General features: G+C 64.4%; 101 protein-coding genes, 1 tRNA gene and 1 pseudogene (1 of these 103 only partly in view). 43 read left to right on the top strand and 60 right to left on the bottom strand.

All coding sequences use genetic code 11. The features are described from left to right. Nucleotides 1–2,193, top strand: partial view of a penicillin-binding protein 1A gene (locus QDT69_RS31565; RefSeq protein WP_279710368.1) — the 3' portion only. 69 nt of this gene lie to the left of the window's left edge; 2,193 of the gene's 2,262 nt are visible here — the last part of the coding sequence; its start codon lies beyond the left edge, outside the window; it ends in the stop codon at nt 2,191–2,193. 185 nt (nt 2,194–2,378) lie between these two features. On the opposite strand, the gene QDT69_RS31560 is transcribed toward QDT69_RS31565, so the two are convergent. From QDT69_RS31560 to QDT69_RS31545, 4 genes are all read right to left on the bottom strand, one after another. Continuing rightward, a complete protein-coding gene (locus tag QDT69_RS31560; protein WP_279710367.1) occupies nt 2,379–3,218 on the bottom strand; it encodes a SprT family zinc-dependent metalloprotease in 840 nt (279 codons plus the stop codon). Nucleotides 3,219–3,416: 198 nt separating this feature from the next. Further along, nucleotides 3,417–4,745, bottom strand: a complete 1,329-nt coding sequence (gene phaZ / locus QDT69_RS31555) for a polyhydroxyalkanoate depolymerase (RefSeq protein WP_279710366.1) — start codon at nt 4,743–4,745, stop codon at nt 3,417–3,419. Between the two features lie 129 nt (nt 4,746–4,874). Beyond that, nucleotides 4,875–5,699 (bottom strand): ABC transporter permease, encoded by an 825-nt coding sequence (locus QDT69_RS31550; RefSeq protein ID WP_279710365.1) that lies wholly within the window; start codon nt 5,697–5,699, stop codon nt 4,875–4,877. Then, complete coding sequence (locus QDT69_RS31545) at nt 5,696–6,514, bottom strand: ABC transporter ATP-binding protein (protein WP_279710364.1); 819 nt, start codon at nt 6,512–6,514, stop codon at nt 5,696–5,698. Before QDT69_RS31545 ends, QDT69_RS31550 begins: the two co-directional genes overlap by 4 nt. A gap of 106 nt (nt 6,515–6,620) precedes the next feature. Here QDT69_RS31545 and QDT69_RS31540 point away from each other — a divergent pair, with 106 nt between their 5' ends. Together QDT69_RS31540 and QDT69_RS31535 are read left to right on the top strand one after the other, a co-directional pair. Beyond that, on the top strand, nt 6,621–7,940 hold the full coding sequence (locus QDT69_RS31540) for an ActS/PrrB/RegB family redox-sensitive histidine kinase (protein WP_279710363.1): 1,320 nt from the start codon (nt 6,621–6,623) through the stop codon (nt 7,938–7,940). 135 nt (nt 7,941–8,075) lie between these two features. After that, complete coding sequence (locus tag QDT69_RS31535) at nt 8,076–8,630, top strand: ActR/PrrA/RegA family redox response regulator transcription factor (protein WP_016845514.1); 555 nt, start codon at nt 8,076–8,078, stop codon at nt 8,628–8,630. Between the two features lie 303 nt (nt 8,631–8,933). On the opposite strand, the gene QDT69_RS31530 is transcribed toward QDT69_RS31535, so the two are convergent. Then, nucleotides 8,934–9,419, bottom strand: a complete 486-nt coding sequence (locus QDT69_RS31530) for an MmcB family DNA repair protein (protein WP_279710362.1) — start codon at nt 9,417–9,419, stop codon at nt 8,934–8,936. Between the two features lie 208 nt (nt 9,420–9,627). Between QDT69_RS31530 and QDT69_RS31525 the strand changes: the two genes are divergently transcribed. Continuing rightward, nucleotides 9,628–10,746 carry a VWA domain-containing protein gene (locus QDT69_RS31525; RefSeq protein ID WP_279710361.1) on the top strand — a complete coding sequence of 373 codons (1,119 nt, stop codon included), beginning with the start codon at nt 9,628–9,630 and terminating at the stop codon, nt 10,744–10,746. A gap of 220 nt (nt 10,747–10,966) precedes the next feature. On the opposite strand, the gene QDT69_RS31520 is transcribed toward QDT69_RS31525, so the two are convergent. Next, entirely contained in the window at nt 10,967–12,580 is a 1,614-nt protein-coding gene (locus tag QDT69_RS31520; protein WP_279710360.1) for an alpha-amylase family glycosyl hydrolase, read from the bottom strand. 94 nt (nt 12,581–12,674) lie between these two features. Beyond that, nucleotides 12,675–13,487, bottom strand: coding sequence for an RMD1 family protein (locus QDT69_RS31515; RefSeq protein WP_279710359.1), 813 nt, complete (start codon nt 13,485–13,487; stop codon nt 12,675–12,677). Nucleotides 13,488–13,662: 175 nt separating this feature from the next. Between QDT69_RS31515 and QDT69_RS31510 the strand changes: the two genes are divergently transcribed. After that, nucleotides 13,663–14,331 (top strand): MBL fold metallo-hydrolase, encoded by a 669-nt coding sequence (locus QDT69_RS31510; RefSeq protein ID WP_279710358.1) that lies wholly within the window; start codon nt 13,663–13,665, stop codon nt 14,329–14,331. Nucleotides 14,332–14,351: 20 nt separating this feature from the next. On the opposite strand, the gene QDT69_RS31505 is transcribed toward QDT69_RS31510, so the two are convergent. Continuing rightward, nucleotides 14,352–15,560: a PHB depolymerase family esterase gene (locus QDT69_RS31505; protein WP_279710357.1), complete on the bottom strand. Its 1,209-nt coding sequence runs from the start codon at nt 15,558–15,560 to the stop codon at nt 14,352–14,354. Between the two features lie 219 nt (nt 15,561–15,779). Next, nucleotides 15,780–17,186 carry an MFS transporter gene (locus QDT69_RS31500; RefSeq protein WP_279710356.1) on the bottom strand — a complete coding sequence of 469 codons (1,407 nt, stop codon included), beginning with the start codon at nt 17,184–17,186 and terminating at the stop codon, nt 15,780–15,782. Between the two features lie 296 nt (nt 17,187–17,482). On the opposite strand from QDT69_RS31500, the gene QDT69_RS31495 reads away from it, so the two are divergent. Next, nucleotides 17,483–18,724, top strand: coding sequence for an LLM class flavin-dependent oxidoreductase (locus QDT69_RS31495; RefSeq protein ID WP_279710355.1), 1,242 nt, complete (start codon nt 17,483–17,485; stop codon nt 18,722–18,724). Nucleotides 18,725–18,978: 254 nt separating this feature from the next. On the opposite strand, the gene QDT69_RS31490 is transcribed toward QDT69_RS31495, so the two are convergent. Beyond that, entirely contained in the window at nt 18,979–19,887 is a 909-nt protein-coding gene (locus QDT69_RS31490) for a LysR family transcriptional regulator (protein ID WP_279710354.1), read from the bottom strand. A gap of 177 nt (nt 19,888–20,064) precedes the next feature. Between QDT69_RS31490 and QDT69_RS31485 the strand changes: the two genes are divergently transcribed. From QDT69_RS31485 to QDT69_RS31475, 3 genes are read left to right on the top strand one after another with little or no spacing between them, the layout of a single operon-like run. Continuing rightward, nucleotides 20,065–20,811: a glucose 1-dehydrogenase gene (locus tag QDT69_RS31485; RefSeq protein ID WP_279710353.1), complete on the top strand. Its 747-nt coding sequence runs from the start codon at nt 20,065–20,067 to the stop codon at nt 20,809–20,811. Between the two features lie 37 nt (nt 20,812–20,848). Then, complete coding sequence (locus QDT69_RS31480; RefSeq protein ID WP_279710352.1) at nt 20,849–21,595, top strand: SDR family oxidoreductase; 747 nt, start codon at nt 20,849–20,851, stop codon at nt 21,593–21,595. A gap of 16 nt (nt 21,596–21,611) precedes the next feature. Further along, entirely contained in the window at nt 21,612–22,244 is a 633-nt protein-coding gene (locus QDT69_RS31475; RefSeq protein ID WP_279710351.1) for a glutathione S-transferase, read from the top strand. A gap of 314 nt (nt 22,245–22,558) precedes the next feature. Here QDT69_RS31475 and QDT69_RS31470 read toward each other — a convergent pair whose 3' ends face one another. The 5 genes from QDT69_RS31470 to QDT69_RS31450 form a co-directional block, all read right to left on the bottom strand. After that, a complete protein-coding gene (locus QDT69_RS31470; RefSeq protein WP_279710408.1) occupies nt 22,559–23,722 on the bottom strand; it encodes an ABC transporter permease in 1,164 nt (387 codons plus the stop codon). Between the two features lie 68 nt (nt 23,723–23,790). Next, nucleotides 23,791–24,522 carry an ABC transporter ATP-binding protein gene (locus QDT69_RS31465; protein WP_279710350.1) on the bottom strand — a complete coding sequence of 244 codons (732 nt, stop codon included), beginning with the start codon at nt 24,520–24,522 and terminating at the stop codon, nt 23,791–23,793. A 14-nt stretch (nt 24,523–24,536) separates the two neighbouring features. Further along, on the bottom strand, nt 24,537–25,877 hold the full coding sequence (locus QDT69_RS31460; RefSeq protein WP_279710349.1) for an efflux RND transporter periplasmic adaptor subunit: 1,341 nt from the start codon (nt 25,875–25,877) through the stop codon (nt 24,537–24,539). A gap of 833 nt (nt 25,878–26,710) precedes the next feature. Next, the gene (locus tag QDT69_RS31455; protein ID WP_279710348.1) at nt 26,711–27,724 is read right to left on the bottom strand and encodes an adenylate/guanylate cyclase domain-containing protein; all 1,014 of its coding nucleotides are present in this window, start codon (nt 27,722–27,724) and stop codon (nt 26,711–26,713) included. A 26-nt stretch (nt 27,725–27,750) separates the two neighbouring features. Then, nucleotides 27,751–28,590, bottom strand: coding sequence for a glucose 1-dehydrogenase (locus tag QDT69_RS31450; RefSeq protein WP_279710347.1), 840 nt, complete (start codon nt 28,588–28,590; stop codon nt 27,751–27,753). A 179-nt stretch (nt 28,591–28,769) separates the two neighbouring features. Here QDT69_RS31450 and QDT69_RS31445 point away from each other — a divergent pair, with 179 nt between their 5' ends. From QDT69_RS31445 to QDT69_RS31435, 3 genes are all read left to right on the top strand, one after another. Continuing rightward, nucleotides 28,770–29,732: an HWE histidine kinase domain-containing protein gene (locus tag QDT69_RS31445; RefSeq protein WP_279710346.1), complete on the top strand. Its 963-nt coding sequence runs from the start codon at nt 28,770–28,772 to the stop codon at nt 29,730–29,732. A gap of 204 nt (nt 29,733–29,936) precedes the next feature. Continuing rightward, nucleotides 29,937–31,709, top strand: a complete 1,773-nt coding sequence (locus tag QDT69_RS31440; RefSeq protein WP_279710345.1) for an EAL domain-containing protein — start codon at nt 29,937–29,939, stop codon at nt 31,707–31,709. 421 nt (nt 31,710–32,130) lie between these two features. After that, a complete protein-coding gene (locus QDT69_RS31435; protein WP_279710344.1) occupies nt 32,131–32,535 on the top strand; it encodes a YccF domain-containing protein in 405 nt (134 codons plus the stop codon). 618 nt (nt 32,536–33,153) lie between these two features. On the opposite strand, the gene QDT69_RS31430 is transcribed toward QDT69_RS31435, so the two are convergent. Beyond that, complete coding sequence (locus QDT69_RS31430; protein ID WP_279710343.1) at nt 33,154–34,191, bottom strand: alpha/beta hydrolase; 1,038 nt, start codon at nt 34,189–34,191, stop codon at nt 33,154–33,156. 99 nt (nt 34,192–34,290) lie between these two features. Beyond that, entirely contained in the window at nt 34,291–35,370 is a 1,080-nt protein-coding gene (locus QDT69_RS31425; RefSeq protein ID WP_279710342.1) for an LLM class flavin-dependent oxidoreductase, read from the bottom strand. Between the two features lie 130 nt (nt 35,371–35,500). Here QDT69_RS31425 and QDT69_RS31420 point away from each other — a divergent pair. After that, nucleotides 35,501–35,577 (top strand) — tRNA-Arg (locus QDT69_RS31420). 193 nt (nt 35,578–35,770) lie between these two features. Here the strand turns inward: QDT69_RS31420 and QDT69_RS31415 are convergent. Further along, a complete protein-coding gene (locus tag QDT69_RS31415) occupies nt 35,771–36,739 on the bottom strand; it encodes an IS481 family transposase (RefSeq protein ID WP_279710341.1) in 969 nt (322 codons plus the stop codon). A gap of 85 nt (nt 36,740–36,824) precedes the next feature. Continuing rightward, entirely contained in the window at nt 36,825–37,295 is a 471-nt protein-coding gene (locus QDT69_RS31410; protein WP_279710340.1) for an OsmC family protein, read from the bottom strand. Nucleotides 37,296–37,347: 52 nt separating this feature from the next. Between QDT69_RS31410 and QDT69_RS31405 the strand changes: the two genes are divergently transcribed. Together QDT69_RS31405 and QDT69_RS31400 are read left to right on the top strand one after the other, a co-directional pair. Next, nucleotides 37,348–38,013 (top strand): GntR family transcriptional regulator, encoded by a 666-nt coding sequence (locus tag QDT69_RS31405; protein ID WP_279710339.1) that lies wholly within the window; start codon nt 37,348–37,350, stop codon nt 38,011–38,013. Nucleotides 38,014–38,246: 233 nt separating this feature from the next. Then, nucleotides 38,247–38,393: a hypothetical protein gene (locus QDT69_RS31400; protein WP_279710338.1), complete on the top strand. Its 147-nt coding sequence runs from the start codon at nt 38,247–38,249 to the stop codon at nt 38,391–38,393. A 284-nt stretch (nt 38,394–38,677) separates the two neighbouring features. Here QDT69_RS31400 and QDT69_RS31395 read toward each other — a convergent pair whose 3' ends face one another. The 5 genes from QDT69_RS31395 to QDT69_RS31375 form a co-directional block, all read right to left on the bottom strand. Further along, nucleotides 38,678–39,097, bottom strand: coding sequence for a CBS domain-containing protein (locus QDT69_RS31395; RefSeq protein WP_279710337.1), 420 nt, complete (start codon nt 39,095–39,097; stop codon nt 38,678–38,680). A gap of 138 nt (nt 39,098–39,235) precedes the next feature. Beyond that, complete coding sequence (locus QDT69_RS31390; RefSeq protein ID WP_347952174.1) at nt 39,236–40,015, bottom strand: pentapeptide repeat-containing protein; 780 nt, start codon at nt 40,013–40,015, stop codon at nt 39,236–39,238. Nucleotides 40,016–40,227: 212 nt separating this feature from the next. After that, nucleotides 40,228–40,650, bottom strand: a complete 423-nt coding sequence (locus QDT69_RS31385; protein WP_279710335.1) for a PaaI family thioesterase — start codon at nt 40,648–40,650, stop codon at nt 40,228–40,230. A gap of 22 nt (nt 40,651–40,672) precedes the next feature. Further along, nucleotides 40,673–41,911, bottom strand: a complete 1,239-nt coding sequence (locus QDT69_RS31380; protein ID WP_279710334.1) for a CoA transferase — start codon at nt 41,909–41,911, stop codon at nt 40,673–40,675. After that, on the bottom strand, nt 41,898–42,599 hold the full coding sequence (locus QDT69_RS31375) for a haloacid dehalogenase type II (RefSeq protein ID WP_279710333.1): 702 nt from the start codon (nt 42,597–42,599) through the stop codon (nt 41,898–41,900). The genes QDT69_RS31380 and QDT69_RS31375 overlap by 14 nt, the downstream gene beginning before the upstream one ends. Nucleotides 42,600–42,693: 94 nt before the next feature. On the opposite strand from QDT69_RS31375, the gene QDT69_RS31370 reads away from it, so the two are divergent. After that, nucleotides 42,694–43,596: a LysR family transcriptional regulator gene (locus QDT69_RS31370; RefSeq protein ID WP_279710332.1), complete on the top strand. Its 903-nt coding sequence runs from the start codon at nt 42,694–42,696 to the stop codon at nt 43,594–43,596. Here QDT69_RS31370 and QDT69_RS31365 read toward each other — a convergent pair. After that, entirely contained in the window at nt 43,593–45,002 is a 1,410-nt protein-coding gene (locus tag QDT69_RS31365; protein ID WP_279710331.1) for an MFS transporter, read from the bottom strand. The genes QDT69_RS31370 and QDT69_RS31365 overlap by 4 nt on opposite strands. A 287-nt stretch (nt 45,003–45,289) precedes the next feature. Next, nucleotides 45,290–47,104 (bottom strand): GGDEF domain-containing protein, encoded by a 1,815-nt coding sequence (locus QDT69_RS31360; RefSeq protein WP_279710330.1) that lies wholly within the window; start codon nt 47,102–47,104, stop codon nt 45,290–45,292. 524 nt (nt 47,105–47,628) lie between these two features. Between QDT69_RS31360 and QDT69_RS31355 the strand changes: the two genes are divergently transcribed. Further along, complete coding sequence (locus QDT69_RS31355; RefSeq protein ID WP_279710329.1) at nt 47,629–48,957, top strand: hypothetical protein; 1,329 nt, start codon at nt 47,629–47,631, stop codon at nt 48,955–48,957. 87 nt (nt 48,958–49,044) lie between these two features. Here QDT69_RS31355 and QDT69_RS31350 read toward each other — a convergent pair whose 3' ends face one another. The 4 genes from QDT69_RS31350 to bioB all read right to left on the bottom strand — a co-directional run bounded on the left by QDT69_RS31350 (nt 49,045) and on the right by bioB (nt 53,149). Beyond that, nucleotides 49,045–50,307: an adenosylmethionine--8-amino-7-oxononanoate transaminase gene (locus QDT69_RS31350; RefSeq protein ID WP_279710328.1), complete on the bottom strand. Its 1,263-nt coding sequence runs from the start codon at nt 50,305–50,307 to the stop codon at nt 49,045–49,047. After that, nucleotides 50,304–50,936 carry a dethiobiotin synthase gene (bioD, locus tag QDT69_RS31345; RefSeq protein WP_279710407.1) on the bottom strand — a complete coding sequence of 211 codons (633 nt, stop codon included), beginning with the start codon at nt 50,934–50,936 and terminating at the stop codon, nt 50,304–50,306. The genes QDT69_RS31350 and bioD overlap by 4 nt, the downstream gene beginning before the upstream one ends. Next, on the bottom strand, nt 50,933–52,087 hold the full coding sequence (locus QDT69_RS31340) for an 8-amino-7-oxononanoate synthase (RefSeq protein ID WP_279710327.1): 1,155 nt from the start codon (nt 52,085–52,087) through the stop codon (nt 50,933–50,935). Before QDT69_RS31340 ends, bioD begins: the two co-directional genes overlap by 4 nt. A 66-nt stretch (nt 52,088–52,153) precedes the next feature. Beyond that, nucleotides 52,154–53,149, bottom strand: a complete 996-nt coding sequence (bioB, locus tag QDT69_RS31335; RefSeq protein WP_279710326.1) for a biotin synthase BioB — start codon at nt 53,147–53,149, stop codon at nt 52,154–52,156. Between the two features lie 118 nt (nt 53,150–53,267). On the opposite strand from bioB, the gene QDT69_RS31330 reads away from it, so the two are divergent. After that, entirely contained in the window at nt 53,268–53,906 is a 639-nt protein-coding gene (locus QDT69_RS31330; protein WP_279710325.1) for a GntR family transcriptional regulator, read from the top strand. Nucleotides 53,907–53,993: 87 nt separating this feature from the next. Here QDT69_RS31330 and greA read toward each other — a convergent pair whose 3' ends face one another. The 4 genes from greA to QDT69_RS31310 all read right to left on the bottom strand — a co-directional run bounded on the left by greA (nt 53,994) and on the right by QDT69_RS31310 (nt 60,417). After that, nucleotides 53,994–54,476, bottom strand: a complete 483-nt coding sequence (gene greA, locus QDT69_RS31325; protein WP_279710324.1) for a transcription elongation factor GreA — start codon at nt 54,474–54,476, stop codon at nt 53,994–53,996. A 137-nt stretch (nt 54,477–54,613) separates the two neighbouring features. Continuing rightward, nucleotides 54,614–57,760: a multidrug efflux RND transporter permease subunit gene (locus tag QDT69_RS31320; RefSeq protein ID WP_279710323.1), complete on the bottom strand. Its 3,147-nt coding sequence runs from the start codon at nt 57,758–57,760 to the stop codon at nt 54,614–54,616. Further along, complete coding sequence (locus tag QDT69_RS31315) at nt 57,757–58,992, bottom strand: efflux RND transporter periplasmic adaptor subunit (protein WP_279710322.1); 1,236 nt, start codon at nt 58,990–58,992, stop codon at nt 57,757–57,759. Before QDT69_RS31315 ends, QDT69_RS31320 begins: the two co-directional genes overlap by 4 nt. Before the next feature lie 291 nt (nt 58,993–59,283). Continuing rightward, nucleotides 59,284–60,417 carry a hypothetical protein gene (locus tag QDT69_RS31310; RefSeq protein ID WP_279710321.1) on the bottom strand — a complete coding sequence of 378 codons (1,134 nt, stop codon included), beginning with the start codon at nt 60,415–60,417 and terminating at the stop codon, nt 59,284–59,286. A gap of 578 nt (nt 60,418–60,995) precedes the next feature. On the opposite strand from QDT69_RS31310, the gene QDT69_RS31305 reads away from it, so the two are divergent. Beyond that, nucleotides 60,996–62,108 (top strand): helix-turn-helix transcriptional regulator, encoded by a 1,113-nt coding sequence (locus QDT69_RS31305; protein ID WP_279710320.1) that lies wholly within the window; start codon nt 60,996–60,998, stop codon nt 62,106–62,108. A gap of 2 nt (nt 62,109–62,110) precedes the next feature. On the opposite strand, the gene QDT69_RS31300 is transcribed toward QDT69_RS31305, so the two are convergent. Beyond that, nucleotides 62,111–62,878: a dienelactone hydrolase family protein gene (locus QDT69_RS31300; RefSeq protein ID WP_279710319.1), complete on the bottom strand. Its 768-nt coding sequence runs from the start codon at nt 62,876–62,878 to the stop codon at nt 62,111–62,113. 242 nt (nt 62,879–63,120) lie between these two features. Between QDT69_RS31300 and QDT69_RS31295 the strand changes: the two genes are divergently transcribed. From QDT69_RS31295 to QDT69_RS31285, 3 genes are all read left to right on the top strand, one after another. Beyond that, nucleotides 63,121–63,474 carry a hypothetical protein gene (locus tag QDT69_RS31295; protein WP_279710318.1) on the top strand — a complete coding sequence of 118 codons (354 nt, stop codon included), beginning with the start codon at nt 63,121–63,123 and terminating at the stop codon, nt 63,472–63,474. 95 nt (nt 63,475–63,569) lie between these two features. Then, entirely contained in the window at nt 63,570–64,211 is a 642-nt protein-coding gene (locus QDT69_RS31290) for a glutathione S-transferase (protein WP_279710317.1), read from the top strand. Nucleotides 64,212–64,218: 7 nt separating this feature from the next. Next, nucleotides 64,219–64,734, top strand: a complete 516-nt coding sequence (locus QDT69_RS31285) for a DUF1697 domain-containing protein (protein WP_279710316.1) — start codon at nt 64,219–64,221, stop codon at nt 64,732–64,734. A gap of 152 nt (nt 64,735–64,886) precedes the next feature. Here QDT69_RS31285 and QDT69_RS31280 read toward each other — a convergent pair whose 3' ends face one another. The 13 genes and pseudogenes from QDT69_RS31280 to QDT69_RS31220 all read right to left on the bottom strand — a co-directional run bounded on the left by QDT69_RS31280 (nt 64,887) and on the right by QDT69_RS31220 (nt 74,420). After that, nucleotides 64,887–66,125 carry a threonine ammonia-lyase gene (locus QDT69_RS31280; protein WP_279710315.1) on the bottom strand — a complete coding sequence of 413 codons (1,239 nt, stop codon included), beginning with the start codon at nt 66,123–66,125 and terminating at the stop codon, nt 64,887–64,889. A 403-nt stretch (nt 66,126–66,528) separates the two neighbouring features. Then, nucleotides 66,529–66,684, bottom strand: coding sequence for a response regulator (locus QDT69_RS31275; protein WP_224943765.1), 156 nt, complete (start codon nt 66,682–66,684; stop codon nt 66,529–66,531). A gap of 54 nt (nt 66,685–66,738) precedes the next feature. Continuing rightward, on the bottom strand, nt 66,739–67,149 hold the full coding sequence (locus QDT69_RS31270; protein WP_279710314.1) for an aminoacyl-tRNA deacylase: 411 nt from the start codon (nt 67,147–67,149) through the stop codon (nt 66,739–66,741). A 124-nt stretch (nt 67,150–67,273) separates the two neighbouring features. After that, nucleotides 67,274–68,800: a magnesium-protoporphyrin IX monomethyl ester anaerobic oxidative cyclase gene (gene bchE, locus QDT69_RS31265; protein WP_279710313.1), complete on the bottom strand. Its 1,527-nt coding sequence runs from the start codon at nt 68,798–68,800 to the stop codon at nt 67,274–67,276. A gap of 108 nt (nt 68,801–68,908) precedes the next feature. Then, complete coding sequence (locus QDT69_RS31260; RefSeq protein WP_279710312.1) at nt 68,909–69,649, bottom strand: di-trans,poly-cis-decaprenylcistransferase; 741 nt, start codon at nt 69,647–69,649, stop codon at nt 68,909–68,911. A gap of 30 nt (nt 69,650–69,679) precedes the next feature. Further along, on the bottom strand, nt 69,680–70,090 hold the full coding sequence (locus tag QDT69_RS31255; RefSeq protein ID WP_279710311.1) for a transcriptional regulator: 411 nt from the start codon (nt 70,088–70,090) through the stop codon (nt 69,680–69,682). Further along, the gene (locus QDT69_RS31250) at nt 70,077–70,694 is read right to left on the bottom strand and encodes a hypothetical protein (RefSeq protein WP_279710310.1); all 618 of its coding nucleotides are present in this window, start codon (nt 70,692–70,694) and stop codon (nt 70,077–70,079) included. The genes QDT69_RS31255 and QDT69_RS31250 overlap by 14 nt, the downstream gene beginning before the upstream one ends. 129 nt (nt 70,695–70,823) lie before the next feature. Next, nucleotides 70,824–71,180, bottom strand: coding sequence for a DUF1428 domain-containing protein (locus QDT69_RS31245; protein ID WP_279710309.1), 357 nt, complete (start codon nt 71,178–71,180; stop codon nt 70,824–70,826). Nucleotides 71,181–71,305: 125 nt separating this feature from the next. Further along, a complete protein-coding gene (locus QDT69_RS31240) occupies nt 71,306–72,043 on the bottom strand; it encodes a thioredoxin family protein (RefSeq protein ID WP_279710308.1) in 738 nt (245 codons plus the stop codon). An 18-nt stretch (nt 72,044–72,061) separates the two neighbouring features. Continuing rightward, nucleotides 72,062–72,424: pseudogene (locus QDT69_RS31235) on the bottom strand (SRPBCC domain-containing protein); the annotation flags it as partial. After that, complete coding sequence (locus QDT69_RS31230; RefSeq protein WP_279710307.1) at nt 72,409–72,864, bottom strand: metalloregulator ArsR/SmtB family transcription factor; 456 nt, start codon at nt 72,862–72,864, stop codon at nt 72,409–72,411. The gene QDT69_RS31230 and the pseudogene QDT69_RS31235, both read right to left, overlap by 16 nt. A gap of 133 nt (nt 72,865–72,997) precedes the next feature. Then, nucleotides 72,998–73,285 carry a DUF3551 domain-containing protein gene (locus QDT69_RS31225; RefSeq protein ID WP_279710306.1) on the bottom strand — a complete coding sequence of 96 codons (288 nt, stop codon included), beginning with the start codon at nt 73,283–73,285 and terminating at the stop codon, nt 72,998–73,000. A 163-nt stretch (nt 73,286–73,448) separates the two neighbouring features. Beyond that, nucleotides 73,449–74,420, bottom strand: a complete 972-nt coding sequence (locus tag QDT69_RS31220; RefSeq protein WP_279710305.1) for a tripartite tricarboxylate transporter substrate binding protein — start codon at nt 74,418–74,420, stop codon at nt 73,449–73,451. 189 nt (nt 74,421–74,609) lie between these two features. Here QDT69_RS31220 and QDT69_RS31215 point away from each other — a divergent pair, with 189 nt between their 5' ends. Both QDT69_RS31215 and QDT69_RS31210 read left to right on the top strand, forming a co-directional pair. Continuing rightward, entirely contained in the window at nt 74,610–75,029 is a 420-nt protein-coding gene (locus QDT69_RS31215) for a VOC family protein (RefSeq protein ID WP_279710304.1), read from the top strand. A gap of 190 nt (nt 75,030–75,219) precedes the next feature. Then, a complete protein-coding gene (locus QDT69_RS31210; protein ID WP_279710303.1) occupies nt 75,220–76,800 on the top strand; it encodes an AMP-binding protein in 1,581 nt (526 codons plus the stop codon). A gap of 54 nt (nt 76,801–76,854) precedes the next feature. Here the strand turns inward: QDT69_RS31210 and QDT69_RS31205 are convergent, their stop codons facing one another. The 4 genes from QDT69_RS31205 to QDT69_RS31190 all read right to left on the bottom strand — a co-directional run bounded on the left by QDT69_RS31205 (nt 76,855) and on the right by QDT69_RS31190 (nt 82,449). After that, nucleotides 76,855–78,144 carry a cytochrome P450 gene (locus QDT69_RS31205; protein ID WP_279710302.1) on the bottom strand — a complete coding sequence of 430 codons (1,290 nt, stop codon included), beginning with the start codon at nt 78,142–78,144 and terminating at the stop codon, nt 76,855–76,857. A gap of 134 nt (nt 78,145–78,278) precedes the next feature. Then, entirely contained in the window at nt 78,279–79,376 is a 1,098-nt protein-coding gene (locus tag QDT69_RS31200) for an HD domain-containing phosphohydrolase (RefSeq protein WP_279710301.1), read from the bottom strand. A gap of 299 nt (nt 79,377–79,675) precedes the next feature. Beyond that, the gene (locus QDT69_RS31195; protein ID WP_279710300.1) at nt 79,676–81,961 is read right to left on the bottom strand and encodes a molybdopterin cofactor-binding domain-containing protein; all 2,286 of its coding nucleotides are present in this window, start codon (nt 81,959–81,961) and stop codon (nt 79,676–79,678) included. Then, entirely contained in the window at nt 81,958–82,449 is a 492-nt protein-coding gene (locus QDT69_RS31190; protein ID WP_050425001.1) for a (2Fe-2S)-binding protein, read from the bottom strand. Before QDT69_RS31190 ends, QDT69_RS31195 begins: the two co-directional genes overlap by 4 nt. Before the next feature lie 288 nt (nt 82,450–82,737). On the opposite strand from QDT69_RS31190, the gene QDT69_RS31185 reads away from it, so the two are divergent. From QDT69_RS31185 to QDT69_RS31175, 3 genes are read left to right on the top strand one after another with little or no spacing between them, the layout of a single operon-like run. Continuing rightward, entirely contained in the window at nt 82,738–83,526 is a 789-nt protein-coding gene (locus QDT69_RS31185) for an alpha/beta fold hydrolase (RefSeq protein ID WP_279710299.1), read from the top strand. Next, nucleotides 83,523–83,864 carry a hypothetical protein gene (locus tag QDT69_RS31180; RefSeq protein WP_279710298.1) on the top strand — a complete coding sequence of 114 codons (342 nt, stop codon included), beginning with the start codon at nt 83,523–83,525 and terminating at the stop codon, nt 83,862–83,864. Before QDT69_RS31185 ends, QDT69_RS31180 begins: the two co-directional genes overlap by 4 nt. A gap of 55 nt (nt 83,865–83,919) precedes the next feature. Further along, nucleotides 83,920–84,594: a dienelactone hydrolase family protein gene (locus tag QDT69_RS31175; RefSeq protein WP_279710297.1), complete on the top strand. Its 675-nt coding sequence runs from the start codon at nt 83,920–83,922 to the stop codon at nt 84,592–84,594. 109 nt (nt 84,595–84,703) lie between these two features. Here the strand turns inward: QDT69_RS31175 and QDT69_RS31170 are convergent, their stop codons facing one another. The 3 genes from QDT69_RS31170 to QDT69_RS31160 form a co-directional block, all read right to left on the bottom strand. Further along, on the bottom strand, nt 84,704–85,450 hold the full coding sequence (locus tag QDT69_RS31170; RefSeq protein ID WP_279710296.1) for a polysaccharide export protein: 747 nt from the start codon (nt 85,448–85,450) through the stop codon (nt 84,704–84,706). Between the two features lie 128 nt (nt 85,451–85,578). Continuing rightward, complete coding sequence (msrA, locus tag QDT69_RS31165) at nt 85,579–86,238, bottom strand: peptide-methionine (S)-S-oxide reductase MsrA (protein WP_279710295.1); 660 nt, start codon at nt 86,236–86,238, stop codon at nt 85,579–85,581. 130 nt (nt 86,239–86,368) lie between these two features. After that, the gene (locus QDT69_RS31160) at nt 86,369–86,686 is read right to left on the bottom strand and encodes a hypothetical protein (protein ID WP_223971711.1); all 318 of its coding nucleotides are present in this window, start codon (nt 86,684–86,686) and stop codon (nt 86,369–86,371) included. 372 nt (nt 86,687–87,058) lie between these two features. Between QDT69_RS31160 and rpsT the strand changes: the two genes are divergently transcribed. The 9 genes from rpsT to QDT69_RS31115 all read left to right on the top strand — a co-directional run bounded on the left by rpsT (nt 87,059) and on the right by QDT69_RS31115 (nt 99,236). Beyond that, a complete protein-coding gene (gene rpsT / locus QDT69_RS31155) occupies nt 87,059–87,325 on the top strand; it encodes a 30S ribosomal protein S20 (RefSeq protein ID WP_021077661.1) in 267 nt (88 codons plus the stop codon). A gap of 1,240 nt (nt 87,326–88,565) precedes the next feature. Further along, nucleotides 88,566–89,996, top strand: a complete 1,431-nt coding sequence (gene dnaA, locus QDT69_RS31150; RefSeq protein WP_074126562.1) for a chromosomal replication initiator protein DnaA — start codon at nt 88,566–88,568, stop codon at nt 89,994–89,996. Between the two features lie 254 nt (nt 89,997–90,250). Then, entirely contained in the window at nt 90,251–91,369 is a 1,119-nt protein-coding gene (gene dnaN, locus QDT69_RS31145) for a DNA polymerase III subunit beta (protein ID WP_229183205.1), read from the top strand. Between the two features lie 78 nt (nt 91,370–91,447). Next, the gene (locus tag QDT69_RS31140) at nt 91,448–91,813 is read left to right on the top strand and encodes a DUF559 domain-containing protein (RefSeq protein WP_279710406.1); all 366 of its coding nucleotides are present in this window, start codon (nt 91,448–91,450) and stop codon (nt 91,811–91,813) included. Between the two features lie 73 nt (nt 91,814–91,886). Continuing rightward, nucleotides 91,887–93,023, top strand: coding sequence for a DNA replication/repair protein RecF (recF, locus tag QDT69_RS31135; RefSeq protein ID WP_279710294.1), 1,137 nt, complete (start codon nt 91,887–91,889; stop codon nt 93,021–93,023). A gap of 229 nt (nt 93,024–93,252) precedes the next feature. Then, nucleotides 93,253–95,688, top strand: coding sequence for a DNA topoisomerase (ATP-hydrolyzing) subunit B (gyrB, locus tag QDT69_RS31130; RefSeq protein WP_279710293.1), 2,436 nt, complete (start codon nt 93,253–93,255; stop codon nt 95,686–95,688). Between the two features lie 238 nt (nt 95,689–95,926). Continuing rightward, nucleotides 95,927–97,219: a UDP-N-acetylglucosamine 1-carboxyvinyltransferase gene (gene murA / locus QDT69_RS31125; protein WP_279710292.1), complete on the top strand. Its 1,293-nt coding sequence runs from the start codon at nt 95,927–95,929 to the stop codon at nt 97,217–97,219. 149 nt (nt 97,220–97,368) lie between these two features. After that, on the top strand, nt 97,369–98,766 hold the full coding sequence (locus QDT69_RS31120) for an MATE family efflux transporter (protein WP_279710291.1): 1,398 nt from the start codon (nt 97,369–97,371) through the stop codon (nt 98,764–98,766). After that, on the top strand, nt 98,763–99,236 hold the full coding sequence (locus QDT69_RS31115) for a DUF2867 domain-containing protein (RefSeq protein WP_279710290.1): 474 nt from the start codon (nt 98,763–98,765) through the stop codon (nt 99,234–99,236). The genes QDT69_RS31120 and QDT69_RS31115 overlap by 4 nt, the downstream gene beginning before the upstream one ends. A gap of 13 nt (nt 99,237–99,249) precedes the next feature. On the opposite strand, the gene QDT69_RS31110 is transcribed toward QDT69_RS31115, so the two are convergent. Beyond that, on the bottom strand, nt 99,250–100,389 hold the full coding sequence (locus tag QDT69_RS31110) for an FUSC family protein (protein ID WP_279710289.1): 1,140 nt from the start codon (nt 100,387–100,389) through the stop codon (nt 99,250–99,252). Between the two features lie 133 nt (nt 100,390–100,522). Here QDT69_RS31110 and QDT69_RS31105 point away from each other — a divergent pair, with 133 nt between their 5' ends. Then, nucleotides 100,523–101,893, top strand: coding sequence for an MmgE/PrpD family protein (locus QDT69_RS31105; protein ID WP_279710288.1), 1,371 nt, complete (start codon nt 100,523–100,525; stop codon nt 101,891–101,893). A 395-nt stretch (nt 101,894–102,288) separates the two neighbouring features. On the opposite strand, the gene QDT69_RS31100 is transcribed toward QDT69_RS31105, so the two are convergent. The 4 genes from QDT69_RS31100 to QDT69_RS31085 all read right to left on the bottom strand — a co-directional run bounded on the left by QDT69_RS31100 (nt 102,289) and on the right by QDT69_RS31085 (nt 106,218). Then, a complete protein-coding gene (locus QDT69_RS31100) occupies nt 102,289–102,579 on the bottom strand; it encodes a DUF1330 domain-containing protein (RefSeq protein ID WP_279710287.1) in 291 nt (96 codons plus the stop codon). 128 nt (nt 102,580–102,707) lie between these two features. Next, nucleotides 102,708–104,135: a serine hydrolase gene (locus QDT69_RS31095; protein ID WP_279710286.1), complete on the bottom strand. Its 1,428-nt coding sequence runs from the start codon at nt 104,133–104,135 to the stop codon at nt 102,708–102,710. Between the two features lie 389 nt (nt 104,136–104,524). Then, nucleotides 104,525–105,589, bottom strand: coding sequence for a helix-turn-helix domain-containing protein (locus QDT69_RS31090; RefSeq protein WP_279710285.1), 1,065 nt, complete (start codon nt 105,587–105,589; stop codon nt 104,525–104,527). A 53-nt stretch (nt 105,590–105,642) separates the two neighbouring features. Next, entirely contained in the window at nt 105,643–106,218 is a 576-nt protein-coding gene (locus QDT69_RS31085; protein ID WP_279710284.1) for a GNAT family N-acetyltransferase, read from the bottom strand. Nucleotides 106,219–106,487: 269 nt separating this feature from the next. On the opposite strand from QDT69_RS31085, the gene QDT69_RS31080 reads away from it, so the two are divergent. The 6 genes from QDT69_RS31080 (at nt 106,488) to QDT69_RS31055 (ending at nt 114,134) form a co-directional block, all read left to right on the top strand. Then, complete coding sequence (locus QDT69_RS31080) at nt 106,488–107,405, top strand: pirin family protein (RefSeq protein ID WP_050425019.1); 918 nt, start codon at nt 106,488–106,490, stop codon at nt 107,403–107,405. Nucleotides 107,406–107,490: 85 nt separating this feature from the next. After that, entirely contained in the window at nt 107,491–108,405 is a 915-nt protein-coding gene (locus tag QDT69_RS31075; RefSeq protein ID WP_279710283.1) for a phosphoribosylaminoimidazolesuccinocarboxamide synthase, read from the top strand. A gap of 257 nt (nt 108,406–108,662) precedes the next feature. Continuing rightward, the gene (locus QDT69_RS31070; protein WP_279710282.1) at nt 108,663–109,703 is read left to right on the top strand and encodes an alcohol dehydrogenase catalytic domain-containing protein; all 1,041 of its coding nucleotides are present in this window, start codon (nt 108,663–108,665) and stop codon (nt 109,701–109,703) included. Between the two features lie 137 nt (nt 109,704–109,840). Further along, complete coding sequence (locus QDT69_RS31065; protein WP_279710281.1) at nt 109,841–110,647, top strand: crotonase/enoyl-CoA hydratase family protein; 807 nt, start codon at nt 109,841–109,843, stop codon at nt 110,645–110,647. A 72-nt stretch (nt 110,648–110,719) separates the two neighbouring features. Next, on the top strand, nt 110,720–111,766 hold the full coding sequence (locus tag QDT69_RS31060; RefSeq protein ID WP_279710280.1) for an alpha/beta fold hydrolase: 1,047 nt from the start codon (nt 110,720–110,722) through the stop codon (nt 111,764–111,766). 214 nt (nt 111,767–111,980) lie between these two features. Further along, the gene (locus tag QDT69_RS31055; protein WP_279710279.1) at nt 111,981–114,134 is read left to right on the top strand and encodes a SulP family inorganic anion transporter; all 2,154 of its coding nucleotides are present in this window, start codon (nt 111,981–111,983) and stop codon (nt 114,132–114,134) included. Nucleotides 114,135–114,195 lie beyond the last annotated feature (61 nt).

Here is a 114,195-nt window from a genome sequence, read left to right as displayed (position 1 = left end):
GACCTCAGACTGTCGCCCTCCGATCGCATTCCCGGCGGCGGCGACGAAAAGCCCGCCAAATCGAAACCCAAGAACAGCGAAAAGAGCGCCGACAAGAGCAGCGATTCCGGTAGCGAGAGACCGCGACCGTCGCGCAGCGGCAGCAAGCGGCGCAGCAAGTCGCGCGGCTTCGGCATCGGCCGGCTGTTCTATTGGACCGCCGTGCTCGGCCTATGGGCCGGCATCGCGGTGATCGGTGTCGTGGTGTGGGTCGGCGCGCATCTGCCGCCGATCCAGTCGCTGGAGATTCCCAAGCGCCCGCCGACGATCCAGATCGTCGGCATCGACGGCTCAGTGCTGGCGCAGCGCGGCGAGATGGCCGGCGCCAACATCGCGCTGAAGGATCTGCCACCCTATCTGCCGAAAGCGTTCATCGCGATCGAGGACCGGCGCTTCTATTCGCATTTCGGCGTCGACCCGGTCGGCATCCTGCGCGCGGCGGTGACCAACCTCCTGCATCGCGGCGTCTCGCAGGGCGGCTCGACCTTGACGCAGCAGCTCGCCAAGAACCTGTTCCTGACCCAGGAGCGCACCATGCAGCGCAAGCTGCAGGAGGCCGAGCTCGCGCTGTGGCTGGAGCGCAAGCACACCAAGAACGAGATCCTCGAACTCTACCTCAACCGCGTCTATTTCGGGTCCGGCGCCTATGGCGTCGAGGCGGCGGCGCAACGCTATTTCGGCAAGTCGGCGAAGAACGTGACGCTGCCGGAAGCCGCGATGCTCGCCGGACTCGTCAAGTCGCCGTCGCGGCTGGCGCCGAACCGCAATCCCGAAGGCGCCGAACAGCGCGCGCAGGTCGTGCTCGCGGCGATGGCCGACGCCAAGTTCATCGCCGAGGCGCAAGCGAAAGCTTCGATCGGCCAGCCCTCGATCGCGGTGAAGCCGGCCGGCGCCGGCACCGTGAACTATGTCGCCGACTGGATCGGCGAAGTGCTCGACGATCTGGTCGGCCAGATCGACCAGGACATCATCGTGCAGACCACGATCGATCCGAAGCTGCAGGCCGTCGCAGAAGCTGCCGTGATCGACGAGCTCGCCGCCAAGAGCGTGAAGTTCAATGTCAGCCAGGGCGCGCTGGTCGCGATGACGCCCGACGGCGCGGTGCGCGCCATGGTCGGCGGCCGGAACTATTCCGAGAGCCAGTACAACCGCGCGGTCACCGCGAAGCGGCAGCCGGGCTCGTCGTTCAAGCCGTTCGTTTATCTGACCGCAGTCGAGTCCGGACTGACACCGGACACGATCCGTACCGACGCGCCGCTCGATATCAAGGGCTGGAAGCCGGAGAACTACACCCACGAATATTTCGGCTCAGTGACCCTGACCCAGGCGCTGGCGATGTCGCTGAACACGGTCGCAGTGCGGCTCGGCGTCGAGGTCGGCGCCAAGAACGTGGTGCGCACCGCGCACCGGCTCGGTATCTCCTCCAAGCTCGAGCCGAACGTCTCGATCGCGCTCGGCACCTCGGAAGTGTCCGTGCTCGAATTGGTCGGCGCCTATGCGCCGTTCGCCAATGGCGGCTACGCCGTGTCGCCGCATGTGGTGACCCGGATCAAGACCAGCTCGGGTAAGCTGCTCTACGATCGCCCCACCGATCCGCCCAACCAGGTGATCGAACCGCGCTATGACGCGATGATGAACACCATGATGCGCGAGACGCTGATCTCGGGCACCGCGCGCAAGGCCGAGATCCCCGGCTGGACCGCCGCCGGCAAGACCGGTACCAGCCAAGATTACCGCGACGCCTGGTTCATCGGCTACACGGCCAAGCTCGTCACCGGCGTCTGGCTCGGCAATGACGACAATTCGCCGACCAAGAAGGCGACCGGCGGCGGATTGCCGGTCGAAGTGTGGAGCCGCTTCATGAAGGCCGCGCATCAGGGCGTGCCGGTCGCGGCGATCCCGAACTCGCAGGGAAGTTGGGCACCGGCGAACCTGATGCAGATCTCGTCACAGATCACTGCACCGTCAGGGCCGGCGGCCCCGATGCAGATCCAACCACCGATGCCGGCGCCACCACCGGCGCCGGCCGGTGGCGGCTATTATCGCCAGCCGCCACCGACGCCGGCCCGCGCCTCGCCGCCACCCAACCCCAACGCGCGGCCGGAGGCGGCAGCTGGGCTCGATGGCTGGCTGGCTGATCGGTTGTTTCGGTAAGGCGTTAGACGCACGGTCTCACCACAACGCCACTGTCATCCCCCGCGAAAGCGGGGGATCCAGTACGCCGCGGCCTATCGGTTGAACACGAACGCCTCTGGAATACTGGATCGCCCGCTTTCGCGGGCGATGACAGCAGAGGTGACGGAGATAGTGTGGGACGGGTCGAGCGACGAGAGCGCCGCCTACTCCTGGATCCCGTAGCGATGCAGATCGTTGCCGTGGGTGTCGAGCCAGGTCTTGGCGCGCGTGACCGAGGCGCAGACCTTGTCGACCACCCGCCAGAACCGTGCCGAATGGTTCATCTCGACGAGATGCGCGACTTCATGCGCGGCGAGGTAATCGAGCACGAAGGGCGGCGCCAGGATCAGCCGCCATGAGAACGACAGCGACCCCGCCGAGGTGCACGAGCCCCACCGGCTGGACTGATCGCGGATCGAAATCCGCCGCACCCGCACGCCGAGTTCCGCGGCGTGCAGTGCCGCCGCCTTTTGCAAATCCTTGCGCGCCTCGCGCTTGAGGAAGTCATGCACCCGGCGATCCATGTGCTCGACGCCGCCGGCGACGCAAAGGATCTTCTCGCCGCTGTCGCGCGTTTCGGTCCAGACCGTGCCGCGCTCGCCCGAGCGATGCACGAGGCGATGCGGCACACCGCGCAGCGGCACCACGGTGCCGGGCTGGAACGGCGCGGCCTTCGGCAAACGGCCAAGGCGGGCAGCGATCCAGCCGCCATGGATATTGGCGAACTCCTTGGCTTCGATGATCGTGCCGCGCGGCGGCATCGTCAGGATCGCTTCACGGTCGGTTGGATGAATCCTGAGCGTATAGCGGCGTGCGCGCCGGTGCCGGCGCAACCTGACAGTGAAAAACTGGGAGCCGTGTCTGACCAATACGGTCGCGGGTTCGGCAGGCCGCCGATAGAGGAGCGCGCGAGTAGCCATTTCTGAGAGTCCGGGGAGCAGGAGTTCGCCCGAACTTTGCCATATCCGCCGCCAGGGAAAGCGCTCGGCGCAAAAACAAATCATTTGCCCAATATACAGGGGTCAGCCGTTAATTGACCTCTACCGGCTGGGGTCGGAACCGGAATTTTTGCGATGAATCGGAGTCGCGAAAAAGGCCCAAGAGATGAAATTAAATTCATCACTTGGACCTCGGCTGATTTGAGATTCTTTTAGTTAATTCAGTGGCTTACCCGGACGCGATAATCGCGGCCGGGGTGATACCTATTCGGCCGCGGCGACCAGGGAAAGCCGCGTATTGGCCGCCGAAACCATGAAATCGGAGATCCGCGGCACGATTTCGGAGCGGAAACGCGAGCCGTTGAACACGCCGTAGTGCCCGACGCCCTTTTGCACGTAGTGCACGCGGCGATGGTTCGGAATGGCAGTGCAGAGCGCGTGCGTAGCCTCGGTCTGGCCGAGGCCGGAGATGTCGTCCTTCTCGCCTTCGACCGTCATCAGCGCGACGCGGCGGATCTTCGACGGATCGACCGGCTTGCCGCGATGGGTCATCTCGCCCTTCGGCAGCGCGTGCTTGACGAACACGAGGTCGACGGTCTGCAGGTAATACTCGGCGGTGAGGTCCATCACCGCGAGATATTCGTCATAGAACTCACGGTGCTTGTCGACGAGATCGCCGTCACCCTTCACCAGATTGGCGAACAGCGCCTTGTGCGCGTCCATGTGCCGATCGAGGTTCATGCTGATGAAGCCGTTGAGCTGCAGGAAGCCCGGATAGACGTCGCGCATCACGCCCGGATGCGGGAACGGCACCTTGGTGATGACATTGTTGCGGAACCATTCGATGCCGCGCTCTTCGGCGAGGTTGTTGACCGCGGTCGGATTGCGGCGGGTGTCGATCGGGCCGCCCATCAGCGTCATCGACAGCGGCACGAACGGGTCGCTGTTGGCTTCCATCACCGAAACGGCTGCCACTACAGGCACCGAGGGCTGGCACACCGCTACAACATGCATGTTGCCGCCGAGGGCGTGCAGCATCTCGATCACGTAGTCGACGTAATCGTCGAGATCGAAGCGCCCTTCCGCGAGCGGCACCATGCGCGCATCGGCCCAATCGGTGATGTAGACCTCATGCGTCGGCAGGAACGCCTCGACCGTGCCGCGCAGCAGCGTTGCATAGTGGCCGGACATCGGCGCCACGATCAGCACGCGCGGGTGCGGCGAGCGCAGCGGACGCGTCAGCTTGCGATCGAAATGCAGCAGGCGGCAGAACGGCTTTTCCCAGACCGTGCGAACCTCGACCGCCGTGCGGATGCCGTTGACCTCGGTCGTCGGCAGGTTCCAGTCCGGCTTGCCGTAGCGGCGCGTGGTGCGCTCGAACAGCTCGCAGGCCGCCGCGACCGACTTGCCGAACTGGGTGTGGGTCCACGGATTGAGTGGGTTCTCAAACAGGATCTTGGTCGCGTCGGTCACCGCGCGCGCCGGATTGAGCGACGCCTGCGCCATTTCGTACATCCAGTACAGCGGCGTTGTGAGTGCCGGGCTGCCTCCCGCCGCTAGGGGCGGTGCACCGCCAAATTCACCAATGGGCATAGTATTTCTTCAGACCCCCTTTTGCGCTGCAACACTCTGACCAATGCGTAACAATGCGTCAATGCGCCGCGAGCCCAATATGGGGTCGATATCGGGTTAAAACCCCGAGAATCCACGTGAAAGTGACATTTATTCACCACCTGCGAGCAGTGACCCGTTGCGCTTGGCGCTCTGCAAAAGGGCAAGGAAGACCGCAAAAGAGGCAGCGAACAGGATGGCGTTGATGGCCAACGCCCACGCCATCAGGTCGGCGCGGAAGACGTGATCAATCAGCAGCGACCGCATGCCTTCGAACACATAGGTCGGCGGCAGCGCCCAGGCGACGTACTGCAGCCAGACCGGCAGCACCTCGACCGGATAGTAGATGCAGGCGAGCGGCATCACCGCGAACATCAGCGTCCAGACGATGCTCTCGGCCCCTAATCCATTGCGCAGCACGAGGCCCGAGGCGAACACGCCGACCGACCAGCTCGTGAAGATCAGATTGCAGAAGAACGCGATCAGCGGCAGCCCGATGGCGTAGAAGTTGAAGCCGAAAAAGAACAGCGCCAGCAGCGTCATCGGGATCACACCGATGGCGAGCCGGATAAGGCTCATGATCATCAGCGAGAGCAGGAATTCGATCGGCTTCAGCGGGCTCATCATCAGGTTGCCGAGATTGCGCGCCCACATCTCTTCGAGGAACGAGATCGAGAAGCCGAGCTGGCCGCGGAACAGGATGTCCCACAGGATCACGGCGCCGATCAGCGTGCCGCCCGCCTTGGCGAAGAAGCCGGATGCCTGCGAGATGTAGTTCTGCAGGAAGCCCCAGGTGATGATCTGCAAGGCCGGCCAGTAGATCAGCTCCAGCAGCCGCGGCCATGACGACATCAGGAGATACCAATAGCGCAGCACCATCGCATTGATGCGTTGCAGTGAAATGCCGTGCGCGTGATGGCTGACGATCTCGCTCATGGCGCGTCCTCTGGCGCACCTTCCCTTGCCCGGCCCCGCGCCACGTCGAGAAACACCTCTTCCAGCGTGTCGCGGTTGTAGCGCGCCATGATCCGTTCCGGGCTGTCATCGTCCTGGATCTTGCCGCGCTTCATGATGATGACGCGGTCGCAGAGCCGCTCGACCTCCAGCATGTTGTGCGACGCCAGCAGGATGGTCGCGTTGTGGGTCTTGCGATAGGTCTCGAGATGCTGCCGCACCCAATCGGCGGTATCCGGGTCGAGCGATGCGGTCGGCTCGTCGAGCAGCAGCAGGTCCGGCTCGTTGATCAGCGCCTTCGCCAGTGCGACGCGGGTCTTCTGCCCGGCCGAGAGCTTGCCGTTGGAGCGGTCCAAAAATTCCTTGAGATCGAGATCGGTGGCGAGTTGGTCGATCCGCTCGCGCAGCTGCTGCACGGCATAGAGGCGGCCGAAAATCGTCAGGTTCTGCCGCACCGTGAGCCGCATCGGCATGTCGACATAGGGGCTCTCGAAATTCATCCGGCCGAGCACGTCATAGCGCTGCTCGGGCATCTTGGCGCCCAGCACGCTGACGCGGCCTGAGGTCGGCAGCACCAGCCCCATGATCATCGCGATCGTCGTGGTCTTGCCGGCGCCGTTGCCGCCGAGCAGGCCGGTGATGCTGCCGCGCGCGATGCGGAAGGAGATATCGTCAACCGCGCGGGTGGTCTTGTAGACCTTGACCAGGTCCACGACCTCGATCGCGGCCGATCCGTCCTGATCGGCCGCGGGCGGCTGATTGGGCGCTTGCGCCTGACCTGTCCCGCGCTGTTGCATATGGCCGTCATTGAGCCATTGCGACAATAAGCGCAAGGCTAGGTCTGCATCCTTGCGCTAAGTCGCGAATTTGTGCGCCGCCCACGGCAAAGCTAAAGTCCCTGATATGACCGACGTCGCTTCCGATTTCCGCCAACCTCGCCGCTATGTCCGCCTCGATACGATCCTGCGGCTGCGCTGGCTCGCCGCACTCGGCCAGCTCGTCGCGATCTTCGTCGTAGCCCAGGGACTGGAATTCGACGTTCCGATCGTGCCGTGCGTCATCATCGTGACGTTCTCGGCGCTGCTCAATCTGGCGCTGCAGATCGCGTTCAACCCGATGCAGCGGCTGGAGCCGGCCTATGCCGCGGCCCTGCTCGCCTTCAACATCGTCGAGCTCGGCGGTCTGCTGTACTTCACCGGCGGCTTGCAGAACCCGTTCTCGTTCCTGTTCCTGGCACCGGTGCTGATCTCGGCCACGGTGCTGCCGATCCGGCTGACGATCGCGCTCGGCTGCCTTGCGGTCGCCTGCGCCTCGGCGCTGTTCTTCTATCATCTGCCGCTGCCCTGGGATGCCGACGATCCCCTGGTGCTGCCGCCGATCTATCTGATCGGCGTCTGGCTTTCGATCCTGCTCGCGATCGGCGTCACCAGCCTCTATGCGTTCCAGGTGACCGAGGAGGCCCGCCAGCTCTCCGACGCGCTTGCCGCGACCGAGCTGGTGCTGACGCGCGAACAGCATCTGACCCAGCTCGACGGTCTTGCCGCCGCCGCCGCGCACGAACTCGGCACGCCGCTGTCGACGATCTTCCTGATCTCGCGCGAGCTCGAGAAGACGGTGCACGACCCGGCGATCGCCGGCGACCTCAAGACCGTCCGCGAGCAGGCGCAGCGCTGCCGCGACATCCTGAGCAAGATCGCACAATTGTCATCGAGCGGCGCGCCGTTCGACACCATGAAGCTGTCGACCCTGATCGAGGAGGCGGTGGCGCCGCATCGCGATTTCGGCATCAACATCAAGGTGCGGCTTGCTGTCGCAGCAACGCGCGAACCGGTCGCCGCGCGGAATCCCGCGATACTTTATGGTGTCGGAAACATTCTCGAAAATGCGGTCGATTTCGCGCACCAGAGCGTCGAGGTGAATGCATGGTGGAACGCCGAAACGATCGAAATCGTCGTCTCCGATGACGGCCCGGGCATCGCGCCCGACATGCTGAAGCGGATCGGCGAACCGTATCTGTCGCGCCGCCGGGGCGCAGACGAGGCCCAAAATGCGCGTGGCGGCTTGGGCTTGGGTGTTTTCATCGCACGGACGCTGCTGGAACGCACCGGCGCCAAGGTGTCGTTTACCAATCGACCCTTCCCCGATCACGGCGCCGTGGTGCAGATCGTCTGGCCGCGCGAGCGCTTCGAGGAATCCGCGCCTCGTGACGAGACCGAAGCTTAAGAACGGTTCTTAATCGCAAGTCCTGGCATTACGGATGCAGCCCTGTTTCCAGGATGGCACGCGACTTTCGGCTGCCTTGGCAGCGCCGCAGTAGGACCCCATATATTAGAGGTCTGCCACAGGGAAAAATGGATCGTGAACGCCATCACTGAACTGAATGACCATGCCGACCGCTCGCTCCTCATTGTCGAGGACGACAAGCCGTTCCTGGAACGCCTGTCGCGCGCGATGGAGACGCGCGGGTTTGCAGTGAAGTCATGCGACACGGTGTCTGATGGTCTCGCCGAGATCGGCCGCGCCGCGCCCGCTTTCGCGGTCGTCGACCTTCGACTCGGCGACGGCAACGGCCTCGACGTCGTCTCGGCGTTGAAGCGCAAGCGTCCCGAGGCGCGCGCGATCGTGCTCACCGGCTACGGCAACATCGCAACTGCCGTCACCGCGGTGAAGATGGGCGCCGTCGACTATCTGTCGAAGCCCGCCGATGCCGATGACGTTGTCGCCGCGCTGCTGGCGACCGGCACCGAGAAGTCCGAGCTGCCGGCCAATCCGATGTCGGCCGACCGCGTGCGCTGGGAGCACATCCAGCGCATCTACGAGATGTGCAACCGCAACGTCTCGGAGACCGCGCGCCGCCTCAACATGCACCGCCGCACCCTGCAGCGCATCCTCGCCAAGCGCGCACCGAGGTAAGCGATCGCTTCATCTGTTTTCGCGATGGCCGAGCTCGTCTCGGCCATTTGCTTTTCGAAGCACGCGTAGCCCGGATGGAGCGAAGTGAAATCCAGGACGCATCATCCGCGGATGGGATTACCCGGATTGCGCTGCGCTTCATCCGGGCTACCGAGCTCTACTCCTCGTACAGCTCTATCTCCGTCACCCTGAGGAGGCCGCGAAGCGGCCGTCTCGAAGGGTCGACGGCCCGGCTGGTGGCCGTGCATCCTTCGATACGCGCTATGCGCTCCTCAGGATGACGGACATAGATTGCGCTGATCGCTAGAACTCTGAATGCCCCTGCGGATCGACCAGGCGGTTGATCCGCTGCGCTGCGGCCATCGCAAAGCGCACCGTCATCGACTTTCGCGTCGCCGCCGGCAGGCGATGCTCCGGTGCCTCGCAGTGCAGATGCGCGCCGTAGGCGTCGGCGATGATCAGGCCGGTATCGACCGGGAAGACCTCGCACGGCAGGTCCTGCGTGAAGGCGAAGAACAGCCGGTCGCAATGCATCCGGTAGTCCTGCCATTTCTGATCGGCGCGCAGATCCTCGAGCGACGACTTGATCTCGACGATCCAGATCTCGCCGCGCTCGTTCAGCGCGACCAGATCGGCCCTGCGGCCGGACGGCAGCGGCAACTCGCTGATGCAGGAAAATCCGAGCGATCGCAGGAGCCTCGCGGTGCCGCGCGCGATCGCAAGCGCCGTCTCCGACTGGCGTCGGTCGGGCGCAGGCACAAGCGCGATCTGGCGGGCGGGTAACTCCATCCAAGGAGATTAGCCGATTCCATCGAGCATGATCCGGAAAAGTGGAATCCGGTTTTCCGTCAAGATCATGCTCGCAGGAATAGAGCCCTGCGGCAGCGCCGGAATCGGCCGCAAATTCGCGAGGAAGGCGCCTTGATTCCGGCCTCAAGCCACCGCGAAGCCGATGGAACCTGGGTTCCGAGGGACGAAACCACTGCAGGAGAGACCCATGCGGTCACGCATCACACTTCGCTCGTTCGTCTTCGCTCTCGCAACCCTGCCGCTAACAGCCGGACTGTCCTCCGCCATCGCCAAGCCCGTGGTCGAGGTCGCCTTCGTGCTCGACACCACAGGTTCGATGGGCGGATTGATCGAGGGCGCCAAACGCAAGATCTGGTCGATCGCGACCGCAATCGTCGATTCCAATCCCGACGCCGACATCAGGATGGGCCTGATCGCCTATCGCGACATCGGCGATGAGTATGTCACCAGGAAGGTCGAGCTGACCCGCGACATTCAGGACCTCTATGCCAATCTGCTGGAATTGAAGGCGCGCGGCGGCGGCGACTGGCCGGAGAGCGTCAACGAGGCGCTCGACGTCGCCGTCAACAAGATGCAGTGGACGAAGGGCCACGACGGCACGCGCATCGTGTTCCTGGTCGGCGACGCCCCGCCTCACATGGACTATGCACAGGACACCAAATATCCGGTGACGCTTGCCGTCGCCAAGCAGAAGGACATCATCGTCAATGCCGTGCTCGCCGGCAACGCAGAGGATACCGAGCGGGTGTGGCGTGAGATCGCGCAGAACGGCAATGGCGAATTCATCCCGATCCCGCAGGATGGCGGCCAGATCGTCACCATCGAGACGCCGTTCGACGAGGACATCATCATCCTGCAGCGCGAGATCAACGGCACCGTGATCCCCTACGGGCCGCGCGCACTGCAGAAGCGCACGGAGTCCAAGACCCAGCAGCTGGCGAGCGTGGCCGCGGCTTCGCCAGCGCGCGCCTCGGAGATGGCGAGCTTCATCAACAAGCGCGCCAAGGTGACGTCGGAGGCAGTGACCGGCGATGGCGACTTGGTCGCCGACGTCGCAGCCGGCCGCAACGAGATCGCCAAGGTCAAGGAGGAGGACCTACCCGACAACCTCCGCGCCATGAAGCCGGAGGCACGCAGCGCCGAGATCGACAAGCAGATCAGCCAGCGCAAGGCGTTGAACGAGAAGCTCGCCGCGCTGGTCGCCAAGCGCGACAAATACGTCGCCGAGCACCGCAAGAGCGCACCGAAGGCATCGTCGTTCGACCGCGTGGTCGAGGATACGTTGAAGGCGCAGATCAAGCGGTAGGGACTGTTGGCACGCTTTCTCCATCCCCTCCCCCGCCTGCGGGGGAGGGTCAGGGCGGGGGCCCAGGCCGCAATGGGATCGGGCATTGTCGGAGGATTCCTTCGTGCTTGGAAAGCCAAGCAGAGTGTTCGCGACCAACCTTCAGTATCCCCGTCGTGGAGACACCCCCACCCCACCCTCCCCCGCAAGCGGGAGAGGGAGCCCGGGCGATGTGCTCACCTCACTCGTTCACTTCCATCGGCGGCCCCAGGATCACGCCTTCATTGGCGCGCAGGTCGAGGACGCCTTCGATCTTCTCGCCCTGGCGGTCCATCAAGGTCGACAGCAAAACCTCATTGCTGAAGCCGATCGCGCTGGAGGAGACCGAGGCCGGAGCTGCACCGAAATTCAGCGCGATCACGGCGACGCCCTCGGCGGCGCGTCGACGGAACAGCAGCACATCGCCATGCGCCGCCACAGGCTCATAGCTGCCACGGACGAGCTGCGGCAGCTTCCGCCGCAGCGCGATCAGCGCCTTGTAAAGGTTGAGGATCGAGGTCCGCTCCGCCTCCAGGCTTGCGACATTATCGCGTGCAAAATCCGGCGCGAGCGGCAGCCATGGCGTGGCGGTCGAAAAGCCGGCGTGAGGCTCGGCGCTCCATTGCATCGGCGTGCGACAGCCGTCGCGACCGACGCCGATACCGGGCACGTTCTTCTCGAAGGGATCGCGCACCTGGTCGGGCGCAATCGCAACCTGGTGCATGCCGATCTCGTCGCCGTAATAGAGCGTCGGCGTGCCGCGCAGCGTCAGCAGCAGCATGGCTGCTACCGGCGCCTGCGCCGGCCCCACCCGGCTCGCCACCCGTGGCCGGTCGTGATTGCCGAGCACCCAGTTCGGCCATGCCCCAGGCGGTAACGCCTTTTCGTAATCGGCGATGATCTGCTCGACCGAGCGCGCGCTCCACAAGGTCGATAGCAGCGCGAAATTGAACGGCATCTGCGCGCCGCGCAGATCGTTGCCGTAATAGGCCACCAGCCGGTGCAGCGGCAGATAGATCTCGCCAATCAGCACGCGGCTGTCGAATTCCTCGGTGACGCGGCGCATCTCGGTGATGACAGCATGGACTTCGAGCTGGTCGGTCGAATATTGCGTCAGCACCTTCTCGTGCGGCGGCCGGCCCTCGCGGTAATGCGGGTTCGGCGGATTGTCGCGGAATTCGGCGTCCTTGATCAGGTGCCAGATCACGTCGACACGGAAGCCGTCGACGCCCTTGCGCAGCCAGACGCGCATCACCTCATAGATCGCGTCCCTGACCTCGCGATTGCGCCAGTTCAGATCGGGCTGCTGCGCAAGGAAGGCGTGATAATAGTACTGGCCGGAAGCTTCGTCATAGGCCCAGGCGCTGCCGCCGAATTCCGACAGCCAGTTGTTGGGCGGACCGCCATCCGGCGCCGGATCACGCCAAATGTACCAGTCGCGCTTCGGATTATCGCGCGAGCTCTTCGCCTCAATGAACCAGGGGTGCTGGTCGGAGGTATGGTTCGGCACCAGATCGAGGATCAGCTTGAGGCCGGAATCGTGCGCGGCCGCGACCAGCGCGTCGAAATCCTCCATCGTCCCGAACAGCGGGTCGATGCCGGTGTAGTCGGAGATGTCGTAACCGAAATCGGCCATCGGCGAGGTGAAGATCGGCGACAGCCAGACCGCGTCGACGCCAAGCCGCGTCAAATAAGGCAGCCGCGCGATGATCCCCCTGAGATCACCGACGCCATCGCCGTCGCTATCCTGAAACGAGCGCGGATAGACCTGATAGAAGATGCCGCGCCGCCACCAGTCCCGCTCGTCCTGATCCATCCCATTCCCCCTCGCTCGTCGCCCCGTGTCCCCGGGGTTGACCGAGTTCAGGGATGACGCACAATTCGGGACAGAAAAATGGCGCTGCAGCGCGTCAGTGGCGGACCGTCGCCAGCTGATAGATGGTGATCAGCACCTCGAAGAGGATCAGGAAGACGATGATCAGCTCGAGCCGCAGCGAGCGGCTGGTGTCGATGATATCGGTCAGCACCTGCGACGTCTCGGCGACGACCGCGAGCTTGCGGTTCAGCGATTCCGCGCGCTCCTTCAATTCGTACTCGTCCTCGAGCCGGGCATAGAGCCGCTCGAGCTGCGGCTTGTCCCAGAGAATGTCGGGCTTCTCCGACACCTCGACCGGTCCGGCCACGCGATGCCGCACCAACAGCGCGTTGCCGATGTGCTTGAGGATCGCAACGCGGCCGCCATTGACCCGGCCGCCCTTGGCGAGTTCGCGAGCAAGCGGCTCGGTGGTGTCGAACACCGCCCGAACCTCGCGCTCATGCCGCGCCAGCACCACGCTTTTCGCCAGCGCTTCGCCGACCAGGATCAGCCGTTCCGGCGACAGGCTCTGCAGATAGATCGGACCGCCGGGCGGAATCTGGTCTTCCCTCTCCGCGGCGAGCTCGATGATCGCGATCTCCTCTTCTCGTCGGGAGAACAAACCAGTCATGCGCGACTGCAGGCTGCGCAGGAATTCATCCTCCTCCAGCGCATTGAGTCCGATCAGGACGACGACGCCGTAGCGGAACAGGATCGCCACACCATTGTCATTGACGCGAAACGCCAGCGGTGTGGTGGCCAGCACGTCGCCGCGCTCGAGGCCGGACGTGTTGATGCGGTCCGCGACGAAGAAGGCGCGGGCGGTGGTCCGGGGTCCGCCGAGCGGTGAATTGGGAGCCTGGGTCATGAAGTTCCGGACTGCGAGGACTTGACGCGTAATCGAGAGCAACCGCCTACCAGTCGGCTCACGAACCTGTTGTGCTGCAGGTGACCTTATCACGGTCCGTTTTGGGATCACACGCCGGGGCAGGCGCATTTCCCGTGCGTGTTGACGGCATTGCCCGGTAGCCTATGGTGCCCCCATGAACGAGACAACCGACACCAAACCGAAGGCCGGCGCGATCATCGTGCCGGTGACGCTGTTCGAACAGAACTGCACCATCATCTGGCACGAGCCCACCAAGAAAGCCGTGGTGATCGACCCCGGCGGCGACGTGGCGAAGATCCAGGCCGCGATCAAGCAGACCGGCGTGACGGTCGAGAAGATCTGGCTGACCCACGGTCATATCGACCATGTCGGCGGCGCCGCCGAACTGCGCGACGCGCTGCAGGTCAAAATCGAGGGCCCGCATATCGCCGACAAGTATCTGCTCGACAACGTCGTCTCGAGCGGCGAGCGCTTCGGCATGACCGGGGTGCGCAATTTCGGCCCGGACCGCTGGCTCGACGAAGGCGATCAGGTTTCGATCGGCGATCTCACCTTCGACATCCTGCACTGCCCCGGCCATTCACCGGGCAGCGTGGTGTTCTTCAACAAGGAGCTGCGCTTCGCCCATGTCGGCGACGTCTTGTTCGCCGGCTCGGTCGGCCGCACCGACCTGCCCGGCGGCAGCCATCCGACGCTGATCCAGTCGATCAAGCAGAAGCTGCTGCCGCTCGGCGACGATGTCGGCTTCATCTGCGGCCACGGCGCGGGATCGAGCATCGGCCAGGAGCGGATGACGAACCCGTTCCTGACCGGCGAGATGTAGCGCCTCGTTCGCGCATCAACTCACGGCTGCTTCATCAGCCCCGCGGCGGTCAGCGCCCGCGTGATGACGCGGCTGACATTGACGCCGTTGCTGCTCCGCGGCTTGCCCTGCTGCTTGGCTTGCTTCTTTCCCGGCCGGCCGCTGCTGCGACCGGTTGCAGGCTCGGGCTTGTCCGCAGGCACAGCTATCGTCATCAAGATCGTGTCGGCGTTCTCGCGCGGCACGCCGGTCGGCGCGATCTGCGGCTGCCGGACCTTGTCGGTCAGGCCGAAGAAGCTCGCGATGTGATAGGACGAGGAGATTCCGGCCTCGATCAGGAACGCGCCCTCGACGCCGTAACGCTCGTCATTGCCGGCAAGCCCGAGCGGCGTGCCATGCGCCATGTCGGTGATCGAGTAGGATTCGACCAGCGTCTCGCCGTCGGCATTCCACCACACCTCGCGCGGATGGCCATCGACGTCGGCTTTCGACATCGCCGCAAGCGGCAGGCCGTGGAGATCGAGCCACTGCCGGACGATCGCATCGGCATTGCCCGGATGTACGGTGCGGTCGGCGCTGCCGTGCCACACCGAGATCCTCGGCCAGTCGCCCTTGTGCGTCGAGGCCTTGCGTACGAGGTCGCCGAGCTCCGGCGCCGACAATGCGCTGCCCTGCATCATAGCGCCGAGCGCTTCACGCAGATTGCCGGCGACACCGAACGGCAGCCCGGCGATGATGGCGCCGGCCGCAAACACATCCGGATAGGTCGCGAGCATGACGGTCGCCATCGCACCGCCGGCAGAGAGACCCGTCACAAAGATGCGGCGCGGATCGATCTTGTGCGCGCCGGCGATGTAACCGACCATCTCCCTGATCGATGCAGCTTCGCCCTGGCCGCGCGCGGTGTCCTCCGGATCGAACCAGTTGAAGCAGGTGTTGGCGTTGTTGGCGGACTGCTGCTCGGGCATCAACAGCGCGAAGCCGTAGTGCTTCGCCAGTGTCGACCAGCCGGCGCCGAGATCGTATGACGCTGCGGTCTGGCCGCAGCCATGCAGCACGACGACGAGCGCCGGCGATCGCGCCAGCTGCTCGGGCACGTAAGAGAACATCTTCAGCGCGCCGGGATTGGCGCCGAATTCGGTCGTCTCGACAAGCGGCGTCGACACGGCCGGCGCAAGCGCACCGAGGCCGTTGAACGCGTTCATCTTGGGCAGATGACGCAGAAATTCGATGTTGTTGACCAGCGACAACAGCAACTCCTGAGGTGATTTATTCTTGTGTGTCACACGATCAGATAATTGCTGCACTGCGAAATAAAAAGCCCGTGTGCTGTCTTTCCCCGCGGAATAGTGAGATTCGGCGTTAACGCGTGATCGGAACCGGGCAAAGTGCGGAATGCTCGAAATGGTTGCCTTAGCACCTTGTTCGAGCATGAACTTTTCGAAAATGACGCGCCATCGCTTGCGGATTCATGCAGTTGCGCGGCGCATCCATGACAGAAATGCGGCTGAAATAGCGATCGACAGCACAAACAATGCGCATGCCGCAAACAACGCCAGATGTGCCGATCTCGCGCTCTCGACGGCGAAGAAAACCGCGCCGATCGCGGCAACACCGGCCGCATTGCCGATCTGCGTCGTGGTGCCATACATGCCGGAGCCGGCTCCGGCGCTTGCCGGCTTCACGCTCGACAGCACCGCGCTCGACAGCGGCGCCATCACCAGGCCCTGACCGTAGCCGAAGATCATCAGCACCAGCGCGAGCAGCAGCGCCGATGGCGCCGCGATCGCCTGAACGGTCGCGACCAGCACACCGAGACCGACGATCTGCAGCGCGCAGCCCTCGATCAACACCAACGTGCCACGATGCCTGGCGCGCATGCCGCTGTGGCGCGAGGCAATCACGAAGGTCAGCGCCAGCGGCACGAACACCAGCCCGGCCTGCAACGGCGGAATCTGCAGACCCTTCTGCATGAACATGGTCATGATCAGATAGAATGACAGATTGGCGAAGAAGAAGAAAAACACCGCGACCAGCCCGCGCATGAAGGCGAGATCCGACAGCAGCGACAGATCGATCAGCGGCATGCCGCCGCGGCGCGCGACGCTGCGCTCGAGCCGCACGAAGGTCGCGATCACGGCGACACCGGCTGCCATCACTACCCACACCCACGCCGTCCAGCCGAGATCGTGTCCGAACAGCAGCGGGCCGATCAGGCACAATAGACCAACGAACAGCACGATCGCGCCGGGAATATCGAGCCGCGTGCCGGCGCGGCGCGGCACCGTCGGCATGATCTTCAGCGCGGCTGCGATGATGACGACGCCGAACGGCACGTTGACGAAGAACACCGCGCGCCAGCCGAGGCCGGCGAGATCGAGCGCCACCAGCACGCCGCCGAGCATGAAGCCGGCCGCGCCGGCGAGCCCCAGCACGATGCCGTAGATGCCGAACGCCCGCGCACGCGCGGCGTCGGAGAACAACAGATGCAGCGTCGCCAGCACCTGCGGCACCATCAGCGCCGCCGTCGCGCCTTGTGCCAGCCGTGCGATGATCAACTCCGGCCCGGATTGCGCCAGGCCGCACCACAGCGACGTCACCGAGAAGCTCGCGACGCCGGCGATGAACACGTTCCTGGTGCCGTGGATATCGCCGAGCCGGCCGCCGGTGACCACCAGCGTGGCGTAGGCGATCAGATAGATCGCGATCACGGCCTCGATCTGCGCCGGCGTTGCGTGCAGCTCCGCGGCGATCGTCGGGATCGCGACGTTGACGATGAAGGCATCGACACCGAACATGAACTGGGCTGCGACGACGATCGCCAGCACCCACCAGCGGCGGGAGGTGTCCGCGCGCGTCGCAACGATCTGGTGCATGCCCTGTCCTGCCCGAAATGACGATACGGCCGACATCAGCAGATTCCGGCAATCCCTTCGATTACCTCGGACGTAAGCGTTGGTTCACGGGCACGTCATCCATGGCTATGACGCCTGCCCATGCTCCGGCGCGCAATTTGCGTTGATGCGCTGGGAAACATTCCGGAGGGCGGCAATCGCCGCCGATTTGCGCAACAACCATGCGGGCGCCGCAACCCCCAAGCATTGCCTTGCTTTCGCCCACCCCGTAGGTTGGCGGAAAGCCCCCGATAACAATAAGTTGGAGAGAACGACCAATGGCGCGCCTCAAGTTCGGAGCCTTCCTCGCCCCGCATCACCCGATCGGCGAGCATCCGATGCTGCAATTCCGCCGCGACCTCGATTTCGTCGAACAGCTCGACGCGCTCGGTTACGACGAATTCTGGTGCGGCGAGCACCATTCCTCGGGCTGGGAGACCATCGCCTCGCCGGAAATGTTCCTGGCCGCCGCCGGCGAGCGCACCAAGCGCATCAAGCTCGGCACCGGCGTGATCTCGCTGCCCTATCACCATCCCTTCAACGTCGCGCAGCGCATGGTGCAGCTCGACCACATGACCGGCGGCCGCGCCATCTTCGGCTCCGGCCCCGGCGCGCTCGCCTCCGACGCGCATACGCTCGGCATCGACCCGATGACCCAGCGCGACCGCCAGGACGAGGCGATCGCTGTGATCCGCCGCCTGTTCAACGGCGAGCGCGTCACCGCCAAGACCGACTGGTTCGAGATGCACGACGCCGCGCTGCAGATCCTGCCGCTGCAGGAGGACATGCCGTTCGTGGTGGCCTCGCAGATTTCGCCGTCGGGCATGACGCTCGCCGGCAAATACGGCATCGGCATCATCTCGCTGGGCTCGATGTCGACCCAGGGCTTGATGGCGCTGCCGCAGCAATGGCAGTTCGCCGAGGATGCCGCCGCGAAGGCCGGCACCACGGTGAGCCGCGCCAACTGGCGCGTGCTGCTGTCCTGGCACATCGCCGAGACCCGCGAGCAGGCGCGGCGCGAGGCCGGCGCCGGGCTGCTGCGCTGGCACAACGAGTATAATGTCGGCACCTTGATGCGGCCGGGCCTGACCGCGTTCGCCTCTGCGGATGAAGCCGTCGACAAGACCGCCTTCGTCGAAGGCGCCGCGTCCACCATCGGCACGCCCGACGACCTGATCAAGATGATCAAGAATCTGGTCGACGTCTCCGGCGGCGTCGGTTCGATCATCGGCTTCGCCCATGACTGGGCCAACATCGAAAACACCCGCCGCAGCTGGGACCTGGTCGCGCGCTATGTCGTGCCCGAGATCAACGGCTATATCGACGGCCTGCGCAAGTCGCGCCAGTTCCTGGTCGACAACCGCGCCGTGTTCGAGCGCGCCGGCCAAGCCGTGATGGCCAAGATCATGCAGAACGACAAGGCCGCCGCCGCGCTCCAGCATACCGGCACAGGCCGCGTCGCCATCCCGGCCGTGAATGCGCCCGATCTCGCGAAGGAAGCCGCGAAGCAGAAGGCGTGATTTGTGGCGTTCGCCTCGAGGGGGAACGCACATCGCGCCACATTCACAATCGTCGTCCTGGCGAAAGCCAGGACGACGGTGAGGATGAGGACGCAGATTCGCAGTCTCGCGGCATGATTTGCCCGACGACGGCAGCGCCAATTTGCCCGTCGGATTGATTTGTCGCAGCCTGATTTCCCAGCTCCAGAATCAGAACGGAACCGCGGATTCCTGCGTTGACGCCTTCTCTTCGAGCGGAGCGCTCTCCTCGAGCATCATCCGCCCTCGTGCCGCAACGCCTGAAACTTGATCTCGTCAACCCTCGAAAGAACAAACTCCAGCAACGGCGAACGGTTACCTTCATTGTAGCCGATCACCAGATCGACCAGCGGCGGCGCACCCTGAATCGGACGGCAGACGATGGTTTTCGGGAGCAAGTTCTGCGCATAGAGCGGAAGAAGGCAGATGCCCCCAGTGGAGGCGATCAGCGAAATAGCCATGGCTAGATTCTCCGCCTGGTGCGCCGCTTCCATCGCCAACCCGTGTCGCGTGAAAAAGTCATTGATCGCCGAGCGCAGCGTCGGCGCTCTCGCCGCAGATACTCCGATGTAGCTCTGTCCTACCAAATCCTTCGGACGAACGGAGGAGCGCGCCGCGAGCGGATGGTCTCGTGGCATCATGACCAGGATCGGATCATGACGAAGCAACTTGAACTGAAGGCCCGCCGCGCTCCTCTCCGGACGCATGAACGCAAGGTCGATCTTGCCCCGCATAAGTCCCGCAGCGAGGTCGGGAGAGTCCTCGCTACGGATGGTGATTTCCGTGCTCGGCAGCTTGCCACGCAAGATACCCATTACCGCCGGAAGCCAGTCCATCTCGTACCCGGTAAGAAACCCGATCGAGAAGGCCGATTTCGCCGGCTGGGCGGCGCGCCTGGCGGCTTCGCCGGCGGCCTCGACCTGCAACAGAGCCACTCGCGCATGGTCAAGAAACACGCGCCCCGATGGCGTCAGTTCGATGCCGCGCGGTCCGCGCACGAACAGTTGCACGCCGAGCTCCATCTCTAGATCGTGGATCTGGCGGCTCAGTGACGGCTGCGCGGTGTGCAGACGCTTTTGGGCCGCGACCGAAAGGCTGCCCTCTTCGGCCACGGCGACGAAATAACGGAGGTGTCGTAGCTCCATAGCTATTCCTCAAAAGTATACCTCAAACCCTACGAAGTCTTTCTCAAAGAAGCCAGCCTCTCCTAAATCTCCAGCCATTGAAGCCAAAACCTCGCAGCGTCTTTGAGACCCTGCTGCGGTGGAAATTGGCGAACCAGGCCGATCGAGCATACCGGCCGCATCTGCTGGAGAGTAAAAATGGGCAACTCCGTCGTCCTGATCACAGGTGCCCTCACTGGTATCGGCCGCGCCACTGCGCTGGCCTTCGCCCGTGAAGGAGCGAGCGTCGTCGTTTCCGGCCGCCACGACGACGTCGGCCGCGCGCTGTCTGAAGAGCTCCGGTCGCTCGGCGTCGCAGCAGAATTCGTCCGCGCCGACGTCCGGCAAGAGAGCGACGTTTCGGCGCTGGTCGAGCGGACGATCGAGCGGTTCAGCCGTCTCGACGTCGCGGTCAACAATGCCGGCACGGAAGGCACACCCGGACCAGTGACCGGGCAAACCGCGGAAAGCTACGCGGCGACTTTCGACACCAACGTTCTCGGTGTTCTCCTGTCGATGAAGCACGAACTCAGGATCATGCAGTCCCAGGGCTTCGGTAGCATCGTGAATATATCGTCGACCATGGGCAGCCGCGGAGCGCCGAACGCTTCGCTCTACGTCGCCAGCAAACATGCCGTTGAAGGCTTGACCAAATCCGCCGCTCTGGAGGCGGCCGCCTTTGGCGTCCGCGTCAACGCGATCGCGCCCGGTCCGATAGAGACCGCAATGCTCGACAGGTTCACGGGCTCCGCCGATCGCAAGGCCGGGATGGTTGCGGGAATTCCCATGAAGCGAGCAGGCCGCCCGGAGGAGCTCGCGGACGCCATCCTGTTCGCGGCGTCGAGCAAGGCATCGTTCATCACCGGCCAGATTATCAGCGTCAACGGCGGCAAGACCGCTGCGTGAAGACACCCCGATCACAAATCCAACCAGGAGAACAACCATGACCGACCTTATCAGCCGAACCGCCCTTGTCACCGGTGCCTCCCGAGGCATCGGCCGCGCCACCGCCCGCGCGCTCGCTCTCGCTGGCGCCCGCGTGATCGTTCACTACGGAAATTCCGCCGACGATGCGCATTCCCTGGTCGCGGAAATTCGCGAAGCCGGCGGACAGGCCGACGCCGTCGGTGCCGATCTGTCCGCATCCGACGGCGCGCAGAGGCTCGCCACCGAGGTGCGCAAGCTCGTCGTCGGCCGACTCGATATTCTCGTCGCCAATGCGGGCATTGCGGTGCCTGCGACCATCGAAGAGCAGACCGTCGAGGATTTCGACCGCATGTTCGCGGTCAACGTCCGCGCGCCGTTCTTCCTGGTGCAGCAGTTGCTCCCCTTGTTGGGCGATGGCTCCAGTATCGTGATGACATCGTCATTGGCGGCGCGGGCTGCTGTGGGCCAGTTGTCGGCCTATTCTGCCACCAAGGGCGCGATCGACACGATGGTGAAGCACTTCGCGTCGCTGCTCGGGCCCCGCGGCATCCGCGTCAATGCCGTGGCGCCGGGCATCATCGACACCGACATGTCCGAATTCGCCAAGACGGATGAGGGCCGCGATTACGCGCTCAAGATGCAAGCCTTGCAACGGATCGGTCATGCCGACGACGTCGCGGACGCGGTGACCTTTCTCGCCTCGTATTCCGCGCGCTGGGTGACCGGCGATACCATCCAGGTCGGCGGCGGCTCAAAGCTTTGAGTTCGGGGGGCTTGCCATGAAACTCTACCAGTCTTCCGGTTCGCCCAATTCGCGTCGCGTCAGGATCTATCTTGCAGAGAAGGGCATCACGATGCCCTTCGTGCCGGTCGATCTCGGTGCGCGGGAACAGTTCTCGCACGCCTACGCGGCGATCAACCCGCGACGCGTCGTGCCCGCCCTCGTTCTTGACGATGGGACGGTCATCGCGGAGGTGCCGGCGATCATCCGCTATCTCGAAGAAGTGCAGCCGAATCCGCCGTTGCTCGGAACTTTGCCCAAGGAAAAGGCAACGGTCACCATGTGGGAGCGCCGGATGGAGTTGGAGGGCTTCGCTTCGGTCATGGAGACCGTACGCAACGGGGCCGCCGGCCTGAAAGGGCGCGCGATCGCGGGTCCCCACGGCTACGATCAGATCCCCGAATTGGTCACTCGTGGTCAGCGCCGGATCGCCGACTTCTACGGCGATCTCGAGCTACGCCTGTCCGAGATGCCATTCGTAGCGGGTGACAAGTTCAGCATCGCCGACATCACGGCAATCGTCGCAATCGACTTCGCGAGCAAGGCATTGGGACTATCCACTCCGCAGGAAAACGGGGCGTCGCGCCGCTGGTACGATTCCATCGCTTCACGCCCGAGCATGACAGCTTAGGCGTCGAGCGCGATCAGATATCCTGCGATTGGTCACCGCTTCCGAAGTGAAGGCTACGCCACAAGATGCCAAACAACGTGATGTCATCACCCGCGCATGCGGGTGATCCAGTATTCCAGAGGCGTTTATGCTTGAGCCGAGAGGCCGCGGCGTACTGGATCGCCACGAGCCGGGCGATGATGATCGTGGGTGGGACATAGCTTCGCATTCTCGCGACATGATTTGCCCGGCGACGGAAGCGCCAATTTGCCCGTCAGGTTAATTTGTGCAGCCTGACGTCCCGGCGGCGCTGGCTTGTGCGTACTGGCTTTCGCCTATTCGAAACGCAATGCTACAATCGGATCAAGCCGCGCGGCCCGATGCGCGGGGTAGAGGCCGAACGAAATTCCGATGAACCCCGCGAATCCGCAAGCCAAGACGATGGCCCAGGGGCTGATCAGGACAGGCCAACCAGCTTTCCAAGCGATTGCGACTGCCGCGGCAGCCCCCAAAAATGCGCCCACAAGCCCTCCGACCAACGCCAGGATCGCGGCTTCGATGAGAAATTGCCATCGTATTTCGCGGCGGCGAGCTCCGACGGCCATCCGCAAACCGATTTCGCGGGTGCGTTCGGTTACCGAAACCAGCATGATGTTCATGATGCTGATGCCGCCAACGACCAGCGAGACCGCAGCCACCGCAATCAACAAACCGGCGAGCAGCCGCATTGCGGCTCCGCGTGCAAACAGAACATCCGCCGGATTCTCGACCCTGAAATCGCTGGGGGCATCTCCGCGAATGCGATGCCGCTGTCGAAGCAGGGCCTCAACGTCGCGCTGGATCTCCGACATTGCAGTCGTGTCCGAAACCTTGATCGAGATGAAATCCAATGCCTCGCGGGTCGTGCCGCGCACGGCTCCGAGCACGCGGCTTTTCGCAGCCGACAGCGGGATGAACACGACGTCGTCCTGGCTGCGGCCAGCCGCGCCCAACCCCTTTTTGTCCAGCACGCCAATCACGGTGAAGGGGACGTTGCCAATCCGAAGCGTCTCGCCGATTCCCGGGCCCCCATTGAAGAGCTCCTCGACGATAACCGCGCCTACGATGGCAACTTTCGCTCCGGATGCGATCTCATCGCTCGTAAACAACCGGCCGCTGGCAACCTGCCATTCGCGAGCCACCAGGTAGTCGGGATTTATTCCCGCCACCACGGTCACCCAGTTCCTGTTTGCCGCCACGAGCGGGAGGGAACGCGACAGCAACGGAGCCGCGACCTGAACGTCCGCCAGCTCGCGGCGAATAGAAGCGGCGTCCTCCACCGTCAGCGTCGGCTGCGTTCCAGATTCAAGCCTCGCCCCTCCAGAATTCCTGGCTCCGGGCATGACGAGCAGAAGGTTGGCTCCGAGCGTGCGGATCTTCTCGGAGACTTCCGCTTGTGCGCCAGCTCCGACAGAGACCATGCAGACGACCGCTCCGACGCCAACGACGATCCCAAGCACGGTCAAGGCGCTCCGCAGCTTGTTGACCCGGAGCGCCCGAGCGGCGATTCGCAAGCTCTCCAGAGGACTCATGGCAAGGAACCCATAGAGAGGGCGGCCGGACGCAAATTGTCCGATGACGCCGAGGAGTCTTCGACGATTCGTCCGTCGTGCAAGGTGATCAGTCGCCGCGCACGATTGGCGACCTCGGTGGCATGCGTAACCACGATGATCGTGCGCCCTTCGCGATGCAGAGCCTCGAACAGCGACAGGATCTCGTTGCCGGTGGCACTATCCAGCGATCCGGTCGGTTCATCGGCGAGAATGAGTACTGGATCGTTCACTGTCGCACGGGCAATGACAACCCGCTGCTGCTCTCCTCCCGAGAGTTGGTTTGGCCAATGATGGCCGCGGTCGCCCAGGCCCACGCGGTCAAGCGCGTCCCTGGCCTTGCGACGTCGCCTGGAGGGAGGAATGCCGGCGTAGATAAGCGGAAGTTCGACATTTTCCAGCGCGGTTGCCCGCGGCAGAAGGGCCGGCTGCTGGAATATGAATCCGATGTCGTGGCTCCTGACGGTCGCGCGTCCGTCTTCGCTCAGCTTTGCAACTTCTCGACCATTGAACGCGTATGTGCCGGAATCGGGCCGATCCAACAGACCCAAAAGGTTCATCAGGGTCGACTTTCCCGACCCCGACCGCCCCCGTATTGCAACAAACTCACCGTGCTCGATTACGAGCGACACATTCGATACCGCGCAGACGATCGTGCCTCCGGAAGGATAGCTTTTTGAGATTCCAACGGTTCGAACCAGGGGCTGCATCCTAGAATCCGATCTCAAAATCCGAGACGCACGCCGAAATAGCCGCTTTGCTTTTGCGAGTTCGCAATCCCGATGATCACGTGCTGGTCCTCAGCGAGCGCGCCCTCCAGCAGTTCGGCGCTGTTGTCGTCGCTCGCCCCCAGTCTCACTGCAACGGGTTGCGGTCGCCCACCGTCACCGACCAGCCATACCGTCGCAGAAGGTTGGGAGGAGGCTGCCTTATCCGCACTCGAAGCACCGGCATCGTTCGGTCGGAAGCGCAGCGCCTGGTTGGGAATCTTGAGGATCCCGCGCGTATCGCTCACCACAATCCGAAGCTGGGCAGTCATTCCCGGCAGCAGCAAAAGATCCGGATTTGGCGCAGAAACGATCGTCGTATAGGTGACGACGTTTTGTACGACTTCGGGGGACTTGCGGATCTGGAGAATTTGGCCGCTGAAGGTCCGGTCAGGATAAGCGTCCACCGTGAACTGGACCGTCTGACCCACTTTCAGTTGCCCGACATCGGCTTCGTCGATCTTGCCATGGACCTCCATCTCACGCAGATCGTCCGCAATCTTGAACAACGTCTTGGCTTCGAGACTGACGGCGACCGTTTGTCCCGGATTGACATCCCGCTTGATGATGATTCCATTGATCGGCGCACGGAGCACGGTCCGACCGAGATCGACTTCGGCCTGATCGACGGCCGCCTGCCGCTGCTCGATAACCGCCTGTGCATTCTCGAGATTGGCCTCGGCCATTTGGCTTTCCGCCTCTGCAATCGCAATGGCCTCGGATTTCATCTGGATTTGCTCGAGGGAGGCGCGCAGGTCGGCGGCTCCGGCATCGCGCAGCGAGCGCGCCTGGCTCAAGTCTCGCTCGGTACCGCTTCCACTGCGTGCCAATGCGAGCTTTCGCTGGAATTCCCTCTCCGCTTCTTCCTGCCTGACCTTGCTCGCAGTCGATTGATCTTCTGCCAGCTTTTCGGCAGTCCGCGCATTCGTCACTGCGACCTTCGCTCGTTCCAGCGCTGCCTGTTCCACTTGAGCGGTGGCTCTCGCCACTCTCAGGGCGGCTCTTGCTTCTTTGACGCGGGCCGCAAAGATTTCCTGATCTATTCGCGCGATCGGTTGCCCCGCCGTTACGCTGTCGTTGAAACTAACGAACACCTCGGCAATCTGTCCTGACAATTGCGAGCTGACATCAACGTTTACGACCGCCTCAACGGTGCCGCTGGCCTTGACCAGGGTAGAGATGCTACCCCGTTCAACCGGGGCCGTGAGGAAGGTCGGGGCCGAGCTATCTTGACCATAGGTATAGCCCAGCCCGACCATCAAGGCGCACAACAGAAATGCCACGCCGACGAAGCGCATGTGGCTGTCATCCTGCTTCAACGCATTGCCGGCTTGTCCGAGGCATCAGTGCTTTCGGCCACAACAGGCAAATCAGGCCCTGCACTCTTCAGGGCTAGGGAGCTTGGTGTGAGCAAGCGACGTCATATTGGGAAACGGCGGCCGTCGAATTTGCGTTAGCTGCCGATGCTGTGCCTGGATTTCCCGCATAGACGGTGCCTGCTTGCCCACTTGGATTGAACGGTGATCCGGGCGCTGCCATAGCATTCCCCGGAGTGTTAATACCTGCACCACTGGTGGTACAGCTAAAGCCATGATTGGAGCCATGCTGGCCTGTCGTGGGATTTTGAGCAGGCTTGACGGGAGGACCCGCGCCCAACACCACGCCCGCGGACGGAAGCAGCAGGCAGGCGCCGATAGCGAGAGAGGCTAACACGTGCTTCATCTCTGCACTCCTTTGAAGACGATTCTGCGCATTGCAGTTACTTGCTGAATTGCGAAGCGCCAGCATTGGCCGACGCTCCATGAGTGCATTGACCATCCCTTGCCATTGGTGATTTGGTCGCTGCGAGCAGAGAACGCCGAGCAGCGCGGAATGTCCCAAGCTATCTCCGTTTTTTTAGCGTAGCTCTCCCAGGCCACGACAGCGAAGCTGACTCATTTTTCAGAAACTAACTTGCAAGTCATTTTTGGAAGTCATTTTCGATTTGGCATCGAAGGAATGTCACCTCGTCGCGGGATCGGTACGTTACCTTCACCGAAGGTGATGGCAGCCGATCGAAAGCCGACATGCATTCTCATCGAGCCAGCCGACGTCACGGTTCTTGGCTGAGGTGGACGTCGATGCGTGAACGTTACGCCACCGCTCCGATCCCGACGACGTCGATGCCGTCGATGCGGCCGCGGATCGGGAGCGTGCCGAGATCGCTCACCGGAAATGGCGGCGGTGCGGCGAAGCGCACCATCGCGGCGCGCGAGGCGAGGAAGCCGCCGTCGACCTTGCGGCTCAGCTCCTCCAGCCGCGCCGCGGTGTTCATGACATCGCCGTTGAACACGATCGCGCGCTTGACGTCGCCGATCTCGCCGACGATCACCGGGCCGAAATGCAGGCTGCCGCGAATCTGCGGCACCACGCCGAATTCGCGCTCGAACTGCGGCGCCGCCTTCAGCAGCGCGCGGCGCATCGCCACGAAACAGCGCAGCGGCCGGCAATCGACCGCGCCGCTCTTTTCGGGCCAGGTGACGATGATCTCGTCGCCGACATAGTTGAGCACCTCGCCGCGATAATCGACCACCGACTGCGTCAGCAGGCGGAAGGTGCGGTCGAGAAAACGATGGATGCCAATGCCGCCGAGAAGCTCGGCGAGCCCGGTCGATCCGGCGATATCGACGAACAATACGAAGCGGTCTTCCTCGACCGGCGCGTGATAGCGCCCGGTGACAAAGTTCATCAGCGCACGCGAGCCGATCAGATTGGCGATGCCGAATCCCAGATTGACCAGCACCGAGACGATGGCGGAACGAGCGAAACTCGACCAGAAGTCCTGCAGCGAGTCCTGCGGCGCCACGCCCGCGATGCGTTCGCCCGGCTGCAGCAGCTGGATGCCGATGATGATGGCCGCGTAGATGGCGCTGCGCACGGCCAGAGTGGGGAGGAAGGACAGGCGTTTGAGCCAGTCCCAATCTTCAAGGACGAACAGCTCGATCGAGCCGATCACGCCGGCAAGCAGGAACCCGTAGGTGATGCCGACAGTCAACTGGGCAGCGCCGCCGCCGAAGGCGCTCAGCGTGATCGCGACGCCGGACAGGATTCCGGCGACAAGGACGGCGGCAAGACGTTGCAGCTTCCGCTCGAGCCTGGCGTTCATGCTTTCTGCCCCGGCGACTGTCCCAGCTACGCCCCCTGATCGAACGCCTTGCGCAACGACACATAGCCCGCCTGCTGCTGGCTCCAGTTGCGGCCGCCGGTGATGGCGCCGTCGACGACGAGGTCATGACCGTTGATGAAGCTCGATTCGTCGCTCGCCAGGAACACCGCGGCATGCGCGATGTCGTCGGGCAGACCAGCGCGCGGGATCGGCTGCGCCGCCTTGTAGACCTCGCGCATCACGGAAGCGGTCTTCTCGGCCGCATCGGTCGACAACCCGAGCGCCTTGCCGAAAATCCCGGTGGCGATTGCACCTGGCGAGATCGAGTTGACGCGAATGCCGGACTCGCCGAGCTCCATCGCCACACATTTGGTGAAATGGATCACCGCGGCCTTCGCCGCGCCATAGACCATCGACGAGGAGAAACCGGCGAGCCGTCCGGCAATGCTGCCATTGTTGATGATGCTGCCGGAGCCCTGCTTGCGCATGTACGGCGCCGCATGCTTCATGCCGAGCATGACGCTGCGCACCAGGGTTGCCATCGCCGCGTCGAACCGTTCGACGTCGAGACCCTCGATGCCGCCGGTCTGCGCCGGACCGCCGGCATTGTTGAACAGGCAGTCGATCCGGCCGAACTTCTCCACCGCAAGCGCGATCAGCGCCTGCATCTGGTCCTCGACCGTGACGTCGGTCTGCCGAAACACGCAAGCCGCGCCGAGTTGTTGCGCCAGCGCCTCGCCCTCCGGCGCGCGGCGCCCGGCGATCACGATCCGCGCGCCCTCGGCGACAAAGACCTCCGCCGTGCGCAACCCGATGCCGCTGGTCGCCCCGGTTATCACCGCGACCTTGCCGTCCAGCCGTCCCATGCCGGTCCCCCGATTAACGTTTGATGTTGCGGATATTCCCCAGCTGCTTCCACCAACGCAAGCGGGAGGCACGGTTAACGGTGGTCAAGGTCCACCTGTGGCCAGAAGGCCACAACTGCGGTTTTTCGGTCGCAGCGGCCTTATTTTGGGTCGCCTGTTCACGTGAACTGGAACGACCGATGGCGAAATGGATCGACGAATTCAGAGCGGGTTGGCGGGGCAATTCCCAGCCTTCGATGCTGCTTGCGGCGAGCTTCGCGGTGCTCTGTCTCGTTTTGGCCACGGCCGCGCGCTTCGGGCTCGCCCAGATCAGGCCGGATGTGTTCTTCACGCCCTATTTCCCGGCGGTGTTCTTCGCGACCGCCTTTGGCGGCTTCCGGGTCGGGATCGCGACTGCGCTGGCAAGCGGCCTGCTCGGCGTCATCATCGATTTCAGCAGCGGGCACGCCGATCCGGCGCGCTTTGCACTGCTGATGATCTTCTGGGTGGTATGCGGCATCGCGATCTGGGGCGTGGAGCACTACCGTTCCCTGGTCGCCCAGCAGCGCGAGGTGTCCAAGCGGCTGATCGAGGAGGAGCAGTACCGCAAGATCGTGGTCGACGAATTGCAGCACCGGCTGAAGAACAAATCCTCGACCATTCATGCCGTGCTGCATCAGGCGCTGCAGGACCGGCCCGATGTCTGGCAGCGCATCGACCATCGCATCCGCGCGCTCTCGGCGACCGACGATCTGATCGCGCGGGTCGACGGCTATGGCTGCGATATCAAGGATTTGCTGCGCTCGGAACTCGGCCCTTACGGCCACGTGCGGTTCAATCTCAACGGCGAGCAATTGTTCCTGCCCGCCAAGCTCGCCGTCTCGCTGGCGCTAATCTTCCACGAGCTCGCAACCAACGCAGGAAAGTACGGCGCCTTCTCCTCGCCGCGCGGGTTTCTGCAGGTGTCGTGGACGGTGGACGATGGACGTCTCAACGTGATCTGGGACGAAACCGAGGGACCGGTGGTCGAGGTGCTCGGCGAACCCGGCTTCGGCACCAAGCTGCTGAAGTCAGCGCTGCGGCCGTTCGACGGCAAGACGGAGATCAGTTACCTGAAGACCGGCGTTCACTGCACCATGCAGTGCAAGCTTCCCAACTGTTGATAAGTCGACTTTCCGGCACAGGCGCATTTTCCGGTGCAACCGTGCGCGCCGCAATCGCTTTCACCAGCGACTGAGCCCGCCATTGATATTCTGTTAATGACGATTGCCGCGACGGCTTGCGAAAGCAGCCCGGGTCTCATTCTGTCACGGCATTTCCCAAGTCCGCTTAACCAAAACTACAACGGACTTTGCCAAGGTCGGCACATGCATAGTTTCACTAAAAACGATTTTCAGGCGGGCGCGGCAGCGACCGGCCAAGACGACTTTTCCGGAAATGAACTGCGCATCTTGCGCGATCTTCTCCAGCTGCTGCCGGCGGGCGTGACGGTCCAGGACGAGCAGGGCCAGTTCGTCCTGGTGAATGAAGCGGCAGCGAGCCAGTTGCAGCTGGCGGCGAGCGCGAGCCAGCCGGCGCCGGCCGACGACCGCCACACCGCCAATCTGGACATGCTGCGCAGCGGCCGCCCGGTGGTACTCGAGGAAGTGCTCTCCTGCGGCGCATCCAAATACGTGTTTCTCACCTCGCACCGGCCGGTCCAGATCGCCGGCCGCAATCTCCTGATCTCGACCTCGACCGACATCAGCGAGCAGAAGGCGTTCGAAGACCAGCTGTTCCGCTCGGCCTATTACGATGAACTGACCGGTCTTCCGACCCGGCGGGTGATCGAGCATCGCGTCAACGGCCTGATCCGCGACACCGCGCAGAGCCATTTCGCGCTCGCCTTCCTCGACGTCGACAACTTCAAGCACATCAACGACTATTACGGCCACGCGATCGGCGATGCGCTGCTGGTCGAACTGTCCAAGCGGCTCGGCCATGCGTTGCGCGATACCGACATCCTGTCGCGGATCTCCGGCGACGAATTCCTGCTGCTGCTGAACCCGATCAGCAGCAATGACGAGGTTGCCGAATTCATCCACGTCATGCAGGAGCGGCTGAAGGCACCGTTCTTCATCGAGGACTCCGAGATATTCGCATCGACCTCGATCGGCGTCAGCCTCTACCCGATGCACGGCAGGAGCTACGAGGCGTTGCGTCAGAATGCCGATATCGCGATGTACCGCGTCAAGAACAACGGCAAGGGCTCGACCGCGTTCTTCGACAACAGCATGGAGCGCGAGGCGCTGGCGCGGATGAAGATCGAGCAGTCGCTACGGCTGGCGATCCTGGAAAAGCGCTTCTGCTGCGCATTCCAGGCCAAGGTCGATATCCGCACCCACGAGGTCAAGGGGATCGAGGCGCTGGTGCGGCTACGCGACGACGAAGGCGTGATCCAGGCGCCGGGCACCTTCATCAACCTTGCCGTCGAGCTCGGCCTGATCGACGAGCTGACGTTCCTGGTGCTGGCGGAGATCGTCAAGTCGATCGACCTGATCAACGACACATTCGGCCCGACCGCCACGATCAGCATCAATGTCGCGGCCAAGCAGGCCGGCAATCTCGAGTTCATGCGCCGCTTCGCACGCGCGATCGAGGAAACCGGCTTCCCGAAGCGCTTCATGATCGAGGTCACCGAAGATGCGTTCGTGACCCGGTCGCATTTCCAGGACCAGATCCTGCCGATCCTGCGCGGCATCGGCGTCGGCATCTCGATCGACGATTTCGGCATCGGCTATTCGTCGCTGTCGGCGCTTGCCGACATCACCGCCGACGAGATCAAGATCGACCGCTCATTCATCATCGACATCCATCAGCGGCCGCGCAGCCAGGGCATCCTGCGCGCGATCGAATCGCTGAGCGAGGCGCTCGGCATGACGGTGATCGCCGAGGGTATCGAGTCCTACGAGGAGCTCACCTATCTGCAGGCGGCGACCAAGATCCGCTATGCCCAGGGCTATTACTTCGCCAAGCCGATCTTCCTCGAGGACCTGAAGCCCGCGACGCCGGTCGCCAGCGAGAGCCGCGCCAGCATGGCCGCGCGCCCGTCCCAGGACAGCCGCCAGAGCTATTCGCGCGCCAACGGCTTCAGGCGTTAGAGATTGGTTCGTTTCAAACATGCAGCAGCTGATTGTAACCTCGCCCCGCCTGCGGGGAGAGGTCGGAACGCATCGTCAGATGCATTCCGGGTGAGGGAGAGCCTCCGCGAATCCATCTGTCACCGAATCTGCTGAGCCAACCCCTTACCCCACCCCTCTCCCCGCAAGAGCGGAGCGAGGGAGCGCGGTCCCGTCGCGGCTAATGCTCGACAAATTTACAGTCCTACTCCTCCAGCACCGGCAATTGCGCGACGCCATTGTTCGCGGAGCCCGCCTGCATTGTCGTTCTCCCTTTGCGACGCGGCTGCCTCCGCGACAATCGTGCGACCGGTGGCGAGGATCGCCGCCGCGCGGCACCCTACCGCGGCGCCGGCCGCCGGCCTATATTGAGGGGGTGTCACGCGGAGCAAAGGTGCCTGCCATGGAGCCTGTGTCTATCCTCCTGAACGTCCTCTGGATCCTGATCGGCGGCGCGTGGATGGCGTTCGGCTGGCTGGTCGCCGCGGTGATCATGGCCATCACCATTATCGGGCTGCCCTGGGCGCGCGCCGCGTTCAACATTGCGGTCTATACGCTGCTGCCGTTCGGTTCGCGTGCGGTCCGCCGCGATGAAGTCACCGGCATGTCCGATATCGGCACCGGACCGCTCGGCGTGATCGGCAATCTGATCTGGTTCATCCTGGCCGGCTGGTGGCTCGCGATCGGCCATGTGATCACCGCCATCCTTCTGGCGGTCACCATCATCGGCATCCCGTTCGCCTGGGCGCATCTCAAGCTTGCCGGCATCGCGCTGTGGCCGATCGGCAAGGTGATCGTGCCGGCGTAACACGGACCGGTTGGTGTCACGGAAAGCTAGAGCGCGACGGGATTTGGTTGAATCCTCATCCCGTTCTCGTCCGTTGCTTGAGCATGATCTCCGCGCAAGCGCCTCGCGTTTGTCGCAAGGGAAGCCGCTTCGCAGTTTTCCGGATCGTGCTCTATAGCCAATCCTTCGTCGTCTGGGAGCAGGCCTGGTAGTCGCGCCGCCAGATATATCCATGGCCACCACATGGGGGCCGTGCGCGGGTGGTGGCGGGGCATTCGTTCCTGACCCGTGCGCTGGTGCCCCAGCCGTCAATCACGCAAGCGCCTCCTGAAGTCCTGTGGCAACCGTCGCCACACCCCTCCGCGGCGTTGACCGGGGTCAGGGCGAGGAACGCACCTGCAGTCAGAACTGCGAACAAACATGCTCTCATGATGGTCTCCACCGAGCTGTCGGTTGTGATGCTCCATTCGCAACATGAGCGTAGGCGATCTCGATGCGGCCTGCCACCGAGCCGACGCACACATTCCGGTGTGCGCGATGCGATCATGATGCGATTCCATGGCATCGCATCATGATCGCATCTCATTGTTTGAGCATGATCTTTTCGGAAAATTGCTTCGCACTTTTCGGGATCATGCTCTAGCGCGCCGCCGCGCAGCCGGGAATGTCGAACACCGCGGTCAGGCCGCAGGGCGAATTGAGCATCTTGCCGCCCTCGTGGCCGACGCCCGGCACGTCCCACACACTGTGGTTCGGCGCGCCGTGGTCGCGGGCCTGCATCGCCGCGACATAAGAATGCCCGCGTGCATAGCGATACGGCCCTTCGGCTTCCGCCATGCAGGACTTGTCGAGCGCGGGATGATCGGGATTGGTGTCGAGCGTTCCCAAGAGATAGATCACGCGGCGCGCGACATAGGCCTGTTCCAGCGCGGCCGGTGAAGGCGCGGCGAGATAGGGCGGACGATCGTCCATGCCGAACTTCCAGCTGTTATAGCCCTCGCATGTCGCCGCGATCGCGGGCTCCGGCCGCTCCCTGGTGAAATAGGCGTAGGAGGAGGGATTGGCGACCACATAGCGCACGCCGATGCCTTCGCGCAGCAGCACTTGGTCGCCCTTCGCCGCGATCGCATAGCGCTGCACCACCTGGCCGCCGCCGGAATGGCCGAACACGACGACCTGCTTCAGGTTAGGAAACAGCTTCTGGTCGCCCAGCTTCGCCAGGATCGCGTCGAGTGCCTCGAACGAGCTCGCCGGGTTGGGCGCGAGCGCGGGCTCGCCACCCTGCCAGCCATAAAGGCTCCAGCGCAGCGTCTCCGCCGGCAGCTTGAACGCCGCGACGTCGGGTTCGATCAAAAACTGCGGTGCGATCATCAGCGTGCGCTTGCCGACATCGCCGGCCGCAGCCTGTGCGCTCAGCGCCGCACGGAAATAGTCATCGGCATTGCGCAGCACGCCGTGTAGCACAAGGACCGCGCGGGTGACATCCGGCAGCGGATTGGACCAGTCGGCCGAGAGATAGACAGGGAAGGTCGCGCCGCCGACGGCGATCCGTCCGCTCGCGACCTCTTTGACCGGCTTCTTGTCACGCTCGATCTGCGCCTGCGTTGCCGATGCGACCGGCACGTGAACGGTCGCGATGAGCAGCGTCAGTGCCGCAAGCCAGCCCCGGTGATGCATGGTTCAACTCCGTTGGCGCCGCGAGTGGCGATGCAATCCGGCCGGATCATGGCGCATTGGACTTCACTTCACGCATAAATTTTCGGAAAGGGATGACGCTCACGCGGCGAGCCGCCCGCGATTGTTCGCGGCAAGGATCGGGCGGATCAGACGGCCGAACCGCTCGGCCTCCTCGTCGTGCAGATAGCCGGACAGGCAGAAAGAATGACAGCCGGCGTCGATGAACTGCTGCAAGGTCGCGGCACATTGCTCGGGATTGCCGACAACCGCGATGCCGGCACCGGGCCGCACCTTGGTGATCCCGGTCCACAGATGCGGCATCAGGAGATCGCCGTAGTCGCGCGCAAGCTGCTGCACGCGCTGGTTGGCCGCCGAGCGGTTATAGAGCGTCTTCATCTCCTGCTTCTGCCGCTCGGTGGCGTGGCGCACCAGCTGGTCGGCCGCCTCCCAGGCATCCGCCTCGTTCTCGCGGCAGATCACCTGCAGCCGCATGCCGAAGCCGATCGCATCCTCACGGTCATGGTCGCGCGCCATCCGCCGGATCTCGGCGATATTCTCCGCGATGCGCTCCGGCAGATCGCCCCAGAACAGATGGACGTCGGAATGCTTCGCCGACACCTCCCAGGCCTGCCGCGAGCCGCCGCCGAGATAGAATTTGGGAAACGGCTGCTGCAACGGACGCGGCCTGATATGCGCGCCCGAGATCGTGTGAAACTTGCCCTGGAAGGTCACCGGCCCGCGCGTCGTCCACAACGCCTTCAGGATCGAGACCTCCTCCTCCATCAGCGCATAGCGCTCTTCCTTGGCGTAGCGCACGCCCTCAGCCTCGACCTCGCTCTCGTTCTGGCCGGCGATCAGATTGATGCAGATCCGCCCGCCGGACATCTGGTCGAAGGTCGAGATCATCTTGGCCATCAGCACCGGGTTGATATAGCCGGGCCGTGCTGCGATCAGCGGCTTGATCCGCGCCGAGCGCGCCGCCATGAAGGCGCCCGATATCCAGGCCTCCCAGCACACCGAGCCGACGGGAATCAGCAGATATTCAAACCCGGCGTCCTCGGCCGCCTTGACCACGCGATCGCAGAGTTCCGGCGAACCGGCGATTTGCGCCTCCATCAGCCCGTAGGCCGTGGTGTCGCCGTGCGTGGGCAGATACCAGCCGAATTCCAGCGGACGCATGGGCAAACTCCCTCGAAAGACGGCCCTTTTCCTTGGACCTGTCATATTGGCGCAGGCAGTCTACAGCCGATAGCTGGCCGGACAACGCCGTTGCCGACCCAGAGCCAATCAGCTAAATGAACCCCTGCACGCACCCGTAGCTCAGCTGGATAGAGCGTTGCCCTCCGAAGGCAAAGGTCACACGTTCGAATCGTGTCGGGTGCGCCATTTCTACGATCTCGAGCGATATTGCGTTCTGGCTTTCGCCATTGCGACCTAGGGCCTCCGGATCGAGATCGTCGGTCAGGCCTCTCCTTTTGGACTTGGCCGGATCAACACCTCGCTGGAGATGGCAGGCCGCTCATGCAGACGGTGGATCATTGCGATCGACAGAGCATGCCCCTTCAGCCCGTATCATGCCCTAGCTGTGGAGCCTCAAGAGGTTATTCCCGGTGATGGCGAGTCTGCTGATTGGTGGTTTTGAGCCGATACTGCCATGAGGCCGATGCCAGTTGTAGCGGTGAAGCCATCGTGGCAGCTCGGCGGCTCGTTCTGTTGAGGTATTGTAGGCCTGTGCGTAGGCCCATTCTCGCAGGCTGGTTTGAATGAAGCGTTCGGCCTTGCCGTTGGTCTTGGGCGTATAGGGCTTGGTGCGGATGTGCTTGAGACCGAGACGCTTGCAAGCCTTCTGGAACGCGAAGGATTTGTAGCACGCGCCGTTGTCGGTCATGACGCGCTCTACTTTCACGCCCAGGCTGACGTAGTAGGCCACGGCCGCTCTGAGGAAAGCGATGGCACAGCCCTTTCGCTCGTTCTTTTTGACCTGGCTGAAGGCGATCCGCGATGCATCGTCGATGCAGACGTGGACGTATTCCCAGCCTGGTCCTTGACGGCGGGAACGCAGATTGCTCGATCCACGTCGATCGCCAGTGATGCGGTGGCCGATCCGCTTGAACTTGCCGAGCTTTTTGATGTCGATGTGGATCAGTTCGCCGGGACGTTCGCGCTCATAGCGTAGGACCGGCTCGGCCGGCTCCAGAGCTGCTAGCCTGTTCAATCCGAGCCGGCGTAGGATGCGGCTCACGGTTGCTGCCGAGATCCCGACCTCGATCGCGATCTGTTTGCCGGTGTGGCGCTGCCGGCGGAACGTCTCGACGGCGGCGCATGTGGCTGCCGGGGTTTGGCTTGGCGATGAAAGAGGCCGTGAGGAACGATCCCGCAACCCACCCACGCCTTCCGCGCGGAAGCGCTTGACCCATTTGGTAACCGTCTTTGCCGCAACATTGAATTGGAGCGCGGCTGCGGCCTTCGTCTGGCCGCCCTCGATCACGCTCCGCACCATCGCCTCTCGACCTTTCGGCGTCAAAGGCGCATTCTTGTGGATGTCCATTCGGTTCTCCCGCGGAAATCTGAAGCTTCAGCAACCTCAGCTTCCTCGCTCAGGATCGAATGGACAACCTCCTGAAAGCTCACACCTAGCGGCTGAACGCCGGCTCGGTCACAATCTCGCATTTCACGGAGTTGGCGATGAAGCACATCATGTGCGCCTCATGATGCAGCTCGCGCGCCCGCTGCTCGCTTGAACTGGCCGCCAGCTTGATGCGCGGCCGGAGCACGATGCGCGAGAACGCGCCGCTGCCGCTGGCCTCCTCGATCATCAGCCCTTCCGGCTCGTCGCGATAGTCGAGCACGACGACGTCGCTGACAGCGCAAAGGTGCAGGTACCAGAGCATGTGGCAGGTGGAAGCGGACGCAACCAGCAAATCCTCAGGATTCCACCGGCTGGCGTCGCCGCCGAAGCTCTTGTCGGACGAACCGGCGATCTCGGCCTTGCCTGGCGCGCTGATGATGTGCGCGCGCTCATAGGCCTTGTAGCTTGCGGTACCGGTACCGGTGTTGCCGGTCCAGACGATGGTCGGACAGTAGCGGTGCTCTTTTCCCGTCATCCTCCGCGCCCCCTTGGCTTGACCAATATTGTATACATGGATACATAAAGCCATGGCCGCGTCAATGCTTTCACAGCGCAAGCGACAGGGAACCGCGCCGGAGACGATCGCCGCGGCGCTGCGCGCTGACATCCTCTCGGGCGCGACCAAGCCCGGCGCCTTGCTGCGTCAGGAGGATCTCGCCGCGCGCTTTGCCATGAGCCGAATTCCGGTTCGCGACGCGCTGCGTCTGTTGGAGGCCGAAGGCCTCGTCACGATCGCAACCAATCGCAGCGCGCAGGTCTCCCGGTTGTCCCGCAGCGAGGTTGCAGAAATCTATCACCTGCGCTGTCTGCTCGAATGCGACTGCCTTGGATTGGCAATCCCGCGGATGAGCGAGACCGAGATCGACCGCATCGAACGCATCCGTCAGCGCGCCGAAATCGACGCTGCGACACCCGAGTGGAACGCTGGCGATTGGGCGTTTCATGAGGCGCTCTACCGCCCTTCAGGGCACGACCGTCAGATCGAGATGATCAAGGGTCTGCGCGCCACCAGCGATCTCTATGCGGTCGCACACCTGGCCTTGCCAAGGGAACGCAAGCGGTGGCTCACCGATCACCGCGCGATCGTTGCGGCGTGCCGCGGAGCGCGGACAGCGGATGCGGTGGCCGCGCTGAGCTCGCACTTAGCCGCGGCGCGGGATTTCGTGCTGCAGCAGATGCAAGACAATGGATGAGGGGTCATGAGCGAGGCAATATGCCAAACGGTCGTCGCCAGCGTTCTGCATTATGTGGCGGCCTGGAATGAGCCGAACGTAGCGACACGTCTGCAGATACTCGAGCGCTGCTGGGCTGAACATGCGGGCTACGTCGATCCGAATGTGGAGCTCTGCGGGCGGACAGCGCTCTGCGAGCGAAGGTGCACGCGGGACGGCCCGGCGCCCACATCGAAATGATGAGCGGCGTAGATATGCACCACAACGTTGTGCGCTTCCTCTGGCGCCTGGTCCGCGCCGACGGGAGTTTTGGCGATAGGTCGATCGATTTTGGCGAGGTCGATGCAAGGGGCATGCTGACCAAGATCGTCGGCTTTTTCGGCGACGCGCCCCGGCGCTAGCCTGGCCAGTGGTTTGAATCGTTCAGGCGATTTCCGATTCGCCCGAAATAGTCCGAGTTCTCGGCATGGCAAGGACCGGAACACACCAGGTGGTGTAGCGGCTGCGGCACCTTCGTCGCAATCTGCGCTATTGCGGCGCACACGATCGGAATATGTCAGAGGGCCACGGCGAAGCAATAGTGCCCATCTTCATCGGCCACGGTGCGCCAGTTCGTTTTCTGCCCGCTTCCTTGTCCGGCCATGGTGCCGGCCGATCTGCCGGTTTCCGGCAGACCGGCCTCGCCTCAATGATGAGCCGATACGCTCTTCATGCATTGGGACATGAGATCGGCACCGGCAAAGTGGCCCACATCCCCCAGGCTGATCATGCCGACCATTCGTTTGCTCTTGTTGATGACCGGCAGCCTACGGATCTTCAACGTTTCCATGTGATGCACCGCCTTCGCCAGATCGTCGTCTTCCCGGCAGCAGTGGATGCCTTCGGTCATCACATCGCGCGCCGTGGTTCGCGCGGAGTTGAAGTCCTTGCTCGCAAGACCTTTGCAGACGAGATCGCGATCCGTCACCATCCCGATCAGACGATCGTCCTGCCCGATCGGAATGCATCCGACGTCGTGCCCTTGCATCAATTTTGCGACTTCAGTGATCGGGGTGTCGGGGCTGACCCAATCGACGCCCTTGTGCATCACGTCCTTGACCTTCATGGAGGACCTCCCTTGCAAGGCAGCAGCCCCCTCGCTTGCAACTATACAACAGATCGGACGTGACCGCATGCGTGCTGCGCCCTGATCAAGGCATAGCGACGAACAGAAGCTCCGCTGCGGGACGCCGCCATTCGATCCCTAATTTGGCCGCCGCGCCTGGCTCAAGTTCCGGGCCTTGTCCAGATTGCGGGCCTCTGCCAGAGCGGCTGCGCCCGGCAAGACGGCCGACGCAAGGTCGGTCTCGGTGAAATCGACGCCGGCGAGATTGGCGCCGGAGAGGTCCGCTCCCGCAAGGTCAGCCTTGCTGAGGTTGCAGTTCGCCAAATTGGCGTTCTGCAACTGCGCGAATTCGAGATCGGTGCGCGCGAGATTGGCGCCGCTCAAATCCGCCTTCTGGAGATCGGCGGATTTGAGCACACCCCGCATCAGGCCCATCGACTGGTTGCGCATATCGGCACTCAAATCCGCTCCGGCGAGCTTGGCCCCGACCAGGCTGGCACCGGATAGATCGGCGGTGATGCGAGCGCCGCTCAAATCGGCGCCGCCAAGCTTGGCGCGCTGCATCTGCGCGCCGAGCAGCGATGCCTTGACAAAGGACGCCTCCGTCAGATCTGCGTCGATGAGCCAGGCCTGGTTCAGCATGGCCCCATCGAAGCGCGCGGCCTTCAGATTGGTCCGGTTGAGCTTTACGAGATGAAGGTTGGCGCCGGAGAAGTCGAGGCCCGAGAGATCGAGACGCGACAGCCGCTTTCCCTCCAAATCTACCGTGTGTCGGCCTCCTTGAGACGCGGCCTTGAGGAGCGCGTCGACCTCCTCGCGCGTCATCTCCGACGTCGTCATGTCGGGACTATCGAGGTCGACGCTGCTCAACATGTCCTGCGAGATGGCGGCAATCGGATCAACGAGCAGCGCCGCCATCGATACAAAAGCAAACGCGAGACGAAACCGCATCGCCGTCTTTCCGCTTTAAGGTATCGCTTCCCGCATCGTCGCGCCGGCCGCGCCGTGGAGATGCGCTTCCGGCGTCAGAGTATGAAACCGGATCACGATCCTGGCAATGCTCGTGGTCGTTTCGTACGAAGGAACGGCCTCGACAACGGCAACGGGCCGACCCGAACCAGCCGCGCCCCTCAGCCTCGGTTCAGCAGCTGCCAGGTCGATGTCGCGTGCGCGATCGGCTCGCCGGACGCGTTGGAGGCCTGCGACTGGACGAAGAATGTCCTCCGGCCCCGCTTCAGGAAGCTTGCATGACAGGTCACGCGCCCCTCGCGGACCGCGGCGAGGTACTGCACCTTCATCTCAAGCGTGGTGCCGGCACCCGCGACGTGGTTGACCAGATGCCCCATCGAGATGTCGAGCGCCGTCGCCAGCACCCCACCATGCAGCGAGCCTTGCGGGTTGAACAGCGGCCTCACGACATCAAAGGACACGATGCAGGTCTCGCCCTGGTAGGCGACCTCCAGTCCGAACAGGCGCGACAGGAAAAACGACCCGAATTCCTGCCGCTCGTCTTCGACGGCGCGGCGCATCATCTGCTCGGCGACTTCTCTCATGACGATATTCTCTTGACGATGCTCACTTGGCCGGTCGCACGAAGCTCCGTCCAAAGTCTCCGAACGCGCCTTCAACCGCGAATCTCTCGAGCCGATCGTCGGTCCAGCCGAGCCATTCCGCAAGCACCTCGCGCGTGTGTTCGCCGAGCATTGGCGGCGGCGAGGACGGCGCCGGCGGCTCGTCGCCGAACCGAGTCGGCCGGGCGATGAGCTTCACGTCTCCCGCTGCCGGATGGCGGATGGTCTGGACCATGCCGCGCTGCGTGAGTTGCGGCGTCTCGCAGACCTCGCCGACCGACTTGATCGCGCCGCAGGGAATGCCGGCCACGCCCAGCACCTGCAGCCAGTCGGCGCGGCTGCGCCGGGCGAAGATGGGAGCCAGGATCGTGACCAGCTCGTCCCGGCTCGCCGCGCGCTTCGGAGCGGTTTCGAAGCGCGCGTCTTCGCGCAGGTCGGGACGGCCGATGACGTCGCAGAAGGCCGCCCAGAATTTATCGTTCGCGACCCCGACATTGATCCAGCCGTCACTCGCCTCGAACGGTTCGTACGGGCTGATGGTCGGATGCACGTTGCCCCGGCGCTTCGGGCTTTGTCCCGTGGCGAAGTACATGCCGGCGTTGAACGTCAGCAGCGTTGCCATGGCGTCGAGCATCGAGACGTCGACCCGGCCGCCCTCGCCGGTCCGGCTCTTCCGCATCAAGGCAGCGAGCACCGAATGCGACGCATACAGGCCGGTGACGAGATCGGCGATCGAGGTGCCGACCTTGGTCGGCGGCCCATCCGGATCGCCGGTGATGTCCATCACGCCGGATTCGCCCTGCAGGATCAGATCGTAGCCGGGGCGCAAGGCGTCCGCACCGGTGCGGCCGAACCCCGAGATGCTGCACAGGATGATGTCGCTCTTGCGCGCCCGCAGCGCGCCGAAGCCGAGCCCCCATTTATCGAGCGTGCCCGGTCGAAAATTCTCGATCACGACATCGGCGACGGATGCGAGGTCGAGCGCCGCGTCGCGACCCGCCGGCGATTTCAGATCGATGGCGCAACTGCGCTTGTTGCGGTTCACCGAAAGGAAATACGCGCTCTCACCACCGACGAAAGGCGGCCCGTAGCGGCGGCTCTCGTCGCCTTGCCTGGGATCCTCGATTTTCACGATATCCGCGCCGAGATCGCCGAGCTGCATCGTCGCAAATGGACCCGAGACCACCCGGCAGAGATCAAGAACCTTGATGCCGGACAGCGGCTCGCGATCAGACGATCGCATCGGCGAGGTCTTTCATCGACGGCACCAGGATATCGGGCTGGTGCGGCGTGATGCCGAACGGGCGGCTGCGCCGGTCGATAAAGGCCGTCCGCATACCGGCCGATTTGGCGCCGATGCAGTCGAAGGCGTGATTGGCCACGAACAGCACCTCATCCGGCTTCACGCCCATGATCTCGGCCGCCTTCGTATAGGTCGCGACATGCGGCTTGAAGGAATTGGCTTCAGCCACCGAGATCACGCGGTCGAACGGGACCTTGTGATACTGCTTCGCGGTCTCGAGCATGTCGGGATCGCCGTTCGAGAGCACGACGAGCTTGTACTTGCTTTGCAGCCGCGCGAGCGCCTCCGGCACTTCCGGAAACGGCACCAGCTTCTCGATCTCGCCGACGAGATAGCGCACATCTTCCATCGTGTAGTCGATCTTCGCCCGGTCCATCACGTGGGCAACCGCGCGGTGCCCGATCTCGCGATAGGGCGTGTGCTCGCGATGCAGCAGCGCATCGATCATCGAGTTCTCGAAATGGGTGCGGCGCCACCAGGTGACGAAGGAATTCGGGTCGCCCTTCCAGCCCTTCCTTGCAAGGAACGGCGCGGCGATTTTGGTCAGGCCGCCCTGCATGTCGACCACCGTGCCGTACTGGTCGAACATGCAGATCTTCACGTCGCGCTTGATCGTCTCAAAGCTCATTGATGCCTCCTTGGTTCGGATCGATTGATACGCCTTGCGCCATCATGGATGAAATGGATTTGTGGTCTTTCGTTATTCACGATATGAATGACGCATGAACCTTCGATCCATCGACCTCAACCTGCTTGTCGCGCTGGACGCACTGCTGACCGAGCGTCATGTCACCAAGGCGGCCGACCGGGTCGGCCTCAGTCAACCGGCGATGAGCAACGCGCTCAACCGGTTGCGCGCAATGTTCGAGGACGAGCTGCTGGTGCGGACGACGGCCGGGATGAAGCCCACGCCCCGCGCCACCGAACTGGCAGAACCGCTGCGCCAGGTGCTGCGTCAGGTCGAGCGCGTGATGGCAAGCGACGCCGGGTTCGATCCAACCCGCACGGAACGCAGCTTCACGATCAGGATGTCGGACATTCTCGCCTGCCTGCTGCTGCCGAGACTTGCCGCGGCGCGATCGCCCGATGCACGGATCTCCTACAATATCATCCATCTGCCGCCCGCCTTGACGATCGATGCGCTGGAGCGGGACGAGATCGACGTCGCGGTCAGCATGGGGCTCGAGCATTCGGCATCGATCCGCTCGGAGACGCTGCTGCGCGACCGCATGGTCTGCCTGATGCGGAGCGGTCACCAGATCAAGCGCGAGAAATTGACCTTCGAGCGCTTCATCGCCCAGGAGCACATGAAGGTCTCGATCAGCCCGACCGATCTTCGCTTCGTCGACGATGTGCTCGCTGAGCGCGGTCATCGAAGGCGCATCACGCTGAATGTGCCGCATTGGCTCGTCGTGCCGCATGTCTTGAAGAGCACCGATCTGCTCGCGGTGATACCGCGACACCTCGCCACCGTGCTGATGGACGACGGCCTGCGGATGGAGGACCTGCCGTTCGAGTCCGCGCCCTTCGACTGGATGTTGTACTGGCATCGCAGATACGATCAGAGCAATGCGAACGGCTGGCTCCGCGATCGGCTCAGGGCGGCCTGCTCCGACCTGGGCTAGGCGCCGATATCCGCCGGCCTTCGCGCGATCGACGACTGGCTTCGTGCTTCGGCCTCCGCGACCGCCGATGCGTCCTCCAGCGACCGTCCCTTGGTTTCGAAGCCGAACATGAGAAAGACCACGGCCTGGAACACGAGGATGCCGGCCAGGGTCGTCAGCACCCCGGTCAACCCTTGCCAGGCGAAGATCGCGACCACGACGTACTGCACCAGCGCGGTCGCGATCCGTCCGGACGTGGCGCAGATCGCCGTGCCGCGAAGCCGATAGCGCGTCGGGAACAATTCGGGGACGTGCATTGCGAACCCGGTCGCCAGCATGACATAGATCGCTGTGACGAGCAGGAAGCCCACACCTGCGAGCGCAACGCCGTCCGCCATGTGCGGATAGGCAATCCCGAGCGCGGCCGCGGCGATCGACGAGCCGACGATCGACAGCCTGCGTCCGAGCCGGTCCGCCAGCACGAGCCCGATCAGCGATCCGACCGGCCCGCCCAGCGCCATCACGGTGGTGTAGCCCAGCGAGGACACCACGCTGTGGCCGCCCTTGACCATGAAGGTCGGCAGCCAGCCGATGAATCCGTAAAGGCTGAAACCGACGACGACATGCAACAGACTGCCGAGCAGCGTGCGCGCGAGATACGGCGGCTGGAACAGACGCCAGACCGAACCGGGCGATTCCTGCACCGGCACGACGGCGACGATGGGAGGCAGTGTTCCCTTGCGCGCGGCCTCCGCTTCGATCGCCGAGAGAATTGTTTCGGCTTCATCGGCACGCCCGTTGGCGGCGAGCCAGCGCGGCGACTCCGGCATCGACTTGCGCAGGATCCAGACGATCATCGCAAGGAGGCCGACAAGGGCGAACATGTAGCGCCACCCAAGCGTCGGAATCACCCACAGGCCGATCATGGACGACGCGAACAGCGAGAAGTTGGTGATTACGGCGAGCAGCCCGATCCAACGTCCGCGCGATGACGCCGGCACGAATTCCGTCAGGGTCGCGTAACCCACGACGATCTCCGCGCCGAGCCCGATGCCGATGATGAAGCGCAGGCCGATCAGGACGGTCATGCTCGAAGCGAAGGCCGCCGCGATCGATGCGAGGCCAAAGATCGCAAGGTTCATCTGGTAGGAGAAGCGGCGGCCGAAGCGGTCGCCAAGGATGCCGGAGAACCAGGCGCCGATCGTCATTCCGACGAAGGTCGCGAAGACGAAGGCGGCATTGAGCTCGAGCGTCGACCATCCCTCCTTGAGCACGGCTCCCAGCACGCCGCCGGCCAGATAGATATCGAACGCGTCGAGAAACATGCCGGCCCCGATCAGGGCCAGGATGCGCCAATGGAATCCACAGATCGGCAGCCTGTCGAGGCGCGGGCCCGCGATGATGTCGATGTCGGCGGCTCGCGCCATCCCGGACCTCCCTGTCCGGCTTCGTGCGAGCCGGATGTTTCGATCATCGATTGATGACGCGCGGGGGGTCGTCGTCCAATTCAAAACGAAAATTCGACTATTCGGCGCAGTGATGAAGCTGAGACCGCATCGCATTGCACGAAACGTCAACACAGCCTGACCGGCGTCGTGGCGTGCACCCTCGGAGCGTGGCCCCAGCTTGAATCACTCACCTCGCGCCTCGCTCAACGCGAAACAGGCGCAGGCCGCACGTGGAGATAACACCGACATCGGGGCGGCGGGTCGCCTCAGCCCTGCGCAACTCCAACCAACGCGACGGAAGCTTCGTCCGGAGCGCCGAGATCAGCGACCGCAACCGTTTGCGCACAGCGCACACGATTACGACCGTCTGATTTGGCCTGGTAGAGCGCCTCATCCGCAAGCTCGACCAACTCCGGCCACGTGCGCTCGCCGCGCTGACCGCGCGCCACACCAAAGCTCGCCGTGACATGAACCGGTGTTCCATCGGGTGTCGTGAAGCGCTCGGTCTGGATCGCAAGCCGGATCTTCCTGGCGATCGCGACGGTCCCCGGGAGATCGTTCCCTGGAACGAGGATGGCGAATTCCTCTCCGCCGAAGCGTGCAACCAGGTCGCTGGCGCGCAAGTGAGAGCGCAGGAGTTCAGCGGTCTGAATGAGCACGCGATCACCCGTCGGGTGACCATAGGTGTCATTGACCGATTTGAAATGATCAATATCCAGGAGGATCAGACAGGCCGCATCGACTGCAGGCTCGGCGTCAGCGACGCGCCGGGCGTAGCGGTCCAGAGCGCGACGATTGAGAAGCGCGGTCAGCCCGTCAGTGTCGGCCTGGGCCTGCAACTCACTGGTGATTGACGCCGTGATCGAGGCACGCTCCTGCAGCTTGTCCTGCAATACCTCGATGGCTCTGAACAGGCTGCGAATTTCTCCTGCCTTGCCGGTGAGGGACATTGGTTGTGCCGGTCTGTCTTCCGCCAGCCTAATGACTTCGTCATGCACGCGGATAAGCGGCTGGAAGATGTTCTTGCGGATAGAGACCATCAGGCGAGCCAATATTCCCAGCGCGCAGGTCGCGAACAGCGCGACTGTCGCCAGTATCGCGAGGGCCTTGTCGCGTGCCCTTGCATAATGATCGACCGCAGCATCGAGAAACGCGCGGCGATAGGCTTCGATCGGCCGCATCGTCGGAACGAAACGCTCGGTGAGTTCAGTGGATGTCAGCGAATACGGCGCATCCCGCCGCCCTTCCCGTATCAAACTGTCGACCAGTCCGAGGCCTTCACCAAAAAAGCGCCGCTGAATTTCGACACGGCTCGTTTGGAGGGCGGGATTGTTGAACAACCCGGCGTGGTTATTGCTCACCTGCCAGAGCTCGAGCAAGCGACCCTCGATGCGTCTCGCCTCGATCACGTTGTCGAGCGGCAGCCGCTCTCCCACGGCGATCGACGCCATGATCTGCGAGGCGATCCTGCCGCCGTAATCCCGAAGATCACTCAACATCGGTCCGACGAGCGCAAGTGCAGCAAGTCCGCTGTCCTGCTCCACAAGGTGATTAGCCTTCCAGGCGACGATGGCACGAAACCGGTTCGAAACTTCGAACATGCTGTCGATGGCCCGCTGAAACTCCTCACGGGATGGCCCGGCCCCGGAGCGAGCCACGACACGGTCGACCTCGGCCCTCGCAACCGCGAGCTGTTCGCGTACGTTCTGCAGCAGTTCCAACGGCAGTTCGTCGTCATACAGCCCAAGCGGCACGTCGGCCGCGTTGGTCAGCTGCGCAAGCGCCGCATCGCTGCGCGCTCGGAACTCCGCCAGCCGACGCGCCTTCTCACCGTCAGGCGAGGAACCGGTCGACATCGCATTGTTGGCCGGTCCCCGCTCAGCCGCCAGAAGGGTGGCGGTATCGAGCATCAGCCGAAAACGCTGCATGTCAAAGAGATTGTGGCGCGCGAGCGTGTAATCCCGATACGTTGGCGCGACGATGACGAAGGCCAGAAACGCGGTGCATATGATCACGAGAGCAAACCGGAGCGACAGCTTCCTGTCAAAGCTGCCACGCGCGCCTTCGAGCGCATGCAGCATGCCCGCGTCCCCGTTCAGACCGTCTGCCTTGCCCGTCCCCCTACGTCTCAATTGTAGGAATGCGAAATCCCAGTTGGACATGTGCTCAATTTGGCGCGGGTCATCTTCTATGTGGATTTTTTAACTGTCGCGCCATGCCTCTCGCGACAGGAATACTGCCCTCGGCCTTCAATTGGGTGAATACGGTTGGTTAGGAATTCGTTGCAGCGGGGAACCAGCGGTCGGCTGCCGTACAGGCCTGAGGAAGGACCTCGGCATTTCAAGAGATGCGAGATTGTGCACAGCCGCAAGGGTACCGCACGCCATCGGTGATGTGAGCGACTCCGCGGTGCCGGATTGAAGCGCCTACGCACCGGCGCAATCGCGTTCCATCCTGACACCAAGCTGAACTGCATTCACCACTACGAAAAATTTCGCCGTCGCGCGGCCTCATGATCGCGGATCGCCACAAACATTCACAACGGGTTCATGTCGCCGCCACTATTCGAATCCAACGCTGGGGGAAGAAGATTGGAGTATGTGCCATGCGCCGCATCGCCGGACTGCCTCTCGCCTTAGCTCTCAGCCTCTGCTGTCTCTCGCCGCCCAACGCTGCACACGCGCAGCTCGGCATCAGCATCGGCATCACCGTGAATGCGGCACCGCCGCCATTGCCGGTCTATGTGCAGCCGCCGATGCCCGCGGTCGGCTACATCTGGACTCCCGGCTATTGGGCCTGGAGCGATGATATCGGCTACTACTGGGTGCCCGGCACATGGGTGCTTCCGCCCGCACCTGAGTTGCTGTGGACGCCCGGCTATTGGGGCTGGAACGATGGCGTCTACGCGTTCCACGCCGGATATTGGGGAGCGACCGTCGGCTTCTACGGCGGCATCTCTTATGGCTTCGGCTACACCGGCGTCGGCTATGAGGGCGGCTACTGGCGCGGCGGCAGCTTCTTCTACAACAGCTCCGTCAACAACATCTCCAACGTCTCGGTGACCAACGTCTACAACAAGACCGTCATCAACAACACGACCAATGTCAGCTACAATGGCGGCACTGGCGGCACCACGGCGAGGCCGACGCCACAGCAGGTCGCGGCCGCAAACGAGCACCACGTGGCACCGACCGCCGAGCAGAGCCGGCACGCGGAAGCGGCGATGAAGAATCCGGCGCTGACGCTCGCCAACAACCATGGTCATCCGGCGGTCGCCGCGACCGCACACGCCGCACAGTTCAGCGGCGCCGGCGTGATCGCCGCGCGACCGGGCAAGCCGATCGCGGCGCCGCCGCCCGGGCATGCGCAGCCGATGGCAAGCCACGCTCTGCCGACCGGGAATGCCGTGCCGCCTGGACACGCTCTGCCTACCGGAAACGCATTGCCGCCGGTGCACACCGCACCGGCAGAACACGCTCAAACGACGGGTCACGCGCTTCCGTCAGAAAACGCTCTGCCGACAGGACATACTCCACCGTCAGGGAACGCTCCGCCGGCTGGACACGCTCTCCCGACAGGAAACGCTCTGCCGGCAGTGCACACTCCACCGACGGAACGCGCTCAAACGACAGGGCACGCGCCCCCGGCAGGTCACGCCTTGCCCGCCGCGAGCAACCATCCCGCACCGGCGCCGCACGTCGCCGCGCCGGCCGTGCATGCACCGACGCCGCAGATCGCACGGCATGCACCGCCACCGCCTGCGCCACACCCGGCCGCACATCCGCCGGCGCCGCACGTCGCGCAAGCGGCCGTACATCGCGCTCCGCCGCCCCGGCCTGCAGCGCCGCACGTGTCGCGGCCGGCACCGCGGCCTCATCCTGCGCCACGGCCGCAGCATCCCGCTGCGAGGCCGGCGCCACACAGGCACGCATGATCGCGCTCATCGGCGTGCCTGCAAGGGCACGCCGATTTCAGATGAGAGCCCATCGGGGACAAAGCGGCGGCGCGCGAAGTGCTGCCGTCAGGCCAGTTCGTCAGCCGCATCCCCGATCGCGGCGTAGATTTCCGTGAGGTCAGCCTCGGTGACGCAGTAGGGCGGCATGACGTAGATCGTGTTGCCGAGCGGCCGCAGCAGCAGGTTTCGGCGCGCGAAGAAAGCTTGAAGCCTGGGACCGATGCCTGCGAGATAGCCGGCATCGCTTGCCTTCAGGTCGAGCGCGGTGATGGTCCCGGTGCGGCGGACGTTTTCAAAGCGCGGGTCGGCACGGAATGGCGCGATCAGGCGCTCCTGCATCGCGGCGAGCGAGGCGACGCGCGCGTCCGCGCCGTGTTGCCAGAGTTCGAGGTTCGCCCTTGCGGCGGCGCAGGCGACCGGGTTTGCCGTATAGGAGCTCGAATGGAAGAAGGTTCGCGAACGATCGCTTGAATAATGCGCGTCGTAGATCTCGGCGCGGCACAACGTCACCGCGAGCGGCAGGGATCCGCCGGTGAGACCCTTTGAGTAGCAGGCGATATCCGGACTGACATCGGCCTGCTCGCACGCGAACAAGGTGCCGGTCCGGCCCCAGCCGGTCATGACCTCGTCGGCGATGAACAGCACATCATGGGCCTCGCAGATGCGCTTCATCTCTTTCAACACCCAGGGCGGATACATCAGCATCCCGCCGGCGCCCAGGATCAGCGGCTCGACGACGAACGCGGCGGCGGTTTGCTCCCTGCACGCGGCTTCGAGCGCATCGAGCGTCGCCTGCTCGCGGCCGGCTGCCGGAAACGGGATTGACGCGACATCGAACAGCAGTGGCTCGTAGGCTTTGTTGAAGACACCGCGCGCGCCGACCGACATCGTCCCTACCGTGTCGCCATGATAGGAATGCTGCATGACGATGATGCGGGTGCGCGGCACGCCGATATTGTGCCAGTAGCCGAGCGCCATCTTCAGCGCCACTTCCACGCTGGTCGAACCGGAGTCGGAGAAGAACACGTAGTCGAGACCACGGGGCGCCAACTTCAGGAGCTGCGCGGCGACCGCTTCGGCGGGATCGTGGGTGTGGCCGGCAAAGATGATCTGGTTGAGCTGCTCCGCCTGATCCTGGATCGCGCGCACGATGTGCGGATGGCAGTGGCCATGGGTCACCACCCACCAGGATGCGATCGCATCGATGATGCGACGGTCATCCGCGGTATAGAGATAGGCGCCCTCGCCGCGCACGATCCTTGTCATCTCGCCGTGCAGCGCGTGCTGGGTGAACGGATGCCAGACCGGCGATTTCTTAGGAGACGTCATGGGTTGAAATCTTCGCGCCGGAACGAAGCTGTGAACGCCGCCTGCAGCGTGTCTGCCACGAGCGTCGACAGCAGGGGCAATCGGCCCAACCGGCGCACCTGTCCAAAGTCGCAGATGGCGCGCTCGCTCTCGGGATTGCTGTCACCAATGAATGCGATCCCGAGAATGTCGATCCGTCGCTTGCGCAGTGCCTCGACCGACAGCAGCGCGTGGTTGATGGTGCCGAGCGCGGTGCGGGCACAGAGCACGACCGGAAGCCGCCACCGCTCGAAGATGTCGATGTACAGCGTGTTGTCGTTCAGCGGCACCATCAGCCCGCCGGCGCCCTCGATCACCAGCGGCCGGTCCGAAGGAGCGGGCACCCCGAGCGCGGCGGGGTCGATGCGCACGCCGTCGATCGCGGCGGCCTGATGCGGTGAAGCCGGCGTGCGGAGCCGGTAGCGCTCCGGCACGATGCGGTCGGCCGGGATGCCGGCAAGCCGCGCCACCAGTTGCGCATCGGTCTCCTCGTCGAGGCCGGACTGGACCGGCTTCCAGTAGCGCGCGCCGAGGAAGGAGGCGAGGCCTGCGGAGAACACCGTCTTTCCAATCCCGGTGTCGGTTCCAGTCACCACGATCCGGCCGGTCATTGCGGCCATCCGTTGGTCTCCGCGACAAGCGCATCGAGCAGCGCGCGCACGTCGTCCTCGTCGACATTGAGGGTCAGCGCGATCCGCAATCGGGCCGTACCCGCCGGCACGGTCGGCGGCCTGATGCCTCTGACGTCAAAGCCGCGCGCCTGCAGCGCCAACGCAAGGCGCATCGCGCGCGCATTGTCGCCGACGATATAGGGCACGATCTGCGAGCGCGACGGACTGCGCCAGCCGCGCTGTTCGAGCTCGCGATGCGTGAACGCAACCAGGCTTGCCAGGCGCTGTTGATGCTCAGGTTCCTGTTGCAGGATCAACAGCGCCTCGCGCACGGCAACCGCTGTGAGCGGCGACGGCGCGGTGGCGAAGATGAACGGCCGGCAGCGATTGACCATGAAATCGCGCAACACGGTCGGGGCCGTAACCAGCGCACCCGCGACGCCCAGCGCCTTGCCGCAGGTATGCACGATCACGAGATTCTCGCGGCCCTCATAGGGCGCCGTCAGCCCGCGTCCCCGCTCGCCATAGACGCCGGTGCCGTGCGCCTCGTCGACCATCAGGAACGCATCGTGCCGCTCGGCGATCGCGACGAGGTCGGCGAGCGGCGCGAGATCACCGTCCATGCTGTAGACGCTTTCGACCACGATCCAGACCCGGCCCACGCCGCCCTCGGCGCGCCAGCCGCGAATGGTGTCTTCGACCGACTGCGGACTATTGTGTTCGCTGAACCGGAACTCGGCCCGGCCGGCGCGGGCGCCCTCATGGATGCTGGCGTGCACGAGGGAATCGAGAACCAGCAGGTCACCGCGCTGCGGCAGCGTGGTCAGCACGGCAAAATTGGCGACGTAGCCGCCGCCGAAGAACAATGCTGTCTCGGTGCGGAAGAACGCGGCGGCCTCGACCTCCAGCCGTTCGTGCTCCTCGCAATTGCCGCGCAGAAGCCGCGAGCCGCCGGCGCCGATCGGCGTGCCGGCCGCGAGCGCGGCCGCAACCGCCTGCTTGATGCGTGGCGAATTCGCGAGCGCCAGATAGTCGTTCGAGACGAAATCGATGCCCGCGCGCGGCTTGAGGCCGCGGAGCCGATCGTCCTTGCTCAGGGCGTACAAGGCCGCGGCGTAATCAGCGGCGTTGGCCGCATGGATTGCGCTCATGCTTCTCTCTCAGATGCAAGGTTGGTCACGCGCGGACTGTGGCCGCGCGCTCGCGGAAGATTGCGATCAGGCGAGGCGGGAGGTGATGCCGAGCCGATCCAGCAGATCGGCGTCGCGGTCGCGCTGCGGGTTCTTGGTGGTCAGCAGCACATCGCCGATGAAGATCGAGTTCGCGCCAGCCAGGAAGCACATCGCCTGCAGCTCGTCGGTCATGTATTGCCGACCGGCCGACAGCCGCACCACGCTCTGCGGCATCATGATCCGCGCGGTGGCGACCAATCGCACCAGCGCGATCGGATCGGGGCGCTCGGCGGTGTCGTTGACCGGCACGCCCTTGACCTCGTTCCACAGATTGATCGGCACGCTCTCCGGATGGCTCGGGAGGTTGGCGAGCAGCATCAGCATGCCGAGCCGGTCGTCGACCTGTTCGCCCATGCCAATGATGCCGCCGCAGCAGACCTTGATGCCGGCATCGCGCACATGCGCCAGCGTATCGATGCGGTCCTGCAAGGTGCGGGTGGTGATGATCTTGTCGTAATACTCCGGCGAGGTATCGACGTTGTGGTTGTAGAAATCGAGCCCGGCCTCGGAGAGGCGTTCGGCCTGGTCCGGCGTCAACATGCCGAGGGTGACGCAGGTCTCCATGCCGAGCCCCTTCACCGCGCTGACCATGTCGCAGACCTGATCGAGATCGCGGTCCTTGGGACTGCGCCAGGCCGCGGCCATGCAGAAGCGGGTGGCGCCGGCGTCCTTGGCGCGCTGCGCCACCGCAACCACCTCGTCGCGCGGCATCAGGCGGGTGGCCTTCAGGCCGGTGTCGTATTGCGCGCTCTGGGAGCAGTAGCCGCAATCTTCCGGACAGCCGCCGGTCTTGATGCTGAGCAGGCTCGCGGTTTCGACGTGGTTCGGATTGAAGTTGGCGCGGTGAACGCCCTGCGCCTGGAACATCAGGTCCGCGAACGGCAAATTATAGAGCGCTTCAGCCTCGGCGCGCTCCCAGTGCTTGTGGGGCGCTACGCTTATGCGGCTCGCGGTCCGTTCGATCTCTACGACATCAACCATCTGGCTTGCCTTCTTGTTGGAATCATAGATAATCTGGTATATTATCTATGATCTTGGACTTAGAATGATGCTAGCCGAGGCTCTGCGAGAGCGCACTCGTTTTTATGATAGATAATCTATGATGGACGGGGGCGAGAACACGACGACCGCCGGGCGCATCGCCGAGGCGATCGGTGAGCGCATCATCAGCGGCACCTTGGCGCCGGATGCGCCGCTGCGGCAGGACCATGTCGCGCGCGAATTCCACTCCAGCCACGTCCCGGTGCGCGAGGCCTTCAGGCAATTGGAGGCGCAGCACCTCGTCATTGCGGTGCCGCGCCGCGGGGTGCGGGTTGCGCCGCTCGACACCAAATCGGTGAAGGAGATCGCCGAGATGCGCGCCGCCCTCGAGGTGGTCGCGTTGCGCAATGCGGCGCCCAAATTCACGTCGGCCCAATTGGCCCGGATCGAGGTCGCGCTGGTCGAAGGCGACAATGCCGAGACGGTGCAGGACTTCGAGATGGCCAATCGCGCCTTTCATCACGCGCTGGTCGCGCCCTGTGCGATGCCGCGGCTGCTCGCCAGCCTCGACGGGTTGCAGCTGGCGAATTCACGTCTGGTGTTCGCGATGGCGCGCAACGCTGGCTGGCGGCCGCGGCCGAGCCAGGATCATCGCGTGATCCTGCAGGCGCTGCGCGCCCGCAACATCGAGCAGGCCTGCAGCCTGCTCGCGCGGCATATCCAGACAATCGAGCGGCTTGCGCTGCCGGCGGCGTAGCCGATTGCGACGACGCTGCCCCCACTCTCCCCGTTCTTACGGGGCGAGGTGAAGCGGAGCCCGTCGCTGGACTCCGAGTCACCTCGTTTAGGCGATCGCGACGATTTCCAGTTCCTGCTCACCCGACCCGACGACGTCGCCCAGGGCCTTCCCCATCAGCGATCTCGCTACCGGCGAGACGAAGGAGATTGAGCCGGCCTTCGGATCGGCTTCGTCCTCGCCGACAATGCGGTAGGTCTGCACGCGGCCGTCGGCGCGGCTGAAGGTCACCGTGCTGCCGAAGGCAACGGTTTCGGTCGAAGCAGGATCGGGCACCACCTGCGCGGTGCGGAGACGTTCCGTGAGATAACGCGCGTCGCGCAGCGGAACCGCCGACTGCCGCCGCCGTTCGTTGACGTCCTCCAGCTGCTGCGCGGTCTCATAGGCCTCGCGCGCCTCCTGAAGCTGGCGCTCCAGCGCCTTACGTCCCGCTTCGGTCACCAGATTGGGATGCGGCGAGATGGGACGGTCCGGCAACAGCGTTTCGGACGCAGTCTCGGCACTTTCTTCCTTGGTGAAGGCAACACTCAATCCGGAACTCCATCGATGAGGCAGGCAGTATAGCCCCGCCTCACGCACCCCGCTAATGCGCGATGGGATTAGGCCGGATCTAAAGCATGATCCGGAAAAGTGCGAAGCGCTTTTCCGAAAAGATCGTGCTCAAACAATTAGTGCGACACCGGCTGTTCCGTCTTGTTCCGCCTGCCGAAGCGGTTCTTCACACCTTCGCGCCAGCCCTGGAAGGTGACAAAGAGCATCGGCACCAGGAAGATGCCGATCGAGCTCGCCGCGAGCATGCCGCCGAATACCGCGGTGCCGACCGCGCGGCGGCTGATTTCCGCTGCGCCGGTCGCGACCACCAGCGGCACCAGGCCGAGGATGAAGGCGATCGAGGTCATCATCACGGCGCGGAAACGCATCTGCGCGCCCATCGTCGCGGCCTCCGCGATCGGCCTACCGGCCTCGCGCTGCTCCTTGGCGAACTCGACGATCAGGATGCCGTTCTTGGCCGCGAGCGCGATCAGCACCACAAGGCCGATCTGGCCGTAGAGATCGAGGTTGAGCCCCGCGAGCTTGATCGCAAGATAGGACCCGAAGACGCCGACCGTGACCGACAGCAGCACGGGAATCGGGATAGTCCAGCTCTCATACAGCGCCACCAGGAACAGATAGGCAAACAGCACCGCGAGCGCGAGGATGATGCCGGTCTGGCCGGAGGCTGCCTGCTCCTGATAGGCGGTGCCGGTCCACTCGTAGGAATAGCCTGAAGGCAACGTCGTCTTGGAGAGGTCGGCCATCGTCGCGATCGCGGTGCCCGACGACACGCCCGCCGCCGGGCTGCCGTTCACCGTGACCGAACGATAATTGTTGTAGCGCGTGATCACCTGCGGGCCGGTGACGATCCGCAGGCTTGCGATCGAGCGGATCGGCACCATCTCGCCGCCGGTGTTGCGCACATAGATCTGCCAGATGTCGGGAATGTCGCGGCGATTGGCGGCATCGCCCTGCACATTGACCTGCCAGGTGCGGCCAAACAGGTTGAAGTTGTTGACATAGATGCCGCCGAGCGTGGCCTGCAGCGCGGTGAAGACGTCGGCCATGTTGAGGCCGAGCGCCTGTGCCTTGGCGCGATCGATGTCGAGATAGACCGATGGATTGGTCGCGGTGAAGGTCGAGAACACGCGGGTCAGGTTCGGATTGCGGTTGGCGGCGCCGATCAGCCCGCCCATCACGCTGCTGAGCGAAGCCGGGTCCTGCCCTTCCAGCGCTTCGAGCTGATACTCGAAGCCACCGGATGTCGAGAGCCCGATGATCGGCGGCAGGTTGAACGGCAGGACCGAGGCCTGGCGGATCTGCGATCCGCCGACGAAGGTCTGCCCGATCGCGGCCTGAACGGACTCGGTGACCGCCTTGCGATCGGCGAACGCCTTCATGCGCGCCACCATGAAGGCCGAGTTCGGTTCGCTTGCACCGTCGAGCAGCGAGAAGCCGATGATCGACAGCACGTGATCGACCGCCGGGTTCTTCTTCAACAGCGCCTCGACCTGCTTGGTAACCTCGCTGGTGCGCGCCACCGAGGCGCCGTCAGGCAGTTGCACCGCGATGAAGAAGGCGCCCTGGTCCTCCTCGGGCAGGAAGCCGGTCGGCGTGATCTTCGACACGCCGAACACCGCGCCGGCAAACACCAGCACCGCGACCAGCGAGAGCACCGCAAGGCGGACCAGCCGCTGCACCACGCCGGCATAGCGGTCGCGCACCCAGTCGATGCTATCGAGCACCCGCCCCATGATGCCGCGGCGCGGTCCGCCGTGGCGCAGGAACACGGCGCACAGCGCCGGCGACAAGGTCAGCGCGTTCAGTGCCGAGATCACCATCGCGGCGCTGATCGTCACCGCGAACTGGCGGAACAGCGTGCCGGAAATGCCGGGGATGAACGCGATCGGCACGAACACCGAGAGCAGCACCAGCGAGATCGCGATGATCGGCGCCGTGATCTGCGCCATCGCCTTCTTGGTGGCGTCGGCCGGCGACAGCTCCGGCTCTTCCTCCATGACGCGTTCGACATTCTCGACCACGACGATGGCGTCGTCGACCACGATGCCGATCGCAAGCACCATCGCCAGCAGCGAGACCGTGTTGGCGGAATAGCCGAGCGCCAGCAGCACCGCGAAGGCGCCGATCAGGCTGACCGGAACCGCGACCGCGGGGATCACCGTGGCGCGCAGATTGCCGAGGAACAGGAACACCACGATCACGACGAGCACGAAGGCCTCGCCGAGCGTCTTGATCACTTCCTTGATCGTGTCGGAGACAAAGGTCGTGGAGTCGTACTGCACGAGGTAGGTCAGGCCCGGCGGGAACCGCTCCGACAGCTTCGCAAGCGTGGCCTGCACGGCCTTCGCCGTGGTCACGGCATTGGCGCCGGGCGCAAGATAGATGCCCATCGGCACCCCGGGATTGCCGTCGATCCGCGACTCCGAATCCATGTTCTGGGCGCCGATCTCGACGCGGGCGACGTCCCTGATCCGCAGCACCGATCCGTCCGGATTGGCGCGCAGCACGATGTCGCCGAACTGCTTGGATGTCGTCAGGCGGCCCTGGGTCTGCACGTTGAACTGGAACTGCTGATCGTTGCTGATCGGACGCGCGCCGATGCGGCCGACCGGCGCCTGCACGCTCTGGGCACGGATCGCGGCGATCACGTCCGACGGCGCCAGATTGAGGCTGGTCAGGCGCTGGGTGTCGAACCAGATCCGCATCGAATAGTTCAGCTTGGCGAACAGTGACGCCTGCCCGACGCCGGGCGTCCGCGAAATCGCGTCCAGCACGTTGATGATGGCGTAGTTGGTGATGAACAGCGGGTCCTGCTCACCGCTCTTGCTGTACAGCACGATGAACTGCAGCACGGCCGAGGATTTCTTCTGCACGGTCAGGCCTTGCGCCTGTACCTCGGTCGGCAATTGCGCGAGCGCGCTCTGCACCCGGTTGTTGACGTTGACGGTGTTGATATCGGGATCGGTGCCGAGCGCGAACGAGACCGTCAGCGTGTAGCTGCCGTCATTGCCGCTGGTCGACTTCATGTAGAGCATCTTGTCGACGCCGACGACCTGCGCTTCCAGCGGCTGGGCGACGCTCGATTCGACGACTTCGGCCGAAGCGCCGGGGAACACGGCCGAGACTGTGACCTGCGGCGGCACGATGTCCGGGAACTGGGCGACGGGAATTTGCATCAGCGCCAACGCGCCCGCGATCGTGATCACGAACGCGATGACGATCGCAAGCCGCGGACGATCGACGAAGACAGCGGAAATCATGGGTTATTGCCCGTCGATTTCGGCGCGCTGCTGGCGCCACCATCCGCCGAGACCTTCATGCTCGACTGGATCAGCGCGCTGGCAGGCCCCGGCGCGACCACCTCGCCCGGTTTGACCTTCTGCAATCCCTCGACGATGACCTTGTCGCCAAGCGCTATGCCGCTTGTCACTGCCGCAATTGTCGACGTCGATTGCCCAAGCTGGATCCGCTTTTGCTCGGCCTTGTTGTCCGCGCCGACGACGTAGACATATTCGCCCTGCTGGTCCGACAGCACCGCCGAGCGCGGGATCGCCAGCACCTCGACCGGCTGCACCCCTTCCAGCAGAACGGTGACGAACTCATTGTCGGTGAGCTCGCGGACCGCACCGCCGGTTGCGACGGAGGTGTATGTCGACGGGTTTGGAATGGTGCCGCGCAGCGAAATGGTGTCGGTGTTCTGCGCGATCGTGTTGTTGACGAAATTCAGCTCGCCGACCTTGTCGTAGAGCCGGCCGTCCGTCAAACGCAGGCGGATGACGACCGCCTTGAAGCCGCCGCGGGTCGCATAGCGGTCGCGGAGATCGAGCGCCTCGCGGACCGGCACGGGAAACGTGACATACATCGGGTCCTGGCTGACGATGGTCGTCAGGGTTCCCGAGCTCGGCGTCACGACGTTGCCTTCAGTGACCGCGGTGCGTCCGATCCTGCCATCGATCGGCGAGTGGATCATGGTGTAGTCGAGATTGATCTGGGACAGGTCGACCTGCGCCTGCGCGGCCTGCACCTGGGCCTCGAGGCTCTGCTGATTGGCGACCGCGGCGTCGACGTTCGATTGCTGGCCGGCCGGCCCGCCCATCAGGGCCTTGGCGCGGTCGGTGGTCAGCTTGGCGTTGACCAGCGTCGCCTGCAACTGCGCGACCTGCGCCTTCTTCGATGCGAGGTCGGCCTCGAACGGCCCGCGCTCGAGTTGATACAAGAGGTCACCGGCCTTGACCTCGGCGCCCTCGACGAAGTTCCGTTTGTCCAGGAACGCCGTGACACGCGCCACCACATTGACGCGGTTGGGGGCCTCGATGCGCCCCAGAAATTCATTGGTCTCGGTGACCGGCCGCTTCACCGCCTCGAACACGCCGACGGCAGGAGGCCCGGGCGGACCTGCCTGGGCATGGGCCGCCGATATCCCGCTAGCCGCAAGTCCCGCCGATACGAGAAACCCTGCCAATCCACCGAGCATTCGTTCCGTACCACTCATGCGGTCCAACCCTTCGGCTATCAACAAGCTTGACGAGACGGATATGACGTCGAGTTCCCTCAGACCGTGAAGGCTAGGGATAGGCAAGGTGCGTTGCAGGAGATCATAACGCGCCCAATCCGACAATCCTGTAACGTCATCGCCGTCGGTTCGGGGCATGCCGCGGACGCCGGAGGCTCGCATCAATGTGATACGCGCAAGCGTGCCGCCGGCAAGGACGAAGTCGGGGATGGATATCTGCGACACGGCGCAGGCTCGGCGACGTATTGCAGCGGGAATAGCGGCCGCCACTCACAACGCGATGGCGTTCTTCAAGCGAGATGTCTCTTGATAGGCAGGCGACGCCAGGTGGCTGCGCAGCCACGGCCTTGCGCGCTTGCCGCTGGCCTCGTGCACGCCGTCGAACACGTCCATCTCGATCAGTTGCGGATGGGCTGAGGCCGCGTAGACCGATTGCATTTCCGCAAACTTCTCGTCCCGCCCGAGCTCGATCGCGTTTGCAGCATCGTGGCTGCCGATCTCGACGAACAGCGGGCATGGACAGAGCAGGTATGCCAGCTCCGCGCCGGCGTATTTTGCGCGGCTGTTGGCGAAATGAATGTAGGCCGCAAGTTCGATGCCGAGGTTCTTGCTGATGGTGGACGACATCAGAAACTTCTTCTCGTCACGCATGTATCCGGAGACGACGGTCGGCCGCATCCGCCCCGTCGCGGCTTCCAGATGCAGCGCAAGAAACGCGCCCGAGGACACCCCGTAGACGCCGACATTCAGACCGGACGCGCCGGTCAACTTGCGGCAGATGGTTTCGCCGGCGTCGATCGATGCACACGACACGTTGTGCGCGGAGACGCCATGGGATGCCAGCATCGCGGCGATGTTGTTCTGGCTCTCCTGATTTCCGATCTGAACGATGTAGGGACACCAGACAACATAGCCGTCCTGGCAAAGCTGCTCGCCGAGCGCGTTCATGTAGTCCTTGTCGGCATCATCGAAGCATCGCTCCGGCGTGCTCGCCATGCCGTGAGCGAGCAGGATCAATCCCTTCAACGCGCCATCGGGGATTCCGAGACATCCGCGCACCGGCATGCCGCATTCCAGATCGAACTCCACTTTCGCGACCGAGAATCCATCCGCCGTGTCGCGCCAGAGAATCCGGATGTCATCGCGGGAAGGCCGATAGAGCCGCCGCTCCCGGAACAGCGACCGCATCTCCCGCCGGATGTCCGGGCCGGTTGCGATCGCGCGCAGTTTTCCCTTCGCCGCGATATCGAAGAACGACCGGCAGAACGTATCGTAGCCAAGTGCCGGCAGGTCGACATTCGCGCACGATCCCCGGCAATGACCCAGCCCCAGCGTGTTGCCGGTGATCGATGAGGGTCCGACCAGCGTCATCAGCAATCCGGAAAGCGCCCTGCGGCTGATCATCGGCCCTCCCCGAGCCGGCGATGGCTCGACTGAATGTTACAAGATGGCCGCCTAGCAGGCGCGACAAGTCGCGCGGATACAAATTAAAGGATGTTCATGGTCGAACGATCGCGCGCAGCGTTGCAAACGTGTGACGCTGCCGGGCCGGGCGCTGCGGCAATGCATTGCACTACGTTTCGCGACACTTCGGAAAGATGTCTGACTGTCACGCGGGTTGAATTTCCGTCACAACCGCCGACGATTGTCAGGTCCCAGTCATCGAGCTTGATCATCAAGTCTTGGGCTTGATCTCGGTGACCCTGGCATCGGCGGCCTTCGGCGCGTCGCTTGAGCCCAAGAGCTCCTGGTCTGGGCGCAGGCGGCCCTGGCCGCCGCGCGCCGGGTTGCCACCAGACGAGCAAGGCCAGACATGCCGGTGCGAAAATCGCCCGCAAGACCGGCCAAACGGCGGAATTCATCGTGATGCAAGTGGTCGCACCGGAATTGCCCGGACTCGTGGGCCAGGCTGAATTGCTCTAGGCAATAATTCCGCGATCGATGGGTTTATCTGTTGGGCAACAGCACCTCTGGAATGGCCGATGGCGAACGACCTGCACGAGCATCTGATTGAACTTGCCTATGAGGCCGCGGTCCTCCCGGAGCTGTGGCCGAACGTTCTGCATCAGGTCGGCGAGATCGCGCGGGCCCGCGGTATCGTGCTGCTGACGGCAGCCCCACACGACGTCCGCTGGGTCGCCTCCCCCGACATGCACGACGACACGGTTGCCTATGTCGAAGGCGGCTGGCATGAGCGCAACGGGCGGTTGCCGCGCCTGCTCGCGGCCAATCATGCCGGCTTCCTGCGCGACATCGACGTGTTCGATACGCCCGAGGAAGTGCAGCAGGACTTCCAGATCCGCGAATTTTTCCGCCCGCGCGGGCTCGGATGGGGCGCCGGTACCGCGATCCCGGTGCCGAGCGGCGACGTGCTGATCTTCAGCGTCGAGCGCGAGTACCAACGCGGGCCGATCGAGCCGGAAGCGATCGAACAGCTCGACGCGCTGCGCCCGCACCTGGCGCGGGCCGCGCTGCTGTCGGCGCGGCTCGGGATGGAGCGCGCCAGGGCGGCAACCGAGTCCCTGGCGATGCTCGGCCTGCCCGCGGCGGTGCTGCGGCGCGGCGGTTGTCTGATGGCGGCCAACACGCTGTTCGACCGCCTGGTGCCCGACGTGATGCAGGATCGTGCCGATCGCCTGACACTGGCAGCGCCTGCCGCCGATGCGCTGTTCGCGCAGGCCGTCGGAGCACTCGATCACGGCCTCATCGGCGTGGAGGTCCGCTCGGTCCCGATCGCGGCACAGGCCGATCGTCCGCCGCTGATCGTGCATCTGGTCCCGATCCAGGGCACGGCGCGCGACCTGTTCGACCGCGCGTCGGCGATCGTGATCGTGACGCCGGTGGTGCCATCAGAGGTGCCGACCGCGGAAGTGCTGCAGGGCCTGTTCGACCTGACGCCGGCCGAGGCGCGCGTCGCGCGCGGCATCGGTGAAGGACGCACCGTCGAGGCGATTGCCGTCGCATTCGGGATCTCGCGCGAAACGGTGCGCAACCAGCTCAAGGCCGTGCTGGCGAAGACTGGGCTCGGCCGGCAGGTGGAGCTGGCCGGACTGCTCGCCGGCGCCAAGGTGCCGTCGGGTTCGTCGAAGGAATAGACTTACGCCGCGCTCAGGCGAGCCTGGAAGAACCCGGCAACACGGCTGACCGCGTCAGCGGTCATTGGGTCGTTGTCCGCAAAATCAAAACCGTGCGCCTTGCCGGGATACCGGACGATCTCCGCCGCGGCGCCGACCGACTTGCCCAGCTTGACGAGCTGCTCACCGCTGGCAAGCGGCACGTTTCGATCGGCCTCGCCGTGCAATTCGATCATCGGCGGCAGATGTTTCACCTGAGGCGCGATCTTGTCGGGCATGCCGCCATACAGCACGGCCAGCGCGGACACCCGTTCGTCACGCGCCGCCGCGGCCGCGGCAACGTAGCCACCGAGCGAAAAGCCGAGCAGTCCGACCCGGCCGGAACTGTCCGCACCTGCCAGCACCGTGGTCAGCACGGCCGAGACACGCGCGGCCCAGGCGTCGAACCGCCCGGCTTCATAGGGCGCCCGGCTTTCGCTCGTGTGCATCGTCGCAAGCGCCTGCTCGTCGGCCGGCGTGTAGTAACGAACGAAATAGGCGTCGATGCCATCAGCCGTCAGCGCGTTGGCATAGCGCTCGTAGGCCTGCGGCTTGAGATCGAAGCCGCGCAAGCCGTGCAGCATCAACACCGCCGGCCGCTTGCCGGTGCGCCCGGAGCCGAAACGGTTGAGCGTGACCGGGCTCTCGCCGGCATCGACAGTCAGCGTCTCGGCGGTTGCGACCGCGAGCGAAGGCGATGCGGCCAGCACGGCAAGGCCGCCAAGCAGGCTCCGTCGGCTGATTGCTGGCATCGAAACCTCGATTGGATTGCGCGGCCCCGACCGGGCCGCGCCGCTATATCATGCTGAACCGCACGCCCGGTAGGGCGTTCATTCGCTTGACCGGCACGGCCGGCACGCCAGCCGCTGGCCGTGGCCGCCCCCAGGGCATCGCAACAGGATCGGCATGTTCAAACCGCGCCGGTTGAGCTAGTGATAGCTCCCCTCCTTCCGTGCGCCCGCCCGGCGCATGTCCAGTCAATGAGTGTATCTGAATGGCCGAAGCCGACCTCGACGCCGTCATCCGGCAAACCGCAAGAGCGCAGACCAAGGCCGTGATGGCGGCTGCCAAGAAGCGCCAGGCCGTCTGGGTCGCGCGCGCGGCCAAGGCCAAGGACAAGGAGACCAAGGCGCGCTTCCGCCACCTCGCCAAGAGCACGATCCTGAACGCGACCGCGACCGCCAAGCGGTTGCAGAATTCGGCCGAGAACGCCGCCGACGCCTATGCCCGCGCCATGAAGAAGGCGATGGAAGAGCCGCCGCCGATCACGGAATCCAAGAAGCAATCAGAGCAGAAATCCGAGAAGAAACCAGAGAAGAAGCCGGCGAAGAAGAAAGCAAATGCATGATGCGCTTCCATGGATGCGCATCATGATCATTATATTCGCATGATCGTTTCGGAAAACCGGTATCCGTTTTTCCGGATCATGCTTCAGGAGCGCGCATGCTCACCGTTCACCATCTCGGCAAGTCGCAATCGGAGCGGATCGTCTGGCTGTGCGAGGAGCTGGAGATCCCCTACGAACTGAAGTGCACCACGCGCGATCCGGTCACGATGCTGGCGCCGGCCGACTACAAGGCGCTGCATCCGATCGGTGCGGCGCCCGTCATCACCGACGGCGAGCTGGTGCTGGCCGAATCCGGCGCGGTTGTCGAATACATCGTCGCCAAATACGGCAATGGACGGCTGACCCTGCAGCCCGATCATCCTGACTTCGCCCAGTTCCTGTACTGGTTTCACTTCGCCAACGGCACGCTGCAGGCACAGATGGGCCGCAGCATGATCCTGCATCGGCTCAACCTCGCGGCCGACAATCCGATGCTTGTCGCGACCAAAGCGCGGGTCGACCGTTCGTTCGATCTGATCGAGGCGCGCGTGCGCGACGCCCGATATCTCGCGGGCGAGGCGTTCACGACGGCCGATATCATGATCGGCTTCTCGCTCACGACGATGCGTTATTTCCTGGCCTATGACCTCGGCCGCTGTCCCAACATCAAGAACTATCTCGGCCGCATCGCCGCGCGCCCGGCCTATCAGCGCGCGATGCAGAAGGGCGATCCCGGCATGACGCTGCTGCTGACGTGAGGCCGTGATGCCGCGTTACGTCGCTTTGTTGCGCGCGGTCAATGTCGGCGGCACCGGCAAGCTGCCGATGGCCGAATTGAAGGCGATGTGCATCGACGCCGGATTCGCCGACGTCGAGACCTACATCGCCAGCGGCAATGTCGTGTTCTCGTCCAAGCTCGGCGCGGCCAAGGTCAAGGCCGCGCTGGAGCAGCGGCTGCAGGCCTATGCCGGCAAGCCGGTCGGCGTTGCCGTCAGGAGCGCGGACGAGATCGCCGCTGTGCTGAAGGCCAATCCGTTTCCGAAAGCGGCGCCGAATTTTACGGTCGCGATCTTCCTCGACGAGCCGCCGCCCAAGGACGCGCTGAAGGACGTCAAGGGCCAGCAGGACGAGCAGATGCGGCTCGGCAAACGCGAGATCTATGTCGCCTATGGCAGCGGCATGGGCCGTTCGAAGCTGAAGATCCCCGCCGCCGCGAGCGGCACCGCGCGCAATCTCAACACCATCGCGAAGCTCGCCGAGCTGGCGGCGGGTGGCGGCTAGAGAAAACTCGTCCGGGCATCTCAGACCCGTCATCCTGAGGAGCGCGGAACGTGCGTCTCGAAGGATGCACGGCCCGGCTGGTGGCCGATTCATCCTTCGAGACGCCGCTTTCGCGGCTCCTCAGGATGACGGTTCAAGCGCGGTTTGCGTTGCTAACTCTCCCGCACCGCGAATCCCGCCGCGTTCAGCGCAGCCAGCACGTCCTCCAGATGGGCGCGGTCGCGGGTTTCGATCACGAGCTCGAGCAGCGTCGCCTTCGCCGGCAGATCGGAGAAGGTGCGCTGGTGCGAGACCTCGATGATGTTGGCGCCGGCATCGGCAAGCAGGATCGACACGGCCGCGAGCTGTCCGGGCCGGTCGACGATGTCGAGCGCCAGCTGCGTCAGGCGTCCTTCGCGCGCGAGCTCACGGGTCAGGACCGAGGCGATCAGCCTGGTGTCGATGTTGCCGCCGGTCAGCACGAGGCCGACCTTGCGGCCGGCAAAGCGCTCCGGCGCCGCGAGCACCGCCGCAAGGCCGGCGGCACCGGCGCCCTCGACTACCGTCTTCTCGATCGAGATCAGGGTCGCGACCGCGCGCTCGATCTGGTCCTCGCTGACGAGAACGATGTCGTCGACGAGGTCGCGCACGATCCTGGTGGTGATCTGCCCGGGCGCCTTGACCGCGATGCCCTCGGCCAGCGTGTCGCCACGCATCGGCAGCTGCTCGCCTTTGACGGCATTGTACATCGACGGATAGAGCTGGGCCTGCACGCCAATGATCTGCACCGACGGCTTGATCGCTTTCGCGGCCGTGGCGATGCCCGAGATCAGCCCGCCGCCGCCGATCGGTACCACCAGGATATCGAGCTCCGGCACCGCCTCGAGCATTTCGAGCGCGATCGTGCCCTGCCCGGCGATGATCAGCGGATCGTCATAGGGGTGGATCAGGATCAGGCCGCGCTCTGCGGCATGCGTGCCGACGAAGGCGAAGCATTCTTCCAGCGTCTGCCCGGTGATGATGACCTCGGCGCCGTGCCGCCTGGTGTTCTCGATCTTCACCATCGGCGTGCCGATCGGCATCACGATGGTGGCGGGGATGCCGAGCTGCTTCGCGTGATAGGCCACGCCCTGGGCATGGTTGCCGGCCGACATCGCGATCACCCCGCGCTTGCGCTCTTCGGCGGACAGCGCCCGGAGCCTGTTCAGCGCGCCGCGCTCCTTGAAGGTCGAGGTGAACTGCAGGTTCTCGAATTTGAGGAACAAGCGGCAGCCGCAGATCTCGCCGAGCGTGCGGCTCTCGTTGCACGCCGTAACCATGACCGAGTCCCTGATGGTTTCGGCGGCACGACGCACGTCGGCAAGCGTCACGTCAGCAGGTGTTGCGGCGGTGGTATCGGAAGGATGCGGCATCGGGTTTCGCTTTGGACCGTTTCATCAGACGGAACCTAAAGCATGATCCGGAAAAGTGCGAAGCGGTTTTCCGAAAAGATCATGCTTAAACACGACCCAAAGCGCCATCACGATTCAAGTCAATCTCATCGCGCTGGCCAGTTTCGGTGCCGAAGACGACCGCGCTATCGCGCGGTCAACACCCGTTGCTCCGGCCTGGCCGGCGCGGCCAGCTGGGCCTCATCGCATTTGGGGCATAGCAGCGCGGTCCGGAAATGCTTGTCGAGCACAATGGTCCGCGTCCTGCCGCACTGGCAGCGCATCGGCTTATCCATGGAAGATCGGCCCGGGTTCGAGATGCAAGGATAGTGTGCGCTTAGCTATCCCGGTCCGGTTAACCCAGTATGACTTGCCGTCGGAAAAATCAGAAGAACCCCGCACTCAGATCGAGGCCATAGCTTGCCCTGAGCACCGCGACGAACAGGACCGCAAAGCCGAACAGCAGGACATGCCGGGCGATGCTGCTCCGAAGCGAGTTGGCCGGAAATACCCGTGCGATCGATTGAGCCAATGCAGTCATTTGCGACCTCCAGAGCCACGTCCCGAAGGTAGGTCGCCGGCAACGCTGCGAGGTTCAACGCGGCTCGCGGGACGGCCGGCGGCGCTCTGACGCGCTGGGCTCCGCATCGCGTTGCGGCCGCGTCCTGTTCCTGAAGCGGTGACCGACCACGATCAACCTGCCCTCGGCGCGGACCGCGGCCTCGGCCACTGGCGCAGCCGGCAGATTGTCTTGCGTGACCGCTTCCAGCGCGCGCAGGAACTCACGTCCGGCCGGTGTGATCTCCCAGCCTTCGACGTCACGCAGCACATAGCCATTGCTGAAGATGTCGAGTTCGGGAACCCGCGACGCCAGGCGTTTGATCCGCGCATGCCAATCATCGCCGCTCGACGAAAGAATTGCGAGGTCGTGCTTGAGTGAATCGAGTGTGGCTCTGCCGCTGACGTGACTGGCCAATATTTTTAGAATCGCAACCTGTATGCTCAACTCGCCGCCTCGACCGCCACGGTTCTTTTTGTTCTGCGCAGTCGATCCGGAAATTATCGCGCTGACGACTCAGGCGTCCAGTCATCAGCGCCAGTTATCCAGAACCCGGCATGACGGTATCGATTTACGCTGCGCGCGGTGTGCCGACGCTGCGCTCGGGCCGCTGCGATGACATCGCTTCCTCCTCACTATCCTGCGGCTCACCCCAAAATTCCCGCACCGTCGGCCCGTTCTTCAGCCTGACGTCGCGCAGGAAGCCGATAATTTCGTGCGGCCAGACCCGGCGTCCCATCTGCGTGTACCAGCGCATCGCATGACGAAGTCCGGCGTCGCGATGAAACAGCACGCGCAGCAAAGCCTTCGGGCGGCATTGCAGCACCATCTCGGTGAATTTGAACCAGAGCAGCACGCGCCATGGCGGCATGTGCCGGGTCGCGAGCACCTGATGCTTGTAGTCCCAGAGCCGGCGATCGGTCTGAATGACCCGCCGCTCTGCCGCGAGACGGAAATACGGCGTCCAGCGATGCGGCGTGACGTAGAGCATCTGGATCTGATCCGGATCGTAGGACAACAACTGCCGCAGGCCGCGCCAATGATCGCGATCGGTCTCCTCCTCAAAGCCGACCACCCAGGTCGCCATCGACAGGATGCCGTGCCGGCGCATCGAGCGGATAGCCTCGCGATCGATCGTGGTGGTGGCGCCCTTGCGGATCAGCTCCAGCGTCTTCTCGTCGGTGTTCTCCATGCCGAGCAGGAAGCGCTGCCAGCCCGCCTTCTTGTAGAGATGCAGGATGTCGGCATCGCGGACGATATCGTCGGCGCGGGTCGAGCCGACCAGGATCAGATCGACATTCTCCGCGATCAGAGCCTCGAGGAAAGTGCGCCAGGCCTTCTTCGAGACGGTCGGATTCTCGTCGGCGAAATTGATCACCTTGACGCCTTGTTCGCGATGCAGCCGCGCCAGCTCCTTCGCAAAGCGCACGGGATCGCGGTGCCGCCATCGCGTCCAGAAGCCGCGCTGGCCGCAATAATTGCAGAGATGCGGACAGCCGCGCGAGAACTGCACGACGACGGCGCGCAGCCCGCCCCAATAGCTGTAGCGCGCGTGATCGATCAGCTCCCAGCCGACGCGATAGGCATCGAGGTCACGGATGACCGGCGCAGGCGGCGTGACGCGCGGCCCGTAGTCATCGCGGAAAGCGATGCCGTTGATGATGCGGAGATCGTCGCCGGCCTCCAGCGCGCGCATCAGGCGCCGCGCGGTCTCTTCGCCTTCGCCGCGCACGATCGCGGTGACGAAGCGTTCCTCGCGCAGGATCTCGCGCCAATGATAGGTCGGAAACACCCCGCCATAGACGATCCGCACCTTGGGCGCGGCGTTGACAATGGCCTGCGCCACTTGCGCGATGACCGGATGGCCCGAGGTCGAGCCAGAATGGCCGAACAAGACGGCATCCGGCGAAAACCGCGATGCCTCCGCCACGATGGCTTCGAGCGGCATCGGCCCGAACTCGGCATCGAGCAGCCGAACGTGGTGTCCGTCGTCGATCAGCGGACCGCCGATCGACAGCAGGCCGAGCGGCGGCAGATGGTCGTCGGGGATCCGGCTACCGATCGCCGGGTGCGGCACGTTGATGAGAAGAATGCGCATGGATGATCGCTCCCGCTTTGGTTGGCGTGATCGTTCGTCCCCGCATTTTGTGAGAGAGAACCCAGCCCCCCGGCCGGGCTTTTGGAACAGCTCGACGCGTGCCTCGTGCTAAAGGTTCGGCACCTGCGCCGGCGCGATCGCAGTTAGTCCGCCGAAGCGGCGCTCGCGGCGGTGGAACGAGGCGAGCGCGTCGGCGAGATCATCGGCATCGAATTCGGGCCACATCCGCTCGGTGAAGTGCAGCTCGGCATAGGCGCCCTCCCAGAGCAGAAAATCCGACAGCCGCTTCTCGCCCGAGGTGCGGATGATCAGATCGACGTCACGCAAGCCGGCTTGCCCGGTAATGAGATCGGCGAAGCTCTCGCGGCTCAGCTGGCCTGTACCGGCGGCGCGCGCCGCGGCGTTCAGGATCGCGTCGCGCGCCGAATAGTCGATCGCGATGCGCAGATGCAGCGTGGTGCCGTCACAGGTCTCAGCCTCGGCGCGGGTGATCGCGGCTGCGATACCGTCGGGCAGCCGGTCGCGGCGGCCGATCACGGTGAGGCGGACGCCATTGCGCACCAGGGCTGCGATCTCGTTGGCGAGATAGAACCGCAGCAGCGCCATCAGCGCCGTGACTTCGGCTTTCGGCCGGCGCCAGTTGTCGCTCGAGAATGCGTAGAGCGTCAGCGTGCCGACGCCCTGGTCCGGTGCGGCCTCGACGATGCGGCGGATCGCCTCGACGCCGGCCTCATGTCCGCGCAACCGCGACAGGCCGCGCCGCGTCGCCCAGCGGCCGTTGCCATCCATGATGATGCCGACATGCAGCCGGGCGACGGCTTCCGGCTTGAGCGCAACGTTGCTTTGCATCACAAAGTCTCCGGGCAAAAAATGGGATGGTCAAACCGGCTGGATACCAAGGCGCGCAGATGCGCCTTCGTCCTTGCCGGCGGTCTTTTCAGCCTTGTCGGCCGTGCCGGCGGCCTTGGCCGCGTCCCGGACCAGCTGCTCGAGCACGGCCAGATAATCGAGGAAACGGCGGCGCCCGCTCTTGGTCAGGCGGCACGTGGTGTGCGGGCGATTGCCTTCATAACCCTTGATGACGTCGACGAGGCCGGCCTCCTGCAGCACCTGCAGATGCCGGCTGAGATTGCCGTCGGTCAGGCCGCAGAGTTGCTTGAGGTCGGCGAAGGCGAGCCCCTTCGGATGCGCCATCAGCGAGGTCAATAGACCGAGCCGTGCCTTCTCGTGGATGACGCGGTCGAGGCCATCATAGGCGAATGGCGCGGTGGTCACGTCAGTCTTCGGCATCATGGCCTCCGGAAGCGAAATATAGCAGCGCTGCGAGCAGCAACTGGCCGATCGCGAATGGCAGCCCCATGGTCCAGGGCGACAGCGCATGGCTCTGGCTTGCGATCAAGAGCACCGTGAAGCCCGACAGGAAATACCAGGCGCCGCCGAGCGCGATCGTGCGCGGCAGCAGGCGGACCGAGGCAAACACGGCGAGGCTGACCAGCACCTGCCACAGACCGGGCAGCATCCACAGCGTCTCGGGCGCGAATTTCCATTGCAGGACCGCGAGCAACACGCCGGCGATAACGGCGGGAACGAACTGCTCGATCGCCTGCTGGACCATCGCGTCGGCGAGGCCGGAGTGATGCCGCCGCGAGCGCGCCTGCATCTCGATCCAGATCAGCACCGCCGACAGCAGCGCGGCCGCGGCCCAGCCGGCAAGGAAGGCGATCGGATGACCGGTGGGATCGTCGAGCCAGAGATATTGCGCAAGCGCGGTGATGAGCGCGATGCCGCTGGTGGCGGCGACCGTCGCCGGGCCGTAGCCGCGGAATGCGGTTCCCGCCGCAATCTGGCTGCGGATCGCGAGAATATCGGCCAAGGCCTTGTCGAGGTCGCGCATGATTTGCCCGCACTTTGTATTGCAAAGTATACGGGATCACCAAGTAAACGCAAGCCGCATCGCGCCGCCCGCCGAGCTTGATGTTTAACGGCCGGTTACTGCTGCGGATTGCGGCGAAACCGTGCCGCCTCAGACCTTCACCAGGCTTGTGAAGCCGCCATAGATCATGCGCTTGAGATCAAACGGCGCAGTCTTCGGATCCATCGACGCAAAGCGCGGATCCGCCATCACCTTGGCGTTGATCCTGTCGCGCTGGGCGCGCGACTTGTAGATGATCCAGGCGAACACGACGGTTTCGCCGGCCTTCAGCTTCACGCTCTGCGGAAACGACGTCAGCTTGCCCGGCTTGACGTCGTCGGCAACCCACTCGCGATAATCCAGCGCACCATGTTCGCGCCAGACCTTGCCGGCCATCTTCGAGAGCTTCGCATAGGCTTTGAGTTTCTTCTTCGGGACCGCGACGACGAAACCATCGACGTAAGGCATTGGAGGATTCCTGCTGCTTGGTTTCCCGTCATTGCGAGCGTCAGCGAAGCAATCCGTCTTTCCAGACGTTGAGAAGTGGATTGCTTCGTCGCTAACGCTCCTCGCGACATGCGACGCGCTACGCGTCAGCTGTGGCAACAGGGTGCCTGAACCGGTGCCGGTTGGTATTGGTCACGTAGCCGCACCCAATCCATCGGATAGGGCAAGCCCTCCTCGTGGCGGCCGAGCGGCGTCAGGTCGAGGTATTGATAGGCGGCATTCATCATGTCGAGGCCGCGGGCGAATGTGGAATAGGTGTGGAACACGGTGCCGGCGTCATCGCGATAGAACACGCTGATGCCGGGCAATTCGGGCCCGTAGAGCGGGGTCGTTCCATAATTGTATTGCGCGTTCCCGGCGTCGATCTGCTCGGGGGTGAACGAGACCGCATAGTCGTAGTTGAAGTCATTCTCTCCCGACGAGACCCAGTCGAAGCTCCAGCCCATTCGCTGCTTGAAGGCCTCAAGCTTGGCCAGCGGTGCGCGCGAGATCGCGACCATCGTGGTGTCGCGCGCGGCCAGATGCGGAACCATGCGCTCGAAGCCGTCGACCCAAAACGAGCAACTCTTGCACGCCGCGTCCCACTCCGGCGCGAACATCACGTGCTGCACCACGAGCTGCGGCCGGCCCTTGAAAAGATCGCCGAGCGTCACCTTGCCGCCGGGCCCGTCGAACACATAGTCCTTGTCGACCTTCACCCACGGCAGTTCGCGGCGCTGCCGGCTCAGCGCTTCGCGGGCCTGAGTGAGTTGCTTCTCGCCGACCATCAGCGCCTTGCGGGCTGCGGTCCATTCTTCGCGCGAAACGATCTTGTGCTGAGACATGCGATGCTCCCTTGCGCTTCAGGCGTCGACATAATGTTGGAGATTGCCGAGGAATTCGGTCCAGCCGCGCTGGTGGTTGTCGCGCGCGGCCTCATCGACGAACTGCGCGTGATGGAAGGTGAGCAACGTGCCGCCGCCGTCGGGCTTGATCGACACCGTCACCTCGGAGACGCGCTCCGGCGTCGAATGCCAAGCCCAGCTGAATACCAGCCTCTCGTTCGGCACCACCTCACGATAGACGCCGCCGACCTCGTGATATTCACCGTTGCTGCCGGTGAACTTGATCCGGTAGCGGCCGCCGACGCGGACATCGAGCTCGGCCTGCGTCGTGCCGGGCTTGACCTGACCCGGACCGAACCACTGCACTAGGTTTTCCGGCTCGGTCCACGCGGCGTAGACTTTTTCCGGCCGGGCGCGGAGCCGCCGCGTGAGGGTGAGGCTTGGACGCGCGGCAAGGCCGGCGTCGGCGGCGACTGCGGACTTGTTTGCCATGGGTCTTCCTCCACAAAAGCGGCAAGGCGGTCGAGATTGTCGGACCAGAATTGCGCATAGCGATTGAGCCAGTTCATCGCCTGCTCCATCGGCCTCGCGGTGAGCCGGCACGCCACCGTGCGGCCGGTTTTCTCGCGCGCGACCAGGCCGGCGTCCGTGAGCACGTCGAGATGCTTCATGATCGCCGGCAACGACATCGCGAATGGCTGCGCCAGCTCGCTCACCGACAAGCTTTCCTGCTCGCCGAGCCGCGCCAGCAGCGCGCGGCGGGTGGGATCGGAAAGCGCCGCAAAGGTGCGGTCCAGCGTTTCGTCCTGATACTTAACCATGTGGTTTAGTATAAGGGCAAACGGCGCGGCGTCAAGCGCGCGTCTTCACGATCGCGCGACGACGGGCGCACCGTCACGACGAACGTCGGGGACGTCGCAGAGCCGCCTTGCGCGGCGCCGGTCCGGAAGTTTGCTAGTCGGGGTAGACCGTCCGGTGCCGGCGCTGATGGCGGCGCGGCGACGGCGGCGGGGGCTCGCTGAACAGAAAGCGCGGATTCTCTCCGCAAGCGAGAAAGCGCCCCGATACGCTCGCGAGGCACTGCTCGTAGGTTCGGTAGGCGCATTCGCCGGGATAGCCCAGGCTCGGCCCCTGCGCACACCACGGATAGTCAAAAGGATCGGCGGAAGCCGGCGTGATGCTCGCCACTCCGGCAAGCGTCATCGCTCCCAAGACAAGCATTGTCATTTGCGACGTGCGCATGATCCGCCTCCTCAGATGCCGCAGTTAAAGCGCGGCATCTCGGCTAGGGTTCCTGAAGGTCATTTTATTCCGCGTCAAGGCCCCGCGATGTGCCGCGCGGGATAGGCATCACCGCGCGGATCAGAGCTGTCCGCGCGGTTCAGCAACGCTGAACGTCCGAGGTCTACTCGACCTTGAGGCCCGCGAACTCGACCACCTTCTTCCACTTGTCGGTCTCGGCCTTGATGTCGTTGCCGAAGGCCTCCGGGGTCTGGATCAAGGAGTCGCCGCCGAGTTCGACCAGGCGCTTGCGCATGTCGGGTTCGGCGAGAACCGCGTTGATCTCGGTATTGAGCTTGGCGATCAGCTCCTTCGGCGTGTTCTTCGGCGCGCCCATGCCAAACAGCGCGCTCGCCTCATAGCCCTTCACGGTCTCGGCGATCGCCGGCACGTCAGGCAATTGCGAGGAGCGATCCGTCGTCGTCACGCCGAGCGCGCGCAGCGAACCGGAGCGGATGTGCTGGATGATCGAGGGCATGTTGTCGAAGATCACCTGCACCTGGCCGCCGAGCATGTCGGTGATCGCGGGCGCGGCGCCGCGATACGGCACATGCTGCATCTTGCAGCCGGTCATCGACATGAACATCTCGCCGGAGAGATGGACGGAGGTGCCGTTGCCGGAAGAGGCCATGTTCACCTTGCCGGGATTGGCCTTCACATATTCGATGAACTCGGCGACGCTCTTCGCCGGCACGTCCTTGTTGACGGTCATCACGTTCGGGACTCGGTTGAAGGACGCAACCGGCGCCACGTCGCGCACGAAGTTGAACTTCAAATTGGCGTACAGCGAGGCGTTGATGTAGTTCGCCGGATTGACCAGCAGCACGGTGTAGCCGTCCGGCTCGGCGTTGATCGCAGCCTCGGTGCCGATATTGTTGCCGGCGCCCGGCTTGTTCTCGATCACGAATTGCTGCCCGAGCTTCTCCGACAGCCGCTGCCCGGTCAGGCGCGCAATGATGTCGGTGGCGCCGCCCGGCGGATAACCCACGATCCAGCGCACCGGCCGCGCCGGATAGTCGGCTGCGGATGCGCGGCCGATCGCGAATGTCGAAATTCCCGACCCGATCAGGCCCAGCGCAGTGCGGCGTGAAAACATGAAGTCTCTCCCGATCCAGCAGGGTTTGGTGCCCTGCCCGTTTCTGTTGCGTTGCGTGCGGCGCGGTTTTAACAAACAATGTCAGATGCGACCAGTGCGACACGTGCGACACCGACCGCGACGAAAGACTAAGCTGCAACGCTGAGTTTTGGTTTCGCTCGAAGCGCTTTTGACCAAAGAGGATCGATCATGTCCGTCAAGGTGAATGGGCTCGACCATATCGTGATCAACGTCACCGATGTCGTGCGCTCGGTTGCCTGGTACAGCAGGATCCTCGGCATGGAGGTGAAGGTGTTCGACCCCGGCAAGGGCAAGACGCCGCGCACCTCGCTGGTGTTCGGCAATCAGAAGATCAACGTGCGGCCGCGCGATGCCGACAAGGTGGAATGGTTCACCGCCGATCATGAAGCAGCCGGCAGCGACGATCTCTGCTTCCTCACCTCGAGCACGCCCGAGCAGGTGGTCGCGCATCTGAAGGCCAACGGCGTGAAGATCGAGGAAGGCCCGGTGGCCAAGCAGGGCGCGCGCGGCACGCTGCGCTCGGTCTATTGCCGCGACCCCGACGGCAGCCTGATCGAGATCTCGTCGTACGAGGATGGCGCTAAGTAGCTTTCATCGCGAGGCTGCGAAGCGCGCCCGATCATCGGTGCCGAGAATAGATCCACCCTTTCCGCGCAGCGGAACGGATCGCTTTAGCGCAACATTGCTCTGCAAATCCTGATTTGCTCTCGGTGCATGCCGATGGCAGAACTGTTGCCAACCAAGATCAAGGGCGGCCGCCAAGGCTGCGGGAGGACATATGACCAGTTCAAATGCAGTGCCGGGCATCGTGGGACCGTTCGCGGGACTCGACGTGCCATGGCTGCTCAGGATGCGCGCCGAGGTGCGCCGCGATCATCCGTTCCTGATCTGGGCGCCGTTCGATGCGCCGGCGCGGCGCTGGAGCTACGGCGAATTCCATGAGCGGGTCGGCGCGCTCGCTGCGGGCCTCGCCAAACGCGGCATCAAGCAAGGCGACTATGTCCTGATCCATCTCGACAATTGCGTCGAGGCGATCATGTCGTGGTTCGCCTGCGTCGAGCTCGGCGCCATTGCGGTCACCACCAACACCCGCTCGGCTGCCGCCGAGATCGAGTATTTCGTCGGCCATTGCGGCGCAGTCGCCGCGATCACCCAGCCGGCCTATGCCGAACTAATCGCGGCCAACTGCAAGGGGCTGCGCTGGATCGCCGTGACCTCGCACGACGCCGGTCAGGCGCCGGCGCAAGCGCCCGCGCGCGGCGACAGCTTTGACGCGCTGTTCGCCGACAGCGCCGACCGGCCGCAGCGCCCGATCGATCCGCTCGCACCGTGCAGCGTGCAGTACACTTCCGGCACCACGTCGCGGCCGAAGGCGGTGCTGTGGACGCATGCCAACGCGCTGTGGGGCGCCAAGATCAACGCCGCGCATCAGGATCTGCACGCGAGCGACGTGCACCAGACCTATCTGCCGCTGTTCCACACCAACGCGCTGGCCTATTCGATGCTGGCGATCCTGTGGGTCGGCGGCACCTGCGTGATCCAGCCGCGCTTCTCGGCGAGCCGGTTCTGGCCGGTGGCGATCGAGCACGGCTCGACCTGGACCTCGACGATCCCGTTCTGCATGAAGGCGCTGCTGGAGCACGAAGTGCCGAAGCACCACAAGTTCCGGCTCTGGGGCACTGCCGTGAACGAGCCGCCGGCCTTCGCCGTATTCGGCATCAAGATCATCGGTTGGTGGGGCATGACCGAGACCATCACTCACGGCATCATCGGCGAGGTCGACCAGCCCAACCCCCCGATGTCGATCGGCCGCGCCGCGCCGGAATACGAAATCCGCATCACCAACGATGATGGCACACCGACCGGCGTCGGCGAGACCGGCAATCTCCTGATCAAGGGCGTTCCCGGCCTGTCGCTGTTCGCCGAATATCTGCACAACGAGAAAGCCACGCGCGAGAGTTTTGACGAGCACGGCTATTTCATCACCGGCGACCGCGTCACGATGCTGGAGCGCGGCTATATCAAGTTCGGCGACCGCTCCAAGGACATGCTGAAGGTCGGCGGCGAGAATGTCGCCGCCTCCGAGATCGAGCAGGTGATTGCGGTGGTGCCGGGCGTGCGCGAGGCTGCCGTGGTCGCGAAGAAGCATCCGATGCTGGACGAGGTGCCGGTCGTCTTCATCATCCCGCAAACCGGCGTCGCGGCCTTGCCGGCGGACCTGCACGACAAGGTCATGACCGCCTGCCGCTCCGCGCTCGCCGACTTCAAGGTGCCGCGCGAGATCCGCTTCGTCGACGAGATGCCGCGGTCGACGCTGGAGAAGGTCGCGAAGGCGGAGCTGAGAAAGATGCTGGAATAAGACCCCGCCCTGTCATTGCGAGGAGCGGAGCGACGAAGCAATGACAATGATCTCTCAATTCACCTCGAACCGGATCGGCAGCTTCTTCGGGCCATTCACAAAATAGGCCTGCGTCATCTTCACCTCGCCGTCGAGCGACAGCGATTTCAGGTGCGGCAGCAGCACCTCGAACAGGATGCGCATCTCGAGCTTGGCGAGATACTGGCCGAGGCAGAGATGCGCGCCATAACCGAACGCGACGTGGCGATTGGGCTTGCGGTCGCTGCGGAAGCGATCGGGCTCCTCGAACACCTCCTCGTCGCGATTGCCCGAGGCGTAGCACAGCATCAGCCAATCGCCCTTGGCGATCTTGCGGCCGCCAAGCTCGGTGTCGGCGGTGGCCGAGCGCATGAAATGCTTGACCGGCGTCATCCAGCGGATCGACTCGTCGACCAGGCCCGGGATCAATTCCGGGTTGGCCTTCACCTTGGCGAATTCCGCGGGATCCCTGGCAAGCGCCCAGATCGCGCCCGCGGTCGAGGATGAGGTGGTGTCGTGGCCGGCGGTGGCGACGATCATGTAGTAGCTGGTCTGATCGTGCTCCGGCATGTAGTCGCCGCCGATCTTCGCATTGGCGATGACGGTGGCGAGATCGTCGCGCGGGTTCTGGCGGCGATCCTCGGTGATCTTGCGGAAGTAGGCGGAGAAGTCGGCGATGATCGCCTGCAGCATCACCGAGACCTGCTCCGCGCTGAGCGCGTCGCGGACGCGTGCCGTGTCGGGATCCTGCGGGCCGAACAGCTCCTGCGTCAGCTTGAGCATGCGCGGCTCGTCCGCCTCGGGTACGCCGAGGATCTCCATGATGACGTGCAGGGGATAGCCGAGCGCGACGTCCTCGACGAAATCGCAGGCGCCGCCACGGTCGAGCATGCGCCGCACGGTCGAGCGCGCGATCTCGCGGACGCGGCCCTCGAACTTGCCGAGATTATTCGGCATGAACCAGCCCTGCGTCAGCGCGCGGTATTTCGGATGGTCGGGCGTGTCCATCTGCACCAGCGAGCGCACCAGATTGGGTCCGCCGGTGATCTTGCGAACGCGCTCCTCGAGCGCCCGGTTCGTCAGCGTGGTCGGCCGGTCGGCATTGTGGAACAGGTCGTTCTGCCGGCTGATCGCCTGGATATGCGCGTGCTTGGTCACCACCCAGAACGGATCGAACTTCTCCGGTCGCGCGATGCCGAGCGGATTGTTGGCGCGCAGCCAGCGGTAGCTGTTGTGAATGCGATCGTCGGCATAGGCGACGGGATCGACGAGGGTTGCCGCGATGTCGGCGGGGATTTCGATATCCCCGGTCGTTGCCGTGTCCATGTTCGTCCTCACCTGTCCCAGCATCGGTCGTGCCGATGATCCCCGAAATCTAGGCGGAGGCAAGGACAAAGGACTTGCGTTGATTGGCTAAAAGTCTCGCCGCACGCGCTATTGCGCGGCGTGACGGCGAGGGCTCAATAATGCCCGAACGCCACCGGGCGGAACGCCTGCAGCAATTGCTGGTCGAGCTTGCCGCCCATCTCCTCCATCATGGAGAACGCCTTGGCGTGGGTGAACTGCAGCCTGTAGGCACGCTTCTCGACCAGCGCGGCATAGACGTCGACGATCGTGGTGACGCGGACGATGTCGCTGATCTGGTTGCCGCTCAGACCGTTCGGATAGCCGGTGCCGTCGAGGAATTCGTGATGATGCAGGATCACGTCGAGCATTTCCGGCGGGAAGCCGCCCTGCGCCGACAGCGCCTCGTAGCCGCGGCGCGGATGCTCGCGCATCTCGGCCATCTCCTCGACCGTCAATGCGCCGGGCTTGTCGAGCAGCGCGACCGGAATGAAAGCCTTGCCGACATCGTGCAGCAACGCGGCGCGCGCGAGCCGGCGCTGGTCGTCCTCGCGCATGCCGAGATGCTGCGCGAATGCAACCGCAAAGCCGGTCACGAACAGGCAATGGCGATAGGTCTCCTGGTGATGGCAGCCGACCGTGGTCAGCCACTCGCGCAGCGAGTTGTGCTTGATCGCCTTGAGGATCTTGTTTTCGGCGGCAACGATGTCCTCGAACTTGAGCGGCTCGCCGGCGCGCATCCGCTCGAACATCTTGACCATCACGGCATGCGCGGCCTCGACGCCGCGGTTGAGCGCCTTGCCGCGATCGGTCTCGTCATAGCCGCTGTTGTCGGGAAATGCGGCGCGGATGCGCTGCAAGAGGCCGCGCGCATCGAACGGCCGCGAGATCGTGTCGGTGGCGCCGAGCGCCCAGGCCTGCATCGAGGCATGGTGCAGCGCATCCGCCAGCACGAACAGCCGCGGCATCTCGCGATAGGCGTCGGCCTGCAGCTTGGCGCGAACGATTTGCACGGCTTCAGGCGAGCGCAGGTTGATGTCGACGACGATACCGGAGAGATCGTGGGCCGGCTGCTCGGGAATATCCGACGTCAGAACGGTATCGACCTCGCCCACCGCACGCAGGATGCTGGCGAGTTCGTTGCTTTGATCGCTTCGATCTGACGCCAGCAGGAGACGGCGCTTCGAAGTCTGGTTATTGGCCAAGGCAGTCATGGAATCCCCGTCGCGGTAACGACCGATGCCGACGCTACCTGACGATGCGTTCCCTCCGGCTTAATGGGGATGCTGAACGGCGGTTAAGCGAAATGGATACAATTTGATGGATCGCGGATTCCGCCAGCAAGGCGGCGCGGAAATCAATCCGGACGCGGGCATCGCGGGCGGATGATGAATTTTTGCAGGTCAAAGATGCAGATGCCGCCATGACCTGCCGAGCCCATGACCTGCCGAACCCCGGGCACAAAAAAAGCCGGAGAGCGATCCGCTCTCCGGCGTTTCGTTGGTTCAAGCGGTTACGCCTTCATCGCAGCCTTGACGGCCTCCGCGGTGATCGGCAGGCCGCGGACACGTGCGCCGACCGCATTGAAGACGGCGTTGCCGATCGCCGGCGCCACCACCGTCACCGCGGGCTCGCCGACGCCTGTCGCCTTCTCGCCATTGGCGATGACGTTGACCGCGACTTCCGGCAGCTGGCTCATCCGAAGCGGCGTGTAGCTGTCGAAGTTGGTCTGCTCGATGCCGCCGTCCTTCAACGTCGCCTTCTCGAACAGCGCCAGTGACATGCCCCACAGCGCCGCGCCCTCGACCTGGGCCCGGATGCCGTCGGGATTCACCTGCGTACCAACGTCGGTCGCAACCGTCAGCTTCTTCACCGTCACCTCGCCCGAGGGGGCGACCGCGACGTGGGCGACGCAAGCGGTCCAGCTCGCCGTGGCGCGCTCCTGCGACGACACGCAGGCAACGCCCATGCCTTCGCCCTTGGGCAGCTTCTTGGTGCCGTAACCGGCGAGACCCATCGCCGCGAGCAAGGTGTTACGGAGACGCTGCGCGCCGCCGTCGTTCTTGCCCTTGCCGTCGAGCAGCTCGACCCGAAGCAGGGCCGGATCCTTGCCGGTCGCATGGGCGATCTCGTCGACCATGCTTTCGACCGCCCAGAACGTCCAGCCCGGCGCCACCGAGCGGAGCTGACCGGACGGGGTGGCGTTGTGCGCCATCTCGTTCTTGATCGCCCGCACATAGTGGTTGGGTACGGTGTAGAAGAAGTCCGAGCCGTTGACGGTGAACGCGTCGAGCGGCCCCTTCTTGTCGACCGAGGGCGACAGGAAGTCGGGGATGCCCCAACGCTGGGTCGGCCAGGCAGAGACGACATCGTGGCTCAATGCGACGAGTTTGCCGTCGCCGTCCACGCCGGCCTTCACCTTCTGGTAGGTCAGCGGACGCGAGAAATCCATCGTCATGTCGTTCTCGCGCGTGTAGATGACCTTGACCGGCTTGCCGACGGCCTTGGCCGCCTGCACCGCCGGCACCATCATGTCGGCGTCGAGACGCCGGCCGAAGCCGCCGCCCAGCCACATCTGGTGCATCACCACGAACTTCGGATCGATCCCCGCAGCGCCGGCCGCGATCGCACCGGAGCGCGTCGCGAACTGGTTGCCGGAATAGATGTGCAGGATGTCGCCCTTGAACTCCGCGGTGGCGTTCATCGGCTCCATCGGGGCGTGGATGTTGATGTTGGTGGTGTATTCCGCCTCCAGCACCTTGGCCGCCGTGCCGAAGGCCGCATTCGGATCGCCGTCCTTGACGAAGAACTGGCCGGAATCGCTCAGACCCTGCAGCCGCTTGGCTTCGGTGAGCAGCGATTCGCTGGACAGCTTGGCGTTCGGGCCGCCATCGTAATCGATCTTCAGCGCCGCCGCCGCCTTCTTGGCGTTGGCATAAGTGTTGGCGACCGCGACGACCCAGCCGGTGGTGGTCGTGGTCTTGTCGTCCAGCGTGACGGCCTTGATGAAGCCCGGCACCTTCTTGGCCGCGGCGTCGTCCACCGACTTCACGGTGGCGCCGTAGCGGACCGGCGGGGTGACCAGCGCGCCGTAGACCATGCCCGGCAGCATCACGTCGATGCCGTATTTGGCCGTACCGTTTACCTTCAACGGAATGTCGAGCTGCGGCACCGAGACGCCGATCATGGTGTACTGATCCGGCGACTTCAGCTTGATCGCCTTCAGGTCGTCCGCCGTGAAGGTCTTGGTCGCCTTGCCGCTCTTCACCACTTCGGCGAACGACATCGACTTCTTCGACTTCGGATGGCTGATCTTGGAATCGCGCACCACCAGCTCGCCGGCGGGCACGCCCATCGAGGCTGCCGCCGCCTCGGTCAATGCGATGCGGCCGGCAGCGCCGGCGCGGCTCATGGCGTCGAAGTTCATCATCGTCGACCAGCTGCCGCCGGTGATCTGCGCGCCCAGCACGGGATCGTTGAACTTCGGATCGTTGGATGCGAGCTGGACCCGCATGTCCTTCCAGTTCGCGCCGAGCTCTTCAGCCACGATCTGCGCCATCGTCGAGGCGACGTGCTGGCCCATGTCGGCCTTGCCGCAGGTCACGGTGACGAGACCATCGGGCGCGATCGCGTACCAGACGCTCGGTTCGAAGTTGGCAGGTGCGGGCGCCGCGAGTACCTGGTCGATGCCGGACCCGGCATAGCCGAGCACGAGACCGGTTGCAGCGGTGCCGACCATGAAGGAACGGCGGCTGAGGTCGGTCGTCTCGGGCGTGAGGTTTTTCACGTGCTTGTTCATGTGGCCCTCCGCTCGGATCCGGTGGCCGATGCGGTGCGCATGTCGGACGCAGCGCGCATGATCGCCTTCTGGATACGTGAATAGGTCATGCAACGGCAGAGATTGCCGTCCATATGCGCGACCACTTCTTCCTTGGTCGGGTTGGTGTTCTTCGAAAGCAGCGCCGCCGCCTGCATGATCTGGCCGGACTGGCAGTAGCCGCATTGCGGCACCTGCTCGGCGACCCAAGCCTTCTGCAAGGGATGTTCGCCCTTGGCGGAGAGGCCTTCGATGGTGGTGATCTTCTTGCCGACGGCGTCGGCGAGCGAGGTCTGGCAGGACCGCACCGCTTCGCCGTTGAGGTGAACTGTGCAGGCGCCGCACAGACCGGCGCCGCACCCAAATTTGGTGCCCGTCATCTGCAATTGCTCGCGGATGACCCAAAGCAGCGGCGTGTCATTGGCCGCCTCGACGGACATATTCCGTCCGTTGATATTGAGATTTGGCATCTCTCTCCCCTTCCGGTGTAGGAAGCCGCTTACGGCGGCAACTCACTGTTGGGTCTTGGCTGGCGCCCACCGGGTAAGCGAACAGTTGCCGAAACAATGATCCGGTTCCCGGCTGGAGGCAATCCAATTTGGAATTGCTCGAAAAGAATAAATCTCGGAAACTGGCAGTTGTGCGATGCGGTAACAGCATGAAGCTTTTGAAATGCCAGTATTGATGCCGTATCGATCACTCCTACCAAGGTCGGTAGCGCTGCCAGACCTCGCATCGACAACAGAAGGAGCCCGTCAATGGCCAAGCTCAACCGCAGCGGCGTCGATATCTATTATGAGATTCACGGCAGCGGCCCGCCTTTGATCCTCACCCACGGCTATTCGTCGACCTCTGCAATGTGGCAGGGCCAGATCGAGGCGCTGTCGAAGCGGCACAAACTGATCCTGTGGGACATGCGCGGGCACGGCCAGTCCGACTATCCCGACAATCCCGATGCCTATAGCGAAGCACAGACGGTCGGCGACATCGCCGCCCTGCTCGACGCCGCCGGCGCCGAAACGGCTGTTGTCGGCGGCCTGTCGCTTGGCGGCTACATGTCGCTCGCCTTCCATCGCGCGCACCCTGCGCGGGTGCGTGCGCTGCTGATCATCGACACCGGCCCGGGATTCAAGAAGGACGATGCCCGCGAGGTCTGGAACAAGCGCGCCCGCGACACCGGCGACCGCTTCGATCGCGAAGGGCTCGACGTGCTGAAGTCCTTGAGCGCCGAGCGCGCATCGGTCACCCACCGCAACGCCAAGGGCCTCGCGCTCGCCGCGCGCGGCATGCTGGCACAGCGCGATGCCCGGGTGATCGAGTCACTGCCTGATATCAAGGTGCCGTCGCTGGTTGTGGTCGGCGCCGACGACACGCCGTTCCTGGCGGCGTCCGACTACATGGCGGCAAAGATCCCGGGCGCGCAGAAGGCGGTGATCCCCAACGCAGGCCATGCCGTCAACATCGACCAGCCGCAGGCCTTCATCGATGCCGTGCTGCCGTTCCTCGACGGTCTCGCGGCGAACGCGCCCGGAAAGGCCGTCTCATGAAGACGATCGTCGTGGCTCTGTTGCTGACGGCGGCCGCGACCGACGCGAACGCCCAGAAGGCACGGCTGTTCGCCGACCCGGCCACGCCGACCTTCACCGCGACGCTGTCCAACCACACGCCGCTGGTGTTCGGTATGGGCGTCGCGGACGCGCAACGCGCGCTCGGCACACCCCTCACCTATGTCCGCGGGCGGCCCGGCAACGAGATCTTCCTGACCTTCCGCGACCTCGGCGGCAGCGGGCTGTTCCCGCACCATGACCGTCTCTTCCTGCAATTCCGCAAGCACCGGCTGACCGGCTGGAAGGCCGACTGGGGCGAGAACTGGATGTGGCGCTAACCTCTCGAACCAGCCACCGACATCTTCATGCAACCCCCAACGACAAGGATGGACCATGGGACAAGACATCAGACTGAAGGCTTCGGACGGATTTGAGCTCGGCGCCTATCGCGCCGATCCCACCAGTGCGCCGAAGGGCGCTGTGGTCGTGATCCAGGAGATATTTGGCGTCAACCACCACATCCGCGCGGTCTGCGACCGGCTGGCGAAGGAGGGCTATGTCGCGATTGCGCCCTCGATCTTCGACCGCATCACGCCGAACTTCCAGAGCGGCTACTCACCCGATGAAGTCGCCGAGGCGCGAAAGTTCGTCGCCAACCCCGACTTTCCCGCGATGCTGCGTGACAGCCAGGCGGCGATCGACGCGGTGAAATCCGTCGGGCCGGTCGGCATCATCGGCTTCTGCCTTGGCGGCAGCATCGCCTATGCGGCCGCCACCAAGCTGACCGGGCTCTCGGCCGCGATCGGCTATTACGGCGGCGCTATCATCCGCTTCGCCGACGACAAGCCGGACGTGCCGACGCAGCTGCATTTCGGCGAGAAGGATGCCGGCATTCCCTTAAGCGACGTCGAGACCATCAAGTCGAAGCGGCCCGAGGTCGAGGTCTTCATCTATCCCGGCGCGCAGCACGGCTTCCATTGCGACGAGCGCGCCAGCTACGACAAGCCGAGCGCCGACATCGCCTGGCCGCGCAGCATGGAATTTTTCGGGAAGCATTTGAAGAAGTGACGCTGCAAACGTCATTCCGGGATGGTGCGCAAGCACCAGACCCGGAATCTCGAGATTCCGGGTTCGATGCTGCGCATCGCCCCGGAATGACGAAGGACGCAGTCCTTCGTCAGAACCAGCGCTCGCCGACGAACACCGTATCACCCGGGCTCATCGGCGTGCCCAGCGGCACCACGAAGCGGCCGGCGCCGGACGCGTCGGTGTGGGTCAGCGTCACGCTGTCGCGCTTGGCCCGCGGCGAGAAACCGCCGGCGATCGCGACCGCGCTCTCGACGGTCATGTTCGGCACATAGGGATATTGGCCGGGGGCCTGGACTTCGCCGAGGATGAAGAACGGCCGGTAGGATTCGATCTCGACCGCCACCGAAGGCTCGCGGATGAAGCCGTTGCGCAGCCGCGCCGAGATTTCACCGGCGAGCCCGGCCGGTGTGCGGCCACGCGCCGGCACCGAGCCGATCAACGGCATGGTGATCGCGCCCGCAGCGTCGATCGCGTAGGAGTTGGTCAGGCCTTCCTGGCCATAGACCACGACGCGGAGCTTGTCGCCCGGGCCGAGATGATAGGAGTTGTCGTAACCGGCGGGCCCACCCGGGGCGGCGGCATAGACGACCGGGGCGGCGACCGGCGCGGCATAGCCATATCCAGGGGAAGCGCTGGCGAAGGCGGAACGCAATGCGCTGATGGCACCGCCGCCTCCCTCGGCAACCGGAGCAGGCGCGTAGGCCGGACCATAGGTGACGGCATCGACGCCTTGCGGGCCGACCGCGACGGGACCCGACGTGCTCATGCAGCCAGACAGCGCGAGCGCAGCCACAACGGCAGTGATCGGCAATCGTAACGCGCGTGCAACCGGCACCGGACCTATCCCTCAACGGCGAGACAGGCCCAGTCTTGCACCACTTATGGTTAACAAAGAGTTTGCGCGGCCCGAGTGGGGAGCCGGAAGGCCCGCCTCCCCATCGATTTAACGCAAGGCCGATGCGATCAGGCGGCTGTGACGCCGACGCCGATCGGGCACGACACGCCGGTGCCGCCGAGCCCGCAATAGCCCGCCGGATTCTTGGCGAGGTATTGCTGATGGTAGTCCTCGGCGAAATAGAACTCGCCTGACGGTGCGATCTCCGTCGTGATCGCGCCGAGCCCCTTGGCGGCGAGCGCCTTCTGATACACCGCCTGCGACGCATCGGCTGCTTTGCGCTGCGCGTCGCTGAACGTGTAGATGGCGGAACGATACTGCGTGCCGATGTCGTTGCCCTGGCGCATGCCCTGCGTCGGGTTGTGGTTCTCCCAGAACGTCTTCAGCAGCTTCTCGTAGGGAATCTTCTTTGGGTCGAACACGACCAGCACGACTTCGGTATGGCCGGTGCGCCCCGAGCACACCTCTTCATAGGTCGGGTTCGGCGTGTGGCCGCCGGCGTAGCCGACCGCAGTGGTGTAGATCCCGTCGCCGAGTTCCCAGAACTTGCGTTCCGCGCCCCAGAAGCAGCCGAGCCCGAACACCGCCTGCTCGAGGCCCTGCGGATAGGGCGGCGTCAATTTACTGCCATTGACGAAATGCGTGGTCGCAGTCGGGATCGGCGTCGCGCGGCCCGGCAGCGCCTCGGCGGCGCTTGGCAACGCGGTGGTCTTGCGCATGAACAACATGGATACCTCCAGGCGGGACATCGGCCGACGCGGGCTGCGGCCTGCGGGCCGGCTGTCACCTATATATGTCCTTACGCAGATGATGGCAGCCCCGTTACTGATGGCTGCGGCCACCAGGGCTGCAGCGAGCTCAGTCGCGTGCGTAACCGATCAGCGGCTTGCGCGGCCGGAACAGGATCATCAGGAGGATGCCGGCAATGCCGAGCACCGCGAACACCGGCTGCTCCAGGAGCACGCGGATCACATCGTTCCAGAGCCAGGGCGCGAAGCGGTCCACCCAGGCATGGAACGCCTGCTGGCTCGACTGGTGGATATCGTTCCAGAACTGGCCGAATTGGGTGAACCGCAGGCTCTGGTCGGCGACGTAGCGGGCCCCGTCATAGACCATGAAGATGAAGCTGCCAGCGAGCAGCAAAAGGCCGATCAGACGGAAAAAGCCGCGGATCATGCGTCACCCAAACTCCCTGTCGCGCCCCACGCGTCGTCAGGCCTTACCGGGCGCCCCCCGGAAATTCAACCTCTTCAGCGGCTTATCCGGCCCCTGGAGGCCGATTTCAGGCCCTTTTTCGGTCCCGAAAGCGTTGACGCTATCGCCTGCGCCATCTATAAGACCGGCCGATGGCGGCGGGCGCAATCCTGCCGCCGCTGTTCTTTGGACAGTGCCGCATGCGGGGGCAGCAGTTTTGCGCTCTTCGTATGGCCGCCTCAAGGACACCCAAGTCAATACCTTGGACAAATACATCAGAGTTGAGATTTGAACCGGCCGGTGCGCGCAAGCCCGACCACTGAGCGATCACCGCCGAAGGACAGTTAGAGAACCATGGCCAACACCACCTCCGCCAAGAAGGCGACCCGCAAGATTGCCCGCCGCACCATCGTCAACAAGTCGCGTCGCACCCAGATGCGTGGCGCGGTGCGCACCGTCGAGGAAGCGATCAAGAGCGGCGACCGCGAGGCGGCACTCAAGGCGATGCGCAAGGCCGAGCCCGAGCTGATGAAGGCAGCGCAGCGCAACATCATTCACAAGAACCTCGCGAGCCGGAAGGTGTCGCGCCTCACGCAGAGCATCGCCAAGCTCGCGAAGTAACAAGCCGGCCGGCGTGCCGGCCAATCGAGCTGACTGAAGAACACATTTGTCACGAAGCCCGGCTCGCGCCGGGCTTTTTGTTTTTGTCTCGACTTTTGTCGTGGAAGTTTCGTAGCGCGAGAACAGTTCGCGTTGCCGCGCAACGAACTGCGTGTCATGTTTCGTCGCGTCCGTAGTTCTACCGGCAAATATGCTTAACGCAGCGCACTCGCCCAGAGATTGTTCTGCGCTAAGCTAGATAGATGGAATAGCGCGCGAACATTTCGCGTTGAAAATTGCGAGGCGGGGTTACCCTGCAAAAGTAATCGAGAAAAATGACGTCTCGCGAATTACTTATGCACATAGCGCTGAACAGCGATTGGAAAAATGACCGGCGCGAGACCAAATGTAAATTTTCTATGAAAAATTTTTGGTATTGCACCGTCGTTTGTGACACGCGTGAATCTGTGCGCTGATTCAAAAACTTGCTTTCGCAACTCAGCATAGGCAACGCCGCAACAGTCGTGAAGAGTCTCGATCCCCGTCGATTCCACGGATTGTCAGGAAATGCGCTTGGTGTATTTATTTCTTGTTCGCGACGCCCACGGCTCTCCAGATCAGCGCGGTTTGAGACCCAGGGGCGGACGCACAAATCGGCGGCGGTATGTGCGTTAGCGACGCTCTCCAAGCGAAGCTAGATTGACAACTCATAGCGATATGAGGACGGACGACCTGTGTCAAAATATCTCCGGCGATGTCCCCGGCAATTTGGGGGATCGAACAAGAGAGACCAGGACGTCAGTCGGAATCTGGCAGCGGGAACGCGGAGCAAGTGAACGGGTTGACGACGACACGGCGGCGGCGAAGCGCCGGGCATTTCGGTGTTCGGTAGCGGCAGTTCGAATTTAAGACACCAGCAAGCTGACAACTTGCCGCGATACGTCGCGGTGGGAGGGGGAGGACTTATGCCTTACGGTATCATCACTGCAGTCGAACCAACGACAGCCGAAGTGCAGATCTCCAGTGGTGCCGTAATCAACCCCTCGGACGTTGGCTCTTACCCGCAGAGCCCGTCGAGTACGCGCTGACCTCGCGGGACGCATCTTCTCCAAACAGCTGATCTGTCGCGTGGCGCATGGCCGCCGCACGGGAGAGCCATGTCCGGAGCAGACCGCGCCCCGCTAGAGGTCGCGTCGTGGCAGCAAACCTGCACGGCGCTTTCGCAATCATCATCTCTCAGTTTTGGAAAAGTACGAAGGCAATGACGAACACGGAACAGGATCGCTGGTCGCGGGTGAAGGGACGTTTGCGGACGAGCGTTGGCGAGGACGTCTACACGAGCTGGTTCGCGCGGATGGATCTGGAGAGCGTGCACGATGAGAGCGTGCACCTGTCGGTTCCGACCCGGTTCCTCAAGAGCTGGATCCAGGCGCATTACGCCGACCGCGTGCTGACCTGCTGGCAGGCCGAGATGCCCGAAGTGCATCGCATCGACCTCACGGTGCGCTCCGCGATCCGTGCGATGGCGCCGGTGAAGGAAGCGGTTGCGCCGGTCGAGATGCGCCGTGTCGAGCGCACCGACGGCCGCCCCGCGCCGGAACTGCGGTCGGTTGCGACCGCGCCGGTGTCGGCCAGCCATGACGCGCTCGGCGGCTCGCCGCTCGATCCGCGCCTGACCTTTGCAAGCTTCGTCGTGGGCCGTTCCAACACGCTGGCCCATGCGGCTGCGCGCCAGGTCGCTGAGGGACGCCGCGGCGATCCCGTGATGTTCAACCCGCTCTACATCCATGCCGGCGTCGGCCTCGGCAAGACGCATCTGCTGCAGGCGGTGACCTGGGCCGGCAATTCCGGCGGCGAGCGCAAGGTGCTGTATCTGACCGCCGAGAAGTTCATGTACGGCTTCGTCGCGGCGCTGAAGACGCAGACGGCGCTGGCGTTCAAGGAAGCGCTGCGCGGCATCGACGTGCTTGTCATCGACGATCTGCAGTTCCTGCAAGGCAAGTCGACGCAGGCCGAGTTCTGCCACACGCTGAACGCGCTGATCGATGCTGGCCGCCAGGTCGTGATCGCGGCCGACCGTCCGCCGTCGGATCTGGAGAGCCTCGACGACCGCGTGCGCTCGCGGCTCGCCGGCGGCCTCGTGGTCGAGATGGGCTCGCTCGGCGAGGAACTGCGGCTTGGCATCCTCAAGTCGCGCGTCGCCGCAGCCCGCGTCCACCACGCAAGCTTCGACGTGCCGGAGGAAGTGCTCGACTATCTGGCGCGCACCATCACCCATAACGGCCGCGACCTCGAAGGCGCGATCAATCGCCTCTTGGCGCACTCCAAGCTCAACAACCAGCCGGTGACGCTGGAGATGGCCGAGCGTGAGGTGCGCGACCTGATCCGCCCGCAGGAGCCGAAGCGGATCAAGATCGAGGACATCCAGCGCGTGGTCGCCCGGCAGTACAATGTCAGCCGCTCCGACCTGCTGTCGTCGCGCCGTACCGCCAATGTGGTGCGCCCGCGCCAGGTTGCGATGTATCTGGCGAAGACGCTGACCCTGCGCTCGCTGCCGGAGATCGGCCGCAGGTTCGGCGGCCGCGACCACACCACGGTGCTGCACGCCGTGCGCAAGATTGAGGCGCTGGTCGCCAAGGACACGGCGCTGTCGGAGGAAGTCGAATCGCTGAAGCGTCAGCTCCAGGAATAGACTTCCGTCGCGAGCCTCGCCGGTTCGGTCGCCCTCTCCTTTGCCGCAAGGGGGAGGGCGACCCATTTGGGGACCCAAAACGTGGGGAACAGACGCCGTCTCCCTTGCGCCAGCGCGCCATCCGCGCCACCTTGCGGTCCCCCCGTGGGTTTGATCAAATCCGGTATTGATCCGACTTTTCGGGTTTCCGACGCCGCGATGCTGCCTGAACGGCCGCCCGGCTTTTCCATCTGAGGGATCTGGCGGGTATTGCAATGAAGGTCACCGTCGAGCGCGCGCAACTCCTGAAATCGCTGGGTCACGTTCACCGCGTGGTCGAGCGCCGCAACACCATCCCGATCCTCGGCAACGTATTGATCCGCGCCGAGGGCGCCAAATTGTCGCTGAAGGCGACCGACCTCGATCTCGAGGTGACGGAAACCCTGGCGGCCGAGACCGGAACCGCCGGCTCGACCACGGTGCCCGCGCACATGTTCTACGACATCGTCCGCAAGCTGCCCGACGGCTCGCAGATCGTGCTTGAGGCCGACGGCGACCGCTCGGTGCTCGCGGTGCGCGCCGGCCGCTCGCGCTTCACGCTGCAGACCCTGCCCGAGAGCGATTTCCCCGGCCTTGCCGCCGGCGACATGACGCATTCGTTCTCGCTGCCGGCATCCGACATCAAGCGCCTGATCGACCGCACCCAGTTTGCGATCTCGACCGAAGAGACCCGCTACTACCTCAACGGCATCTATCTCCACGCCGCCGGCAGCGCCAAGGCCGCCACCCTGCGCGGGGTTGCGACCGACGGCCACCGCCTGGCCCAGATCGACCTCGCGCTGCCCAAGGGCGCGACCGGCATGCCCGGCGTGATCGTCCCGCGCAAGACCGTCGGCGAGGTGCAGCGGCTGATCGAGGGTGACGACGCCGAGATCTCGATCGAGCTGTCGGACGGCAAGATCCGCTTCACGCTCGGCAATGTGGTGCTGACCTCGAAGCTGATCGACGGCACCTTCCCGGACTATGGCCGCGTCATCCCGCAGAACAACGACAAGGAACTGGTCGTCGACAAGAAGGATTTCGAGGCCGCCGTCGACCGCGTCTCGACCATTTCCAGCGAGCGCGGCCGAGCCGTGAAGCTGGCTTTGTCCGCCGGCAAGCTGGTGCTCTCGGTCACCAACCCGGATTCCGGCAGCGCCACCGAAGAGCTCGAGGTCGAGTACGCCTCCGACGCGCTCGATATCGGCTTCAACTCGCGCTATCTGCTCGACATCGCCGCCCAGATCGAGGGCGAGGTCGCGGTGCTGAAGCTCGCCGATCCCGGCTCGCCGACCCTGGTGCAGGACAAGGACAGCAAGGGCGCGCTCTACGTGCTGATGCCGATGCGGGTGTGATGATTTCCTCAGCGCGCACAACTGCCCCCTCTCCCCTTGTGGGAGAGGGTGGCGCCGAAGGCGCCGGGTGAGGGGTTGGTGCCGCGCACGCCGCACCATCGCCCGACCGATGAGCGCCTCCGCAGCTTCGCAAAGAAGATGCGCCAGGAGCCAACCGATGCGGAAGCGAAGATGTGGCGCCTGCTCCGAGATCGGCGCCTGTCGCACTTGAAATTCCGAAGGCAAGTTCCATTTCGCAATTACATTCTCGACTTCGCGTGCTTCGAGAAGCGCCTCGTCATCGAGATCGACGGCGGACAGCACGCTTCGTCGCCCCGTGACGCACCCAGAACTGATGCGCTTGCAGCGGAAGGCTTTCAGGTCTTGCGCTACTGGAACAATGACGTATTGCGGACGCCCGGGGCGGTGCTGGAAGACATTATCGCCAAGCTTGCCGAGCTGTGAGATACCCCTCACCCGCCGCCTCACTTCGTGAGGCGCCACCCTCTCCCACAGGGGGAGAGGGGAAGGAAGAGAGATGACCCCGTCCCGCATTCATCGTCTGTCGCTGACGCATTTCCGCAATTACCGGACGGCGACGCTGCAGGTCGCGGGCGACATGGTGGTGCTGGTCGGGCCGAACGGCGCCGGCAAGACCAATTGCATGGAGGCGGTCTCGTTCCTGTCGCCGGGCCGCGGCCTGCGCCGCGCGACGCTGGAGGACATCGCCGACAACCAGGGCGACGGCTCCTGGGCCGTCTCGGCGGAGGTCGAGGGCGCACTCGGCCTCGCCACCCTCGGCACCGGCATCGATCCGCCGGCCGGCGAGACCAGCAACACAAGGCGCTGCCGCATCGACCGCGAGCCCGTGGGTTCCGCGACCGCCTTCGGCGATCATCTGCGCATCGTGTGGCTGACGCCGGCGATGGACGGCCTGTTCATGGGCGCCGCGTCGGAACGCCGGCGCTTCTTCGACCGTCTGGTGCTGGCGATCGATTCCGAGCATTCCAGCCGCGTCTCGGCGCTGGAGCGCTCGCTGCGCTCGCGCAACCGGCTGCTCGAGGTACGCAACTATGACGATCATTGGTGTGACGCGATCGAGCGCGAGACCGCGGAGCTTGCGGTCGCGGTCGCCGCATCGCGCGGCCAGACCGCTGCCAAGCTCGCCGTGATGCTGCGCGAACGCGGCGCGGCCTCGGCCTTCCCGTCCGCCGAGATCATGCTCGACGGCTGGATGGAGAACGCGCTGCTGCAGGAGCCCGCGACCGCCGTGGAGGACCGTTACCGCGAGATCCTGCGCGCCAGCCGGCCACGCGACGCCGCCGCCGGACGCACGCTCGACGGCCCGCATCTGACCGATCTGCAGGTGGTCTACGCGCCGAAGAACATGCCGGCGCGCGACGCTTCGACCGGCGAGCAGAAGGCACTGTTGATCGGGCTGGTGCTGGCGCATGCCACCATGGTCGCGGAGATGACCGGCATCGTGCCGCTGCTGCTGCTCGACGAGGTCGTCGCCCATCTCGATCCCAACAGACGCAAGGCGCTGTTCGAGGAGCTCGCAAGACTCGGCGCTCAGGTCTGGATGACCGGCGCGGACCCTGCCGCGTTCGTCGATATCGGCCCGACGGGGGAGATTTTCGACGTCGAATCCGGCCGCGCCACACGGCGCGGCTGAGGGTGCGAAGCAGGCTCCGAAAGGGCTTCGAATCTGCCTTCGAATCGGGCTTTTCACAGCCCTAGGAATCGGCCTCCGAAGACCTTGAAAAAGGCCTAAAAAATCCTATCTATTCAATACTTTGTGGACACAGACTTTGCGCTAGGCGCAACTCCACTTTCATGGCACAAATAGCGTAATCAGCGCCTCATATTGCGCAGCTGATTCGGGACATCCTCGAAGGCCTCACATGACTGAACCTGCGCGGCAGACCCCTGCCGAATCTGAGCATCCCATTCCGGCCGAATATGGCGCGGAATCGATCCGGGTGCTGAAGGGCCTCGACGCCGTCCGCAAGCGGCCCGGCATGTATATCGGCGACACCGATGACGGGTCCGGCCTGCACCACATGGTCTACGAGGTTGTCGACAACGCGATCGACGAAGCGCTGGCGGGCCATGCCAGCCGCGTGCTGGTCACCCTCAATGCCGACAATTCCGTCACCGTGTTCGACGATGGCCGCGGCATTCCGGTCGACATCCACAAGGGCGAAGGCGTCTCGGCGGCCGAGGTCATCATGACCCAGCTCCATGCCGGCGGAAAGTTCGACCAGAACTCCTACAAGGTCTCCGGCGGCCTGCACGGCGTCGGCGTCTCCGTCGTCAACGCGCTGTCCAGCAAGCTCGGCTTGCGGATCTGGCGCGACGACAAGGAGCACTACATCGAATTCGCGCATGGCGATGCCGTGGCGCCGCTCAAGGTGGTCGGCGATGCCCCGGGCAAGCGCGGCACCGAGGTCACCTTCCTCGCCTCGACCGAGACCTTCAAGAACATCGAATATGATTTCGCGACGCTCGAGCACCGGCTGCGCGAGCTCGCGTTCCTCAATTCCGGCGTCCACATCGTGCTGTCAGACATGCGTCACGCGGTCGAGAAGCGCGAGGAGATGCACTATTCCGGCGGCGTCGAGGAATTCGTCAAATATCTCGACCGCAACAAGAAGGCGATCGTGCCGGCGCCGATCATGGTGCGCTCAGAAGCCAACGGCATCGGCGTCGAGGCTGCGCTGTGGTGGAACGACAGCTACCACGAGAACGTGCTGTGCTTCACCAACAACATCCCGCAGCGTGACGGCGGCACCCATCTGGCCGGCTTCCGCGGCGCGCTGACGCGCCAGGTCAACGGCTATGCCGAGGCCAATGCGAAGAAGGAAAAGATCGCGCTGACCGGCGATGACTGCCGGGAAGGCCTCACCGCCGTTCTCTCGGTGAAGGTGCCCGATCCGAAGTTCTCGTCGCAGACCAAGGACAAGCTGGTGTCCTCGGAGGTTCGACCCGTGGTCGAGAACGTCCTCAACGAGGCGCTCGCCGCCTGGTTCGAGGAGAATCCGAAGGAAGCCAAGGAAATCGTGGGCAAGGTGATCCAGGCCGCCGCAGCCCGCGAGGCTGCGCGCAAGGCCCGCGAACTGACGCGCAAGAACCCGCTCAGCGTCTCCTCGCTGCCCGGCAAGCTCGCCGACTGCCAGGAGAAGGATCCGGCCAAGTCCGAACTGTTCATCGTCGAGGGTGACTCGGCAGGCGGCAGCGCCAAGCAGGGCCGCAACCGTGAGTTCCAGGCGGTGCTGCCGTTGCGCGGCAAGATCCTCAATGTCGAGCGCGTGCGCCCCGACAAGATGCTGTCGTCCGAGCAGATCGGCACCCTGATCACCGCGCTCGGCACCGGCATCAGCGACGATTTCTCGGTCGACAAGCTGCGCTACCACAAGATCATCGTGATGACCGACGCCGACGTCGACGGCGCCCATATCCGCACGCTGCTGCTGACGTTCTTCTATCGTCAGATGCGCTCGATCATCGATGGCGGCTTCCTCTATATCGCCCAGCCGCCGCTCTATAAGGTCTCGCGCGGCAAGTCCGAGCAGTATCTGAAGGACGAGCGCGCGCTCGAGGATTATCTGATCTCAACCGGGCTCGACGAATGCGTCTTCAAGCCGGCCTCCGGCGAAGACCGCTCGGGCCGCGATCTGCTGTCGCTGGTCGAAGACGCGCGGGTGATCCGCTCCGTGCTGCGCAACCTGCACAGCCGCTACAATCGCGCGGTCGTCGAGCAGGCCGCGATCGCGGGTGTGCTGAGCCCCAGGATCACCGGCGAGATCGCGACCGCCAACTCGGCGGCGGAATACATCGCCAAACGGCTGGACGCCGTGGCCGAAGAGGTCGAGCGCGGCTGGGTCGGCACCTTTACGGAAGGCCACGGCTTCCAGTTCGAGCGCACCGTACGCGGGGTCAGGGAAGTGGCCGTGATCGACGACGCCTTCCTCGGCTCGGCCGACGCACGCAAGCTCGATGAATACGCGACCAAGCTGCAAGAGATCTACGTTCGCGCGGGCAAGCTGCGGCGCAAGGATGCCGAGCAAATGATCCATGGTCCGGTCGATCTGTTCGAGGCCGTGACCGACGCCGCCCGCAAGGGCATCTCGCTGCAGCGCTACAAAGGTCTCGGCGAGATGAACCCGGAACAGCTGTGGGAGACCACGCTGGACACCGAGGCGCGCTCGCTGCTCCAGGTGAAGGTCAAGGAGGTCGACGAGGCCGACGATATCTTCACCAAGCTGATGGGCGACGTGGTCGAACCGCGCCGCGACTTCATCCAGGAAAACTCGCTCAGCGCCACCATCGACATCTAGGACGCTGCTGCGGCGCGTTGCAGCAGCGTCATTGCAAGCCACCTCCGTCACCTGGAGACCGTTCCAGCACGATGACGTATCCGTGACAGCGCGATCGACACCGTCGCGCGGCTACCTTTCGGGTGGATGCTGCGCCGGGAATTGTGTTACGGTGCCGGACGGCCATTGATTCCGTTATGGAATTTCGCGTGGCCGAGTTTGAATCCAAGTCTGAATGATGCGTTAGGGGACATTCCGCGTGCCGCCGATCCAATACATCGTCGAGGGCGGCCGCCGCCTTTCGGGCACCATCGAGCCGTCGGGCAACAAGAACTCCGCGCTGCCGATCATCGCAGCTGCCCTGCTCACCGAGCATCCGGTCACGCTGACCAACGTGCCGCGCATTCGCGACACCGAAACGCTGGTCGAGCTGTGCCGTTCGGTCGGCGCCAGCGCCGAATGGACCGAGCGCAACACGCTGCAGATCCACGCCAGGGAAATCCGCGCCGCCGATCTCGATCCGGCGCTGTGCGCGCGCATCCGCGCCTCGATCCTGCTGGCAGGTCCGCTGCTGGCCCGCTGCGGCGAAGTCGCGCTGCCGCCGCCCGGCGGCGACGTGATCGGCCGGCGCCGGCTCGATACGCATTTTCTGGCCTTCGAGCAGCTCGGCGCCACGGTCACCGCGACGCACCGGCTCGAATTCCGCGCCTCGCGTCTGAAGGGCGCCGACGTGTTCCTCGACGAGCCCAGCGTCACAGCGACGGAAAACGCACTCGTTGCCGCGGTCGCCGCCCGCGGCACCACCTATCTGCGCAACGCGGCCTCCGAGCCGCATGTGCAGGACCTCGCCAATTTCCTGATCGCGCTCGGCGCCAAGATCGAAGGCGTCGGCACCAACACCATCATCGTGCACGGGCCGGCGACGCTCGGCAGCGCGACCTTCGCGATCCAGCCCGACCATATCGAGGTCGGATCGCTGATCGGGCTCGCCGCGGTGACGCGTTCGCCGCTGCGCATCGCGCGCGCCGGCGTCGAGCATCTGCGTTCGATCCGGATGGGCTTTGAGCGACTCGGCATCGTCTGCGGCGTCGAGGGCGACGACCTCGTCGTGCCGTCGAACCAGACCATGAAGATCCACGACGATTTCGGCGGTCACGTGCCGAAGCTCGAGGACCAGCCCTGGCCCGCCTTCCCGGCGGACCTGATGTCGATCGCGATCGTCACCGCGACGCAGTGCGACGGCGTGATCCTGATGCACGAGAAGATGTTCGAGTCCCGGATGTTCTTCGTCGACAATCTGATCGCGATGGGCGGCCGCATCGTGCTGTGCGACCCGCACCGCGCGATCGTGGCCGGGCCGAGCCGGCTGCGCGGCGCGCCGATGAACTCGCCCGACATCCGCGCAGGTATGGCGATGCTGCTCGCCGCGGTGTGCGCCAACGGCACCTCCACCATCAACAATGCCGACCAGATCGAGCGCGGCTATGAGCGGATCGACGAGAGGCTCAACGCGCTCGGCGCCAAGATCAAGCGGATACCTGCGCGATCGTAGTCCGAGCATGATCCGGAAAAGTGTGCAGCGGTTTTCCGGTCGGATCATGCTCAAACAACAGCTTGAGACGCGACGATCTCTGCGTGAGATCGTCGCGTTGGGCAGTTCGGCCATCCTTCCGGCCGGTTTGCCGTGCTAGACGTGCCGTCATGACCTGCATCGACAAGATCGACCCGGCCGCGTCGCGCGCGGCCGTCGTCCCTTCTCGCAAGCTGCTCACGGCCGAGCTCGCGGAAACGCTGAAGCTCGCGGTGCCGCTTGCGCTGACGCAGCTCGGGCAGATCGCGATGATGACGACCGATCTCGCCTTCATCGGCCGGCTCGGCAGCGAGAGCATCGCCGCGGCGGCGCTGGCGCATACCGTTTATTTCGTCAGCTTCACGATCGGAATGGGCATGATGTCCGCGGTGTCGCCGCTGGCCGCGCAGGCATTCGGCGCACGCGACCCGCGGGTGATGCGGCGCGCGCTCCGCGTCGGCCTGTGGGCCGGCTTCTTCATGGTGCTGCCGCTGATGGCGCTGCCGTTCCAGGGTGAGCGCATCCTGCTCGCGCTCGGCCAGACCCAGGCGACCGCGCATTTGGCGCAGCAATATCTGTTCGGGCTGGCCTGGGGCATCCTGCCGGCGCTGTGGTTCATCGCGATCCGCGGCTTCATGAGCGCGGTGAACCGGCCGGAGCCGGTGCTGTGGATCACGCTTGCGGCGATCCCGGCCAATGCGCTGATGGTGTATCTGTTGCTCTACGGCAAATGGGGCATGCCCGAGCTCGGCATGTTCGGCGCCGGACTTGCCACCACGATCGTCAACCTCGGCACCTTCCTCGCCGGCGTGTGGTTCGCGGCGCGGCGACGCCCGTTCCGCAAGTACCAGGTGTTCAGCCGCGTCTGGCGCATCGACTGGCCTTTGATGGGCAAGCTCGTCGCCGTCGGCGCGCCGATCTCGATCGCCTTCCTGCTGGAATACGGCCTGTTCGGTGCGGCCGGCCTGTTGATGGGGCTGATCAGCACCACGGCGCTGGCCGCCCACCAGATCGCGCTGCAGATCGCGGCGATCCTGTTCATGGTGCCGTTCGGCGTCAGCATGGCCGCCACCGTGCGGGTCGGCCAGGCGGTCGGCCGCCGTGACACCGACGCGGTACAGCGCGCCGGCTTTGTCGCGGTCGCGCTTTCCGGCGTGTTCATGAGCATCATGACGCTCGCGGTGATCCTGGCGCGCTTCGAGATCGCGGCGCTGTTCCTCGGCGAGGCCTCAGACGCGACGGCACAGCTCACCGCGATGCTGCTGCTGATCGGCGCGACGTTCTTCATCGCCGACGGCGTGCAGACAACCACCGCCGGCGCACTGCGCGGCATGAACGACACCCAGGTGCCGCTGCTATTCGCCGTCATCAGCTATTGGCTGATCGGCTTCGCCTCGGCCTCCGCCCTTGCCTTCTGGGCCAGGCTCAATGCCCCCGGTGTCTGGATCGGATTGTCGCTCGGCACTGCCGTTTATGCGACCCTCCTGATCTTGCGTTTCCGCCTGCTGGCACGCAGACTGGGCAGATGAAGGTTGACGAGGTCACGCCGAACGTGGATTCCGACGCGCTGCTAACCGGCGCGCAATTCATCGACGCGTTCCGGATCGCGACCACGCAACCGGATCTCGATGCGCGGCACGCCACCGAGACGATGTTGGGCCAGCAGCCGCACTGGGCCAGATGGCTGATTGCCTTGCGAAACGTTCTGGTCACGCCGCTCGGCCTGAAGACCTCGGGCGCCGCCGACGGCGTGGGGCGCGACATGATCGGGCTATTCCCCGTCATCAGCGAGACGCCCGAGCGGCTTGTCGCCGGCTTCAACGACAAGCATCTCGACTTCCGCCTGGTGGTCGACGTCACCAGCACCGGCGCCGCGCGCAACATCACCGCCACCACGCTGGTGCTGACCCACAACTGGCTCGGGCGCACCTATCTCGCAGTGATCATGCCGTTCCACCGCCTGATCGTGCCGGCGATGCTGCGCAAGGCCGGGGGCTGAATTCTATCCAATTTCACGCCGCGCTCTTTTCCGGTGCATCGGCGACGACCTTCTCCGCAGCATCCTCGTCGGTGCACCAATTGCCATGGCAGCGCTTGAGGTCATTCAGGTTCTGCCGCATCTGGTCGAGCGAGAAGCCGAGCGCATAGAAGCGTTCGGCGGCGTCGACCGGCAGGCCGCGGATCAGGCCATCCCTTCGGACCGCGGCGACCTCCTCGCTATAGGCATGCAGCGCGGCATCGACCGGCGCCATGTCGGCCGGCCCGCTGCCGGCGCGCAGGGCGGTCGCGACCGCCACCATGTATGTGACGATCGCCTTGCTGACCTCGGCCAGCGGCCGCGCAAGCCGGGCCTGAATATCGGTCGGCAGCGGCACCACGCAGGCCCGCCCGATCATCACGACGTCATGCCGCAGCCGCTGGATGGTCCGCAGCAGCGGGCCGGTGTCCGGCCCCGATGACAGATGCATGGAGCGCTCGCGCTCGGCTTCCATGCCCGTGGCGTGCAGATTGGTCACCGCCGTGCCGATGCCGTCCTGGATCCGGTGCAACGCGTCGTTGTCGAGGCCGCGCGTCAGGCCGGCGAGCAATTCGGCGAATGCCGCCGAAAGCAATTCCAGCAGCTTCGATGCATTGACCCTGATCTGGCTGACCGCGCGCGACGGCAGCACCAGGAACGAGATCACGAGGCCGGTGAGCGCACCGACCGTGACTTCGAGGACGCGGTCGATCGCGGAATCCAGCGGGTTGGAGTGATGCATCGTCGGCAGCAGCAGCACGATCACCGCCGTCACCGTCGCCGAGTTCAGGCTGGGATTGAGCGCGGCGATGAAGGCCAGCGGCACGATCGCCAAGACCAGCAGCGCCAGCAGGCTGCCCTCGCCGGAATGCGGGATCAGCACCGCGATCGCGCCGCCATAGATGGCGCCGCCGATGGTGCCGAGCATGTAGTCGCGGGTCGCCTTCAACGAGCGGCCGACGCTCATTTGCGTGACGATCAGCGAGGTCAGCACCGCCCAGAGCGGCAGCATCAGGTGCGTCGCCACCGCGATGGTATAGGCCGCGACGCCGGCGGATGCGATCCGGACCGCCAGCGCCAGCTGCGTCTTGCGGGTCCAGAGCTGGTCGAACATGCGTTTTGCGAAGGTCCTCATGCACCCTGATCCGCAATCAATGGAAAGGCCTATGTTAAAGGACGTCAAGCATGGCTGCTGCCCGCGGCGGCAAGGTGGCTTGAAAGGCCAAACCCGCCCGCCTACCCTTGCGCCGCAAGATTGAGGAAACACGATGGCCCACGAAACCGCAACGCTCGCCACCTACGTCGCCGACCTGAAATTTTCCGACATCCCGTCGCAGGTGCTGGAGCGCGCCAAGGTTCTGACGCTGGATTTCCTGGGCAGCACCATCCGCGCCCGCCGCGATGCGGAATCGACCCCGTCGCTGATGAAGATGCTGGAAGCGCTGGCGCTGGACGGCAAGGGCGAGGCCACGGTGTTCGGCGACAGCAAGACCTGGACGCCGGCGGTGGCGGCGCTGCTCAACGGCGCGCTCGGCCATTCGCTCGATTTCGACGACACCCACGCCGATTCCTCGCTGCATCCGAGCGCCCCGGTGGTGCCCGCCGCCTTCGCGGTCGGCGAGATGGTCGGCGCCTCCGGCCGCGACGTGTTGACGGCGATTGTCGCCGGTTATGAAGTGTGCTGCCGGCTCGGCAACGCGCTCGACCCGACCTCGCATTATGCCCGGGGTTTCCACCCAACCGCGACGGCCGGCACCTATGGTGCGGCCGCGGCGGCAGCCAAGCTGTTCGAGCTGTCGAAGGAACAGATTATCTCCGCGTTCGGCGTCTCCGGCAGCCAGGCCGCGGGCTCGCTGCAATTCCTGGTCAACGGCGCCTGGAATAAGCGCTACCAGGTCGGTGCCGCCGCAATGAACGGCGTGATCGCGGCGACGCTTGCGCGCAACGACTTCATCGGTTCGAGCGACTCGGTCGAGGGCAAGCATGGCCTTTTGGTCGGCTATACCGATGACCCGCATCCGGACAAGGCGGTGGCCGGCCTCGGCACCACCTACGAGACCTTGAAGATCGGCGTGAAGCCCTATCCGAGCTGCCGCTACACCCACGCTGCGATCGACGCGCTGATCGCGATGCGTCGCGAGCACAATCTGACCCCGGACCAGATCAGGAAGGTCGAGATCGGCCTGCACCGCAACGGCATCACCCTGACCGGCGACGCCGCCACCAAGCGCCACCCGACCTCGGTGGTCGGCGGCCAGTTCTCGATGTTCTTCACCGGCGCGATCGCGCTCGACCAGGGCCATTTCGGCTGGGACGATTACGACCGGCTGGGTGATGCAGCAATCGACGCGCTCGCCGACAAGTTCGATGTTGTGCAGGACGACCGCCTCGAAGTCGGCCGCACCCACCCGTTCGGCGCCCGCGTCTCGATCACGACCGATGACGGCGTGCATGAGCGCCTCTATGCCGATCCATCCGGCGAGCCGACCTCGTTCCCCGATGCGCAGGCGATGCAGCAGAAGTTTTTGACCCTGGCCCGCCCGGTGCTCGACAAGCGCGCCGACCAGCTCGCCGACGCGATCCTGACGCTGGAGCGGTTCGACCGCGTGGAGCAGGCGACGCAGCTGGGGCGGCAGTAGGGGCGAACGTCGCGGCGCGCCACATCCACGATTGTCGTCCTGGCGAAGGGGATGGTTCTCGATTCATGATGTCGAACAACGCGGTGTCATCACCCGCGCATGCGCATGCGGGTGATCCAGTATTCCAGAGACGCCTGAGCCTGAGCGGAGAGGCCGCGGCGTACTGGATCGCCCGGTCGAGCCGGGCGATGACCGGTGTGAGTGGGGACGAGATTCCCTCCACGCGTCGTCCCTGCGAAAGCAGGGACCTATACTCCGCGGCGGAGATTGTGAACGAGACTCGTCGTTTCAGCATCACTCACCAATAACCATTCGGGGTTATGGGTCCCTGCTTTCGCAGGGACGACACTGAGTGTGTTGCGCTGTCTGTGAATCAGGCTTCCGCATTCCCCCTGTCATTCCGGCCCATCAATGATCACGAAATCTCCGTCCGAATATTTCTGCCGGATCGCCTTGGCAGCCTGATATTCCGCACAGGTGTAGCATTCCATCGCGGTGGCGCGATCCTTGAACTCGATGACGAAGTTGCGCTGGCGCGTTGCGCCTTCCATCACCTCGTAGGGGCCATTGCGCACGATGAAGTTGGCGCCGTATTTCTCGAATACCGGCATCGCGGCGGCGAGGTATTCGGGATAACGGGCTTCATCGTGCACCGTGACGTGCACGATCCAGTAGGCTTTCGGCATGATGGTCTCCGGCTGAGGCGATGCTAAAAGAACAGTGGCGCACCTCCTGCGAGATGCGCCACGGCATCAGAAAATTCCTCACGCGGAGATTCAATTCACGATCGCGCGGGCGGTGTGTGACGTGCCGGTCAATTGCCGCCCGCGAGCCGCGCGCCGGTCGCGGTTGCCGCGACGACATCGCTAACCAGGTCAAACACACCGTCCGCCTTGGGCGGCGAGTTCGGCGAACGGCCGAGCCGCACGATGACGAGACGCTGTGACGGCACGACAATCACATACTGCCCGATCGTGCCCTTGGCGAAGAAGGCATCGCGCGGCCAGCCGTGCTCGACGCGATACTTGGCACCAAAACTGTCGCCGAGATTGGTCCAGAAGCCCGCGCCGATGCCGACCCAGGCGTTCGGCGTCGGCGACGCTGAGTACTTCACCCAGCCCGCAGGCAGGATGCGCCGGCCGCCGACGATGCCGTCATCGAGATAGAGCTGGCCAAACCGCGCCCAATCGCGTGCGCTCGCCATCATCGCGCCTGATCCCTCCGGCGTGCCCACCGCATCGAACTGCATGACGACGTTGCGCATGCCGAGCGGATCGAACAATTCATGATGCGCGAAGCGCAGCACCTCGGCGGCATGGCCGCCGGCCGCGTCGCGGATCAGATGCGAGAGGATGATGAAATTGCCGTCGTGATAATTCCAGGCCTGGCCCGGTGCCGTTTCGAGCGGAATGCTCTCGGCATAGCCAGCCATATCCGACTCCATGTACTTCATCCGGTTGACCGGTTCGAGCGCGGAGGCGAGCGAAGCTTGCAGCGAACTGCCTAGCGCAAGGCCAGCAGTGTGCCGCAACAGCTGATCGACCGTGATCGCGTGCCTGGGATCCTTCGGGTCCTGCCAGGCGGCGATCGGCACCGGTTTATCAATCGCAAGCTTGCCGTCACGCACCAGGACTCCGATCAGCGCCGAAATCACCGATTTGGTCGCGGAGAAGCCGAGCAGCGGCGTGTCGGTGCCGATGCCGTCGGCGTAGCGCTCGGCGACGATGCGGCCATCCTTCATCACGACAATCGCGCGGGTGCGGCGGAACGGCGGCTCGGCCGGTTCGGCAAAGGCGCGATCGAGCGCGGCGGCGAGCTGCGGGCTCTGCGGCGCGACAAGCGCGGGACCGGCGATCTCGGGCAACAGCGCGGCCTGCGGCCGTGCGGGCGGCAGCGCGATGTCGGGCAGCGTCTCGCCATGTTCGAGGGTGCAGCCGGCGCCTTCACGATAGACCGCATGGCTGCGGCCAAGCCCGAACAGCGTCACGGTGACGTCCCGGCGGTCGAGGTCGACCTCGGTGTCCATCGCCCAGGTGATCAGGCCGGTGCCCGGCATCGCATCCGTGGTCTCGGTGAAGTTCCGCTTCGGGTCCAGCCTGCTGACGAAAGTCTCCGAGCAGATGACGTTGGCGACAAAACCGGTCGCGACCTTCGGCACGTCGCGGGCGCGGGCGGCGGACCAGCCCAGCGCGCCGAGGGCGATGGTGGCGGCGAGAATGAGAATGAGCTTTCGACGGGTCACGGGTTTCCTCCGGCATGAGTGCGTGGCGGGAGGAAGCCGCAACGGACGCGGAAGGCTCGCCGGATTTGGAAATCGGGCTAGCTGGGGATTGGAGGCGGCTGGTCGATTCTGGAATTGTCCTGTGATTACAGCGGCATTCTGGAATCGCTACGCCCTTTCGTGAGGTGAGCATGAAGGTTGGGCTCCCTCCCCCCTTGTGGGGGAGGGCTGGGGAGAGGGGTGGCCCCGGGCGAGACGGTCGATGGGAGCAGCGTCGGTGCAGGATCGCCCGTACATCATCGCAAGGCAGTTTGAGAGACCACCCGTATGGTACCCCTCTCCCTAACCCTCCCCCACAAGGGGGGAGGGAACCCTGCCGCTGGTGCGTCCCTCACGACGGAATAGCGCAATCACGCCGCCGTCGCCTTCAGCTTCCGGTACTCCGTCGGGGTCACGCCGGTGGTGGCCTTGAAGGCGCGGTTGAAGGGGCCGAGAGACTGGAAGCCGGCGTCCATCGCGATGGTGATGACAGGGACTTCGGCCTGGGCGGGATCGGCGAGCGCGGCCTTGGCCTCCTCGATGCGGTGGTTGTTGAGGAAGACGTTGAAGTTGCGATAGCCGAGCCGCTGATTGATCAGCCGCCGCAGCCGGTATTCCGGAATCCTCAGCCGGGTCGCCAGCGTTCCAATGGTGACGTTGTCCTGGCGGTAGATCCGCTCGTCCGCCATCAGGCGCATCAGGGCATTGACCAGCTTCTGGTCGGCGGCCTCCTCCATCGCAGCCGGCTGCTGCGCATTGGCAATGACCGGCTCGACCGGCGCGGCGAACAGATCGGTGCCATCGACGCGCATCATCGCCCAGGTGATACCAGCGACAATGGCGGCGAGCACGCCCGCGTTGAGCAGATTGGCCCACTCCACGGTCACGCGGCTGCCGGCATATGCGATCTGCAGCAGCGCGTTCATTCCGCCGTACAGCGCAGAAGCCGCGACGATGAAGACACGGACACGGCGGCGGCGCTCGACCAGATCCGCCGACCATGATCCGATGGTCTGCGCCACGGCGAGCGCGATGAAGACGAGCGTCAGCAGATTGACCGTGGTAATCGCCGCCTGCGCGTGACCGCTAGGCGCGATCCACATGCAATTGACGAAGCTGAACGTCACCACCGCGGCCCAGATCAGACCGTGCCACCAGCGCAGCACGAAGGCATCATCGAACAGCGCGCGGGTGAACAGCCAGAACACCACGATGTCGCCGGTCGAAATCGCGATCAGCGGTGCGTGCCAGATCGAGATCGGCTCCCCGGCGCCAATCGACGCGGTCACCGCATGCGCGGCCGTGCCGAGCGCGAAGGCGATCACGAGCCGCCCCGCCAGCACGTTGCGAAAATCCGCGAACATCGAGACCGCAAGCACCAGCAGCAGCGTCACGGCGGCGGCGCGCAGGCAGAGTTCGGTTGCGGCCAATGTCATCGGTCGAAAGGATCTCCGGGTCAGCCGAACAATCGTCGCTCAGGCGGGGTATTTCAAGCCGGATCGCCGCGCCAGCGCTGGCGCGTCGTGACCCAGATATCGACCATCTCACCCTCGAGCTTGCCGGGTCCCTCATTGTCAGCGCCGAGCCGTCGCGCCACGGCCTGCGAGGCGACGTTGGCAGGGTCGATGCAATGGATGATGCGATCGAGCGTGAAGTTCGCAAACACCCAATCAATCGCGGCGCGCGCGGCCTCCACCGCATAGCCCTTCCCGCGATACTCCCGGGCGATGCCCCAGCCGACCTCGAAGCCCGGCCATTCCGGCGGATAATACGGCCCAACGCGGCCGATGTAGCGGCCGGAGGATTTCTCCTCGACCGCGAACATGCCGAAACCATGCAGCGCCCAATGGCCCGAGATGACGGCGGCATTGCGCCAGCCCTTGAGCTCCGATGTGACCGGCTGATGATCCGGCGTGATGAAGCGCGCCGTCTCGGGATCGGACAGCATTTTCGTGTTGTCGGCGATATCGGAGGCGCGCCATGGCCGCAGGATGAGCCGCGCGGTCTCGATCACGGGACCGTCGACCTGCAACAGCCTTGCGCCAGGCTTGGTCAGAGAAACCATCGGCAGCTCCGGTTTCCAAGAATACGCTGTTATCACGCGCACAAAGACGCCAAAAGTACTTCGTCGTCCCGGCGAAAGCAGGGACCCATAACCACAGGACTTTGTTGTTAGACGAAGCCGTGGCCACAGCTCGCTCCATCACAGCGCCCTGTGGTTATGGGTCCCGGCTCGCGCGGCGCCTGTCATCGGGCGCGCGTTCGCGCGACCCGTTGGCTTGGCCGGGACGACGATTGGAGTATGATCGCTACACCACCGTTAAGGAGTCCGACATGAGCTGGCAGCCCTCGACCGATCCCGAACTCGGCGATCCCAAGACCTGCGACGCGCTGGATCTGATCATCGTGCCGCGCACCCGTGATCTCGGCGATGGCTTTGCGGTGCGCCGCGCGCTGCCGCATGGCAAGCGGCAGATGGTCGGGCCGTTCATCTTCTTCGACCATTTCGGCCCGGTGCAGTACCTCGCCGGCAAGGGCATGGACGTGCGGCCGCATCCGCATATCGGGCTCGCCACCGTCACCTATCTGTTCGACGGCAGCATCATGCACCGCGACAGCGAGGGTAACATCCAGGAGATCCAGCCCGGCGCCATGAACCTGATGACCGCGGGCCGCGGCATTGCGCATTCCGAGCGCACCCCCGACGTACAGCGCCGCGACGGCCAGAAGATGCTCGGCCTGCAGAGCTGGATCGCGCTGCCTGAAGGCAAGGAGGAGATCGCGCCCTCGTTCCAGCACTATGGCGCGGGCGACCTGCCGATGATCTCCGAGCGCGACTTCACCGCGCGCATCATCGCAGGCTCGGCGTTCGGCATCAGCTCGCCGGTCAGCATGGTCTCGCCCTGGTTCTACACCGAGGTCACCGCTAACGCCGGCACCTCGGTGCCGCTCGACCCCGACCACGAGGAGCGCGCGATCTATCTCGTCGACGGCGAGGTCGAGATCGCGGGTGACCGCCATGAGGGGCCGCGGCTGCTGATCTTCCGGCCCGGCGACCGCATCACCGTGAAGACGCTGCGGCCGACCCGGATGATGTTCCTCGGCGGCGATGCCCTGGAGGGGCCGCGCCACATCTGGTGGAATTTCGTCTCCTCATCGAAGGAGCGGATCGAGCAGGCCAAACAGGACTGGAAAACCGGGCGTTTCGCCCAGGTTCCGCACGAACATGAGTTCATTCCGCTGCCGGAGTGAGCTATTTCCTGTGATAATCTTTAACGCCCGCACGCCGCGTGCGGGCGTTCGTCTTTGCAAGGTCAGCCCGGAAAGACCCACGCCCATGACCGCGATGCTATCCAGCGATTTGCCCCTGCCCCGGATCGGCCGCGGCAAGGTGCGCGATATCTACGCCGTCGGCGACGATCGCGTGCTGCTGCTCACCACCGACCGCATCTCGGCATTCGATGTGGTGATGGCGGAAACCATCCCGATGAAGGGCGCGGTGCTGACCCAGATCAGCGCCTGGTGGTTCCGGCAGCTCGAGGGCACCGTGCCGCATCACATGATCAGCGCCGATGCCGACGAGATCATCCGCGCGGTGCCCGAACTGAAGAACCATCGCGCCGACATTTTGGGGCGTGCGATGCTGTGCAAGCGCACCACCGTCTTCCCGATCGAATGCGTGATCCGCGGCTACATCTCCGGCTCGGCCTGGAAGGAATACGCGGCCGAGGGCACCCTCGCCGGCGAGAAACTCCGGGCGGGCCTGGTCGAAAGCCAGAAGCTTGAGCCCGCGATCTTCAGCCCGGCGACCAAGGCCGAAGCCGGCCATGACGAGAACATCACGGTCGCGCGGGTGCGCGAGATTGTCGGCGCCGACGTCGCCGCGACGCTGGAGAAGATGGCGCGCGATGTCTACGGTTATGGCGAGCAGACCAGCCGCGCCCGCGGCATCATCATTGCCGACACCAAGTTCGAGTTCGGCCGCGACAAGGACGGCCGCATCATCCTGATCGACGAGGTGATGACGCCGGATTCGTCACGCTTCTGGGCCGTCGATGCCTACAAGCCCGGCCAGCCGCAGCCGAGCTTCGACAAGCAGCCGCTGCGCGACTATCTCGACGTCGAGCGCCGTGCCGGCCGCTGGAACGGCGACGCCCCCGCCCCAGCGCTGCCTGCGAGCGTGGTGGATGCGACCAGCAAGCGGTACCTGGAAGCGTATCGGCGAGTGACGGGCAGCGAGCTGAAGATTTAGCCGAGGTCCTTCCGTCCTATCACCGTCACCCTGAGGAGGCCGCAACGCGGCCGTCTCGAAGGGTCGACGGCCCCGCTGGTGGCCGTGCATCCTTCGAGACGCCGCTTCGCGGCTCCTCAGGATGACGGGGAGAGGGCGTGCTGCGCGTCTGCATCAACCAGCCACGCGAGGTGAATTCCATTCACCCCTGTTGAAGACAAACCTTTTGTCGGCGCATCCGCTCCGCTGCACTCTCCGCCCAAAGCGGAGAGCACGCGATGCGGCAATTGACTTATATCGGCGGCAACAAGGTCGAATGGTGGGACGTTCCCGTACCGCGCCTGCAGGATGACCGCGACGCGCTGGTGCAGCCGCTCGCGGTGACGCGCTGCGATCTCGATCTTGCGATCGTACACGGCCGCTCGGGTCTCGCAGGTCCGTTTGCGCTCGGACATGAGACTGCCGGCCGCATCGTCGACATCGGCGACGCGGTGAGGAATTTCGCACCCGGCGATCTCGTCATCGTGCCGTTCCAGATCAGCTGCGGTGCCTGCGACCGCTGCCGGCGCGGCCACACCAACGCTTGCACGGCGGTGCCGTTTCGCTCTTCCTACGGGCTGAAGCCGGTCTGCGGCGTGGAATATGGCGGCGGCCTCTCCGACCTGATCCGCGTGCCGTTCGCCGATCACATGCTGGTCCATCAACCCGAAGGTCATCCGCTGTCGCAAACGGCGGGGCTTGCGGATGGCGCAACCGACGGCTTCAGCGCGGTAGCGCGCTGGCTCACGCAACGGCCCGGCGCCGACGTGCTGGTGATCGGCGGTTTCGCGCAGTCGCTCGCGATGTTCGCAGTGCAGGCGGCGGTGGCGCGCGGCGCCGGCCGCGTTGTCTATCTCGACGACCACGCGCCGCGCCTCGCCAAGGCGAAGTCGCTCGGCGCCGACATCGTCGAAGCGCCGGCTGGCCTCATGATCGAGCCGCCGGGCCTGTTTCCGATCGTGATCGACGCGGCCGCGACTGACGCCAGCATCCTGTTGGCATTCCGTTCGACGGAACCGAACGGCATCTGCCAGCGCATGTATGGCGACTTCGCCGAAACTACACCGGTGCCGCTCCGGCACATGTACGGCGTCGGCATCACGCTGAAGGTCAGCCGCGTCAATGTGCGGGCCGAGTTGCCCGATTGCGTCGCTCATGTTGCGGCAGGGCATTACCACCCGGAGCATGTGATCACGCGCCGGGTCCGATTCGAGGATGCGCATGAGGCGATCGGAGATCCGACCATCCGTGTCGCCTTCGTTCGTGATGGCATTGCCTGACGGGGACCGCTAAAGCGCGATGAATCGTCATCGCGCTCCAGTTCTTTGTTTGAGTATTATCTTTTCGGAAAACCGCTTCGCACTTTTCCGGATCATGCTCTAGGCTGGCTCCAACCAACAAACTCAGGGAGCGACCCATGCCCGATGCCGATACCGTGCTCGTCGAGCGCGATGGCCCAGTCACCATCATCTCCATCAACCGTCCGCACAACCGCAACGCTGTCGACGGTGCCACCGCGCGCAAGCTGTATGACGCGTTCCTGGCGTTCGACGCCGACGCCAGCGTATCGGTCGCGGTGTTCACCGGCACCGGTGGTTATTTCTGCGCGGGCGCCGATTTGAAAGCGGTGGCGGCGGGCGATCCCAACAAGAAGCGCGAGGTCGGCGGCCACAACACGATCGCGCCGATGGGGCCGAGCCGGCTGCGGCTCTCGAAGCCTGTCATCGCCGCGATCGAGGGCTATGCGGTCGCCGGCGGCATGGAGCTCGCGCTGTGGGCCGATATGCGCGTGGTCGCGGAGGACGCCACCTTCGGCGTGTTCTGCCGCCGCTTTGGCGTGCCGCTGATCGATCTCGGCACCATCCGCCTGCCGCGGCTGATCGGCCATTCGCAGGCGATCGATCTGATCCTCACAGGACGCCCGGTCGGCGGAGCCGAGGCGCATCGCATGGGGCTTGCGAACCGGTTGGTGCCGAAGGGCGAGACCCGCGCGCACGCCATTGCGCTCGCCAAGGACATCGCGAAATTCCCGCAGACCTGCATGCGGGCCGACCGGCTGTCGGCGCTGCGGCAATGGGATCTCGAGGAGGAAGAGGCGATCAGGAACGAGATGCGCGGCGGGCTCGATGTGATCGCTTCGGGCGAAACGCTGTCGGGTGCAACGCGCTTTGCCTCGGGCATCGGCCGTCACGGCGCGTTCGGCAATGAGGTCGGGAACGGGTAATCCCGCATCGCCGGCCTTTGCGTTTCCGCCGAGGCCATGCTGAGCTGCCGCACCCATTACGGAAGCAATGAGATGCCCGCACAATCGATCGCGACCGAGCTGAAGACCTTCACCACGTCAGATGTCCGCCTGCAGAACGGCAGCGTGCTGCCGGAAGTCACGCTCGCGTACCGCACCGTCGGTACGCTGGCGCCCAACCGCGACAATGTCGTGCTGATCACCCACGGCAACACCAGCGGGCCGCAGATGATCGATCCCGGCGGATCGACCGGCGAAGGCAGCTGGTGCGAGATCGTCGGCCCCGGCAAGGCCGTCGACACCAACCGCTATTTCGCGATCTGCCCGAACATGCTGGGCTCGTCCTACGGCTCCACCAACGCAGCGAGTATCGCCCCGCGGACCGGCCGGCGTTACGGGCCGCGTTTCCCCGATATCACCGTCGGCGACATCGTCGCGACCCAGCGTATGCTGCTCGATGATCTCGGCATCGAGCGGCTGGTTGCGATCGTCGGCCCGTCCTATGGCGGCTTCCAGGCGCTGCAATGGGCGGTGAACTACCCCGATGCCATGCGCGGCATCGCCGCTGTCGTCACCGCGCCGCTGGTGCCGCGCGAGCGCGCCGAAGGCAATGTTGCGCGCCTGATGGCGACGCTGTCGCAGGATCCGAACTGGAACGGCGGTGATTACTACGATCATGGCGGCGTGCTCGAAAGCATGATCCAGATCCGCACCACGACACTGAAGACCTACGGCATCGAGACGCGGCTGCGCGACACGCTGAGCGATCCCGCCGAGATCGAGGCCGCGATCCGCACCGAGGCCACGGAATGGGCCAGGGGGTTCGACGCCAATTCGCTGCTGACACTCGCCAGGGCGCTGCGCGGCTTCGACGTGACGGCGCAGTTCGGACAGATCAAGGCTAAGCTGCTCTATGTGCTGTCGCGGACCGACAAACTGTTCCCGCCGGAGCTCGCGCAGCAGGTGATGCCGGCGCTGAAGGCTGCCGGAGTCGATGCCGATTACTTCCTGCTCGACAGCGATTACGGCCACTCGGCATCGGGCCGCGACGCGCATAAATGGGCGCCGCGGTTGCGCGCGTTCATGGACGGCCTCCGTTAGACGATCGGAGCGCATCGGCAGATCCGCTCCGGCAGCCTGCACCTCGGCCCTCCCCGCCCACGGGGGCCAAAAATGCACGCGTTGAGAACCGGTTGTCATAAAAATCCTGTTGTCGTCCTGCGCCGGGCTCGTCTACGACTGACGGCGAAAGTTCAGGACATTTTTCAACGTGATTAGTCGATCGCTTTATTTCGGCTCGCGGGCGCGGCGGGCCATGCACGACATTCTCGGCGGCGGTGCGGCCAGCGTGCTCGGCATCACCTTCGGCCTGTCCTACGCGCTGCTGATCTTCGCCGGACCATTGTCGCCCTATCTGTCATACGGCGTCGCGGCGACATTCATCTCCTCGGCGGTGCTGGCGACCTTGATCGCGCTCGGCAGCTCGCTGCCGTTCGCGGTCGCCGGCCCCGACAGCTCCACCGCGGCGGTAACGGGAATCCTGATGGCCTCGCTGGTCGAGCGCATCGGTGCGGCCAACCCGGCGGCGCCGCTGCTCACACCGGTGCTGATCACATTGGGGCTCTCGACCATCGTCACCGGCGTCGCGCTGTGCTGCCTCGGGCTGACGCGGCTCGGCCGCGCCATCCGCTACGTGCCCTACCCCGTGGTCGGCGGGTTCCTCGGGGCGACCGGCCTATTGATCGTGCTCGGCGCGATCAGGGTGATCACCGGTTACCCCGTGCAGCTCGGCACCCTCTTTCACTTCACCAACATGATCACGGTCTCCGAGCTCAGCGCCGCATGCGCGATGGCGCTGGTGCTGTATCTGACCTGGCATCGCTCGCGCAGCCCGTTCGGCCTGCCGATCATCCTGGTCGGCGGCGTGATCGTGGCCCACCTCACGTTCTGGACCATCGGTCTCACGCCCGAGGAAGCGCACCTGACCGGCTGGACCTTCGAGCCGCCGCCGGCGTCGACCTTCATGCTGCCGTGGCACGCCGCCGAGCTCGCGAAGTATCCATGGTCGGCGGTGCCGGACCTGCTCGGCAACATGATCGCCGTCGTTTTCGTCACGGCGGCGAGCACGCTGTTCAACACCACCGGCATCGAGGTTGCGGTGCATCGCGAGGCCAATCTCGAGCGCGAGCTCAACATCACCGGCTTCGCCAACATCGTGACCGGCGCGCTGGCCGGCTATGCCGGCTGCGTCTCGGTCAGCCGCTCGATCCTGAATTTCTCGAGCGGCGGGCGCGGCCCGCTGTCTGGACTGACGGTCGCGGCGATCTCGCTGCTGATGCTCGCCGTGGCGCCGCAGCTGCTCGGCTACATGCCGAAATTCGTGCTTGGCGGACTGCTGATCTATCTCGGCGCCGACCAACTGCACAAATGGATGATCGAATCGCGCAAGCGGCTGTCGAAGACAGAGTATGTCTCGCTGCTTGCGATCATCGTGATCATCGTGGCCTGGGGCTTCGTGCCCGGCATCCTGATCGGCGTCATCATCGGCTGCGCCACCTTTGCGCTCAGCGCGGCGCGGGTCGAGGCGATCAAATATGGCTTCGACGGTTCGGAGTACCGCAGCTCGCTGGATCGCTCGCGCGACGACCGCGACGTGCTGCAGGCCCACGGCGGCAAGATCCAGGGGTTGACCTTGCAGAGCTACCTGTTCTTCGGCTCCGCCAACCGGCTGTACCAGCACGTCAAGGCGCTGCTGCGCGAGCAGGCGGAGTGCCGCTATCTGCTGTTCGACTTCAAGCTCGTCACCGGGGTCGATTCATCGGCGGCCTACAGCTTTGCGCAGATCAAGCGCAGCGCGCACGAGGTCGGCGTCGAGCTCGTGCTGGTGCATCTGTCGGCCAAGGCCGAACAGGTGCTGCGTGCCAGCGACTTCATCACCGAGGGCGTCTCCGTGATCGACGAGCTCGATCATGCGCTGGAATGGTGCGAGAACCAGATCATCGCGCAGCACCAGGAACTGGCGCTGGAGGAGGCCGATCTGCGCGGCTGGTTCACCGGGCTGCTCGACAGCGAGGGCGACGCCGACACGCTGATCCGGCGCTGCCAGCGGCTCGAAGTCGACGCCGGCGAGGTCATCGTGCACGCCGGCGACGCCGCCGATTCCATGCACTTCATCCTCGACGGCCGCGTCGGCATCATGGTGCCCGCCGATGACGGCCGCACCACGCGCGTGCGCAGCCTCGGCCGCTACACCACGATCGGCGAGATGGGTCTCGTCGCGAACACCCCGCGCAGCGCGACCATCCAGGCCGAGATGGCGAGCGTGCTTTATGTGCTGAACACCCACCAATTCGCGGCGATCCGCGACGAGGACCCCGAGCTCAGCCACAAGCTGCTGACGTACTTCGTCTCCGTGATGGCGGAGCGGCTGACCTTCGCCAACCGCACCATTGCGGTGTTGCGGCGCTAGCTTGCGATGAAGTGAGCTTCATTGCTGGCCGCGGCGGGACTCGGCCCCCGCTCCCGCTTGC

It is taken from the genome of Bradyrhizobium sp. CER78 (genome assembly GCF_029846235.1).
Classification (GTDB): domain Bacteria; phylum Pseudomonadota; class Alphaproteobacteria; order Rhizobiales; family Xanthobacteraceae; genus Bradyrhizobium.
This window is presented reverse-complemented; position numbering and strand designations above follow the sequence as displayed.

Excerpts from the sequence above, each read along its gene's own strand:
- QDT69_RS31560 (WP_279710367.1), bottom strand. The coding sequence starts at position 3,218 with ATGATTTGTTTTTGCGCCGAGCGCTTTCCCTGGCGGCGGATATGGCAA.
- phaZ (WP_279710366.1), bottom strand. The coding sequence starts at position 4,745 with ATGCCCATTGGTGAATTTGGCGGTGCACCGCCCCTAGCGGCGGGAGGC.
- QDT69_RS31550 (WP_279710365.1), bottom strand. The coding sequence starts at position 5,699 with ATGAGCGAGATCGTCAGCCATCACGCGCACGGCATTTCACTGCAACGC.
- QDT69_RS31545 (WP_279710364.1), bottom strand. The coding sequence starts at position 6,514 with ATGCAACAGCGCGGGACAGGTCAGGCGCAAGCGCCCAATCAGCCGCCC.
- QDT69_RS31540 (WP_279710363.1), top strand. The coding sequence starts at position 6,621 with ATGACCGACGTCGCTTCCGATTTCCGCCAACCTCGCCGCTATGTCCGC.
- QDT69_RS31530 (WP_279710362.1), bottom strand. The coding sequence starts at position 9,419 with ATGGAGTTACCCGCCCGCCAGATCGCGCTTGTGCCTGCGCCCGACCGA.
- QDT69_RS31525 (WP_279710361.1), top strand. The coding sequence starts at position 9,628 with ATGCGGTCACGCATCACACTTCGCTCGTTCGTCTTCGCTCTCGCAACC.
- QDT69_RS31520 (WP_279710360.1), bottom strand. The coding sequence starts at position 12,580 with ATGGATCAGGACGAGCGGGACTGGTGGCGGCGCGGCATCTTCTATCAG.
- QDT69_RS31515 (WP_279710359.1), bottom strand. The coding sequence starts at position 13,487 with ATGACCCAGGCTCCCAATTCACCGCTCGGCGGACCCCGGACCACCGCC.
- QDT69_RS31510 (WP_279710358.1), top strand. The coding sequence starts at position 13,663 with ATGAACGAGACAACCGACACCAAACCGAAGGCCGGCGCGATCATCGTG.
- QDT69_RS31500 (WP_279710356.1), bottom strand. The coding sequence starts at position 17,186 with ATGCACCAGATCGTTGCGACGCGCGCGGACACCTCCCGCCGCTGGTGG.
- QDT69_RS31495 (WP_279710355.1), top strand. The coding sequence starts at position 17,483 with ATGGCGCGCCTCAAGTTCGGAGCCTTCCTCGCCCCGCATCACCCGATC.
- QDT69_RS31490 (WP_279710354.1), bottom strand. The coding sequence starts at position 19,887 with ATGGAGCTACGACACCTCCGTTATTTCGTCGCCGTGGCCGAAGAGGGC.
- QDT69_RS31485 (WP_279710353.1), top strand. The coding sequence starts at position 20,065 with ATGGGCAACTCCGTCGTCCTGATCACAGGTGCCCTCACTGGTATCGGC.
- QDT69_RS31480 (WP_279710352.1), top strand. The coding sequence starts at position 20,849 with ATGACCGACCTTATCAGCCGAACCGCCCTTGTCACCGGTGCCTCCCGA.
- QDT69_RS31475 (WP_279710351.1), top strand. The coding sequence starts at position 21,612 with ATGAAACTCTACCAGTCTTCCGGTTCGCCCAATTCGCGTCGCGTCAGG.
- QDT69_RS31465 (WP_279710350.1), bottom strand. The coding sequence starts at position 24,522 with ATGCAGCCCCTGGTTCGAACCGTTGGAATCTCAAAAAGCTATCCTTCC.
- QDT69_RS31460 (WP_279710349.1), bottom strand. The coding sequence starts at position 25,877 with ATGCGCTTCGTCGGCGTGGCATTTCTGTTGTGCGCCTTGATGGTCGGG.
- QDT69_RS31455 (WP_279710348.1), bottom strand. The coding sequence starts at position 27,724 with ATGAACGCCAGGCTCGAGCGGAAGCTGCAACGTCTTGCCGCCGTCCTT.
- QDT69_RS31450 (WP_279710347.1), bottom strand. The coding sequence starts at position 28,590 with ATGGGACGGCTGGACGGCAAGGTCGCGGTGATAACCGGGGCGACCAGC.
- QDT69_RS31445 (WP_279710346.1), top strand. The coding sequence starts at position 28,770 with ATGGCGAAATGGATCGACGAATTCAGAGCGGGTTGGCGGGGCAATTCC.
- QDT69_RS31440 (WP_279710345.1), top strand. The coding sequence starts at position 29,937 with ATGCATAGTTTCACTAAAAACGATTTTCAGGCGGGCGCGGCAGCGACC.
- QDT69_RS31435 (WP_279710344.1), top strand. The coding sequence starts at position 32,131 with ATGGAGCCTGTGTCTATCCTCCTGAACGTCCTCTGGATCCTGATCGGC.
- QDT69_RS31430 (WP_279710343.1), bottom strand. The coding sequence starts at position 34,191 with ATGCATCACCGGGGCTGGCTTGCGGCACTGACGCTGCTCATCGCGACC.
- QDT69_RS31425 (WP_279710342.1), bottom strand. The coding sequence starts at position 35,370 with ATGCGTCCGCTGGAATTCGGCTGGTATCTGCCCACGCACGGCGACACC.
- QDT69_RS31415 (WP_279710341.1), bottom strand. The coding sequence starts at position 36,739 with ATGGACATCCACAAGAATGCGCCTTTGACGCCGAAAGGTCGAGAGGCG.
- QDT69_RS31410 (WP_279710340.1), bottom strand. The coding sequence starts at position 37,295 with ATGACGGGAAAAGAGCACCGCTACTGTCCGACCATCGTCTGGACCGGC.
- QDT69_RS31405 (WP_279710339.1), top strand. The coding sequence starts at position 37,348 with ATGGCCGCGTCAATGCTTTCACAGCGCAAGCGACAGGGAACCGCGCCG.
- QDT69_RS31400 (WP_279710338.1), top strand. The coding sequence starts at position 38,247 with ATGCACCACAACGTTGTGCGCTTCCTCTGGCGCCTGGTCCGCGCCGAC.
- QDT69_RS31395 (WP_279710337.1), bottom strand. The coding sequence starts at position 39,097 with ATGAAGGTCAAGGACGTGATGCACAAGGGCGTCGATTGGGTCAGCCCC.
- QDT69_RS31390 (WP_347952174.1), bottom strand. The coding sequence starts at position 40,015 with ATGGCGGCGCTGCTCGTTGATCCGATTGCCGCCATCTCGCAGGACATG.
- QDT69_RS31385 (WP_279710335.1), bottom strand. The coding sequence starts at position 40,650 with ATGAGAGAAGTCGCCGAGCAGATGATGCGCCGCGCCGTCGAAGACGAG.
- QDT69_RS31380 (WP_279710334.1), bottom strand. The coding sequence starts at position 41,911 with ATGCGATCGTCTGATCGCGAGCCGCTGTCCGGCATCAAGGTTCTTGAT.
- QDT69_RS31375 (WP_279710333.1), bottom strand. The coding sequence starts at position 42,599 with ATGAGCTTTGAGACGATCAAGCGCGACGTGAAGATCTGCATGTTCGAC.
- QDT69_RS31370 (WP_279710332.1), top strand. The coding sequence starts at position 42,694 with ATGAACCTTCGATCCATCGACCTCAACCTGCTTGTCGCGCTGGACGCA.
- QDT69_RS31365 (WP_279710331.1), bottom strand. The coding sequence starts at position 45,002 with ATGGCGCGAGCCGCCGACATCGACATCATCGCGGGCCCGCGCCTCGAC.
- QDT69_RS31360 (WP_279710330.1), bottom strand. The coding sequence starts at position 47,104 with ATGCTGCATGCGCTCGAAGGCGCGCGTGGCAGCTTTGACAGGAAGCTG.
- QDT69_RS31355 (WP_279710329.1), top strand. The coding sequence starts at position 47,629 with ATGCGCCGCATCGCCGGACTGCCTCTCGCCTTAGCTCTCAGCCTCTGC.
- QDT69_RS31350 (WP_279710328.1), bottom strand. The coding sequence starts at position 50,307 with ATGACGTCTCCTAAGAAATCGCCGGTCTGGCATCCGTTCACCCAGCAC.
- bioD (WP_279710407.1), bottom strand. The coding sequence starts at position 50,936 with ATGACCGGCCGGATCGTGGTGACTGGAACCGACACCGGGATTGGAAAG.
- QDT69_RS31340 (WP_279710327.1), bottom strand. The coding sequence starts at position 52,087 with ATGAGCGCAATCCATGCGGCCAACGCCGCTGATTACGCCGCGGCCTTG.
- bioB (WP_279710326.1), bottom strand. The coding sequence starts at position 53,149 with ATGGTTGATGTCGTAGAGATCGAACGGACCGCGAGCCGCATAAGCGTA.
- QDT69_RS31330 (WP_279710325.1), top strand. The coding sequence starts at position 53,268 with ATGATGGACGGGGGCGAGAACACGACGACCGCCGGGCGCATCGCCGAG.
- QDT69_RS31320 (WP_279710323.1), bottom strand. The coding sequence starts at position 57,760 with ATGATTTCCGCTGTCTTCGTCGATCGTCCGCGGCTTGCGATCGTCATC.
- QDT69_RS31315 (WP_279710322.1), bottom strand. The coding sequence starts at position 58,992 with ATGAGTGGTACGGAACGAATGCTCGGTGGATTGGCAGGGTTTCTCGTA.
- QDT69_RS31310 (WP_279710321.1), bottom strand. The coding sequence starts at position 60,417 with ATGATCAGCCGCAGGGCGCTTTCCGGATTGCTGATGACGCTGGTCGGA.
- QDT69_RS31305 (WP_279710320.1), top strand. The coding sequence starts at position 60,996 with ATGGCGAACGACCTGCACGAGCATCTGATTGAACTTGCCTATGAGGCC.
- QDT69_RS31300 (WP_279710319.1), bottom strand. The coding sequence starts at position 62,878 with ATGCCAGCAATCAGCCGACGGAGCCTGCTTGGCGGCCTTGCCGTGCTG.
- QDT69_RS31295 (WP_279710318.1), top strand. The coding sequence starts at position 63,121 with ATGGCCGAAGCCGACCTCGACGCCGTCATCCGGCAAACCGCAAGAGCG.
- QDT69_RS31290 (WP_279710317.1), top strand. The coding sequence starts at position 63,570 with ATGCTCACCGTTCACCATCTCGGCAAGTCGCAATCGGAGCGGATCGTC.
- QDT69_RS31285 (WP_279710316.1), top strand. The coding sequence starts at position 64,219 with ATGCCGCGTTACGTCGCTTTGTTGCGCGCGGTCAATGTCGGCGGCACC.
- QDT69_RS31280 (WP_279710315.1), bottom strand. The coding sequence starts at position 66,125 with ATGCCGCATCCTTCCGATACCACCGCCGCAACACCTGCTGACGTGACG.
- QDT69_RS31275 (WP_224943765.1), bottom strand. The coding sequence starts at position 66,684 with ATGACTGCATTGGCTCAATCGATCGCACGGGTATTTCCGGCCAACTCG.
- bchE (WP_279710313.1), bottom strand. The coding sequence starts at position 68,800 with ATGCGCATTCTTCTCATCAACGTGCCGCACCCGGCGATCGGTAGCCGG.
- QDT69_RS31260 (WP_279710312.1), bottom strand. The coding sequence starts at position 69,649 with ATGCAAAGCAACGTTGCGCTCAAGCCGGAAGCCGTCGCCCGGCTGCAT.
- QDT69_RS31255 (WP_279710311.1), bottom strand. The coding sequence starts at position 70,090 with ATGCCGAAGACTGACGTGACCACCGCGCCATTCGCCTATGATGGCCTC.
- QDT69_RS31250 (WP_279710310.1), bottom strand. The coding sequence starts at position 70,694 with ATGCGCGACCTCGACAAGGCCTTGGCCGATATTCTCGCGATCCGCAGC.
- QDT69_RS31245 (WP_279710309.1), bottom strand. The coding sequence starts at position 71,180 with ATGCCTTACGTCGATGGTTTCGTCGTCGCGGTCCCGAAGAAGAAACTC.
- QDT69_RS31240 (WP_279710308.1), bottom strand. The coding sequence starts at position 72,043 with ATGTCTCAGCACAAGATCGTTTCGCGCGAAGAATGGACCGCAGCCCGC.
- QDT69_RS31230 (WP_279710307.1), bottom strand. The coding sequence starts at position 72,864 with ATGGTTAAGTATCAGGACGAAACGCTGGACCGCACCTTTGCGGCGCTT.
- QDT69_RS31225 (WP_279710306.1), bottom strand. The coding sequence starts at position 73,285 with ATGCGCACGTCGCAAATGACAATGCTTGTCTTGGGAGCGATGACGCTT.
- QDT69_RS31220 (WP_279710305.1), bottom strand. The coding sequence starts at position 74,420 with ATGTTTTCACGCCGCACTGCGCTGGGCCTGATCGGGTCGGGAATTTCG.
- QDT69_RS31215 (WP_279710304.1), top strand. The coding sequence starts at position 74,610 with ATGTCCGTCAAGGTGAATGGGCTCGACCATATCGTGATCAACGTCACC.
- QDT69_RS31210 (WP_279710303.1), top strand. The coding sequence starts at position 75,220 with ATGACCAGTTCAAATGCAGTGCCGGGCATCGTGGGACCGTTCGCGGGA.
- QDT69_RS31205 (WP_279710302.1), bottom strand. The coding sequence starts at position 78,144 with ATGGACACGGCAACGACCGGGGATATCGAAATCCCCGCCGACATCGCG.
- QDT69_RS31200 (WP_279710301.1), bottom strand. The coding sequence starts at position 79,376 with ATGACTGCCTTGGCCAATAACCAGACTTCGAAGCGCCGTCTCCTGCTG.
- QDT69_RS31195 (WP_279710300.1), bottom strand. The coding sequence starts at position 81,961 with ATGAACAAGCACGTGAAAAACCTCACGCCCGAGACGACCGACCTCAGC.
- QDT69_RS31190 (WP_050425001.1), bottom strand. The coding sequence starts at position 82,449 with ATGCCAAATCTCAATATCAACGGACGGAATATGTCCGTCGAGGCGGCC.
- QDT69_RS31185 (WP_279710299.1), top strand. The coding sequence starts at position 82,738 with ATGGCCAAGCTCAACCGCAGCGGCGTCGATATCTATTATGAGATTCAC.
- QDT69_RS31180 (WP_279710298.1), top strand. The coding sequence starts at position 83,523 with ATGAAGACGATCGTCGTGGCTCTGTTGCTGACGGCGGCCGCGACCGAC.
- QDT69_RS31175 (WP_279710297.1), top strand. The coding sequence starts at position 83,920 with ATGGGACAAGACATCAGACTGAAGGCTTCGGACGGATTTGAGCTCGGC.
- msrA (WP_279710295.1), bottom strand. The coding sequence starts at position 86,238 with ATGTTGTTCATGCGCAAGACCACCGCGTTGCCAAGCGCCGCCGAGGCG.
- QDT69_RS31160 (WP_223971711.1), bottom strand. The coding sequence starts at position 86,686 with ATGATCCGCGGCTTTTTCCGTCTGATCGGCCTTTTGCTGCTCGCTGGC.
- rpsT (WP_021077661.1), top strand. The coding sequence starts at position 87,059 with ATGGCCAACACCACCTCCGCCAAGAAGGCGACCCGCAAGATTGCCCGC.
- dnaA (WP_074126562.1), top strand. The coding sequence starts at position 88,566 with ATGACGAACACGGAACAGGATCGCTGGTCGCGGGTGAAGGGACGTTTG.
- dnaN (WP_229183205.1), top strand. The coding sequence starts at position 90,251 with ATGAAGGTCACCGTCGAGCGCGCGCAACTCCTGAAATCGCTGGGTCAC.
- recF (WP_279710294.1), top strand. The coding sequence starts at position 91,887 with ATGACCCCGTCCCGCATTCATCGTCTGTCGCTGACGCATTTCCGCAAT.
- gyrB (WP_279710293.1), top strand. The coding sequence starts at position 93,253 with ATGACTGAACCTGCGCGGCAGACCCCTGCCGAATCTGAGCATCCCATT.
- QDT69_RS31120 (WP_279710291.1), top strand. The coding sequence starts at position 97,369 with ATGACCTGCATCGACAAGATCGACCCGGCCGCGTCGCGCGCGGCCGTC.
- QDT69_RS31115 (WP_279710290.1), top strand. The coding sequence starts at position 98,763 with ATGAAGGTTGACGAGGTCACGCCGAACGTGGATTCCGACGCGCTGCTA.
- QDT69_RS31110 (WP_279710289.1), bottom strand. The coding sequence starts at position 100,389 with ATGAGGACCTTCGCAAAACGCATGTTCGACCAGCTCTGGACCCGCAAG.
- QDT69_RS31105 (WP_279710288.1), top strand. The coding sequence starts at position 100,523 with ATGGCCCACGAAACCGCAACGCTCGCCACCTACGTCGCCGACCTGAAA.
- QDT69_RS31100 (WP_279710287.1), bottom strand. The coding sequence starts at position 102,579 with ATGCCGAAAGCCTACTGGATCGTGCACGTCACGGTGCACGATGAAGCC.
- QDT69_RS31090 (WP_279710285.1), bottom strand. The coding sequence starts at position 105,589 with ATGACATTGGCCGCAACCGAACTCTGCCTGCGCGCCGCCGCCGTGACG.
- QDT69_RS31085 (WP_279710284.1), bottom strand. The coding sequence starts at position 106,218 with ATGGTTTCTCTGACCAAGCCTGGCGCAAGGCTGTTGCAGGTCGACGGT.
- QDT69_RS31080 (WP_050425019.1), top strand. The coding sequence starts at position 106,488 with ATGAGCTGGCAGCCCTCGACCGATCCCGAACTCGGCGATCCCAAGACC.
- QDT69_RS31075 (WP_279710283.1), top strand. The coding sequence starts at position 107,491 with ATGACCGCGATGCTATCCAGCGATTTGCCCCTGCCCCGGATCGGCCGC.
- QDT69_RS31070 (WP_279710282.1), top strand. The coding sequence starts at position 108,663 with ATGCGGCAATTGACTTATATCGGCGGCAACAAGGTCGAATGGTGGGAC.
- QDT69_RS31065 (WP_279710281.1), top strand. The coding sequence starts at position 109,841 with ATGCCCGATGCCGATACCGTGCTCGTCGAGCGCGATGGCCCAGTCACC.
- QDT69_RS31060 (WP_279710280.1), top strand. The coding sequence starts at position 110,720 with ATGCCCGCACAATCGATCGCGACCGAGCTGAAGACCTTCACCACGTCA.
- QDT69_RS31055 (WP_279710279.1), top strand. The coding sequence starts at position 111,981 with ATGCACGACATTCTCGGCGGCGGTGCGGCCAGCGTGCTCGGCATCACC.